General features: G+C 73.5%; 97 protein-coding genes, 3 pseudogenes and 1 riboswitch. Of the genes and pseudogenes, 52 read left to right on the top strand and 48 right to left on the bottom strand.

Annotated features, from left to right (window positions below; all coding sequences use genetic code 11):
* Nucleotides 1-44: 44 nt before the first annotated feature.
* Nucleotides 45-890: a helix-turn-helix domain-containing protein gene (locus D7318_RS25080; protein ID WP_120699465.1), complete on the bottom strand. Its 846-nt coding sequence runs from the start codon at nucleotides 888-890 to the stop codon at nucleotides 45-47.
* A 302-nt stretch (nucleotides 891-1192) separates the two neighbouring features.
* Between D7318_RS25080 and D7318_RS33005 the strand changes: the two genes are divergently transcribed.
* Both D7318_RS33005 and D7318_RS25075 read left to right on the top strand, forming a co-directional pair.
* A complete protein-coding gene (locus tag D7318_RS33005) occupies nucleotides 1193-1345 on the top strand; it encodes a hypothetical protein (RefSeq protein WP_183091596.1) in 153 nt (50 codons plus the stop codon).
* Nucleotides 1342-1611: a hypothetical protein gene (locus D7318_RS25075; protein ID WP_147437813.1), complete on the top strand. Its 270-nt coding sequence runs from the start codon at nucleotides 1342-1344 to the stop codon at nucleotides 1609-1611. The genes D7318_RS33005 and D7318_RS25075 overlap by 4 nt, the downstream gene beginning before the upstream one ends.
* A gap of 40 nt (nucleotides 1612-1651) precedes the next feature.
* Here the strand turns inward: D7318_RS25075 and D7318_RS25070 are convergent, their stop codons facing one another.
* Both D7318_RS25070 and D7318_RS25065 read right to left on the bottom strand, forming a co-directional pair.
* Entirely contained in the window at nucleotides 1652-2647 is a 996-nt protein-coding gene (locus D7318_RS25070; RefSeq protein ID WP_120699463.1) for an IPT/TIG domain-containing protein, read from the bottom strand.
* 139 nt (nucleotides 2648-2786) lie between these two features.
* Nucleotides 2787-3584 carry an IPT/TIG domain-containing protein gene (locus D7318_RS25065; protein WP_120699462.1) on the bottom strand — a complete coding sequence of 266 codons (798 nt, stop codon included), beginning with the start codon at nucleotides 3582-3584 and terminating at the stop codon, nucleotides 2787-2789.
* A 363-nt stretch (nucleotides 3585-3947) separates the two neighbouring features.
* On the opposite strand from D7318_RS25065, the gene D7318_RS25060 reads away from it, so the two are divergent.
* From D7318_RS25060 to D7318_RS25045, 3 genes are all read left to right on the top strand, one after another.
* A complete protein-coding gene (locus D7318_RS25060; RefSeq protein ID WP_120699478.1) occupies nucleotides 3948-4601 on the top strand; it encodes a maleylpyruvate isomerase N-terminal domain-containing protein in 654 nt (217 codons plus the stop codon).
* 307 nt (nucleotides 4602-4908) lie between these two features.
* Nucleotides 4909-5544, top strand: a complete 636-nt coding sequence (locus D7318_RS25050) for a DUF6879 family protein (protein WP_120699461.1) — start codon at nucleotides 4909-4911, stop codon at nucleotides 5542-5544.
* Nucleotides 5541-7964 (top strand): ATP-binding protein, encoded by a 2424-nt coding sequence (locus D7318_RS25045; protein WP_329604632.1) that lies wholly within the window; start codon nucleotides 5541-5543, stop codon nucleotides 7962-7964. The genes D7318_RS25050 and D7318_RS25045 overlap by 4 nt, the downstream gene beginning before the upstream one ends.
* 13 nt (nucleotides 7965-7977) lie before the next feature.
* On the opposite strand, the gene D7318_RS25040 is transcribed toward D7318_RS25045, so the two are convergent.
* Nucleotides 7978-8427, bottom strand: a complete 450-nt coding sequence (locus D7318_RS25040; protein ID WP_220729800.1) for an SgcJ/EcaC family oxidoreductase — start codon at nucleotides 8425-8427, stop codon at nucleotides 7978-7980.
* A gap of 124 nt (nucleotides 8428-8551) precedes the next feature.
* On the opposite strand from D7318_RS25040, the gene D7318_RS34180 reads away from it, so the two are divergent.
* From D7318_RS34180 to D7318_RS33000, 6 genes are read left to right on the top strand one after another with little or no spacing between them, the layout of a single operon-like run.
* On the top strand, nucleotides 8552-8884 hold the full coding sequence (locus D7318_RS34180) for a TetR/AcrR family transcriptional regulator (RefSeq protein WP_230424056.1): 333 nt from the start codon (nucleotides 8552-8554) through the stop codon (nucleotides 8882-8884).
* Nucleotides 8824-9177: a TetR/AcrR family transcriptional regulator C-terminal domain-containing protein gene (locus D7318_RS34175; RefSeq protein ID WP_230424055.1), complete on the top strand. Its 354-nt coding sequence runs from the start codon at nucleotides 8824-8826 to the stop codon at nucleotides 9175-9177. The genes D7318_RS34180 and D7318_RS34175 overlap by 61 nt, the downstream gene beginning before the upstream one ends.
* Entirely contained in the window at nucleotides 9174-10016 is an 843-nt protein-coding gene (locus D7318_RS25030) for an SDR family NAD(P)-dependent oxidoreductase (RefSeq protein WP_120699459.1), read from the top strand. The genes D7318_RS34175 and D7318_RS25030 overlap by 4 nt, the downstream gene beginning before the upstream one ends.
* Before the next feature lie 58 nt (nucleotides 10017-10074).
* Entirely contained in the window at nucleotides 10075-10308 is a 234-nt protein-coding gene (locus D7318_RS25025) for a hypothetical protein (RefSeq protein WP_120699458.1), read from the top strand.
* Nucleotides 10295-10831 carry an RNA polymerase sigma factor gene (locus D7318_RS25020; RefSeq protein ID WP_120699457.1) on the top strand — a complete coding sequence of 179 codons (537 nt, stop codon included), beginning with the start codon at nucleotides 10295-10297 and terminating at the stop codon, nucleotides 10829-10831. Before D7318_RS25025 ends, D7318_RS25020 begins: the two co-directional genes overlap by 14 nt.
* On the top strand, nucleotides 10828-11850 hold the full coding sequence (locus D7318_RS33000) for a hypothetical protein (protein ID WP_183091595.1): 1023 nt from the start codon (nucleotides 10828-10830) through the stop codon (nucleotides 11848-11850). Before D7318_RS25020 ends, D7318_RS33000 begins: the two co-directional genes overlap by 4 nt.
* Here D7318_RS33000 and D7318_RS25010 read toward each other — a convergent pair.
* Entirely contained in the window at nucleotides 11832-12767 is a 936-nt protein-coding gene (locus tag D7318_RS25010; RefSeq protein ID WP_120699456.1) for a TIGR03564 family F420-dependent LLM class oxidoreductase, read from the bottom strand. The two genes, D7318_RS33000 and D7318_RS25010, sit on opposite strands and share 19 nt — an antisense overlap.
* Nucleotides 12768-12863: 96 nt before the next feature.
* Here D7318_RS25010 and D7318_RS25005 point away from each other — a divergent pair, with 96 nt between their 5' ends.
* Nucleotides 12864-13445 (top strand): TetR/AcrR family transcriptional regulator, encoded by a 582-nt coding sequence (locus D7318_RS25005; protein ID WP_120699455.1) that lies wholly within the window; start codon nucleotides 12864-12866, stop codon nucleotides 13443-13445.
* Nucleotides 13442-14023, top strand: coding sequence for a dihydrofolate reductase family protein (locus D7318_RS25000; protein WP_120699454.1), 582 nt, complete (start codon nucleotides 13442-13444; stop codon nucleotides 14021-14023). Before D7318_RS25005 ends, D7318_RS25000 begins: the two co-directional genes overlap by 4 nt.
* A 6-nt stretch (nucleotides 14024-14029) precedes the next feature.
* On the opposite strand, the gene D7318_RS24995 is transcribed toward D7318_RS25000, so the two are convergent.
* Nucleotides 14030-14641 (bottom strand): Rossmann-fold NAD(P)-binding domain-containing protein, encoded by a 612-nt coding sequence (locus D7318_RS24995; protein ID WP_120699476.1) that lies wholly within the window; start codon nucleotides 14639-14641, stop codon nucleotides 14030-14032.
* Here D7318_RS24995 and D7318_RS34660 point away from each other — a divergent pair.
* The 3 genes from D7318_RS34660 (at nucleotide 14623) to D7318_RS24980 (ending at nucleotide 17652) form a co-directional block, all read left to right on the top strand.
* Nucleotides 14623-15576, top strand: a complete 954-nt coding sequence (locus tag D7318_RS34660) for an AraC family transcriptional regulator (protein WP_220729798.1) — start codon at nucleotides 14623-14625, stop codon at nucleotides 15574-15576. The genes D7318_RS24995 and D7318_RS34660 overlap by 19 nt on opposite strands.
* 4 nt (nucleotides 15577-15580) lie before the next feature.
* Nucleotides 15581-16924, top strand: coding sequence for an acyltransferase family protein (locus D7318_RS24985; protein WP_230424053.1), 1344 nt, complete (start codon nucleotides 15581-15583; stop codon nucleotides 16922-16924).
* 143 nt (nucleotides 16925-17067) lie between these two features.
* A complete protein-coding gene (locus D7318_RS24980) occupies nucleotides 17068-17652 on the top strand; it encodes a DinB family protein (protein ID WP_120699475.1) in 585 nt (194 codons plus the stop codon).
* A gap of 62 nt (nucleotides 17653-17714) precedes the next feature.
* On the opposite strand, the gene D7318_RS24975 is transcribed toward D7318_RS24980, so the two are convergent.
* Nucleotides 17715-18200, bottom strand: a complete 486-nt coding sequence (locus tag D7318_RS24975) for a hypothetical protein (RefSeq protein ID WP_120699452.1) — start codon at nucleotides 18198-18200, stop codon at nucleotides 17715-17717.
* A gap of 123 nt (nucleotides 18201-18323) precedes the next feature.
* On the opposite strand from D7318_RS24975, the gene D7318_RS24970 reads away from it, so the two are divergent.
* Nucleotides 18324-19265, top strand: a complete 942-nt coding sequence (locus tag D7318_RS24970) for a dihydrodipicolinate synthase family protein (RefSeq protein ID WP_120699451.1) — start codon at nucleotides 18324-18326, stop codon at nucleotides 19263-19265.
* Nucleotides 19266-19623: 358 nt separating this feature from the next.
* Here D7318_RS24970 and D7318_RS24965 read toward each other — a convergent pair.
* Nucleotides 19624-19893 (bottom strand): annotated as a pseudogene (locus D7318_RS24965) (uracil-DNA glycosylase family protein); the annotation flags it as partial.
* A 146-nt stretch (nucleotides 19894-20039) separates the two neighbouring features.
* Between D7318_RS24965 and D7318_RS24960 the strand changes: the two are divergent.
* Complete coding sequence (locus tag D7318_RS24960) at nucleotides 20040-21482, top strand: dihydrolipoyl dehydrogenase family protein (protein WP_120699449.1); 1443 nt, start codon at nucleotides 20040-20042, stop codon at nucleotides 21480-21482.
* Nucleotides 21483-22233: 751 nt separating this feature from the next.
* Here the strand turns inward: D7318_RS24960 and D7318_RS24955 are convergent.
* Nucleotides 22234-22617, bottom strand: a complete 384-nt coding sequence (locus D7318_RS24955) for a hypothetical protein (RefSeq protein WP_147437811.1) — start codon at nucleotides 22615-22617, stop codon at nucleotides 22234-22236.
* A 205-nt stretch (nucleotides 22618-22822) separates the two neighbouring features.
* Here D7318_RS24955 and D7318_RS24950 point away from each other — a divergent pair, with 205 nt between their 5' ends.
* Nucleotides 22823-23755: an NADP-dependent oxidoreductase gene (locus tag D7318_RS24950; RefSeq protein WP_120699447.1), complete on the top strand. Its 933-nt coding sequence runs from the start codon at nucleotides 22823-22825 to the stop codon at nucleotides 23753-23755.
* Nucleotides 23756-23822: 67 nt separating this feature from the next.
* On the opposite strand, the gene D7318_RS24945 is transcribed toward D7318_RS24950, so the two are convergent.
* Together D7318_RS24945 and D7318_RS24940 are read right to left on the bottom strand one after the other, a co-directional pair.
* Entirely contained in the window at nucleotides 23823-24740 is a 918-nt protein-coding gene (locus tag D7318_RS24945) for a prenyltransferase/squalene oxidase repeat-containing protein (protein WP_120699446.1), read from the bottom strand.
* Between the two features lie 33 nt (nucleotides 24741-24773).
* On the bottom strand, nucleotides 24774-25205 hold the full coding sequence (locus tag D7318_RS24940; protein WP_120699445.1) for a hypothetical protein: 432 nt from the start codon (nucleotides 25203-25205) through the stop codon (nucleotides 24774-24776).
* Nucleotides 25206-25294: 89 nt separating this feature from the next.
* A riboswitch (cobalamin riboswitch) is annotated at nucleotides 25295-25436 on the bottom strand.
* Nucleotides 25437-25439: 3 nt separating this feature from the next.
* Between D7318_RS24940 and D7318_RS24935 the strand changes: the two genes are divergently transcribed.
* Nucleotides 25440-25814 carry an RNA-binding S4 domain-containing protein gene (locus D7318_RS24935; protein WP_120699444.1) on the top strand — a complete coding sequence of 125 codons (375 nt, stop codon included), beginning with the start codon at nucleotides 25440-25442 and terminating at the stop codon, nucleotides 25812-25814.
* Between the two features lie 62 nt (nucleotides 25815-25876).
* On the opposite strand, the gene D7318_RS24930 is transcribed toward D7318_RS24935, so the two are convergent.
* The 4 genes from D7318_RS24930 to D7318_RS24915 form a co-directional block, all read right to left on the bottom strand.
* Nucleotides 25877-26524, bottom strand: a complete 648-nt coding sequence (locus tag D7318_RS24930) for a DUF305 domain-containing protein (protein ID WP_408055530.1) — start codon at nucleotides 26522-26524, stop codon at nucleotides 25877-25879.
* Entirely contained in the window at nucleotides 26521-27183 is a 663-nt protein-coding gene (locus D7318_RS24925) for a DUF3105 domain-containing protein (RefSeq protein WP_120699443.1), read from the bottom strand. Before D7318_RS24925 ends, D7318_RS24930 begins: the two co-directional genes overlap by 4 nt.
* Nucleotides 27184-27253: 70 nt before the next feature.
* Nucleotides 27254-27628 carry a hypothetical protein gene (locus tag D7318_RS24920; RefSeq protein ID WP_147437809.1) on the bottom strand — a complete coding sequence of 125 codons (375 nt, stop codon included), beginning with the start codon at nucleotides 27626-27628 and terminating at the stop codon, nucleotides 27254-27256.
* Entirely contained in the window at nucleotides 27625-28125 is a 501-nt protein-coding gene (locus D7318_RS24915) for a MarR family winged helix-turn-helix transcriptional regulator (RefSeq protein ID WP_120699441.1), read from the bottom strand. Before D7318_RS24915 ends, D7318_RS24920 begins: the two co-directional genes overlap by 4 nt.
* A gap of 86 nt (nucleotides 28126-28211) precedes the next feature.
* On the opposite strand from D7318_RS24915, the gene pip reads away from it, so the two are divergent.
* The 4 genes and pseudogenes from pip to D7318_RS32995 all read left to right on the top strand — a co-directional run bounded on the left by pip (nucleotide 28212) and on the right by D7318_RS32995 (nucleotide 31700).
* Nucleotides 28212-29198, top strand: coding sequence for a prolyl aminopeptidase (pip, locus tag D7318_RS24910; protein WP_120699440.1), 987 nt, complete (start codon nucleotides 28212-28214; stop codon nucleotides 29196-29198).
* A 113-nt stretch (nucleotides 29199-29311) separates the two neighbouring features.
* Nucleotides 29312-30082 (top strand): annotated as a pseudogene (locus D7318_RS24905) (sporulation protein); the annotation flags it as partial.
* A 248-nt stretch (nucleotides 30083-30330) separates the two neighbouring features.
* Nucleotides 30331-31263: a sulfotransferase family protein gene (locus D7318_RS24900; protein ID WP_183091594.1), complete on the top strand. Its 933-nt coding sequence runs from the start codon at nucleotides 30331-30333 to the stop codon at nucleotides 31261-31263.
* A complete protein-coding gene (locus D7318_RS32995) occupies nucleotides 31260-31700 on the top strand; it encodes a hypothetical protein (protein WP_183091593.1) in 441 nt (146 codons plus the stop codon). Before D7318_RS24900 ends, D7318_RS32995 begins: the two co-directional genes overlap by 4 nt.
* A gap of 13 nt (nucleotides 31701-31713) precedes the next feature.
* Here D7318_RS32995 and D7318_RS24895 read toward each other — a convergent pair whose 3' ends face one another.
* Nucleotides 31714-32922: an RNA-guided endonuclease InsQ/TnpB family protein gene (locus D7318_RS24895; RefSeq protein ID WP_120699438.1), complete on the bottom strand. Its 1209-nt coding sequence runs from the start codon at nucleotides 32920-32922 to the stop codon at nucleotides 31714-31716.
* A 152-nt stretch (nucleotides 32923-33074) separates the two neighbouring features.
* On the opposite strand from D7318_RS24895, the gene D7318_RS24890 reads away from it, so the two are divergent.
* The 4 genes from D7318_RS24890 to D7318_RS24875 all read left to right on the top strand — a co-directional run bounded on the left by D7318_RS24890 (nucleotide 33075) and on the right by D7318_RS24875 (nucleotide 38044).
* On the top strand, nucleotides 33075-34292 hold the full coding sequence (locus D7318_RS24890) for a glycosyltransferase family 4 protein (RefSeq protein ID WP_120699437.1): 1218 nt from the start codon (nucleotides 33075-33077) through the stop codon (nucleotides 34290-34292).
* Nucleotides 34293-34371: 79 nt separating this feature from the next.
* Nucleotides 34372-34926 carry a 2Fe-2S iron-sulfur cluster-binding protein gene (locus tag D7318_RS24885; protein WP_120699436.1) on the top strand — a complete coding sequence of 185 codons (555 nt, stop codon included), beginning with the start codon at nucleotides 34372-34374 and terminating at the stop codon, nucleotides 34924-34926.
* Entirely contained in the window at nucleotides 34923-35933 is a 1011-nt protein-coding gene (locus D7318_RS24880) for an FAD binding domain-containing protein (protein ID WP_120699435.1), read from the top strand. The genes D7318_RS24885 and D7318_RS24880 overlap by 4 nt, the downstream gene beginning before the upstream one ends.
* A complete protein-coding gene (locus D7318_RS24875) occupies nucleotides 35930-38044 on the top strand; it encodes a xanthine dehydrogenase family protein molybdopterin-binding subunit (RefSeq protein WP_120699434.1) in 2115 nt (704 codons plus the stop codon). Before D7318_RS24880 ends, D7318_RS24875 begins: the two co-directional genes overlap by 4 nt.
* Before the next feature lie 32 nt (nucleotides 38045-38076).
* On the opposite strand, the gene D7318_RS24870 is transcribed toward D7318_RS24875, so the two are convergent.
* The gene (locus tag D7318_RS24870; protein ID WP_120699433.1) at nucleotides 38077-38931 is read right to left on the bottom strand and encodes an ABC transporter permease; all 855 of its coding nucleotides are present in this window, start codon (nucleotides 38929-38931) and stop codon (nucleotides 38077-38079) included.
* Nucleotides 38931-41699, bottom strand: coding sequence for an alpha/beta fold hydrolase (locus D7318_RS24865; protein ID WP_120699432.1), 2769 nt, complete (start codon nucleotides 41697-41699; stop codon nucleotides 38931-38933). Before D7318_RS24865 ends, D7318_RS24870 begins: the two co-directional genes overlap by 1 nt.
* Before the next feature lie 264 nt (nucleotides 41700-41963).
* Here D7318_RS24865 and D7318_RS24860 point away from each other — a divergent pair, with 264 nt between their 5' ends.
* Nucleotides 41964-43484 carry an MDR family MFS transporter gene (locus D7318_RS24860; protein ID WP_120699431.1) on the top strand — a complete coding sequence of 507 codons (1521 nt, stop codon included), beginning with the start codon at nucleotides 41964-41966 and terminating at the stop codon, nucleotides 43482-43484.
* Between the two features lie 73 nt (nucleotides 43485-43557).
* Here the strand turns inward: D7318_RS24860 and D7318_RS24855 are convergent, their stop codons facing one another.
* A complete protein-coding gene (locus D7318_RS24855; protein WP_120699430.1) occupies nucleotides 43558-43827 on the bottom strand; it encodes a DUF397 domain-containing protein in 270 nt (89 codons plus the stop codon).
* Nucleotides 43828-43831: 4 nt separating this feature from the next.
* Entirely contained in the window at nucleotides 43832-44689 is an 858-nt protein-coding gene (locus D7318_RS24850; RefSeq protein WP_120699429.1) for a helix-turn-helix domain-containing protein, read from the bottom strand.
* 212 nt (nucleotides 44690-44901) lie between these two features.
* On the opposite strand from D7318_RS24850, the gene D7318_RS24845 reads away from it, so the two are divergent.
* From D7318_RS24845 to D7318_RS24835, 3 genes are all read left to right on the top strand, one after another.
* Complete coding sequence (locus tag D7318_RS24845) at nucleotides 44902-45348, top strand: ATP-binding protein (protein WP_183091592.1); 447 nt, start codon at nucleotides 44902-44904, stop codon at nucleotides 45346-45348.
* Between the two features lie 119 nt (nucleotides 45349-45467).
* The gene (locus D7318_RS24840; protein WP_120699427.1) at nucleotides 45468-47246 is read left to right on the top strand and encodes a VanW family protein; all 1779 of its coding nucleotides are present in this window, start codon (nucleotides 45468-45470) and stop codon (nucleotides 47244-47246) included.
* Nucleotides 47247-47694: 448 nt separating this feature from the next.
* Nucleotides 47695-49389, top strand: coding sequence for a BCCT family transporter (locus D7318_RS24835; protein WP_230424052.1), 1695 nt, complete (start codon nucleotides 47695-47697; stop codon nucleotides 49387-49389).
* Between the two features lie 3 nt (nucleotides 49390-49392).
* On the opposite strand, the gene D7318_RS24830 is transcribed toward D7318_RS24835, so the two are convergent.
* The 8 genes and pseudogenes from D7318_RS24830 to D7318_RS34155 all read right to left on the bottom strand — a co-directional run bounded on the left by D7318_RS24830 (nucleotide 49393) and on the right by D7318_RS34155 (nucleotide 57691).
* Nucleotides 49393-50202 (bottom strand): class I SAM-dependent methyltransferase, encoded by an 810-nt coding sequence (locus D7318_RS24830; RefSeq protein WP_120699426.1) that lies wholly within the window; start codon nucleotides 50200-50202, stop codon nucleotides 49393-49395.
* Between the two features lie 68 nt (nucleotides 50203-50270).
* Nucleotides 50271-51437: a DUF2330 domain-containing protein gene (locus D7318_RS24825; protein ID WP_183091591.1), complete on the bottom strand. Its 1167-nt coding sequence runs from the start codon at nucleotides 51435-51437 to the stop codon at nucleotides 50271-50273.
* 116 nt (nucleotides 51438-51553) lie between these two features.
* A complete protein-coding gene (locus tag D7318_RS24820) occupies nucleotides 51554-53206 on the bottom strand; it encodes an FAD-binding dehydrogenase (RefSeq protein ID WP_120699425.1) in 1653 nt (550 codons plus the stop codon).
* Between the two features lie 55 nt (nucleotides 53207-53261).
* Nucleotides 53262-54158, bottom strand: coding sequence for a 5-oxoprolinase subunit C family protein (locus D7318_RS24815; protein ID WP_120699424.1), 897 nt, complete (start codon nucleotides 54156-54158; stop codon nucleotides 53262-53264).
* A complete protein-coding gene (locus D7318_RS24810) occupies nucleotides 54155-54799 on the bottom strand; it encodes a 5-oxoprolinase subunit B family protein (RefSeq protein WP_120699423.1) in 645 nt (214 codons plus the stop codon). The genes D7318_RS24815 and D7318_RS24810 overlap by 4 nt, the downstream gene beginning before the upstream one ends.
* On the bottom strand, nucleotides 54796-55569 hold the full coding sequence (locus D7318_RS24805; protein WP_120699422.1) for a LamB/YcsF family protein: 774 nt from the start codon (nucleotides 55567-55569) through the stop codon (nucleotides 54796-54798). Before D7318_RS24805 ends, D7318_RS24810 begins: the two co-directional genes overlap by 4 nt.
* Nucleotides 55569-56387, bottom strand: a pseudogene (locus D7318_RS34160) (putative hydro-lyase); the annotation flags it as partial. The pseudogene D7318_RS34160 and the gene D7318_RS24805, both read right to left, overlap by 1 nt.
* The gene (locus tag D7318_RS34155) at nucleotides 56384-57691 is read right to left on the bottom strand and encodes an MFS transporter (protein ID WP_120699420.1); all 1308 of its coding nucleotides are present in this window, start codon (nucleotides 57689-57691) and stop codon (nucleotides 56384-56386) included. The pseudogene D7318_RS34160 and the gene D7318_RS34155, both read right to left, overlap by 4 nt.
* Before the next feature lie 242 nt (nucleotides 57692-57933).
* On the opposite strand from D7318_RS34155, the gene D7318_RS24790 reads away from it, so the two are divergent.
* From D7318_RS24790 to D7318_RS24760, 7 genes are all read left to right on the top strand, one after another.
* A complete protein-coding gene (locus D7318_RS24790; protein ID WP_120699419.1) occupies nucleotides 57934-58629 on the top strand; it encodes a GntR family transcriptional regulator in 696 nt (231 codons plus the stop codon).
* 38 nt (nucleotides 58630-58667) lie between these two features.
* A complete protein-coding gene (locus tag D7318_RS24785; protein ID WP_120699418.1) occupies nucleotides 58668-59066 on the top strand; it encodes a YidH family protein in 399 nt (132 codons plus the stop codon).
* Nucleotides 59063-59413, top strand: a complete 351-nt coding sequence (locus D7318_RS24780) for a DUF202 domain-containing protein (protein WP_120699471.1) — start codon at nucleotides 59063-59065, stop codon at nucleotides 59411-59413. The genes D7318_RS24785 and D7318_RS24780 overlap by 4 nt, the downstream gene beginning before the upstream one ends.
* 33 nt (nucleotides 59414-59446) lie before the next feature.
* Nucleotides 59447-59908: a MaoC family dehydratase gene (locus tag D7318_RS24775; protein ID WP_120699417.1), complete on the top strand. Its 462-nt coding sequence runs from the start codon at nucleotides 59447-59449 to the stop codon at nucleotides 59906-59908.
* A 247-nt stretch (nucleotides 59909-60155) separates the two neighbouring features.
* A complete protein-coding gene (locus D7318_RS24770; protein WP_120699416.1) occupies nucleotides 60156-61463 on the top strand; it encodes a hypothetical protein in 1308 nt (435 codons plus the stop codon).
* Between the two features lie 78 nt (nucleotides 61464-61541).
* The gene (gene hmgA, locus D7318_RS24765) at nucleotides 61542-62831 is read left to right on the top strand and encodes a homogentisate 1,2-dioxygenase (RefSeq protein WP_120699415.1); all 1290 of its coding nucleotides are present in this window, start codon (nucleotides 61542-61544) and stop codon (nucleotides 62829-62831) included.
* Between the two features lie 24 nt (nucleotides 62832-62855).
* Nucleotides 62856-63611: a GntR family transcriptional regulator gene (locus tag D7318_RS24760; protein WP_120699414.1), complete on the top strand. Its 756-nt coding sequence runs from the start codon at nucleotides 62856-62858 to the stop codon at nucleotides 63609-63611.
* A 65-nt stretch (nucleotides 63612-63676) separates the two neighbouring features.
* Here the strand turns inward: D7318_RS24760 and D7318_RS24755 are convergent, their stop codons facing one another.
* The gene (locus tag D7318_RS24755) at nucleotides 63677-63943 is read right to left on the bottom strand and encodes a hypothetical protein (RefSeq protein WP_120699413.1); all 267 of its coding nucleotides are present in this window, start codon (nucleotides 63941-63943) and stop codon (nucleotides 63677-63679) included.
* Nucleotides 63944-64129: 186 nt separating this feature from the next.
* Here D7318_RS24755 and D7318_RS24750 point away from each other — a divergent pair, with 186 nt between their 5' ends.
* The 4 genes from D7318_RS24750 (at nucleotide 64130) to D7318_RS24735 (ending at nucleotide 68117) form a co-directional block, all read left to right on the top strand.
* Complete coding sequence (locus D7318_RS24750) at nucleotides 64130-65239, top strand: DUF5925 domain-containing protein (protein WP_120699412.1); 1110 nt, start codon at nucleotides 64130-64132, stop codon at nucleotides 65237-65239.
* A 220-nt stretch (nucleotides 65240-65459) separates the two neighbouring features.
* On the top strand, nucleotides 65460-66473 hold the full coding sequence (locus D7318_RS24745; RefSeq protein WP_268987364.1) for an aldo/keto reductase: 1014 nt from the start codon (nucleotides 65460-65462) through the stop codon (nucleotides 66471-66473).
* A gap of 1 nt (nucleotide 66474) precedes the next feature.
* Nucleotides 66475-66726 (top strand): hypothetical protein, encoded by a 252-nt coding sequence (locus D7318_RS24740; protein ID WP_120699410.1) that lies wholly within the window; start codon nucleotides 66475-66477, stop codon nucleotides 66724-66726.
* A 110-nt stretch (nucleotides 66727-66836) separates the two neighbouring features.
* Nucleotides 66837-68117, top strand: a complete 1281-nt coding sequence (locus tag D7318_RS24735; RefSeq protein ID WP_230424048.1) for an MFS transporter — start codon at nucleotides 66837-66839, stop codon at nucleotides 68115-68117.
* Here D7318_RS24735 and D7318_RS24730 read toward each other — a convergent pair.
* The 4 genes from D7318_RS24730 to D7318_RS24715 all read right to left on the bottom strand — a co-directional run bounded on the left by D7318_RS24730 (nucleotide 68105) and on the right by D7318_RS24715 (nucleotide 72032).
* Entirely contained in the window at nucleotides 68105-68761 is a 657-nt protein-coding gene (locus tag D7318_RS24730) for a papain-like cysteine peptidase (RefSeq protein ID WP_120699409.1), read from the bottom strand. The two genes, D7318_RS24735 and D7318_RS24730, sit on opposite strands and share 13 nt — an antisense overlap.
* On the bottom strand, nucleotides 68754-69938 hold the full coding sequence (locus tag D7318_RS24725; RefSeq protein WP_230424046.1) for a hypothetical protein: 1185 nt from the start codon (nucleotides 69936-69938) through the stop codon (nucleotides 68754-68756). The genes D7318_RS24730 and D7318_RS24725 overlap by 8 nt, the downstream gene beginning before the upstream one ends.
* Before the next feature lie 168 nt (nucleotides 69939-70106).
* A complete protein-coding gene (locus tag D7318_RS24720; protein WP_120699407.1) occupies nucleotides 70107-71162 on the bottom strand; it encodes an IPT/TIG domain-containing protein in 1056 nt (351 codons plus the stop codon).
* Between the two features lie 126 nt (nucleotides 71163-71288).
* Nucleotides 71289-72032, bottom strand: a complete 744-nt coding sequence (locus tag D7318_RS24715) for an IPT/TIG domain-containing protein (RefSeq protein WP_120699469.1) — start codon at nucleotides 72030-72032, stop codon at nucleotides 71289-71291.
* 932 nt (nucleotides 72033-72964) lie between these two features.
* On the opposite strand from D7318_RS24715, the gene D7318_RS24710 reads away from it, so the two are divergent.
* Nucleotides 72965-73450 (top strand): Ig-like domain-containing protein, encoded by a 486-nt coding sequence (locus D7318_RS24710; protein ID WP_120699406.1) that lies wholly within the window; start codon nucleotides 72965-72967, stop codon nucleotides 73448-73450.
* A 95-nt stretch (nucleotides 73451-73545) separates the two neighbouring features.
* Here D7318_RS24710 and D7318_RS24705 read toward each other — a convergent pair whose 3' ends face one another.
* From D7318_RS24705 to D7318_RS24695, 3 genes are all read right to left on the bottom strand, one after another.
* Nucleotides 73546-73881, bottom strand: coding sequence for a DUF6256 family protein (locus D7318_RS24705; RefSeq protein ID WP_120699405.1), 336 nt, complete (start codon nucleotides 73879-73881; stop codon nucleotides 73546-73548).
* A 7-nt stretch (nucleotides 73882-73888) separates the two neighbouring features.
* Nucleotides 73889-74149, bottom strand: coding sequence for a DUF6186 family protein (locus D7318_RS32985; protein WP_183091590.1), 261 nt, complete (start codon nucleotides 74147-74149; stop codon nucleotides 73889-73891).
* 301 nt (nucleotides 74150-74450) lie between these two features.
* Nucleotides 74451-74888: an MmpS family transport accessory protein gene (locus tag D7318_RS24695; protein WP_183091589.1), complete on the bottom strand. Its 438-nt coding sequence runs from the start codon at nucleotides 74886-74888 to the stop codon at nucleotides 74451-74453.
* A gap of 176 nt (nucleotides 74889-75064) precedes the next feature.
* Between D7318_RS24695 and D7318_RS24690 the strand changes: the two genes are divergently transcribed.
* Nucleotides 75065-75607: a GNAT family N-acetyltransferase gene (locus tag D7318_RS24690; protein WP_120699403.1), complete on the top strand. Its 543-nt coding sequence runs from the start codon at nucleotides 75065-75067 to the stop codon at nucleotides 75605-75607.
* A gap of 25 nt (nucleotides 75608-75632) precedes the next feature.
* Here D7318_RS24690 and D7318_RS24685 read toward each other — a convergent pair whose 3' ends face one another.
* Together D7318_RS24685 and exaC are read right to left on the bottom strand one after the other, a co-directional pair.
* Entirely contained in the window at nucleotides 75633-76091 is a 459-nt protein-coding gene (locus D7318_RS24685; RefSeq protein ID WP_120699402.1) for a DUF779 domain-containing protein, read from the bottom strand.
* Entirely contained in the window at nucleotides 76091-77614 is a 1524-nt protein-coding gene (gene exaC / locus D7318_RS24680; RefSeq protein ID WP_120699401.1) for an acetaldehyde dehydrogenase ExaC, read from the bottom strand. Before exaC ends, D7318_RS24685 begins: the two co-directional genes overlap by 1 nt.
* A gap of 224 nt (nucleotides 77615-77838) precedes the next feature.
* On the opposite strand from exaC, the gene D7318_RS24675 reads away from it, so the two are divergent.
* Nucleotides 77839-79104: a GAF domain-containing protein gene (locus D7318_RS24675; protein ID WP_120699400.1), complete on the top strand. Its 1266-nt coding sequence runs from the start codon at nucleotides 77839-77841 to the stop codon at nucleotides 79102-79104.
* Nucleotides 79105-79758: 654 nt separating this feature from the next.
* A complete protein-coding gene (locus tag D7318_RS24670) occupies nucleotides 79759-80574 on the top strand; it encodes a phosphotransferase family protein (protein WP_120699399.1) in 816 nt (271 codons plus the stop codon).
* A gap of 5 nt (nucleotides 80575-80579) precedes the next feature.
* Here D7318_RS24670 and D7318_RS32980 read toward each other — a convergent pair whose 3' ends face one another.
* Entirely contained in the window at nucleotides 80580-80735 is a 156-nt protein-coding gene (locus D7318_RS32980; RefSeq protein WP_183091588.1) for a hypothetical protein, read from the bottom strand.
* Between D7318_RS32980 and D7318_RS24665 the strand changes: the two genes are divergently transcribed.
* Nucleotides 80734-81291 (top strand): hypothetical protein, encoded by a 558-nt coding sequence (locus D7318_RS24665; RefSeq protein ID WP_120699398.1) that lies wholly within the window; start codon nucleotides 80734-80736, stop codon nucleotides 81289-81291. The two genes, D7318_RS32980 and D7318_RS24665, sit on opposite strands and share 2 nt — an antisense overlap.
* A 620-nt stretch (nucleotides 81292-81911) precedes the next feature.
* Here the strand turns inward: D7318_RS24665 and D7318_RS24655 are convergent.
* Together D7318_RS24655 and D7318_RS24650 are read right to left on the bottom strand one after the other, a co-directional pair.
* Nucleotides 81912-82877: a pirin family protein gene (locus D7318_RS24655; RefSeq protein ID WP_120699396.1), complete on the bottom strand. Its 966-nt coding sequence runs from the start codon at nucleotides 82875-82877 to the stop codon at nucleotides 81912-81914.
* Between the two features lie 14 nt (nucleotides 82878-82891).
* On the bottom strand, nucleotides 82892-84319 hold the full coding sequence (locus D7318_RS24650; protein WP_183091587.1) for a transcriptional regulator: 1428 nt from the start codon (nucleotides 84317-84319) through the stop codon (nucleotides 82892-82894).
* 243 nt (nucleotides 84320-84562) lie between these two features.
* On the opposite strand from D7318_RS24650, the gene D7318_RS24645 reads away from it, so the two are divergent.
* The 3 genes from D7318_RS24645 to D7318_RS24635 all read left to right on the top strand — a co-directional run bounded on the left by D7318_RS24645 (nucleotide 84563) and on the right by D7318_RS24635 (nucleotide 88211).
* Nucleotides 84563-85156 carry a hypothetical protein gene (locus tag D7318_RS24645; RefSeq protein WP_230424042.1) on the top strand — a complete coding sequence of 198 codons (594 nt, stop codon included), beginning with the start codon at nucleotides 84563-84565 and terminating at the stop codon, nucleotides 85154-85156.
* 241 nt (nucleotides 85157-85397) lie between these two features.
* Nucleotides 85398-86480 (top strand): LacI family DNA-binding transcriptional regulator, encoded by a 1083-nt coding sequence (locus D7318_RS24640; protein ID WP_230424040.1) that lies wholly within the window; start codon nucleotides 85398-85400, stop codon nucleotides 86478-86480.
* Nucleotides 86481-86591: 111 nt separating this feature from the next.
* Nucleotides 86592-88211, top strand: coding sequence for a glycoside hydrolase family 13 protein (locus D7318_RS24635; RefSeq protein ID WP_230424039.1), 1620 nt, complete (start codon nucleotides 86592-86594; stop codon nucleotides 88209-88211).
* A gap of 36 nt (nucleotides 88212-88247) precedes the next feature.
* On the opposite strand, the gene D7318_RS24630 is transcribed toward D7318_RS24635, so the two are convergent.
* From D7318_RS24630 to D7318_RS24605, 6 genes are all read right to left on the bottom strand, one after another.
* Nucleotides 88248-88619: a GntR family transcriptional regulator gene (locus D7318_RS24630; RefSeq protein ID WP_120699393.1), complete on the bottom strand. Its 372-nt coding sequence runs from the start codon at nucleotides 88617-88619 to the stop codon at nucleotides 88248-88250.
* Complete coding sequence (locus D7318_RS24625; protein ID WP_120699392.1) at nucleotides 88616-89992, bottom strand: lysine N(6)-hydroxylase/L-ornithine N(5)-oxygenase family protein; 1377 nt, start codon at nucleotides 89990-89992, stop codon at nucleotides 88616-88618. The genes D7318_RS24630 and D7318_RS24625 overlap by 4 nt, the downstream gene beginning before the upstream one ends.
* Nucleotides 89989-91515, bottom strand: a complete 1527-nt coding sequence (locus D7318_RS24620; protein ID WP_220729792.1) for a pyridoxal phosphate-dependent decarboxylase family protein — start codon at nucleotides 91513-91515, stop codon at nucleotides 89989-89991. The genes D7318_RS24625 and D7318_RS24620 overlap by 4 nt, the downstream gene beginning before the upstream one ends.
* 102 nt (nucleotides 91516-91617) lie before the next feature.
* Nucleotides 91618-92703, bottom strand: coding sequence for a DNA polymerase Y family protein (locus D7318_RS24615; RefSeq protein WP_120699467.1), 1086 nt, complete (start codon nucleotides 92701-92703; stop codon nucleotides 91618-91620).
* Nucleotides 92700-96164, bottom strand: coding sequence for a DNA polymerase III subunit alpha (locus tag D7318_RS24610; protein WP_120699390.1), 3465 nt, complete (start codon nucleotides 96162-96164; stop codon nucleotides 92700-92702). Before D7318_RS24610 ends, D7318_RS24615 begins: the two co-directional genes overlap by 4 nt.
* A gap of 155 nt (nucleotides 96165-96319) precedes the next feature.
* Nucleotides 96320-96862: an AAA family ATPase gene (locus D7318_RS24605; protein WP_120699389.1), complete on the bottom strand. Its 543-nt coding sequence runs from the start codon at nucleotides 96860-96862 to the stop codon at nucleotides 96320-96322.
* Nucleotides 96863-96884: 22 nt separating this feature from the next.
* Between D7318_RS24605 and D7318_RS24600 the strand changes: the two genes are divergently transcribed.
* Nucleotides 96885-97571, top strand: coding sequence for an HAD family hydrolase (locus D7318_RS24600; protein ID WP_230424027.1), 687 nt, complete (start codon nucleotides 96885-96887; stop codon nucleotides 97569-97571).
* Nucleotides 97572-97649: 78 nt separating this feature from the next.
* Here D7318_RS24600 and D7318_RS24595 read toward each other — a convergent pair whose 3' ends face one another.
* Entirely contained in the window at nucleotides 97650-98255 is a 606-nt protein-coding gene (locus tag D7318_RS24595; protein WP_120699388.1) for a TetR/AcrR family transcriptional regulator, read from the bottom strand.
* Nucleotides 98256-98482 lie beyond the last annotated feature (227 nt).

Genomic DNA, 98482 nt, shown 5'->3' with positions numbered 1-98482 from the left:
GCACGACGAAGCTCCTGGTCGAGCGAGTGATCTTGGTCGTGAACTCATCTACCAGGAGCTTCACCTCTGTCCGGACCCCACCCCCACCCCAACGCCGGCCCGCACCAGCCAGGTTGGAAAACGCTCAGTGCCGTTTCCCAGATGTTCTGGAACGCGGCGTCGTACTGCTCGACCTCGCTCGGCTTGTCCAGATACAAGCCTCCCGTATGGCCGTCGATATAGATCGTGGGGGGTTCCGTCTCCCGGCCGTCGCCGGTGACCGGAAAACGAAGGATATTGAACGGTCCTGTCATCACTCCGTCGTGAACTCCCGCTGCCAGTGGGACGACACGCAGGCTGATGTTGCCCAGCTCAGCCATGTAGACGAGGTGCGCCAGTTGGTGGGCCATCACAGCGGGCCCGCCGATGCAGCGCAGCAGAATGGTCTCGCTCAGTACCGCGCGAAAGGTGATCGGTGCGGTCACTCGCGTCAAGATGGCCTGCCGTGCCATCCGGAGGCGTACTCGTGTGTCGAGCTCGTCCTCGCTGATGTTCTTGAGGTGCGCCCTGATGATGGCTCTGGCGTATCCCTCGGTCTGGAACAGTCCCAGCACGATCTCGTCGTGGTAGGCATCCATGTGTGAGGTTGCCTCTTCGAGGCCGACGTAGAGGTCGAACCCCTCGGGGATCGAGGCACCGTAGGCGTGCCACCAGCCCTTGGCCTTGGTTTCCTTCGCGAGGCCCATCAGGACCTCGGTCATTTCGGAAGAAGCCCCATAGATCTCGCACATGTTGCGCACATCGAGTGTACGCATCGAGACCTGTCCCGTTTCGATGCGCCAGATCTTCGGCGTCGACCACTCGAGGGCCGCAGCAGCGGCCTTGACCGACAGGCGGGCGCCTTCCCGCAAGTCCCTGAGATATCAGCCCAGTTGGCGCCTTGGCACGGTCGACCCCGTCGTGTGCTCCACCACCGGCCTCCCCTCCCTGCATCCGTTCTGTAACCCCATCAACGCTCGTTCTGTAATGGGGGTATCGGCTCATCCTGAAATGCACGTCAAACGTTCGAACCTCAAATTGCGTGCGAGCATTATCTTAGTCTTGCGCTCGCCTTTCTTGGGCCCCAATCTGAGGAAAAGAACGCCCCGTGTGCCGAGTTGAGCACCAACGGTACGCCGGGGTCGGAGCACTCAGAGCGGCAGGTGAGACCCCCATGACCACGCAGGATCAGGCGCCGTCCGCCGACGGCGGGGCAGACGAGGGCGAGAGTCGGGACGTTCCCATCCGACCGGATGAACTCGCCGCGCGGTGGGCCGAGTTGAACAAGCAGATCGACGCACATCTTGAGGAGCTGAGGCGTAAATGACACACGGATTACCCACCAGCGGGATGGTGGCCATCGAGATCACCGCCGCCACGGTCAGGCTCGGCGATCAACTCGTCGTCGGGGGACGGCCTTACACGGTGTGCGACATGAGCGCGCTCGCCAGCGGCGGCAAGTTGTTGCACTTCCACGGGGGCGAGTCGTTCCACATGGGCTGCTTCACGGTGCTGTGGGCCAGCCGCCACATCTCCCAACTCCCGGGGTTCATCGCGCCGCGCGCGAGACGTTTCGCGGAGACGCGGCGCTGAGCCCCGGGGACGGGGGGGCTCCGTCCCCGGGGCGGCTCGGTCACTCGTAGGTGAAGGCGAGGGAGTTGCTCGTGCCGCCGGGAGAGTGGACGGTGACGGGAACGCTCCCGGCCCCGGGCGGCGAGGTGGCGACGACGATGGTGTCGGAGATGGCGGCGAAGCTGGCGGGCGCGGCGCCGAAGAAGACCTCGTCGGTGTAGGTGAGGGCCGTGCCGTTGATGGTGACGTTGGTGCCGCCGGTGGCGGGGCCCGTGTCGGGGATGAGGCTGGCGAGGGCGGGCTGCGGCACATACGTGTAGTACGGGTTGCCCGTGCTGGTGTCGCTGGTGCCCCCTGGGGTGGTGACCGTGACCACCACGGTGTCGGTGCCGGGTGGCGCGGTCGCCGTGACCTGGCTGTCACCCCCGACCACGATGCCGGTGGCGGCCTGGGCACCGAAGTGGACGGCGGTGGTGCCCGTCAGACCGGTCCCGAAGATGGTGACCGTGTTGCCGCCGCCGGTGGGCCCGAAGTGGGGGTCGAGGTCCGTGAGGGTGGGCGCCGCCACCGTGGTGTACGTGTAGGTGACGCCGTTGCTGGTGCCGCCCGGTGTCGTCACCGTCACGGACACCGAACCCGAGCCGGGGGGCGCGGTGGCGGTGATCTGCGTTCCGCTGTTGACGGTGAAGACCGCTGGCGCGGCGCCGAAGTGCACCGCGCTCGCACCCGTGAACCCGGTGCCCATGAGCACCACCTGATTCCCGCCACTCGTCGGACCCTGGCCCGGCACAAGGGAGTTGAGCACGGGCGCCGTGGTGTACGTGTAGGTGAGGCCGTTGCTCGTCCCGCTCGGCGAGGTCACCCGCACGGTCACCTGCCCGGCGCCCGGCGGTGCGATGGCCCTGATCGAGGAGCCGCTGACCACGGTGTAGGCGGCGGAGCTCGCGCCGAAGTGGACGGCGGTGGCGCCGATGAGGCCGGTGCCGGAGATGATGACCTGGTTGCCGCCGACGGCGGGGCCCTGGGCGGGATTGAGTGTGCTGATCGCCGGTGGCATGGAACGGCCTCTCTGCTCGTCTCTCGTCTCTCGTGCGGGCGGGACGCGCGTGCCGTGCGGGACTCGTCCGCCCCCGGTCCGTTGAGGGGCGCGTGTGTGCCCCGGTCGTCCAGGGCACACACGCGCGGCTGGTGGGCGGTCAGGTGGTGAAGACGAGGGCGGGGGTGGTGGTGCCGCCGGGGTTGGTGACGGTCACGTCGAGCGCCGTTCCGGCCGGGGCGCCCGAGGGGACCGTCACGATCAGCTGCGTGTCGCTGAGCGCGGCGAAACCGGCGGCGAAGTCGGTCGGCCCCGCGGGGTCGGTGAACGTGACGGCGCTGACGTCGTAGAAGCCGGTGCCCGTGATGAGGACGCCGGTGTCGCCAGGCGCCCCGGTGTTGGGGCTGATGGTCGCGGCCGTCGGCTGGTCGTAGTAGGTGTACTGGTCGGAGGCGCCGGTGATGGCGCTGGTCCCGCCCGGGTTGGTCGCCGTGACGCTCACGGTGACCGGGGCGCCGGTGACGGCGAAGGTGGGCGGGGTGACGGAGCGCTGGGAGTCGCCGCTGACGGGGCCGAGGGTGCCCGCGCCCGCGACGCCGAAGGTGACCGCCGTGGCCGAGGCGAACCCGCTGCCGAAGAGGGTCGACGCGGGTGGGGCGGTGTCGGGGCCGACGTTGGCGCTCACGCCGCTGACCGTGGGCGCGGCGATGTAGAAGAACGGCCTGCCGTTGCTCGTGGAGGCGCCCACGGTCACGGTGACGTTGACCTGCCCGGCGCACCCGCCGGGGGCGGTCGCGGTGATCTGGGTGTTGGCGACGGTGACCGTGCCGGTCACGGACGTGTTGCCGAAACGGACGGTCGGCGTGCTGGCGAGGGCGCCGAACCCGGTACCGGTGATGGTCACGGCGGTGCCGGACGTGCCTTGGGTGGGGCTGATGGACGTGATGACAGGGGCCATCGGAACCTCCTCTGAGGTCGCGTGGTGAGTCGTGCCGCTCCACCAGGACCGGCGTGGCCCGCGAAAGCGGGCACGGAGCAGCGGACCGGATCGCAATGCTGGGGACGCCAGTGACCGAACGTGCCGAGCCGAGGCGTCATGGGAATCGCGGCACTGCCGCCGATGCCCCCAGCGGGGGGATGGGCGGCCCCCTGTCGGACATCAGCCAGTGAGCCACTCGGTCGGGAGAAGCGGCAAGAAGATGAACGACACATCACTCGAACGAGCTACATTTATATGCCTGCTGGGACATGTATGGACATCCGCAGTGAGCCGCGTGGGGGCGGGCGCCCCCGTGCGCTCCCCGCGCACTACTGTGCCGCGGTGGACCTCTTCTCACGCTCATGGAGCGCGCTGCGCGCCGCGGTCGCCGACACCGCGGACGAGGACTTCGACCGGCCGTCCGGCTGTGCGGGCTGGCTCGTTCGGGACCTGGTGACCCACCTGGTCATCGGCGCCCAGGACGTGCTGATCACGCTCGTCACGCCCGCCGATGGCGAACCGACCGTGGACGCGGTCACCTACTGGAGCCTCGTCGAGCCGCCGACCGGGGAGGACCCGCTCGACGCGTTGATCCCCCGGCTGGCCGCCGCGTACGGGGAGCCACGTTGGCTCAAATTCCACTTCGACGACGTGGGTTCGGCGGCGGGGCGCGCCGCCGAACTCGCCGACCCTGCCGCCCGCGTCGGCACCCGCGACCAGGTGCTGACCGTCGGCGACTTCCTCTCCGCGTATGTGCTCGAGTGGACCCTGCACCACCTCGACCTGATCGCGCACCTGCCGTCGGCCGCCGAGCCGCCCGCCCAAACCCTGGGCGCGGCACGGGCGTTGCTCGAGGGGATCGCCAACTCACCGTTCCCCGCCTCGTTCTCCGACGGGGACGCGCTGCTGGTCGGCACGGGACGGCGCGCGCCGACCGAGGAGGAGCGGGCGGCGTTGGGCGACCTGGCCGCGCGGCTCCCGCTCGCCGTCGGCTGAGCGCCCCGCGCGGCCACGCCGCTACCGGGCGCGCATCAACAGACGGCCCCGGCGGTGGCGTTCGCCCTGGCCGCGCTCGCGCGGCATCCGGCCGACCTCCAGGAACCCGGCCTCGCGCGCCAGCCCGGCGAGGTCGTCGACCGGCCAGCGGTGCCCGATGGGGTCGCCTCAGGGGCCACCTGCCCCTGGCATCGCATCCGCACCGCGTGTGGCGGGGCGCACACATCGTGTTGTCACGATGACGCCGGGCTCGCTAGCGTGATGCGTGGTCATGAGGCCGCAACGGACATGGAGGCGGACCTTCCCGATGCTTGATGTGCACACCCTGCGCCTCGATCCGGCGCAGGGCACCCATCTCCCGCTGGACGCCTACACCCAGGACTTCGCGGAGCGTGAGAGCGCCACGCGCGATCATGTCTCCTGGAAGTTCGAGCGCAACCAGCACTTCGAGGAGCAGGGCGACCCCAGCCGGGACGCGCTGAGCCAGGGGCGCTGGGACGAGGCCCTGAGGCTCCTGGAGGGTGAGCGGGAGCACTGGCTCGGCATCGCGCGGGAGGACGAGAAGCGAGGTACGCCCTTCCGCCGCGTGCGGGTGGTGGAGACGCCGCTGACGCCGTACATGCAGTGGGAGTTGCACGCCCTGCGTGTGCAGGCGGAGGCGGGTCTGGGAATCCGGGTCGTCGAGGCCGAGCGGATCCGCGCGTGGGAGGAGTCCGGGCTTCTGCCCGAAGTGGTCGTGCTCGGAGGGCAGGTGCTCTACGAAGTGCTGTACACCGACGCGGGCGTGCTGGCGGGGGGCAGGCGCTTCACCGAGCAAGGGCTCATCCGGCACTGGGAGCAGGCGATCGAGAGCCTCTACGCGTCCGGCGAGGACGTGGTCTCCTACGTCGACCGGTATGTGTCGCGGCTGCCCTCACCGTTCCCCGGGCAGGGCGTGGGGTGACCGAGGGAGGCGGCCGGGACGACGAGGTCCACGGTGGCACCCGGTCGGAGATGTCGGGCTCCTCCCGTGACGTGGTGCAGGCGGGGAGCGTGAGCGGCGGCGTGCACTTCCACGAGCACGGGGGCCGCGAACAGGGCAGGCCCGCCCCGCGCCAACTCCTCCGCGACACCCGGGGCTTCGTCGATCGCGCGGACGAGCTGGAGCAGCTGAACGCTGTGCTGCCCGGACGGGACGGCGAGCCCCTTGTCGTGTCCATCTGTGTGATCGCGGGCACCGCGGGGGCGGGAAAGACCACGCTGGCCCTGCACTGGGCCCACCGGATCAAGGAGCGTTTCCCCGACGGGCAGCTCTACATCAACCTGCGCGGCTACGACCCCCAGGAGCCGGTCACCGCTCAGGTGGCGTTGCGACGTTTTCTCTCCGCGCTCGGGATCCCCTCCGACGCCATGCCGAACGACGTCGAGGACGCGGCGGCCCTGTACCGGTCCGTGGTCGCCGATCGCCGGGTGCTCATCGTCCTGGACAACGCGTCCACGGTCGGCCAGGTGCGCCCGCTGCTGCCGGGCGGTGATCGGTGCCTGACGATCGTGACGAGCCGCAACCGCCTCTCGGGCCTCGCCATAAGGGATGGGGCGCAGCGCCTCACCCTGGGAACGCTGCCCGAGGCGGAGGCCGTTGCGCTGCTGCGGGTCGTGACGGCGGGGTTCAGGCCGGAGGAGAGTGAGGAGAAGCTGGTCGAGCTCTCGCGCCTGTGCGCGAGGTTGCCGCTGGCCCTGCGGATCGCGGCTGGGGGCACCTCCCAGCCGCCAGGCTGGGGGAAAGCGGCGAGTCATCCGCACATGCGGCTCGACGAGTTGATCGCCGATCTGCGGGACGAATCGGCGCTCTGGGACGCCCTCAGCTCAGGGGACGAGGAGGAGGCCGAGGCGGTGCGGACCGTTTTCGCGTGGTCCTATCGGGCGCTGCCCGCCGAGGCGTCCCGCGTCTTCCGTCTGCTCGGTCTCCACCCGGGGCCCGACTTCGGGGCCGAGGCGATCTCGGCGCTGGTCGGCACCCCGGTGCGCCGCACCCGGCACCTGCTCGATGTGCTCGTCGGCGCGCATCTCGTGGAGCAGACAGGGCCCGACCGCTACGAGTTCCACGATCTGCTGCGCGTGTACGCGGCGGATCTGGTCCGCGAGGAGGAGAGCGGCGCGACGCACCGCGAGGCCCTGCGCCGGTTGCTGGATTGGTGTCTGCACACGGCGGACGCCGCGCAGGCCTGGGTCGAGCCGGAGGAAGACCGGGTGCCGTTGGAGCAACACGCCGACGGCGTACGTCCGTTGTCCTTCGCCGACTACGACCGGGCGGTCGAGTGGGCGGAGCGCGAGCGGGCCACCGTCCTGTCCGCCGTGCGGGCCGCCGAGGCCGCGGGATGGGACGGGCACGCCTGGCGGCTGACCCTCGTGTGGCGATACGGGCAGCCGCCGTCCGCTCCGGCCGCCGAGTGGCTGCCCGTCGGGACGATCGGCCTGCGCGCCGTGCGGCGGACCGGCGACCGCGCGGGGGAGGCGAGGCTGCTCGACGGCCTCGGCATCGTCCACCGGCGGCTCGACCGACCGGCGGAGAGCCTCGACCACCATGGGCGGGCACGGGAGATCTGGCGGGAGCTCGGCGACCGCCGCGGCGAGGCGGTCTCGCTGAACGCCCTCGGCCTGCTCGAGTTGCGCGGAAGGCGACTCGCGGCGGCCGAGGGCCTGTTCGACCAGGCCATGGAGGCCTTCACGGAGCGGGCCGACGTCGCCTGGCAGGCCGTCGTGCTCGCCAATCGCGCCCGGGCCCGCCACGAAGCCGGGCTGCTCGACGAGGCGGCCGACGACGCCGGGGGCGCCCTGGCCATCCACCATGACCGAGGGGACAGCGCGAGCGTGGGTGACGCGTTGTCGATCCTCAGCGCGGTGCACGTCGACCGCGGCGAGCCGGAGGAGGGGCTCGGCTCGGCGCGGCAGGCGCTTGACATCGCGCTGGAGCTGCGCGATCACACGCTTGAGGGTTTCTGGCTCCTGGCGTTGGGCGACGCGCAGCGGGCGCTCGGTGACCTCGGGGCGGCGCAGGAGTCCTACCAGCGCTCGGCCGCCCTGCATCGCCGCCTCGGGGACCGGGGTCGTGAGGCGCGGGCGTGGCACGGGGCGGGAACGGTGTACGCGCGGCTCGGGCGGCACGAGGAGGCGGCGGCGTTCCACCGGCAAGCGGCCGTCGTTCACCGGGAGTTGGGGGACGCCTGGAGCGAAGCCGTCGCGTTGGACGGGCTGGCCGCCTCGCTCGACGCCGAACGCCCCGATGAGGCCCGGCGGTTGCGGCGCGATGTGCTGCGCCTGGTCGCGGCGTTCGACGACCCGAGAGCGGTGGCGCTGCGGTCGCGCGTCGCGAGCGAGCTGTGACGGGCCCGCGGTCTCACGTCGCCGAGCCGAAGACCGGGCGGTCCTGTGCCTCCGTCTCGTCGTCGGGCGCGGCCATGTTCTGGCAGGCGGTCAGGCGCCAGTGCCCGTCCTCCTTCGCCAGGATCCACAGGGGGGTGCCCACGTCCGTCCCCTCCGAAGTCCGGTAGAGCTGGCGCAGCTTGACCGCGGCGACATCGGGGCGGATGAACAGGACGTGTTCGAGCTCGAACGCGACCGACATGCCCCGCATCCCGCCGGGGAGCACCCGGTGCGTGAACGCCGCGATCGCGTCGCGGCCGAAGAGGCGCTGCCCGCCGCCCGTCGTCCAGATCGCGTCGGCGCGGAACAGTTCGAGGAACGCGTCGGGCAGCTCGTTGTTCTGGGCGTGCTCGACCGCGGCGACGACCCGCAGGATCGCCTCGATCTCGGCGTCGCGCGTCCGTGTGTCGATGTCTGTGGTCATGGGGCTCATGGGGACCAGCTTCGGACTTCAATCTGGCTTGAAGTCAAGCGGCTTGGGCGCTCGCCCCGGAATTGAACCCGTTGGTTCAGTTGAGCTATCCTGCTGGTTCAGGAGGAGGCGGGGCATGGTGCGGGACGACAAGCGGCGGGCCATTCTGGCGGGGGCGTTCGCCGTGTTCGCGCGGGACGGGTACGCGCAGGCGTGTGTGCGGGACATCGCGGCGGCGGCGGGCGTGGCCAAGCCGACGGTGTACAGCCACCTGACGGACAAGGCGACCCTCTTCCGGCACGCCGTGGCGGAGGCGGCCGATGCGGCGGCGCGGGAGCGGCTGGCGGCGCTCACGCCGCTGGCAGGTCCTGACGGGGCGCCGAGGACCAGGGCGCTGCCCTGGAGGGCGTGGGCCGTGAGCTGCTGCGCCTGCACACCGACGAACGCGCGTGGGCGCTGCGGCGGTTGATCCACGCGGAGATCGGCCGCTTCCCCGAGTTGGTGGAGATCGAGCGGGCGACCGGGGCGGCGCGCCTGACCGAGGCGCTGGCCGACCGGCTGGCCCGCCTGATGCTGGCGGGGCGCCTGCCGACGGGCGATCCGGCCAGGGCGGCGGAACGGTTCCTCGCGCTGCTCATCGGCCCGATCGAGGCACTCACCCTGGTGGGCACGCGCCCCCTGACGCCCGAGGCGGCGGAGCGGCTGGCGCGCTCCGCCGCCCAGGACCTGATCGTTTCCGACCGGAGGAGCGCGCTGTCATGACCGTGGGGAAAAGATATGTGATCACCGGCGGCACGGACGGGATCGGCGCCGCCCTCGCCCGCGCGCTGGCCCGGCGCGGCGACCACGCCGTGGCGATCGGCACCAGCCGGGAGAAGGGCGAACGGCTGGCGCGGGAGACGGCGGACCTGCCGGGCAGCGTGACGTTCCTGTGGGCCGACCTCGCCCTGATGTCGGAGACCCGCCGCGCGCTCGCCGCCCTCGAAGCCCACCCGCGCGTCGACGGACTCGTGCTGTGCGCGCGATACTTCCGCATCCGGCGGGTGGTCACCGAGGAGGGGCTCGAGCACAACTTCGCGCTGTTCTACCTGAGTCGGGCGCTCATCGGCGAGGGCCTCGTCGACGCCCTGGCGGCCGGTGGCGACGCGGTGGTCGTCAACGTCGCGGGCCCCGGCCACCCCACCCCCATCGCCTGGGACGACCTCCAGAGCGCCCGCGCCTACGACGGGGTGCGCGCGATGTTCCAGGCCGGGCGGCTCAACGACCTGCTCGGGGTCACGTTCGCCGAACGCCATGGCGCGCGCGGCATCCGCTATGTGCTGTTCCACCCGGACACCACGTCGACCGGCTTCACCGGCGAGTACGACGCGGCGACGGCCGCGCACATCGAGCGGCAGAAGGCGCTGGCCAAGCCCGCGTCCGCCGTCGTCCCGCCGCTGCTGCGGCTGCTCGACACGCCGCCGGACGCGGCGCTGAGCGCGTACCACCTCAGCACTCAACTCCCGTCCGACGACAAGCTGTTCCCGCGCGCCGCCGCGGGGCGCCTGGCCGGGCTCACGGCGGAGCTGCTGGAGAAATCGGGGACGGCGGGTTCACGCTGACGGCGTCCCAGGGCTCTACTCCCCGAAGGGCGTGCGGACTTCGAGGAGGGGGACGCCCATGGACCCGGCAACGGCCGCGCTCACCATCGGCGCGGTCATCGTCGCCAAGGGGTGCGCGCTGCTCGCGCTCCTGCTGCGGCTGCGCCACGAGAGGGCCCGCCGCCGTTACGTCGTCCGCCTCGCCCAAGGGCTCGGGGACGGGCAGGAGTTGGAGCTGGACGACGACGCGCTGCGGCTGCGGATCACCCGCGCCGTGGCGGAAGGGGCGGCGACGCGCGATGACCGACCATGAACGGCCCGTTGAGGACCCGGCGTTACGCGAGGCCCAACGGGAGGCACTCGTCGAGGAGTTCTCCGCGTTCTACCGGGCGACGGTCCCGGGCCTCGTGGGGTTCCTCGTGAACCAGGGGGCAACACTCTCCGTGGCGGCGGACGTTGCGCAGGAGACGCTGATCAAGGCGTACCAGCGCTGGTCCGACCTCGACAACCCGCGCGCCTGGGCACACCGGGTGGCGTCACGGGCGCTGATCCGTCGGATCGCCGAGGTCAGGGAGGAGCCGGTGGAGCGCGTTCCCGAGCCGACGTCGCTGCTCCCCCGCCCCGACGCGGCGGCCGAGTGGGAGACGCGCCACGACATCCTGCGGGCGCTGGTCCAACTCCCCTACCGGCAGCGGCAGGTGATGGCCTGGACGCTCGGCGGGTACACCCCGGCGGAGATCGCCGAGGAGCTGGGCATGACCCCGGAGGCGGTGCGGGCGAGCCTCCTGAAGGCCCGCCGCGCGGCGGTGGCACAGCTGAGGGAGGAGGACCGGTGAACGACGACCGCCCGACGGACGACCTGGCCACGGTCCTCGACGTGGAGGCGGGCCTGCGCGAGGCGCTGCTGCCGTCCCGGCACGAGGCGGCGGTGGACGGGCTCCACACGGTCCTGGACATCGAGGCGGGCCTCGCGGCGATCGTCCGTCCGAAGGAGCGCCGCGCGGCGAACCCGGCGCCCGGGGACGGGAGTTCGCCGGACGACACGGCGTTCTCCTCGCTCTCCCCGGCCCGTCGGATGCGGCTGCGCTCCCGCAGGGACATCTTCTCGGCCTACCGCGCCCTCGTGCGCGTCCAGACGTGTCTCCATGAGCTGTTCCTCGCCTCCGCTGGCCGGGAGAAGCGGCGCGCGATCGAGGCCGCCGCGGTGATCGTCGAGTTGCTCGCGGTCGATGGCAGGGCGGCCCTCGCCGACGCGGACCGCCGCCTGCGGCAACTGGGGCACCGGGCGATCGCGGACCACCTCCAGGTCATCACCCGCGGCAGGGACGCCCACGACATCCCTGCCGGGCTCCCGGATGGCCTCGAGCCCGCCGCGTGGCTGGTGCTCGGGATCGGCCGAGGGCTCGGCCGATATCGGGGATTCCACGAGGACGCGCAGGTGGAACGGGCCCTCGGCCGGGCACGTTCGTTCGGCGCCCTGGGCGAGGAGGTTGTCAACGCGATCGCCGGATACGCCCCCGTCGCGATGGCAGAGGTCTCCCAACGCGTCGAGACGCTGTATGTCGCGGATCTCAGGGAGGCCGTGACCGCCACCACCGGCGCACCGCTGCCCGGCCTCCGAAGCGGCGAACTGCTGGCACTCTTCGACGACTTCACCGACGCCGACCTCTCCGGGGCCGACCTCCGCCGCGTCAATCTGGCCCGCGTCCGCTGGTCGGAGGCCGGGACGCGGTGGCCACCGGCGTTCGATGTCTCGGCGCTGCGGGCGCGGTCGGCGGAGACCGCGCCCGGGAGCGGCGTCTGGGTGGTCGGGTCGGGGACCGCGACCGTGCCCGGCTATGCCGACGCGCTCTGACCGTTCAGGTCGCGGCGGACGGCGGACAGGAGGGCGAAGGTGCGGGCCGTCTCCTCGGCGTCGCTGCCGGTGCTGCTGACGAGCACGTCGGTCGCCCCGGCGTCCGCGTAGGCGCGCAGGCCCGCGGCCACCGTTTCCTCGTCGCCCACCAGGGCCGTGTCCGCCACGCCCGCGAGGCCCTGGCGGTCGAGGAGGGCCCGATAGCTGGGGAGGTCGGACGCGTGGCCCAGCCGTTCGGCGATCTCGCCCCGCGCGCGGTCCGGGTCGCCGGTGACCGAGGCGAGGACGCCCGCGATGACGCGAGGGGCGCCCCGGCCCGCCGCCCTCGCCGCCTCGGTGATGCGCGGGCTGATGTCGTCGGCGATCGTCGCGGGCGTGGCCCATGTGGTGACCGTGCCGTCGGCCAGCTCGCCCGCGATCCGCAGCATCGCGGGGCCGAGCGCCGCGAGCAGCACCGGGGGCGGCGCCACCTTCCCCGGCACCTCGATCGTCCCGACGGCCGAGAGCGCCTCGCCGCGGTACTCCACGGCCTCGCCGCGCAGCAACGGCCCGAGCGCGGACAGGTATGCGCGTGTGTGCCGGGCGGGCCGGTCGTACGAGAGGCCGAACGCGCCCTCGATGATCGCCCGGTGGCTCGGCCCCACGCCGAGGCTGAGGCGGCCCCCGGTCGCGGCCTGGGCGGTGAGCGCCTGCGCGGCCAGCGCGATGGGGTGGCGGGGGAACGTCGGCACCACGGCCGTTCCGATCTCGATGCCGGGCACCTCACGGCCCGCGAGGGCGGCCAGGGTCAGCGCGTCCCAGCCGAAGACCTGGCTGAGCCAGACGCTGTCCAGCCCGGCCTGGGCCGCCGCCCGCACCAGGTCCACCACCTCCTCCACGTTCTCCTCGCCACTCGCGGCATACACACCGACACGCATGGGCCCTCCCTCAAGGTGAATCGTATATTCACCTTAACTCGCCCCGGCTATCCTCGACACCCGAACAGGCGGGCGCGCGGAGGGAGGTCGGGGCGGATGCGGGCGGACGCGCGGCGGAACCGCGAGGTGATCGTCGCGGCGGCGCTCGCGGCGTTCTCGGAACGCGGCGCCGCCGCCGGGATGGAGGAGATCGCCCGGCGCGCGGGGCTGAGCGTGGGGACGCTCTACCGGCACTTCCCCGACCGGAGCGCGCTCGTGGAGCACATCGCGCTCACCGCGCTCGGCGACCTGGTGGCCTTCGCCCGCGCCCAGAGCGCCACCGAGGGCGCGGCCCCGACGCGCTTCGAGGCGCTGCGCCGGGTCGTGACGCGCTGCGCCGAGCTGCCGCTCGCGCTGACCGCCTCGCTCGCCGAGGCGGCGGCGCCGCTCCCTTCCGTCACCGCGCTCGTCGAGGAGAGCGACGCGCTGCTGCTCGCGCTCGTGGTGGCCGCGCAGCGGGAGGGGACGCTGCGGGGAGACATCGCGCCGGGCGACGTGCTGGGGATGCTGCGCACGGCGACGTGCCGACCGGGCGCGCGCCCCGGAGACCCGCTGACGACCGTGCTGTTCGACGGGCTCGCCCGATCGCCGGACGGGGGCGATGAGTTCGGGCGACGTGCCGGGTCTGCCCTTGTATGAGCAACGTGGCGATCGACATCAGCATGTCCCTGGACGGATTCGTGACCGCCTCGGGGGTGCGCCCCGACGAGCCGCTCGGGGACGGCGGGGAGCGGCTGCACACATGGGCGTTCGGGGCGGACTCGCGGGACCGCGACGTCCTGGAGCGCGGGAGCGCGGGGACGGGCGCGGTGGTGGCGGGGCGGCGCACGTTCGACCACTCGCTCCCCTGGTGGGGCGCGGACGGCCCCTCGGGCGCCGCGCGCGTGCCGGTGTTCGTCGTCTCGCACTCCGTGCCCGAGCGGCTTCCCGACGGCGGCGTGTACACGTTTGTGACGGACGGGATCGAGGCCGCGGTGGAGCGGGCGCGGGAGGTCGCGGGCGGCAAGGACGTCTCGGTGATGGGCGGCGCGGACGTCGTGCGCCAGGTGCTGGCCAAGGGGCTGGCCGACGAGGTGTCGATCCATGTGGTGCCGGTCGTGTTCGGCGGCGGGACGCGGCTGTTCGGGCCCCTGGACGGCGGGCATGTCCACCTGGAGCCGGTGGAGTCGGTGACCACGCCCGCCGCCACGCACGTGCGGTACCGGATCGTCGGCTGAGCGGCGTCAGGTGTCCCAGGCGCCCTCCGCGACGGCCTGCCTCGCGAACGCCGCGAAGTCGCGCGGCTCCCGCCCCAGGGCCTCGCGCACGCCGGGCGACAGATGGCTGTCGAGGCCGCGGCACAGGGGCGAGAAGGTCTCGGCCGCGTAGGCGGCGTCGGCCGCCGACCAGCCGCGGGCGACGCGTTCGGCCGTGTACTCCGCCACGGTCAGCGGAACGTACCGCAGCGGGCGGCCCGTCACCGCGGCGATCTCGCCAGCGACCTCGGCCAGGGTGAGCGCGCGGGGCCCGGAGAGCTCATGGACGCGCCCGGCGTGGCCGTCCTCGGTGAGCGCGGCGACCGCGACGGCGCGCGTCAGGAGCGGCCTGGTGAGCATCGTGCCGTCGAGCGGCACGACATGGACGGCGCGCGCGCCCGTCAGCACGGCGTCCCAGGTGGCGCGGTCGTGCCAGGCGAACGGGGGCGTGCCGGAGCGCGAGCCGACGCGGACGGCCACGCCACGCGCCCGCAGCCCGGCCACCACCCTGCGGCCCGTGGTGCCGGTGCCGCCGATGACGAGAAAGGGGCCCTCGTCGATTCCCTCGTCGATTCCCTGGTGTGCGGTTCGCTGAGTCATGGGCGAGCGGGGCGCAGCTCTCGCTGGTCACGATGGTGCGCGGGCGGGCGTGGCTCGTTCCGCCGGGGGACGGCGAGGAGCCCTTCCCCCTCGGACCGGGGGATCTGGCGATCGTGCGCGGGCCCGCGCCGTTCACCGTGGCCGACGACCCCGCCACTCCCCCGCGTCGCCTTGTCACCACGGCCGACCACTGCGAGGAGGCCGCGAACGGCATGGCCGCGCTCGGCCCGCGCACGTGCGGCACAGGACCGGACGGCGCCGCGGTGCTGCTGAGCGCCGGGTACGAGCGCCGCGGCGAGGTCAGCGAGCGGCTGCTCGCGGTGCTGCCGCGGACGCTGGTGCTCGGCGCGGGCGAGGGCGGGACGCGGGCGCTGCTCGACCTGGCCGCCGATGAGGTGGGCAGGGAACGCCCAGGGCAGCAGGTGGTGCTCGACCGGCTCCTCGACCTGCTGCTCATCGCGGCGCTGCGCGGCTGGCTCGACCGCCCCGGGGCGCACGCCCCGGCGTGGTACCGGGCGTTGGACGACCCGGTGGTGGGCGAGCCGCTGCGGCTGCTGCACCAACGGCCCGCGCACCGCTGGACGGTGGCCGGGCTCGCGGCGGTGGCGGGGGTGTCGCGGGCGGCGTTCGCGCGCCGGTTCACGGCGCTGGTCGGGGAGCCGCCGATGGCGTATCTCGCGGGCTGGCAAGCGGCGTTGGCGGCGGATCTGCTGCGCGAGACGGACGCGACCGTGGACGCGGTGGCCCGGCGCGTCGGGTACGCCAACGCGTTCTCGCTGAGCGTGGCGTTCAAACGGCACCACGGCGCCGCGCCGACGGACTACCGCAACGGGCGCGCGCGGTCCCCCGATGGCCTCCCTGTCTTCCATCCGGACCACCAGGACCCGGCGGGCGGCGCGCCCCGCCCCCGCGCCACGCGCCGCCCCCGACGCTGAACGGGTGGACAACGCCCCCGGACACCGCACGCCGCCCCACCCCCCGACACGGGGACCTGGCCGCAACCACTACGCGGACCTGCTGCGCGTGTGCGCGATCGCGGCGGTGGTGGTCGGGCACTGGCTGCTGACCGACATCACCTACCACCACGGGCACCTGGGCGGCAGGAACTCCGTGGAGTACGTGGGCTGGGGCCGCTGGGTGACGCTGGCGCTCCAGGTGCTGCCGGTGTTCTTCACGGTGGGCGGCTATGTCAACGCCGTCTCATGGACGTCCCACCACGCGCGCGGAACGCCGTGGCACGCGTGGGTCGGGGCCCGGGCGATGGCGCTGCTGTGGCCCGTCGTGGTCTATGTGGTGGTCGCGGCGCTCGGCGTCACGGTCGCGCTCGTCGCGGGCGCGCCCGCGCGCGAACTGGACCGTGCGGGCTGGTTCGTGGCGCTGCACCTGTGGTTCCTGCCGGTCTATCTGGCGCTGATCCTGCTGACGCCGCTGCTCCTGGCCGCGCACCGCAGATGGGGGCTCGCCGTGCCCGCGGTGATGGCGGCGCTCGCCGGGGCCGTCGACCTGGCGCGGGTCGGCGGCGACGTCCCGGTGGTCGGCGCGGCCAACTACCTGCTGGTGTGGGGCGCGATCCACCAGTGGGGCTTCTCGTGGCTCGACCGGCGGCTGACGCGGCCCCGCTGGCTGCCCGCCGCGCTGGCCGGGGTCAGCGCGGTGCTGCTGACGCTGCTGCTGTGGCCGGGGCCCTTCCCTGTGGACATGATCGGCGCGGGGCTGCGCGTCAACAACACCGCGCCGCCGTCCATCGCGCTGCTCGCGTTCGCGGCGACGCAGGTCGGGCTGCTGCTGACGGCCGAGCCCCGGATGGCGCCCCGGCTCGAACGGCCCGCGAGACTACGGCGGTTGGCCCGCCTCAACGGCGCGGTGCTGACCGTGTACCTGTGGCACATGGTCCCGGTGATCCTGATCGCCCTGACGCTCTATCCCACGGGCGTGGCGCCCCAGCCCGACATCGGCTCCGGCCCCTGGGTGGCCCTGCGCGTGGCGTGGGTCGCGGTGCTCGCCATCGTGCTCGCGCCGCTGGCGCTCGGCGTGATGTGGGCCGAACGCCCCCTGCGGAAGCTGCCGTTGGGCGCGGGCGTGGCCGGGCGGTGGGCCCCGGTCCCGCTGGTCGCCGGGATCGGCGCGACGGCCGCGGGCCTGGCCAAGATCGCCGTCGACGGCTTCGCGCCCGGGGGGCGGATCGCGGTCCTGGGGCTCGCGCTGGTGGCGGTGGGGGTGAGCTTGACGTTTCTCGCGGGGCCGCGGCGGGGGCCCGAGGGGGGCAGTGGCGGGGGCGGCTGACGGCTGGCCGTCCTCCCGTTCGCCGTCGGCCGGGTGTCCGGTGTGGAGGGGCGCGGGTCAGGGCTTCGCACCTACGGGAGGGGGCGGCGGCCATGGCCAGGGGATTTTGAGACCACGAGCAGCCCATGGCAGGCTCGTGCCGCGTGATCGATGAATACGCGAAAGACAACCTGTACGGCAGACTGCGGCGCGACCGCAAGGCGCTGCTCTGGAAACTCGACGGCTTGTCCGAATACGACGCCCGCCGACCTTTGACGGCGACCGGGACCAACCTCCTCGGCCTGGTCAAACACGTGGCCACCGTCGAGGCCAGGTACTTCGGCGAGGTCTTCGACCGCCCCTCCCCCGAACCACTGCCCCGGTGGCAGGACTCCGACGGCAGCGATCTGTGGGCGACCGAGGACGAGACCCGCGATCAGATCATCGCGTTCTACCGGCGCACGTGGGAACACTCGGACGCGACGATCAACGAGCTTCCCCTCGACGCCCCCGGCCACGTCCCGTGGTGGCAGGAGCCTTACGCCGACACGAACCTGTTCGCCATCATGGTCCATGTCCTCGGCGAGTCCATCCGGCATACCGGGCACGCCGACATCCTGCGCGAGGGCCTCGACGGCCGGACCGGGTTGCGCGCCGAACACGAGAAGCCGATCGACGAGGAAGCCCGCGCGGCCCACTGCGCGAGGATCGAGCGGGCCGCCAGGTCGGCCGCACCGATCAAGGCGTAAAAGTTGCCCTTGTGAAACGGCGCACCCTTTGTGGGGGCGTCCAGCCCGTAGCCGCCATCGCCCTACCCGTCCCCCGGCGACACCCCCAGGGCCCGCTCATCCTCCGACAGGAGGTCCCACGGCACCAGCGCCCGCACCGAGCTCGACGCCGGGATGAACGCCAGGTGCGCCACCGTGCGTCCGTCCCGGCCGTGGCCGAGGAGCCAGTGCGCCACGTCGGGGCCGCCGAGGCGCGCGCCCGACTCCCGTGCCAGATGGTCGAGATGGGGCAGATAGCCGCCCGGCAGATACTCCCTGATCGCCGCCGCGTCCGCCGTCCCGAACACGCTCACCAGCACGGACAGCGGCCCGAACCGCCGGAACGTGTGCCCCAGCTGCCCCGGGCGCGGCGGATGGGCGTCCGCGTTCAGCACGAAGCCAGCCACCGCGGGCCCCGCGAGCGCGCGCCACGCGGGCCGCGCCGCGAACTCGGGCCGGTCCGCCGCGATCCGCGCCAGATGCCGCGCCATCAACGCGCGCGCCCACTCGTGCCGAACGCCCTCCGCCACGGCCCCCTCCTTCGTCGCCCCACAACGGACGCTACAACGGTCCACGGCGACCCCTCCCGACCGACGATTCCCGACGTACGATGTCCGGCGTTGCGGCCGAGGAATCCCTCCCGGGAGACGACGATGCGGGCACTGACATCTCGCGGCCTGCGGGGGATCTGGTCCCCGCTGCTGCTGCCGGTCACCATGAGCGAGGCCATCGACTTCGACCGCCTCGACAGCACGTTGGAGACGCTGCTGAGCACCGGCGTGCACGGGGTGTACACCAACGGCACCGCGAGCGAGTTCCACACGCTCACCGAGGACGAGTACGACCGGCTGCACGAGCTGGTCGCGGCGCGGTGCTCGGCCGCGGGGATGCCGTTCCAGCTGGGCGCCAGCCACCCGAGCGGCCAGATCTCGCTCGGCCGCATCGCCCGCGCCGCCCGCCTGCGCCCCGGCGCCATCCAGGTCGTGCTGCCCGACTGGCTGCCGCTGCGCCCACCCGAGGCGCTGGCCGCGCTCGAACGGATGGCGGAGGCGGCCGACGGGGTGCCGCTCGTGCTGTACAACCCCCCGTACGCCAAGACCCGGGTGGGCCCCGAGCTGCTGGCCCGCGTCGCCGACGCGCTGCCCGCGGTGATCGGGCTCAAGGTGCCGGGGATCGCGGTGGCGAAGGGGCTGACCGAGCGGTTCGCGGTGTTCGTCGCCGGGCACACGCTCGCGGGCGCGCACCGCGAGGGCGCGGCGGGCTCCTACTCCAACGTCTCCTGCATGAGCCCGGCGGGCGCGGTCCGCTGGTACGAGCGGATGAGCACCGACCCGGAGGCCGCGGCCGAACTGGAGGCGCGGCTGGGGGCGTTCCTCGACGAGCACATCGCGCCGCTGGCCGCCGAGGGGTACTGCGACCCGGCGCTCGACAAGGCGCTGTGCGCGGTGGGCGACTGGTCGACGGTCGGCACGCGGGTGCGCTGGCCGCACCGGTCCGTGCCCGACGCGTCGATCCCCGCCCTGCGCGCGGCGGCCTGGCGCGCGGTGCCCGAGCTGCTCACGGCACCGGCGGGCGGGCGGCTGCCCGGCGCGTGACGTCACGGGGCGCCCGTGGCCGTGACCTCCACCCGCGCGCCGTCGCGCACCGCCGCGGTGAGATCGGCGGCGTCGGGGTGCGGAGCTGCCCGCGATGGTGCGGCCCGGGGTGTCGACGCCCAACGCGGTGGCGGCGCTCGCGGCGAACTCCCATGCGTTCTCGTTGAACAGCGCGAACTCCTCGAAGAATCCGATCCGTTCGGGGAGCACCACCTTGGGCCACCAGGAACACCCCCACGCCGCCGATCAGGGCGAGGGCGACGGCGAGGGCCAGGACGGCGCCCGGCTCAGCCCGTCAACGCCTCGGCCGCCACCCGCAGATCGGCGACCAGGCCCGCGTACACCGCGTCGCGGTCCTCGCCCGCGTCAGCAGCCGCCCCGCGGGCCCGACGAACGGCTCGCCGCGCCTGTCCTCCTGGTCGCCCGGCTCCTCGCCGACCAGCAGCACGCGGGCGGTCGCGTTCCCTGCCCCGAAGACGGTGCCCGTGGTGTCGCGGAACAGCGGGCACCCCTCGCACCCGGCCGCCGCCCCGCGCAGCGCGGCCAGGTCCGCGCCCTCGGGCACATAGGGCGCCGCGTCGTACCGCTCGGGCCCTGCGCCCTCGTTCGCCCGCGTGGAACCCGCCATCGCCGCCGAGTACCCGGGAACAGCGCGCCGACACCCGGCGGGGCCACGACGGGGAAGGTGTGGGGGCGGCCTACGGTGGGACCCGTTCCACCGTTCCCCTCCCCTCCCCCGGCACACCCTCCCGGCACACCTTGAGGAGCACCCGCATGAGCGAGCCAAGCGAGTCCAGGGCGTTCGACGTCATCGTCATCGGCGCAGGTCCCACGGGCGAGAACGTGGCCGACCGGACCGCCGCCGCGGGCCTTCGGACGGCGATCGTCGAGAGCGAACTCGTCGGCGGGGACTGCTCGTACTGGGCCTGCATCCCCAGCAAGGCGCTGCTGCGCCCGCCCGCCGCGCTCGAGGCCGCGCGGGCGGTGGCGGGGGCACGCCATGCGGCGGGCGGGCAGCTCGACGTGGCGGCGGTGCTCGCGCGGCGGGACGGGTTCGTCTCGGACTGGCAGGACGACGGGCAGGTGGCGTGGCTCGAGTCGGCGGGGATCGAGCTGATCAGGGGCCATGGGCGGCTGGCCGGGGAACGCCGGGTCACGGTCGCGGCCCCTGACGGCGGGACGGTGGACCTGACGGCGACCCACGCGGTGGCGGTGTGCACGGGCAGCGCGGCGGTCGTTCCCGGGCTGCCGGGCGTCGCGGAGGCGCGCCCGTGGACGCCGCGCGAGGCGACGGGGGCGCGCAAGGCGCCCGACCGCCTCGCGATCGTGGGCGGGGGCGTGGTCGGCGCGGAGATGGCGGCGGCGTGGAGCGCGCTCGGCTCCAAGGTGACGCTGCTGATGCGCGGGGAACGGCCGCTGCCGAGGATGGAGCCGTTCGCGGGCGACCTGGTGGCCGATGGCCTGGCGGCGCGCGGCGTGGACGTGCGCCCCGGCGCGTCGGTGGCGGAGCTGCGCCGGGCGCACGCGACGGGGCCCGTGACGCTCACGCTGGAGGGCGGGGAGACGCTGGAGGCGGACGAGGTGCTGTTCGCCACGGGCCGCAAGCCGCGCACGGAGGACATGGGCCTTGAGACGGTGGGCATCGAGCCCGGCGCATGGCTCGATGTGGACGAGACGCTGCGGGTGCGGGGCGTGGACGGCGGCTGGCTGTACTGCGCGGGCGACACCAACCGCCGCGCGCTGCTCACCCATCAGGGCAAGTACCAGGCGCGCGTGGCGGGGGCGGCGATCGTGGCGCGCGCGGCGGGCGGGCCCATCGACGACGGGCCGTGGGGCGAGCACGCCGCGACGGCGGACACGGTGGGGGCGCCCCAGGTGGTGTTCACCGAGCCGGAGGCGGCCTCGGTGGGCCTGACGGCGCAGGAGGCGGAACGCGCGGGCCGCCGCGTGCGCGCGGTGGACTACGACCTGGGCAACGTCGCGGGCGCCTCGCTGTTCTCCGACGACTACCGGGGCAGGGCGCGCATCGTGGTGGACCTGGACCGCGAGGTGCTGGTGGGCGCGACGTTCGTGGGCCCCCAGGCGGGCGACCTGCTGCACGCGGCGACGATCGCGGTGACGGCCGAGGTCCCGATCGCCCGCCTGTGGCACGCGGTCCCGTGCTTCCCGACGGTGAGCGAGATCTGGCTGCGCTTGCTCGAAACCCTCCGGGGGTAGCACGCGGCGGCGGCCGCCGACCGGGCGGCGGGTGCCACTGCCGCCTCGGCGCGGGGCACGCGGCGAACCCGGGCCTGACCGGCACCGGACCCCGGTGAACGACCCGGCGGCGGGCGCCCGTCAGGACACCACTCCCGGGGCCGGGCCCGGGAGCCGACCAGGTGCCGATGGCGCGGGACGCGCGGTGAACCCGGGCCCGACGGCACCGGAACCCCCGCGTTCACCCCGAAGGGGACACGCCGACGCGGAGCCAGCCCACCCCCGGCGAACAACCGAGCGGAGGCGGCACCCCTCCCGGGGGTAGCACGCGGCGGCCGCCGTATCCCTCCGGGGGCAGGACGCGGCGGCGGCCGCCGACCGGGCGGCGGGTGGCCGCTGCGGCCTGGGCGCGGGGCGCGGCAATCCCGGGCCTGACCGGCACCGGACCCCGCGAACGGCCGGGCGGCGGGCGCCCGTCAGGGCACCACTCCCGAGGCCGGGCCGGGGAACCGACCAGATGCCGATGGCGCGGGACGCGCAGCGAACCCGGGCCCAACGGCACCGGACCCCGGTGAACGACCGGGCGACAGCGTTCACCCGAAGGGGACACACCGCCCCGGCGCCAGCCCGCCCCCGGCGAACAACCGAGCGGAGGCGACCAGTTCCCTCGGCGCAAGCCGAAAAGCCTCGGCGCAACGCCGCGCAGCGATCCCGGATCCACCGGGGCCGGGCCCCGGTCAACGATCGGCGTGAGCGTCGAAACCGCGCGCGGCTATCGGGGGTCGCCGAAGGCGTCCTCGCACCAGTCGCGCAGATAGTCGTCCCACTGGTCGTCGCCGATCTCGCACGCCTCGGGCTCCCGGTCGAACGTGACATCGGGGGGTCCCGGGATCTCGAGGTCGGGGGTCTGGTCCTCGATCGGCTCTTCCGTGGGGGTCGGGGAGGGCTCCGGTGGCGCGAGGGGCTCGGTCAGGTCCTCGCTGGGTGACGGGTCGGTCAGGTCCACCTCGGGCTCGGGCGGCGGGGCCTCGGTCGAGCCGGTCCGCACGGGCCGTGGCGCGTCGCCGTCGGGCGGCGCGCCCCCGTCGGAGCCGCACGCGGGCACGGCGAGCACCGCGAGGGCGACAAGGCCCAACGCCCTTGTGCGAGCCGTCATTTGTTCCCTCCGCCGTTCGGTCGCGCGCTCGGTGCGCGCCACTCTGTCAGATCGGCGAGGGCGGTGGGGTGACGCCGTCGAAAAGGTTCCGTGAGCCACGGAGGGTGGTCGCGGTGTCCCCGGGGCCGACGGTGGCCAGGCGTGCCATCCTGCGGTGTATGCCCCGTTATGGGGGCGTTCTCCCCGGAACAGAAAGGGACCCGCGATGCCCCGGGCTGTCAGGTTTCACGAGTACGGCGATGTCGACGTCCTCCGCGTCGAGGAGGTGGACCGGCCCGAGCCGGGGCCCGGGCAGGTCCTGGTGCGGGTGAAGGCGGCCGGGATCAACCCCGGCGAGTCGGCCATCAGGAGCGGCGCGCTGCGCGAGCGGTGGCCCGCGACGTTCCCCTCGGGGCAGGGCAGCGACCTCGCGGGGGTCGTCGAGGGACACGGGCCCGAGGTGAGCTGGCTGCGGATCGGCGACGAGGTGCTCGGCTGGACCGACGGGCGGGCCAGCCAGGCGGACTACGTGGTCACCGAGGCGGACCGGCTGGTGCGGCGCCCCGTGGGCGTTCCCTGGCTGGCGGCGGGCGCGTTGTTCGTCGTCGGGACCACGGCCTACGCGTCGGTCAGGGCGGTGGGCGCGGAACGCGGGGACACGGTCGTCGTCTCGGGCGCGGCGGGCGGGGTCGGCTCGATCGCCGCGCAGATGGCGCGGAACACCGGCGCCACCGTGATCGGCCTCGCGAGCGAGCGGCACCATGACTGGCTGACGGCCCACGGGGTGATCCCGGTCCCCTACGGCGACGACATCGACGACACGGGGCAGCGGATCCTGGCCGCGACGGAGGGCGAGCGCCCCGCGGCGTTCATCGACACGTTCGGCGACGACTACCTGAACCTCGCCGACCACCTCGGCATCCCGCACGAGCGGATCAACACGATCATCAACTACCCCGACGCCGAGGCCCTCGGCACGCGGACGGCGGGCAACAGCGACGCGGCGGACGCCGAGGTGCTGGCCGAGCTGGCGGCGCTGGTGGACCGGGGAGCCCTGGAGATCCCGATCGCGGCGGCCTACCCGTTGGACGAGGTCCGCGACGCCTACCGGGAGCTGGAGCAACGGCACACGCTCGGCAAGATCGTGCTCGTCCCCTGACGGGTGCGCGCAGCGCGGCCGACGGGGCAACGCCCAGGTGGCCGCCGTCGCTCCGGGGCCCCGCGGCTCAGGACACCGGGTGCCGGTTCCCGCGGTGGCGGGCGAGCAGGTAGGTGGCCGCGCCCGTGAACAGCAGGCCGATCGCCGCCCACGCCAGCGGCTCGGTGGCCGACGAGCCGGTGCTCGCCAGGTGCCCTTCGGGGCCGAGGCCGCCGGTGGAGGGGGACGACGTGGAAGATGTCGACGACGCGGGGGATCCGGACGCCTCGCCGCCCGTCGTGGTGGCGTCGCCGCCCCCGCCGCCCGTGGTCGTCGTGCCGCCCTGCACCACCTGGCCCTCGCCGCCGCCGCCGACGACGCCGCCGCCTTCCACGCCGCCCTCGGTGGTGTCCCCCGTGGTGGCGCCGGGCGGGGGATCCGTCGAGCAGTCGATCGGCTCGACGTCGGGTGTGGCCTCCGCCCCGTCGATGTCGCCGAGGGCCACGCCCGCGAGCGCGGGCATCGCCTGGGCCGTGGAGCGCAGCGCCATGCCGTTGGCCACCGGCTCCAGATAGCCCACGGCCCCGCGGTCCACCGCGGCTCGGCCGCAGCCGACCTGCACCGAGTACAGCCACAGCCAGCCCTTGTCCGCCGCCTCGTCGCGCCCGCCCGCGCGCAGCGCCTGGACGGCCAGGGCGGTGGAGTTGCTGTTGGGGGCGCTCGCGGCGTTGTAGCCGAAGCCGCCGCCGTTCTCCCGCTGCTGGCCCTCCAGCCAGTCGAGCCCTGGCTCCGCGTCCGCGGCGCGGTCCGCGGCCAGCAGCGCCTGCACGGCCATGCCGGTGGTGTCCGTGTCGGATGTGCAACGGCTCGGGTCGCGGCGCGGGGAGAGCGGGAAGCCGCCGTCGGCGCAGCGCGTGGAGGCGAGGAAGTCGACAGCGGAGTCCGGGAGTTCGCCCGTGCGGTCGAGGGCGAGGACGGCGAGGGACTGCGTGAACTGGTTGGACATGTCGCCCGCCGCGCCCGCGTCCGTGAAGCGGCCTTAGTCGCCGAGGCGTTCGAGCAGCAGCGCGGTGAGGTCGAGGCCGCCGAAGTCCGAGGGGTCGCGGTGCTCGACCGACGCGACGAGCGCCAGCTTGGCGAGGCCACCGGCGAAGACCGTGCCGCTGCCCGGATCGCCGCGCGTGATGTAGTCATCGGCGGTGGCGGCGAGCCAGTCCGTGGCGCGCTCGGCCGCGTCGCCCGCCGTGCCGGTGGCGGCGAAGCCGAGCGCGAGGTCAGCGGTCAGTCCGTGGTCGCCCGAGGCGTGGGTGCCGTCCGTGAGCTGGGAGACGGCCCAGGTCGCCGCGGCCGCGGCCGGGTCGTCGAGCTCGGGCGGGGCGTCCGCGTGGGAGGCGTTGCCCGGCAGCAGCAGGGCGCCCGCGACCAGCGGCACGGGAAGCAGCGCCGCGGCACGGCGCAGAGAGGGGGACATCGGGTGCGAGCACGTCCTTTCCGCATGGCAGACGTGGCGACCCGACGAGCCGGGTGGCTGTGCTCCACGCTGCGAACCGTGACAGTGGGAAGCGGATCCGTTGTACGGTCGAGTGGCCCGGCTCACGGTCCACGCCGGATGCGTGGGCCGCTCACGGTTGCAGGTCAGCGCCGGATTCGCACCGGCTTCCCTCGGCCGTACACGTTGGTGACCGACCAAAGGATAATCGGACCCATGGCCGAAGACGAGGGCAGTGTGCGGGTGGACAGCTGGATCTGGTCCGTGCGGCTGGCCAAGACGAGGTCGAGCGCCGCGGCCGCCTGCCGGGCGGGCCATGTCCGGGTCAACGGGGAGCGGGTCAAGCCCGCGCACGCGGTGCGGGCCGGGGACGAGGTCAGGGTCAGGCAGCCGGGGTGGGAGCGGGTCGTGGTGGTGAGCCGGGTGATCAGGAAGCGGGTCGGCGCGGCCGTCGCCGTGGAGTGCTTTGTCGACAACAGCCCGCCGAGGCCGCCGCGCGAGCTGCTGCCCGCGCTTCCGCAGCGGGACCGGGGCGCGGGCCGCCCCACCAAGCGCGACCGCCGCGAGATGGACCGGCTGCGCGGCACATGAGCCCCCCTGAGAACGCCTCCGTCCACCCGGTGGGCCACCGGGTGGACGGGTAACGGGCCAGGTCAGGCGCCGCGGGCGGCCAGCATGTCGTTCATCAGGTCGATCTCCGACGCCTGCGCCTCCACCATGCCGCCCGCGAGGCGTTCGACCTCCTCGGTCGACGCCGCGTCGGCGGCGGCCCGGGCCATCTCCACGCCGCCCTGGTGGTGTTCGATCATCAGCTCGAGGAAGAGGACCTCGGCCGCGCGCCCCTCGGCGGCGGTCAGCTCCTCGATGTCCTCGTCGGTCGCCATGCCCGGCATCAGGGCGGCGGCGCCGTCCATGTCTTCCATGCCGTCCATGCCCTCGTGGTCGGGCATGGAGTGTCCCGGCATCCATTCCATGGGCGTCGACGTGCTCTTGGGCATGTCCCACACCTCGAGCCAGCCCAGCATCATGCCGCGCTGGTTGGCCTGGGTGTTGATGATGTCGAACGCCAGCAGCCGCACGTCCTCGTCGTCGGTGTTGTCGCGCACGAGGAACGACATCTCCACGGCCTGCTGGTGGTGCACGGACATGTCACGGGCGAACCCCACGTCCACCGAGTCCTCGTCCGGCGTCGACGACGAAGCGGACGAGCCCTCGGGCGACATCACCACCACGGCGACCAGGAACGCGGCGACCACGCCGAGCGCCGTGCTGGCCGCGAGCAGCCAGCGCCTTCCGGTCACTCGGAGATCCCGCCGGTGCAGGCGGCGCCCGGCTCGGGGGTCTGCTCGCCCTGGACGAACGTCGTGAAGAACTCGTCGACCCGCGGGTCGTCAGCGGTGTCGAGCGCGAGCTGGTTGCCCCACGCGGTCAGCACGATCGGGGAATCCTGGGCGGCCAGCGGGCTCATCAGCGAGTAGGGGGTACTGGAGACGCGCTCGGTCAGCGCCTCGACGTCGGCGTCCGACGCGCTGTCGTTGTAGGTGACCCAGACCGCGCCGTGCTCGAGCGAGTGGACGGCGTTCGCCGAGTTGACCTCGTCCTGGTAGACGTCGGCGTCGCAGTTGAGCCACGCGGCCGCGTGGTCGCCGCCCGCGGGCGGGGTCATCGGGTAATCGACGTCGCCCTCGACATGGTTCCGGCTGAGGTCCTCCCACGTGCGCGAGCCCTCGATGGCGCCGGGCTCGCCGGTCGCCGAGGCGGTCGTCGTGCCCTCGCCGTCGCCGCTCTCGGCCTCGGATATCAGGAAGGCCACGCCGATGACCAGGGCGGCCAGGGCCAGGGCGCTGCCGATGATGATGAACGTGCGGTTGCGCGCCTGCCGCGCGCGCTCCGCCTTGCGAGCCGCCTCTATCTTGGCGCGCCGACTCGCGGCCGCCTTCTTGGTCTGCTTGTTTGCCATGGTGGGGAGTCGTCCTCAGGTCCTCGACGGGGTGGTTGGGGGTGTCGCGGTTGCCGCGGTAGGACTCGCCCTAGGTGCGCTGGATCTGGAGGCGGTGGAGGTCGACGGCCGAGGCGCCGTCGTGGGTGGGGCCGCCGATGGCGAGCGGGCCGCATGGGCGGAAGGTGGGCGGGCCCGGGTCGGACGCCGGGATGTGGAGCGGCACGGGTGTCGGGGAGACGGGGGTGGCCGACGAGCCGTGGCCACCGTGGCAGGCGTCGCCCGGCTCCTTGAGGTCCATCGAGGGTCGCAGCTCGGTGAACGTCCGCTCCTCGGCGTGATCAACGGAGGCGGTCCCCTGGACCCCCATCCCGGCGACACACAGCAGGGCGGTGACGGCGAGCACACAGCTGACCAGGGCGGTTGCTCTGGGCCCGCCCGACCGGTAGCCGTATGGTCGTATCATCGCCCGTCATCGTACTCATCCCGTCTCGCCATGGCGTCGGCGATGCGGTCACGGAACGGACGCCGTTCGAGCGCGGCCTCGAGCGCGCTGAGCAGCTCGCTGAGCGAATAGGGCAACTCGGCCTCGAGATCCGCGCGCGCCGACTCCACCACCTCCCACTCCGAGGCGAGGACCGGCAGCAACTCCCGTGCGCGTGGCGTCAGATGGACGACGCGCCGCCGGGCGTCCGCGCTGCCCACCTCCAACGTGACCAGCCCGCGCGCGCTCATCTGGGCCACGGTCTGGCTGGCCGCCGAGTGCGTCACCCCCATCGCGAGGGCCAGCTCCCTGATCGAGCTGGGCCCGCCCGCCACCAGGGCGCGCACGACCGGGGTGAACCTCGGCCGGTAGTCGTCGAGGCCGAGGGCCGGATAGAGGGAGGCGATGTCCCCCTCGAGCTGGTCGAGCAGGTGGCGCAGGCGGGTGCCGAGACCGGAAGCCGCAGCTGGGGAAGCCATGGCGTTAATATAACAGCGCTGTTGCATCTCATGGGAACCGATGCCCCGCGGGGCGCGTGAGAGACATGGGGAAGGGGAGCGGGACGATGGACGCGCGGTATCCGGCGATCGAGCCGTACGAGCACGGGATGCTCGACGTGGGCGAGGGCCACCACGTGTACTGGGAGGCCTGCGGGAATCCCGAGGGAAAGCCCGCCGTCGTGGTGCACGGCGGCCCTGGCTCGGGGTGCTCCCCCGGCATGCGCCGGTGGTTCGACCCGGCGGCGTACCGGATCGTGCTGTTCGACCAGCGCGGCAGCGGGCGCAGCACCCCGCACGCCGCGGATCCCGAGCCCCTGCTCGCCGCCAACACCACCGAGCACCTGCTCGGCGACATGGAGCGGCTGCGCGTCCACCTCGGGATCGAACGGTGGCTGCTGTTCGGCGGCTCGTGGGGCGCGGTGCTCGGCCTGCTCCACGCGATCCGGCACCCCGAGCGCGTCACGGAGATCGTGCTGTCCGGGCTCGCCACCGGGCGGCGGGCCGAGACCGACCTGCTCACGCGCGGCCTCGGCGCCTACTTCCCCGAGGCGTGGGCGCGCTTCGCCGGGGGCGTCCCCGAGGGCGAGCGGGACGGCGACCTCGCCGCGGCCTACGCCCGGCTGCTCGCCGACCCCGACCCGGCCGTGCGGGAGCGCGCGGCGCGCGACTGGTGCGCGTGGGAGGAGACGATCGACGTCACGTCGGGCGAGGGAAGCCCCCGGTACGCGTCGGGGCGCTTCCGCCTGGGCTTCACCCGGCTCGTCACGCACTACTGGAGCCATGGCTCGTGGCTGGAGGAGGGCCAGGTGCTGCGGGACGCGGGGCGGCTCGCGGGGATCCCCGGCGTGCTCGTCCAGGGCGCGCTCGATCCCGGGAACCTGGTGGGCACCCCCTGGCTCCTCCAACGGGCCTGGCCCGGCAGCGAGTTGACCGTGCTGAACGACGCCGGGCACAGCTCGGGGGACCCCGGAACGGTCGAGGCGCTGGTGGCCGCGACCGACCGGTTCGCCGGGCCCGACCGTTCGGGCCCGGCCGCCGAAGGCGCGGGGTAGCGTGGGCAACGGCCGTGACCAGGCCGGTCGTTCGGCCACGACGGCGATTCCCACGAAGACGATTCCCACGAAGACGAAGACTTGTCGACACGGCAGAAAAGGAGAGCGCCGCGATGGTGTTCAAACGGTTGCTCAACTCACTCGGGGTGGGTGGCCCCTCGGTGGACACGGTGCTCAGCAGCGGGGCCGTCACCCCGGGGATGCCGCTGACCGGCCAGGTCCATGTGCGGGGCGGCTCGATGGACGCGGAGATCACGCATCTCACGCTCCACTTCGTGGCCCGCGTGGAGGCCGAGCACGAGGAGGGGGAGAGCCAGGGGCAGGTCGTCTTCCACCGCGAGACGATAGGGGGCGGCTTCCGCCTCCAGGAGGGGCAGCAGTTCAGCGTGCCGTTCTCCGTGGGCGTGCCATGGGAGACGCCGATCACCGAGCTGTACGGGCAGCCGCTCGGCATCGTGCTCGGGGTCAAGACCGAGCTGGCCGTCGCGGGCGCGGTGGACACCGGCGACCTCGACCCGCTGCTGGTGCGCCCGATGCCCGTGCAGGAGGCGGTGCTCGAGGCGTTCGGGCAGGCGGGCTTCGGCTTCAAGTCGGCCGACCTCGAGCTCGGCCGCATCGGGGGCACGGGCCAGCAGCTGCCGTTCTACCAGGAGATCGAGCTGATCCCCTCGCCGCGCTGGTCCGGCGCGATGCGCGAGGTGGAGCTGACGTTCCTCGCCTCGCCCGCGGGGGTCGAGGTGGTACTCGAGGCCGACAAGCGCGGGGGGTTCTTCACCGGGGGCGGCGACGCGCTGCTGCGCTTCACCCTCGGCCACCACCAGATCCCCGGCTACGACTGGAACGCCCAGGTCGAGTCCTGGATCGGCCAGCTCGCCGCCCGCCGCGGGCATTGAGGGACACGGCCCTGACCGCCCGCGGCCCTTCTCGACCGCCGCGGGCGGTCCTGTCAGCGGGGAAAGGAAAGGGCGTTCACCCCTCCGTGTGACACGCGCATTCCGTCGTCGAGGAATACCCCTGGTCGATCAACCCGCATGGCGGGCACGGAATTTCCGGCGGTTGATTTCTGGTGTATGAACGATCGTGAATCGACATCCTTTGTTCCCTTCCCGGTTGGTCTCCCCCCTTCAACGCCATGACTCTGCTTCGGAAAATCAACGCCGCGCTCGGCTCAGCGACCGGATTCCAGGTCCGCAGGGCCCACCCCCTCCCCACCGGGCGCCCGGCCGCGCGCCCGCCCGTGGCCACCCCGCCGCCGCACGCGCCGCCCCCGCGCACGCCGGGAGAGTGGGGCCCACCCGCCGACCCGGGGCTCGACCGGCTGCTGAAGCGGCCGGTGTTCGTCATCGCGCCCGTCCGCTCGGGATCCACCCTGCTGCGGCTCACGCTCGGCGGCCACAGCCGCCTGCACGCCCCGCACGAGGTGCACTTCAGGCGCCTCGAGGTCCGGTTCGCCACCGGCCTGTCCCGGATGTCCCTCGGGGCGCTCGGCCTCGACCGCGCCGACGCCGAGCACCTGCTGTGGGACCGGCTGCTCCATCGCGAACTGGCCCGCTCCGGCAAGGAGTTCCTGGTGGAGAAGACCCCGGGCAACGCGTTCTCCTTCCGCCGCATCGCCGCCTGCTGGCCCGACGCCCGCTTCGTCTTCCTGCTGCGCCACCCCGCGTCGATCGCCAGGTCGTGGCACGAGGCCGACCCCGTCAAGCGGAGCCCCGAGCAGGCCACCACCGACGCCCTGCGCTACATGAACGCCGTCGAACGCGCCCGCGCCGCCCTGCCTGGCCACACCGTGCGCTACGAGGAGCTGACCGAGGACCCGGCGGCCGCGCTCAAGGGCGTGTGCGCGTTCCTCGACGTGGACTTCGAGCCCGGCATGGTCGCGTACGGCGCCCGGCGGGACGGCGACCTGACCAAGGGGCTCGGCGACTGGCGGGACAAGATCCGCTCCGGCACCGTTCTGCCAGGGCGTGAGCTGCCGCACCCGGCCGACGTCCACCCCGCGCTGCACGGCGTGTGCGCCGCCTGGGGCTATCCCGCGGGCGGGCCCGCGAAGCGGCGGGCGTCATGAGGGGCCATGCCGAGCTGTCACGGGTGTGGCCGCGCGACGGGCGGCTCCGCCTGGTCGGCGCGCTCCACGACCACGACCCCGGGAGGAACGCCCGCGCCTATGGCCTCATGCTGGTGCACCGCGAGGCGCCCGAGCGGCGGCTGCACTACCCCGGCGGGCTCGAGGGCACGGCGTTCGACGTCTCGTGCCCCGTGGCCGACCTCGCCCCCGACGACCTGCCCCTGCCCGCCGTGTGGGACCTCTACCTCGCCCCCGACCCGGCCGCGGACCCGGCGGCCGCGCTGCGCGTCGGCAAGGTGCTCGACGACATCAGGGGCAAGAAGAAGATCATGGTCTACCCCGCGCAGCCCCTCACCAGGCCCGGCGGAACGGCCAAGGTGCGGCCGTATTTCACGATCAAGGACAACCTCTCGGTCGAGGTGAAGGCCACCCCTTGACTTCCTCCCCCGCCTAGAGGCGGGGGGTTCCAGCGGTCGCCCGCTGGGGTTCCTGTTTCATCGACGACCGCCGTGTCCGGGAGGACTCCCGTTGAGGTCTTACACCGTCTCCACAGGCTGCTGCCGCCAGCCCGGCGGCCAGGATGGTGCGTGCCGCGTTCACGTCACGGTCGTGCACCGCGCCGCAGTCGCACGTCCATGTCCGGACGTTCAGCGGCAGTTTCTCGCGGACCGTGCCGCAGGCCCCGCACAGCTTCGAGCTGGGGAACCATCGGTCGATCACCACGAGGTCGCGCCCGTACCAGGCGCACTTGTACTCCAGCATGGAGCGGAGTTCCGTCCAGGCCGCGTCGGAGATGGCGCGCGCGAGGCGGCCGTTCTTGAGCAGGTTGCGGACGGTGAGGTCCTCGATCACGACCGTTTGGTTCTCACGGACGAGCCGAGTGGTGAGTTTGTGGAGGTGGTCGCGGCGTCGGTCGGCGATCCGGGCGTGGACCCGGGCGACCTTCCGGCGGGCCTTCTCACGGTTGGCCGAGCCCTTCGCCTTACGGGACAACTCCCGCTGCGCGCGGGCCAGGCGCGCACGGTCACGCCGCTCGTGCCGGGGATTGGCGATCTTCTCCCCGGTGGACAGGGTCACCAGCGAGGTGATGCCCGCGTCGACACCGACCGCCGCGCCCGTGGCGGGGGCCTCGGTGACGGTGTCCTCGCACAGCAGGGACACGAACCAGCGGCCCGCCGCGTCGCGGGAGACGGTCACGGTGGACGGCTCCGCCCCCTGGGGCAGGGGACGCGACCAGCGGATGTCCAGGGGCTCCCTCATTTTCGCGAGTGTCAGTTGTCCATCGCGCCAGGTGAAGGCGCTGCGGGTGTACTCGGCCGACGCGCGCGACTTCTTCCGGGACTTGTAGCGGGGGTATGTGGCGCGCTTGGCGAAGAAGTTGGTGAAGGCGGTCTGGAGATGCCTGAGGGCCTGCTGGAGCGGGACGGAGGACACCTCCGTCAGGAACGCCAGTCCCTCGGTCTTCTTCCATCCGGTCAGCATCGCCGACGACTCCACGTAGGAGATCCGGCGCTGCTCGCCGTACCAGGCGCACGTGCGTTCTTCCAGCGCCTTGTTGTACACCAGGCGCACGCAGCCGAACGTGCGCGACAGCTCCGCCGCCTCCTCGTCCGTGGGGTAGAAGCGGTACCTGAATGCCCGCTTGACCTGCCGCGCCATACCTCACAACCTATCAGCTCCCGTGTGAGCGTCTGCCGGTGAGCGGCGGACGCCGCTCCGCCCTGACGGCGAACCGGCTTTCCCTGCCCCGCTCCGCAGGAGCTCCGTTTCCTCCCCGACCTGAAGGCCGGAGTATCCACGAAGGCGACCCCATGAAAATCCGTTATCTGCTGCTCCACGCCTACGGGATGGGCGGCACCATCCGCACCGTGATCACCCAGGCCAACGCCATGGCCGCGGCGGGCCACGACGTCGAGCTGGTCAGCGTGCTGCGGCGCAAGGACGAGCCCTACTTCACCGTCGACCCGCGCGTGCGGCTCAGCTCCCTCACCGACGCCAGGCCGTCCGCCGCGCCCCCGCCCCCGCGCGGCCTCATCGCGCGGCTGCGGGCCCGCCGCGCCACCCGCCTCGGCGACCGCCCGCCGCGCCACATCCCGGTCAGCGAGGCCGGGTACCAGGCCATGAACCGCAGGATCGAACGGGCCGTCACCGGCTGGATGGCGACGCTGACCGACGGCGTCCTGGTCACCACGCGCCCCGCGCTCAACCTCCTCGCCGCGGGGTTCGCCACCGAAGGCGTCGTCAGGGTGGGCCAGGAGCACGTCAACCTCAGCACCCACAAGCCCGACCTGCGCGCCGCGATCATCCGCTATTACCCGCGCCTCGACGCGGTCGCCGTGCTCACCAGCAGGGACCGCGACGAGTACGCGCGCAAGGCGCCCGGCACCAAGGTCGTCCGCGTCCCCAACGCCGTCCACTCGCTGCGGCAGAAGCCCGCCACCTGCACCTCGAAGATCGCCATCGCGGCCGGGCGGCTGCGCCACCAGAAGGCGTTCGACCTCATGATCGCGGCCTATCGGCGGACGGTCGACGACTTCCCCGACTGGCAGCTGCGCATCTACGGCGAGGGCGACAAGCGCCCCCAGCTCAGAAGGCTGATCGACAAGCACCACCTCTACAATCACGTCCTCCTCATGGGCAGCACCGACCGGCTTGACGACGAGATGGCCAAGGCGTCGATGTTCGTGATGAGTTCGCGGTACGAGGGGCTGCCCATGGTGCTGATCGAGGCGCTCTCGCACGGCCTGCCCGTGGTGAGCTTCGACTGCCCCACCGGGCCCGCCGACGTCATCACCGACGGCAAGGAGGGGCTGCTCGTGCCCCCCGAGGACGTCAAGGGGCTGGCCGCCGCCATGCGCAGGCTGATGGGCGACGAGGCGCTGCGCGCCGAGATGGGCGACGCGGGCCTCGCCACCGTGCAGCGCTACTCCCCCGAGGCGATCCGCGAGCAGTGGACCGCGCTGTTCGGCGGCCTGCTCGCGGAGCGGCGCCCACCGGAGCGCGCCCAGGCGGGCCGAACGGCCGGGTGACGGGCGGCGCACGCGTGTTGCCCCGGGCGATTCGCGTGTTGCCCTGGGCGATTCGCCCGCGAATGCCAGGATTTGCCCCATGGCAACGACCCCAGCACCGACCAGCGACCTCACCCTCCGCGTCAACGGCGGCGACCACCGCCTCACCCTCGACAACCGCACCACGCTGCTCGACGCCCTGCGCGAGCACCTCGGCCTCACCGGCACCAAGAAGGGCTGCGACCACGGGCAGTGCGGCGCCTGCACCGTGCTGATGGACGGGCGGCGCGTGAACAGCTGCCTGCTGCTCGCCGCCTCCGTCCGGGGCGGCGACATCGTCACCATCGAGGGCGTCGCCGCGCTCGACGGCGGCGCCGCCGACGGGTTGGCCGCCATCCAGCGGGCGTTCATCGACCACGACGGCTTCCAGTGCGGGTACTGCACCCCGGGCCAGATCTGCTCGGCGATCGGCGCGCTCGCCGAGGCGGACCGCGGCTGGCCCAGCCATGTCACCCCCGACGTCGCGAACGGGCCGCGCTCCGCCCGCGACCTGGACGCGGCCGAGGTCGGCGAGCGCATGAGCGGCAACCTGTGCCGCTGCGCCGCCTACCCCCGCATCGTGGACGCCGTCCTGGCCGCGGCGGGTGCGCGATGAGGCCCTTCGTCTACGAGCGCGCCACAGGGCCCGAGCACGCGGCGGCCCTGCTGACGAGCGACCCCGGGGCGACGCTCCTCGCGGGCGGCACCAACCTCGTCGACCTGATGAAGCTCGGCGTGGCCAGGCCGTCCCTCGTGGTCGACATCAACGGCCTGCCCTACGACCGCGTCGACCACCGCGACGACGGCTCGCTCGTCGTCGGCGCGACCGTCCGCAACAGCGACCTCGCGGGCGACCCCGGCGTCCGCCGCCGTTTCCCGCTGCTGTCCGAGGCGCTGCTCGCCGGCGCCTCGGGCCAGCTCAGGGCCCGCGCCACCACGGCGGGGAACCTGCTGCAACGCACCCGCTGCGTCTACTTCCAGGACATCGGCAAGCCCTGCAACAAGCGGGCGCCAGGCACCGGTTGCGCCGCCGTCGAGGGCAGCCACCGCGACCTGGCCGTGCTCGGCACGTCCGACGCGTGCGTCGCGAGCCACCCCTCCGACCTGGCCGTCGCCCTCGCCGCCCTCGACGCCACCGTCCTGGTGCGGCCCATCGGGGACGGCCAGGGGCCGAGCCGGATCCCGCTGACCGACCTCTACCGGCTGCCTGGCGACACCCCCGACCGCGAGACGGTGCTGCGCCGCGGTGACCTCGTCACCGGCGTCGAGGTGCCGCCGCCGCCCGTGGGCGCCGCGATGCGCTACCGCAAGGTCCGCGACCGCTGGTCGTTCGCGTTCGCCGTGGTCTCGGTCGCGGTCCTGGTCACCCTCGACGAGGACGGCGCGCTGCGCGACGTGCGGCTCGCGCTCGGCGGCGTCGCCCCGCTGCCCTGGCGGGCCAGGGAGGCGGAACGGCTGCTCACGGGCCGACGGCCGACGCGGGACCTGGTGCGCTCCGCGGCCGACGCGGAGTTCGCCGCCGCGCGCCCGCTGCCGCACAACGCGTTCAAGGTGGGCCTCGCGGCCGACGTGCTCACCGAGACGGTCCTGGCCCTCGCGGCCCCGGCGGGGAGCGAGCGATGAGGGCGGGAAGCGGGACGGCCGTGGGCGCGGGGGTCGCCCGCCTCGAAGGTGTCGCCAAGGTGACAGGGGCGGCGCTGTACAGCCACGAGTACCAGGTGGCGGGCGCGGTCCACGCCTGGGCTGTCACCTCGGACATCCCGCGCGGCAGGGTGACGCGGATCGACGCCGCGGACGCGCTGGCGCAGCCGGGCGTGATCACCGTGCTGACGAGCGACAACGCGCCCCGACTCGCCGAGCGGGAAGGGGACTTGGCCCTTCTCCAGTCCCCGAGGGTCGCCTTCCACGGGCAGCTCGTCGCGGCCGTCGTCGCGGAGACCTCCGAGGCCGCGCGCGAGGCCGCCGCCCTGGTGCGCGTCTCCTACGAGAAGGAGGAGCACGACGCGGTGCTGCGCGAGGACGCGCCGGGGATCTACGAGCCGGAGTCGGTCAACGGCGGCTTCCCCGGGCGCCGGGAGAAGGGCGACGTGGCGGCGGGCCTCGCCGAGGCGCCCGTCCGCCTCGACGTCACCTACACCACGCCGCCCGAGCACGCCGCGCCGATGGAGCCGCACGCCGCCGTCGCCTCATGGGACGGCGACACGCTCACGCTCCACGACAGCAACCAGGGCCCGTTCCGCACGGCGCAGCGGGTCGCCGGGCTCTTCGAGGTGCCGGTGGAGAACATCAGGGTGATCTCCGAGCACATCGGCGGGGGCTTCGGCTCCAAGGCCCTGGTCAGGCCGCCGACGGTGCTCGCGGCGCTCGCCGCCCGCGCGGTCGGGCGGCCCGTGAAGGTGGCCATGACCCGGCAGCAGATGTTCACGCTGGTGACCTACCGGACGCCGACCGTGCAGCGGGTGCGGATCGGGGCCGAGCGGGACGGCCGCCTGCGGGCGCTGTGGCACGACGCGTTGCAGCAGTCGTCGCGGCTGACCGAGTACTGCGAGCAGACCACGACGCCCACCCGCGCCATGTACGCGACGCCCGCGCTGCGCACCACCCACCGGCTGGCGCGCCTCGACGTGCCGACGCCCGGCTGGGTGCGGGCGCCGGGCGAGGCGCCGGGCATGTACGGGCTGGAGTCGGCGATGGACGAGCTCGCGTACGCGCTCGACCTCGACCCCATCGAGCTGCGGGTGCGCAACGAGCCCGAGGTGGAGCCCGACTCGGGGCGCGCGTTCAGCAGCAGGAGCCTGGTGGCGTGCCTGCGGGACGGCGCCCGCCGCTTCGGCTGGGACGGGACGCGGGACCGCACCCCTGGCGTGCGGCGGGAGGGGCCCTGGCTGGTCGGGACCGGCGTCGCGGCCGCCAGGTACCCGGTGCACATCATGCCGTCCACGGCGAGCGCGCGGGCCGAGCCCGACGGGCGGTTCACGGTGCGGATCGCCGCGGTCGACATCGGCACCGGGGCGCGAACGGCCCTGACGCAGCTCGCGGCCGAGGCGCTGGGCGCGCCCCTCGACCGGGTGACGCTCGAACTGGGCCGCAGCGCCTACGGGTTCGCCGAGTTCGCGGGCGGCTCCGCGGGCATCAACTCGTGGGGCTGGGCGGTGGACAAGGCGTGCCGCGCGCTGATCGCCGAGCTGGGCGGGCGGGGCGGCGCGGTGGGCCCCGAGGGCGTCGAGGTGGCCGCGGACACCACCGACGACGTGGCGGCCCTGCCCGACCTGGCGCGGCACGCGTTCGGCGCGCAGTTCGCCGAGGTGCGCGTGGACGCGGTCACGGGGCAGGTGCGGGTGGAGCGGCTGCTCGGCGTCTTCGCGGCGGGCCGGGTCGTCAACGCCCGCACGGCGCGTTCGCAGCTCGTCGGCGCGATGATCATGGGCCTGTCCATGGCGTTGCACGAGGTGCTCGAACCCGACCCGCGCTTCGGGGACTTCGCCAACCACGACCTGGCGACGTACCACATCGCGGCGCACGCCGACATCCGGGGGATCGAGGCGCACTGGCTCCCCGAGGAGGACGAGCGCGTCAACCCCCTGGGCACCAAGGGCATCGGCGAGCTCGGCATCGTCGGCGCCGCGGCGGCCATCGGCAACGCCGTGCACCACGCGACGGGCGTGCGGGTGCGGGAGCTGCCGATCCTGATGGAACGCGTCAGGGCGGGCCTCGCCGCGCGCGGGGGGCGGTAGGGCCGTTCAACACGGCGTTCAGGGCGCGGCGTTCAGGACACGATGTCCTTGGTGCGGAAGCCGCGGAACGCCAGGGCGAACAGCACCAGCGCGTAGGACACCGAGACCGAGGCGCCGCGGATCATGCCGCCCCACTCGGCCTCGGGCTGGAGCGCGTCGGCCCACGCGTACAGCCAGTGCGCGGGCAGGAAGTCGCGCCAGTCGCCGAGCGCGGTGATGGCGTCGAGGATGCTGCCGACGATGGTCAGCCCGAGCGCCCCGCCGACCGCGCCGAGCGGGGCGTCGGTGACCGTGGAGAGCCAGAACGCCAGGCCTGCGACGACCAGTTGGCTGACCATGACGAACGCCGTCGCGACGGCGAGCCTGCCCGCCGCCTCCGCGGCGGGCAGGGTGCCGCCCGTGGGCAGCTCGAGCGGGCCCCAGCCGTAGGCGGCGGCGCCCACGCCGAGCGCGACCAGCGGCAGCACGGCGATCGCGGCGGCGCTGAACGCCAGCGCGACGGCCAGCTTGGCGACGAGCAGCCTGGCGCGCGGCACGGGGGCGGCGAGCAGGTAGCGCAGCGAGGACCAGCCCGCCTCGGAGGCGACGGTGTCGCCGAAGAACAGCGCGACCGGCACCACGAGCAGGAAGCCGGTCCCGAGGAAGAGGCAGGTGGCGGCGAAGTTGGCGCCCGACGCGGTGGCGGTGTCGAGCAGCGTCCCCGCCTCGTCGCCGCCGCCGGGCTCGCCGCCCACGGCGAAGGCGGCGGCCACCACGAACGGCAGCACGATCAGCAGGCCGAAAACCACCTGGGTGCGGCGCCTGCGGAGCTGGCGCACGGCCTCCACGCGCAGCGGCAGCGTGCGGCGCGGGCTGTAGCCGGGGGCGGCGTCGAGTGCCGTGGTCATCAGGCACCTCCGATCAGGGTCAGGAAGGCGTCCTCGAGGCGGCGTTGGGGCCCCATGCTGTGGACCGGGACGCCGAGCGCGATCAGCTCGGTGAGCAGCCGCGCGGCGTCGCCGGTGTCGTCCCCCGTGTCCTCGCCGGGGTTCCGGCCCTCGCCGCCCGCGTCGAGGCGGATCAGCAGCCCGCCGTCGGCGCGGGCCGCGGCGGCGACGCCGGGCAGCGCGGCCACCCGGTCGAGCAGCGCGTCGTCGATCGGCGCGGGGGTGCCGACGAGCAGGGTCTCGCCGCGCCCCACGATGTCGGCGACCTGCCCCGCGCTGACCAGCCGCCCGTTGGCCATGACGACGAGATGGGTGCAGGTCTGCTCCACCTCGGCCAGCAGGTGGCTCGAGACGATCACGGTGCGGCCCTCGGCGGCGTAGCGGATCATGACGTCCCGCATCGCGCGGATCTGCGGCGGGTCGAGGCCGTTGGTCGGCTCGTCGAGGATCAGCAGCTCGGGCAGCCCGAGCATGGCCTGGGCGATGGCCAGGCGTTGGCGCATGCCCTGGGAGTAGGTGCGCACGGCGCGGTGGACGGCGTCGCCGAGCCCGGCGATCTCCAGCGCCTCCTCCAGGTGCGCGTCATCGGCGGGGCGCCCGGTGGCGCGCCAGTACAGCTCCAGGTTGGTGCGCCCCGTGAGGTGCGGCAGGAAGCCCGCGCCCTCGACGAACGCGCCCACCCGGGAGAGCACGGGCGCCCCCGGGCGGATCGGGTGGCCGAAGACGCGGATCTCCCCGGCGTCGGGGGCGATCAGGCCCATCAGCATCCGCAGGGTGGTGGTCTTGCCCGCGCCGTTCGGCCCGAGGAGGCCGAGGACCTGGCCGCGGGCGACCTGGAAGGAGAGGTCCTGGACGGCGTAGCGGTCGACGGCGCCCTTGTAGCGCTTGGTGAGCCCGCTGATCCGCAGGGGAACGTCGGCGAGCCGGGGGTCGGGCGCCGCGTCGGTGGCGCGGGGGCGGCCGGTGAGCAGGAGGGCGGCGGCGAGCGCGGCGGCGGCGAGCGGCAGGCCCCCTGTCCACCAGGGCAGCGGCGTCGCGCCGGTCGAGACGCCCGGCGCGGTCGGGACGGTGAGCCCCTCCCCGGCGAGGGCGACGGTGTGGGTGGCGGGCTCGTCGGGCGACGCGAAGCCGAGGTCGGTCGTGGAGACCACGAGCCGCATGCGGTGGCCCGCCTCGAACGGGTAGTCGACGACGGGCAGTCGGACGTCGACCGTGCGGCCCTCGTCGGTGCCGTCGATCCGCACGGGCGCGACGAGCTGGGCGGGGAGCGACTGCTGGGAGCCGTCGGGCGAGACGTCGTAGACCTTGGCGAAGAGCACGGCCTCGGGCGCGTCGGACTCCACGGTCAGCCGGACGGTGGGCGAGCCGGTGACGCGGACGGTCTCGTCGAGGGGCGCCGACTCGAAGCGGGCGTACTGGCCGGGGAAGTCGAGGGAGAGGCCGAGGCCGAGGGCGTTGAGCTGGCCGAGCGAGCCGAGCCCGGGAACGGTGGAGACGGCGGGCGGGGAGCCGCCCGCGGGGTTGACGAACGTCTGCGGGTCGCCGGTGAGCTCGACCTCGCGGGCCTCGCCCTCCAGGCCGGGGTAGGCGCTGCCCTCGGCGCCGCGCAGCAGGGTGGCGCCGTCGGTGGAGTCGAAGCCGGTGATGCGGGTGGCGCGGAAGGCGGGGCCTGTGTCGGCGCCCGCGTCGCCCCTGAGGTGGCGGTCGAACCACGCGGTGACGCGGCGTTCGACGCGGTCGTCCTCGGAGATGCCGCCGTCGTGGCCCGCCCAGATCCAGTCGAGCGCGACGGGCGCGCCGTTGGCCGTGATCGCGCGGGCCATCGCGTCGGCGTGGTCGAGCGGGAAGAGGGAGTCGTGCTGGCCCTGGACGATCAGGGTGGGCACGTCGATGCTCTCGGCGACGGCGGAGGGGCTGCGTTCGGCCAGCAGGCGCTCGGCCTCGGGGTCGGGCTCGCCCGAGACGGCGACGCGCTCGTAGAGGTCGCACAGCTCGGCGGTGAAACGGCCGCAGCCCGGGTCGGTCAACGGGTCGGTGGACTGCTCGACATATCCGGCCCTGGTGGACCCCGTGGTGAACAGGATCCCGGCCCACAGCCGCTTGAACACGCCCTCGGGGAACAGTGCCTCGCCGAGGTCCCAGTAGGTGATGAGGGGCGCGATCGCGTCCACGCGCGGGTCGTGGCCCGCGGCGAGGAGGGCGATGGCGCCGCCGTAGGAGGCGCCGGTGACGCCCACGCGGGGGTCGCCCTCGGCGTCGAGGGTGACCTCGGGGCGCTCGGCGATCCAGTCGACGAGGCGGCGCACGTCGGCGACCTCGGCGTCGGGGTCGTTGAGCCCGATCCGCCCGGTGGAGGTGCCGAAGCCGCGGGCCGACCACGTCAGCACGGCGTAGCCGGAGCGGGCGAGGTCCTCGGCCTGGGCGCGGACGTCGTCCTTGCTGCCGCCGAAGCCGTGGCCGAGGAGGACGGCGGGGCGGCGTTCGCCCTCGGGGCCCGAGGTGAACCACGACGTGTCGATGGCCACGGTGTCGTCGCTCCCCGGGGCCTCGGGCATGTCGAACACCCGGTCCTCGCGGTGCACTTCGGCCTCGTCCCCGCCGGCCACGGCCCACGTGCCCGCCGCGGCGAGGGCCGCGAGGGCGGCCGCGGCCGCGATCAGGCGGCTGCGGCGGGGAACGCCGCGCGCGGTGCCGCGGGGGCGAAAACGGCGCGGCCAGGGGAAGTTCATCGGTACGAGGGTCCCTTCGGGCGGCCGACGATCTCCCCACGCTACCCAATCGCGCCCCCGGCGCGGCCACCGCGCCCGCGCTCCGGCGCACTCCCACCCGCCTTAAAACTTTCGCCAATTCCTTTACATGTACTAAGCATCTTGTCGTATGGTCGCTAGCGGATACCACCCCAGGGAGCCCGCTTGACCACGCACAGTGCGGAACCGACGACGCCCACCCCCACACCCCCCACCACGGCTCCCCCGGACCAGGGCGCCGTCGCGATGACGCACCCGGAGATCATGCGCGCCCTCTCGGGGCTGCTGCTCGGCATGTTCGCCGCGATCCTGTCGTCCACCATCGTCACCAACGCCCTCCCCCAGATCATCGGCGACCTCGGCGGCGGCCAGACCGCGTTCACCTGGGTCGTCACCGGAACGCTGCTGTCGATGACGGTCTCGATGCCCCTGTGGGGGAAGCTGGCCGACCTCTTCAGCAAGAAGCTGCTCATCCAGGTCTCGCTGCTGATCTTCGTCGGCGGCTCGCTCGTCGCGGGCCTGTCGCAGAGCCCTGAGATGCTGATCGCCGTCCGCGTCGTCCAGGGCCTGGGCGTGGGCGGCCTGATGGGCCTTTCCCAGATCATCCTGGCCGCGATGATCCCTCCGCGGGAACGCGGCCGGTACAGCGGCTACCTCGGCGCGACGTTCGCGGTGGCCACCGTGGGAGGGCCGTTGATCGGCGGCGTCATCACCGACACCCCGGGGCTCGGCTGGCGCTGGTGCTTCTACATCGGCGTGCCCGTCGCCCTGGCGGCCCTCGTCGTGCTCGGGCGGACGCTGCGGCTACCGCTGGCGCGGCGCGAGGTGCGCATCGACTGGGCGGGCGCGCTCTTGATGAGCGCGTCGGTCTCGCTCCTGCTGATATGGGTGACCCTCGCGGGCGACAGCTACGCCTGGCTCTCGTGGCAGAGCGCGCTGATGGTCGGCTGCTCGGTGGCGCTGGGCGCACTGTTCGTGCTCGTCGAGTCGAAGGCGAGCGACCCGATCATCCCGCTGCGCCTCTTCCGCGACAAGACGATCACGCTCACGTCGGTGGCGTCGCTGTTCGTGGGCATCGCGATGTTCAGCGGATCGGTCTTCTTCAGCCAGTACTTCCAGCTGGCGCGCGGCGAGAGCGCGACGATGTCGGGCGTCATGACCATCCCGTTGATCATGGGCCTGTTCGTCTCCTCCACCCTCTCCGGGCAGCTCATCACGCGCACGGGCCGGTGGAAGCACTGGCTGGTGACCGGCGGCGTGCTGACCACGGCGGGCCTCGGCCTGCTCGGCACGATGCGGTACGACACGCCCTACGCGCGGGTCGCGGCGTTCATGGCGCTCCTGGGCCTCGGCCTGGGGATGCTGTTGCAGAACCTCGTGCTCGCCACCCAGAACCAGGTGCGGCAGGAGGACCTGGGCGTGGCCAGCTCGGTGGTGACGTTCTTCCGGTCCTTCGGCGGCGCGATCGGCGTCTCGGTGCTCGGCGCGGTGCTCGCCACCCGCGTCACCGGCTACACCGAGGACGGCCTGCACCGCCTCGGCGCGGGGGCCGAGGGCTCGGCCGCGATCGGCGACGGGGGCGGCATCCCCGATGTGGACGCGCTGCCAGGGCCGTTGCGCACGGTCATCGAGGGCGCGTACGGGCACGGGGTCGCCGACATCTTCCTCTACGCGGCGCCGTGCGCGCTGCTGGCGCTGGTGTTCACGCTGTTCATCAAGGAGACGGCCCTCAAGACCGGCACGGGCGGCGGCCGGAAGCGGGCATGAGAACGGGCATGAGAAAGGCCGCTGAGCGGCGCTGGTGCGCTGCTCCGCGGCCGGTCATGCCCTCCGGGCGGGCCTAGGCGAGGAGGAAGTCCGCCTCGCCGCGCTTCGCGCCCCGGATGAAGGTCTCGATCTCGTGGGGGGTGTAAATGAGCGCGGGCCCGTCCGGGTCGGTGGACTGCCGCAGCGCCACGCGTCCGTCGGCCAGCTTCAGCGCCTCGACACAGTTCCCGCCATTGGTGCCGCTCCACGGCTTGCTCCATCCCTCGCTGCCCAGTTCGCGGGCGGGCATGCCGTTGTATATGGGTCCTATGGTGTGAGTCGTACGACGCGGGTGGTCACTCATGCGGTCAGAGCTCCTTGCGAATCGCACCGAGGATCGCCTCGGTGTCGTGAACCGGTGCGGCCTGCGCACCCATGCGGTCCAGCACTTCGAGGTAGGCGACCGTGTCCGGCCGCTCGTCGTGGTAGACCGCGCCGGTCAAGCTCTCGGCGTAGATGATGTCGGGCAGCTCCGGGATCTCGAACCGGAAGAGCTGGAACGGCCCGAACATGCCGGGATGCGGACCGGCACTGAACGGCATGATCTGCAACGTGACATTGGGCATCGACGTCGCCTCGATCAGCCGGTCGATCTGCGCGCGCATGACGGAGGGCGGTCCGACACGGCGGCGCAGCACCTGCTCCTCGATCACGGCCCACAGCAGCGGGGCCCGTGACCGGGACAGGAGCTCCTGGCGTTCCATGCGCAGGGCGACCCGGCGTTCGATCTCCTTCTGGGAGGCGCCGGGGAAGCCGGTCATGAACAGGACGCGCGCGTAGTCCTCGGTCTGGAGCAGACCGGGAACGCAGTGGGGCTCGTAGGCCCTGATGAGTCTGGCCTCGCCCTCGAGACTCACATACAGGGAGAACCAGTCGGGCAGCACATCGCGGAAACGGTGCCACCAGCCCGGCCTGTTGGCCTCGTCGACCAGGCGAAGGAACGATTCAGCCTCCACCGGCGGCACACCGTAGCGCTCCAACAGGGCCTTGACGTACAGAGGTTTGAGGCCGACCTCGGCCTTCTCCATGCGGCGTACCGTGGTGGTGTTGACGCTCAGCGCCTTGGCGGCGTCGGCGAAGGAGCAGCCGACGCGCTCGCGCAGATCCCTCAGCCGGAGCCCGAGAACGATCTGCCCGACGGTCGGCCCCGACCGCGCCTCTGCCACGTCGCCTCCCGCACCGCTGACTTCACTTCTGCTGACTTCGCCGCTACCGACGCCAGGGAGAAGTTTGCCACACCCGGTAGTGGCATCGACAGACGTCGCTTCGCTTTCTGCGAATCGCAGAACTCCCCTTGCGCAATGCGCCCATGGATGCGCATAGTTAACACGTGACTCAGCTCACGACTGTCTCGGCACCACGGAAGGCGACCAGGACCGTGTCCTCACTTCACGGCACGACGCCGCTCCCGTTCCCCGCCCCGGTCGGGCCACGTTCGGAGAAGCGGGGCGAGAGATTCGAGCTCCCGGCGCTCGCCGCCTCGGTCGCCGTCGCGCGCGGCCGGATCGGGAGCCGCGCCGACGAGTGGGGGCTGCCGGACACGGTCCGTGACACTGCGCAGCTGATCGTCTCCGAGCTGTTCACCAACGCCCTTCTGCACACCCACAGTCACCGGGTGATCTGCCGCCTGGAGTCCGCCGGGGCGCTGCTGCGCATCGAGGTGGCCGACGAGGGGGCGGGGCCCGCCCGCCCCGAGCCGCGCAGCCCCGACCCAGGGGCCGAGCACGGCAGGGGGTTGATGCTGCTCGACGCGCTCGCCAGCCAATGGGGCGTCATCTCCTTCGAGCACGGCGGCTGTACGGTATGGGCGGAGATCACCTCCTGACACGGCGCGTTCACCTCCCGCCCTTGTGATCATCCGGCAACCCTGCGTTTCCTTGCCCCGGCTGGCCTTTGCTACGCTTCCGGCGTCCGCCGCCTTGTGCGCCGCCCCGAGGGAGTTCCGTGGCCTTCATACCGCCGCCCCCGGCCGAGCCGCCCCGGATTCCCGGGCCTGGCCGCGTCTCCCGGCTCTCCGACTCCCTGCGCCGCGTCCCGGTTCCCGCCGTGGTCGGCGGCGGGGTCGCCGTGGGGATCGCCGGGCTCTACCTGGTCGGATCGCTCGCGCTCGGCGGGGAGATCGCGCCCGGCACGACCGTGCGCGGGGTGGACATCGGCGGGCTCTCGCCCGAGCAGGCCCGTGAGCGGCTGGCCGCCGAGCTGCCGCTCGACCGGGACATCCCGGTGCTGCTCGGGGACGAGGAGGAGCCGCACGCCGTGCGGCCCGCCGACGCGGGGCTCTCGGTCGACGTGGCGGCGACCGTCGACAGGGCCGATCAACCCGGCCTCCTCGGGCGGCTGTTCGGCCTGGGGGGCGACGAGATCGACCCCGTGGTCGTGCAGGACGAGGACGCGAGCAGCGCCGCGCTCACGGCGCTCGCCGATGAGTCGGACACGGCGGTCCAGGAGGGCGCCATCGCGTTCGAGAGCGGCACGGTGGTCGTCACCGAGCCGCGCGCTGGCACGGCGTTGGACGTCCCGGCGTCCGTCGAGCTGCTGCGCGAGGGCTTTCTGCGACGCGAGGACGGCGGGGCAGGGGCGGGCGGTGACATCGCTCCGGTCGAGCTGCCCATGACGCAGGCCGAGCCCGTCGTCGACGAGGACGAGATCGAGCGCGCCGTCGAGGAGTTCGCCGATCCCGCGATGTCGGCGCCTGTGCTGCTGACGGCGGGCGACGCGGTGATCTCGGTCCCGCCAGGCGTCGTCGGCGACCATCTGACGCTCGACGCCGACGACCGGGGCCGCCTCTCGCCCACGCTCGACGGGGCGGCGCTCGCGGAGGACGAGCGGCTGGCCGAGCCGATCGCCGCCGCCGAGGTGGAGCCCGTGGACGCCACGCTCTCGCTGTCCGGCGGCCAGGTCGTGGCCTCGGGCGGCTCCTCCGGCACGCGCGTGGTCACCGACTCCCTGGGCGAGATCGTGATGCCCCTGCTCACCGGCGTGGGCGACGCGGCGCGCACGGCCCCGGTGGACACCGAGGAGGTGGAGCCGACGCTGAGCGCGGACACCTACCGGGACCTGGGGCTCGTGGAGGAGATGTCGTCGTTCACCGTGAACTTCGACCCCGCCCCCTACCGCACCACCAACATCGGCAGGGCCGCCGAGCTGATCAACGGCTCGCTCGTGCTGCCCGACGAGAGCTGGAGCTTCAACGAGACCGTCGGCGAGCGCACCGAGGAGAACGGGTTCGTCGAGGGCGTCATCATCCTGGACGACCAGTACCAGCAGGCGCAGGGCGGCGGCGTCTCGGCCGTGGCCACCACGATGTTCAACGCCATCTTCTTCGCGGGCGTCGACCCCGTGGAGTACGGCGCGCACTCGTTCTACATCGAGCGGTACCCGGCGGGGCGCGAGGCCACGGTGGCCTGGGGCAGCCTCGACCTGAGCTTCCTCAACGACTCGGGGAACGCGATCTACGTCCTGGCCAGCGCGACGGACACGTCGGTGACCGTGACGTTCCTCGGCACCAAGCGGTACGACGAGGTCAGGGCCGAGGAGGGCCCCAGGGAGAACGTGACGGAGCCGGAGCGCCGCGAGGGCGAGGGCGAGGACTGCGTGCCGCAGCCGCCGCTCGAGGGCTTCGACATCGAGGTGGACCGGGTGTTCGTCGACGGCGGCGCCGAGGCGGGCCGCGAGACGTTCGCCACGAGCTATGTCCCCCGCGACGAGGTGATCTGCCGCTAGCGCTGCGCGCGGCGGACGACGCGGCACGCGTCCCGCCGCTACCGCGGCTGAGGACCGCGGAGGGCGCGCCGCGGCGGGATCAGCGCGGGGCACGGGGCCGCGTCAACGGCGATCGTGCGGCGCGATCTCAAGGATCAGTCGGCAACCGGAGCCGCACCGGCGACGTGGGAGAGAAGCCTCGTTGCGTGTTCGAGACCTGAACGCGGGCGGGTTCTTTGCCCGTCTCTCGGGCGATTTGCCGAGCACCCGCGACCACGGTGTGGAGCTCCGCGCTCACCAGGGGTGACATGTCCGCCCTTGATCGAGATCGGCACGCATGGTCAGCGAGATCCGGGGTAGCCGCCCGCCCACGTGAAAGGCGGCCCGGCGGGTGACCGACCCCGTCCAGGGCTTGAACGAAAGGCAGGCAAGCGTGCCAGGCGAGAAACGGGGCTCTGAAGGGGCGAGCGTGGGCAGCAGAGGGCCGTCACTGATCAGATCTCGAACGGATCCGATCGTCTTCGGAGTCGCCGCGGTGGTGACGTTGGCGTTCGTGCTCTGGGGCGCGGTGTCCTCGGGGTCACTCGCGGACGCCACAGGCGACATGCTGAACGCCGTGATCGAGAACGGCGGCTGGGGCTTCGTGCTGATCGCCTCGGGATTCGTGGTGTTCGCGCTGTGGCTCGCGATCAGCCGCTACGGGCGGATCACGCTGGGCAGGGAGGGCGAGGAGCCGGAGTTCAGGACGATCTCGTGGATCGCGATGATGTTCAGCGCGGGCATGGGCATCGGGCTGATGTTCTTCGGGGTCAACGAGCCGTTGACGCACTTCGTCTCCCCGCCGCCCGGCGCCGAACCCGCGGACGCGGGCGAGTCGATGTCGATCGCGATGGCGACCACGCTCTTCCACTGGACCGTGCACCCCTGGGCCATCTACGCGGTGGCGGGCATGGCGATCGCCTACAGCACGTTCAGGCGGCGGCGCAGGCAGACGATCAGCGCGGTGTTCACACCGTTGATCGGCGAGAAGCGGGCCAACGGCACGCCGGGGCGGATCATAGACATCCTGGCCATCATCGCCACCCTCTTCGGCTCGGCCGCCTCGCTCGGCCTCGGCGCGCTCCAGATCGGCAGCGGCTTCATGGAGCTCGACTGGCTGGACGAGACGAGCGACACGCTGCTCGTGCTGATCATCGCGGCCCTGACCCTGGCATTCGTGCTGTCGGCGGTGTCCGGGATCGCCAAGGGCATCCAGTGGCTGTCCAACACCAACATGGTGCTCGCGGGGGCGCTCGCGCTCTTCCTGTTCGTCGTCGGGCCCACCGTGCTGATCCTCGACCTGCTGCCGACGTCGGTCGGCTCCTTCGTCGGCGAGCTGCCGGGGATGGCCGCGCGCACCGAGGCGAGCGGCGGCGAGGACATCGCGGGCTGGCTCTCGGGCTGGACGGTCTTCTACTGGGCGTGGTGGATCTCGTGGACGCCGTTCGTCGGCATGTTCATCGCCCGCATCAGCCGGGGGCGCACGATCCGGCAGTTCGTGGGCGGCGTGATCCTGGTGCCGAGCACGGTCAGCCTGATCTGGTTCGCGATCTTCGGCGGGACCGGGATGCGCCTCGAACAGGAGGGCGCGCGGATCACCGACGAGGCCACGCCCGAGGGGCAGTTGTTCGCGGTGCTGCGCGACTACCCGCTGGCCACCCTGACGTCGATCCTCGTGATGGTCCTGGTGGGCATCTTCTTCGTCTCGGGCGCCGACGCGGCGTCGATCGTCATGGGCACGCTGTCGCAGCGCGGCACGCTCGAACCCAGCCGGATCCTGGTCATCTTCTGGGGCGTTCTGACCGGAGCGGTCGCGGCGATCATGCTGCTGATGAGCGACGAGGGATCGAACGCGTTGGACGGCTTGCAGAATTTGACCATTCTGGCGGCCGTGCCGTTCACGCTCGTGATGATCGGGCTGTGTGCGGCGTTGATGCGCGACCTGCGCCAGGATCCGCTCATCCTGCGCGGTGAACGGGGCGAGGAGGCCGTCGAGATGGCGGTCATCGCCGGTCACGAGCGGTACAACGGCGACTTCGAGCTGCGCATCGGCCCGGGCAACGGCGACACCGATGTCGGCGTGGACGTCGTCGTCACCGAGAAGCCCAAACCCGCGGAGCGCTGAGGCTCACGCCGGGCGGCGCGCGCGGATCGAGAACATCAGCGGGACGCGCGGCCGCCCGGCCGGGTGGCGATAACCCGGCCGCCCCGGCGTCTGCTCCAGGTGCGGGAAGCGCGCCCAGAGCGTGTAGTCGTGCTCGTTCAACAGCTCGATCACCAGACCGGCCCGCGCCAGGGCCGTGACGATCTCGCCCAGCGTGTGGTGCCACTGCACCTGCGCCGTGTGGGCCAGCTCGCCGTCGCCCGTGTAGGAGTGCGGGTGGTCGAACCTCTCGCCCTCGGTGAAGAAGTAGTCCCGCACGACCGCGGTGCCCTCGTCGCCGAGCACCTCGGTGAACGGGTGGAACTCCGCGAGGTAGAGCATCCCGCCCTCGGCCACCGACGACGCGGCGACCCGCGCCCAGCGCTCCACGTCGGGCAGCCACACCAGGGCGCCGATGCCGGTGTAGACGATGTCGAACCGCTCGCCGCCCAGCGCCTCCGCGGCGTCGTGGACGTCCGCGACCACGAAACGCGCGCGGTCGGCGAGCCCGATGTCCGCCGCCAGGCCCCGCGCGGTCTCCACGGCGGGCGCGGAGAAGTCGAGACCCGTGACGCGCGCGCCGCGGCGCGCCCAGGAGAGGGTGTCCTGGCCCATGTGGCACTGGAGATGGAGCAGGCTCCGGCCCGTCACATCACCCAGCTCGTCGATCTCGAAGGGCCGCAGCGTGTCGGCTCCCGCGCGGAATCCCGCGAGGTCGTAGAAGTCGCTCGCGGCGTGCACGGGCACGCGATCGTCCCAGTTCTCGCGGTTGCGCCGCAGCCAGTCGTCGTTCACGCGTGTGACCGTAGGCGTGATCTTCCCGGCGCCGCAAACGATTTGACGGGCGTGGCGGGCGTCGGCGGTCAGGGCCTGTGGACCCCGAGCAGCCGCGCCGTGCGCCGGTGGCGCCTGACGCGGTGGACGCCGAGCCCGCCGCCCGCGCCCAGCAGGAGCGCGGCGCCGAGCACGGTGACGAGCCACGCGGGGACGCCCGCCCAGGTGAGCAGCTCATCCTCGTACTCGACCGGTCGGACCTCGGTGTCCTGAGCGGAACGGCTCAGCGTGTGATCGCCGTTGATCGCCGAGGGTTCGGGAAACGACTGTTCGACGACCGTGAGGAAGGTGTCGCCCGCCGCGAGGTCGCGCAGCGGGCCCTCGGGCTGCTCGTCGACCGGGAGCCGTGCGGCGAAGGTCACCTCGGGCGGCGAGCCGCCGATGGCGTCCTCGGGCTCCATGCGGCCGGGGCCCAGGACATAGAGCGTGAGCGACTGCTCGGTGTCGGCGTTGGCCGAGAGCCGCATCGGGTAGACGGGCTCGTCGGCGGCGAAGGTGAGCGAGATGGGGTCCAACGTGCCGCCCAGCACGGCCGGTTCGGCGCCGTCCCCGTCGCCGCCCTCGCCGCCCTCGCCGCCCTCGCCTTCATCGGCCGAGGGGGCAAGGCGGATCGCGACATACTCCCAGCCCTGCTCGACATAGGGCGCGAGACCGGCCGCCAGGTCGTCGGGGAGGGTGAAGCCGTTCTCGCCGAGCCAGGCGTCGAGCGCGCCCGGGTCGGTGGCCGCGAGCCGCGCCACGTCGAACGGGCCGAGCCGGTCGCGGCTGATGACGTCCACCGGCGGGGCGCCGTCCATCGGCGGCGCGCCCGCCGTGTCGCCCTCGTCGTCGCCGTCGCCCCGCGGCCAGTCGCCCTCGCGCGGCCAGAAGTAGTGCCGGGTGCGCTGCTCGGGCGCGGTCGCGGCGCGCAGGTCGTCGAACAGCTCCCGCTCGCCGAGCGCCACCTCGGCGCGGTGGGGCACCGGCATGATCCAGGCCGCCTCGGTGGCGTCCCCGCCCACCGTGAGGCTCATGACGATCCGCTCGGTGGTGCCGTCCCAGGTCACCACCGAGGTCTCCCGCTCGACGGCGATCGTGTCATCGGGGTCGGTCACCATGCCGCCGCAGCCGCACGCGTAGGCGGGCCAGGCCACCGCCGCGAACTGGGCGAGCAGTAGCAGGAGAACGGTCGTCACCGCGTTTCGTCGGATGTTCATCACCCGTGGGGACGGCGGGGAAGGCGCTCCGGTTCCGCGCGACCGCGACGCGGCCGTCCGGTCGACGCGGATGTCCGGCCATGGCCTCGGCGGGGAAACCGGCGTGTGACGGGACCTCAGAGCGCCCGGGCCGCGGCGCGTCCCGCCGTTCGGCCCGAGAAGAGGCACCCGCCGAGGAAGGTGCCCTCGAGCGAGCGGTAGCCGTGCATCCCGCCGCCGCCGAAGCCCGCCGCCTCGCCCGCCGCGTAGAGCCCAGGCACCGGCTCGCCGCCCTCGGCGAGCACGCGCCCCGAGAGGTCCGTCTCCAGGCCGCCCAGCGTCTTGCGGGTCAGGATGTGCAGCCGCACGGCGATCAGCGGCCCCGCGTCCGGGTCGAGGAAGCGGTGCGGCGCCGCGACGCGGACCAGCCGGTCCCCGAGGTAGGCGCGCGCCCCGCGCACGGCCGTGAGCTGGAGGTCCTTGGTGAAACGGTGGCCCACCTCGCGGTCGCGCGCCTCGATGTCGCGGCGCAGGGCGCGCTCGTCGATCAGCCGCTCGCCGGTCAGCTCGTTCATCCCCTTCACGAGCGCGCCGAGGTCGTGCTCCACCACGAAGTCGGGGCCGTGCTCCATGAACGCCCGCACGGGACCCGGCGCCCCCGAGCGGGCGCGGCCGAGCACGCCGCGCACGCTGCGCCCCGTGAGGTCGGGGTTCTGCTCGGATCCCGAGAGCGCGAACTCCTTCTCGATGATCTTCCAGGTGAGCACGAACCACGTGTGCCCGTGCCCGCCGCGCGCGATGTGCTCGAGCGTGCCGAGCGTGTCGAAGCCGGGGAAGAGCGGCACGGGGAGCCGCCGCCCCGTGGCGTCGAGCCACAGCGACGAGGGCCCCGGCAGGATCCGGATGCCGTGCCGGGACCAGATGGGGTCCCAGTTGGTGATGCCCTCGGTGTAGTGCCACATCCGGTCGCGGTTGATCAGCCGCGCGCCGGCGCGTTCGGCGATCCCGAGCAACCGCCCGTCCACGTGCGCGGGAACGCCGCTCAGCAGGTGGGCGGGGGGCGTGCCGAGGCGTTCCGGCCAGTGCTCGCGGACCAGGTCGTGGTTGCCGCCGATGCCGCCCGAGGTGACGATCACGGCCTGGGCGCGCAGCTCGAACAGGCCGATCACCTCGCGGCTGCTCGCCGTGCCGCGCCGCGCGGCGCTCGGCGCGAGCACCTCGCCCGTGACGGTGTCGAGCGCGCCCGCGCTGCGCCCGAGCCCGGTCACGCGGTGGCGGAACCGCAGGTCGACCAGGCCGCGTTCGGCCGCGGCGCGCACGCGGCGTTCGAACGGCTCGACGACGCCGGGGCCCGTTCCCCAGGTGATGTGGAAGCGGGGCACGGAGTTCCCGTGGCCGCCCGCCGCGTGGCCGCCGCGCTCGGCCCAGCCGACGACGGGGAAGAACCGGATGCCGTGGCCGCGCAGCCACGCCCGCTTCTCCCCCGCGGCGAAGTCGACGTATGCCTCGGCCCAGCGGCGCGGCCAGTGGTCCTCGGGCCTGTCGAACCCGGCGGTGCCCAGCCAGTCCTGCCACGCCAGGTCCCGGCTGTCGCGTACCCGCAGCCGCCGCTGCTCGGGCGAGCCGACCAGGAAGAGGCCGCCGAACGACCAGTGCGCCTGCCCGCCGATGGACGCCTCGGGCTCCTGGTCGAGCAGGATCACCTTGCGCCCGGCGTCGGCCAGCTCGGCGGTGGCGGTCAGGCCGGCGAGCCCGGCCCCGATCACGATGACGTCGGCGTCATAGGCCATCCCCGCATCCTGGGCCACGGGCGGTACGGCGTCAACGGCGGTGCGGACACCGGCGTCAACGCCCTGGCGCCGTGCGGTGGATCGCCCCGCCGCGCACCAGGAACCGCACCGGGGTGCCCGGCCTGGCCTGGGCCGCCGCGGCGAGGTCGGGCTCGGCCACCACGCCGATCACGGGGTAGCCGCCGGTGGGCGGGTGGTCGGCCAGGAACACCACGGGCAGGCCGTCGGGCGGCACCTGGACGGCGCCGAGCACCATGCCCTCGCTCGGCAGCTCGCCGTCCCTGGCCCGGTCGAGCGGCGGGCCCTCGGTGCGCAGGCCGATGCGGTTGGCGGCGGGCGAGACCCGGTAGCGGGCACCGGCCAGGGTGGCGAGCGCCCCCGGCGCGAACCAGTCGTCGCGCGGCCCGGGGCGCACGCGCAGCACCAGGGTGGCGGGGGGCGCCGGGTGCGGGATGGCGTCGGCGGGCGCGGGGCGCGGCCCCGGGGCGCCCAGGGGGAGCTCCGCGCCCTCGGCCAGCGGCGGGGGGCCGAGGCCCGAGAGCAGGTCGGTAGCGCGGCTGCCGAGCACCGGGTCGACGGCGACGCCCCCGGCGAACGCCACATGGCAGCGCACCCCGCTCCCCGCGGGCCCGATGGCGAGCACGGCCCCCGCGGGCACGCGCACCGGCGCGCCCCAGGGCGCGGGCGCCCCGTCGACGGTGACGGCGCAGAACGCCCCGGTCACCGCGGCGGTGACGGCGCGGCTCGGGCGGACCGCGCAGCCGCCGAGCGTGGTCTCCAGGGTGGCGGCGGTGGGCGCGTTGCCCACGAGGCGGTTGGCCAGCAGGTGCGCGGGCCGGTCGAGCGCTCCCGAACGCGGCACGCCGAGGTGCGCGAGCCCGGGCCGCCCGAGGTCCTGAACGGTGGTCAGCGGCCCGGGGGCCACGACCGTGAGGGTGGGGCGCGCGCTCATGCGGCGGACTCGGGGGCGGGCTCGGGGGCGGGCTCGGGGACGAAGCGGACGCGCGTGCCGGGCGTGAGGAGCGCGGCGGGGGCGCGTTCCGGATCCCACAGCACGGCGTCCGTGGTGCCGATGAGCTGCCAACCGCCGGGCGAGGCCTGCGGATAGACGCCCGTGTAGGGCCCGGCGAGGGCGACGGAGCCGACCGGGACGCGGGTCCTCGGGGTGGCCCTGCGCGGCACGGCGTAGCGTTCCGGCAGGCCCGTGAGGTAGCCGAACCCCGGCGCGAAGCCGCAGAACGCCACGCGGAACGCCGTTCCCGCGTGGATCCCCGCCACCTCCCCGGGCGTCACACCCCAGTGGTGCGCAACCTCGGCGAGGTCGGGCCCGGTGTAGCGGACCGGCAGGGTGACGGTGTCGCCCGCCTCGGGCGTGGTGGGCGGGACGTCCCACGTGGGGAGCGCCGCGGCGAGGCGCGCCGGGTCGGCGACGCCGTCGATGAGCACGGTGCGGGCGGCGGGCACGATGTCGGTCACGGGCCCGAGCGCCCCCGCGTCGCGGCGCCGCAGCAGCTCGGCGTGCAGGGCCAACGCGGCGTCGCCGTCCGGGAGTTCCACGAGCAGCGCCTGGTCGCCCACGGGGATGGCCCTCATGCGAAGGGCTCCACGGCGACCCCCGCGGCCGCGAGGCCCTCGCGGACCCTGCGGGCGAGCGCGGCGGCGCCCTCGGTGTCGCCGTGCACGCACAGCGAACGGGCCCTGACGGCGAGGGTGCCGCCCCTGTGGGTGGTCACCCGGCCCTCCGTGGCGATCCCGACCGAGCGCCGCACGACCGCGTCGGGGTCGGCGATCACGGCGCCGGGCTCGCGCCTCGGCACCAGCGCGCCGTCCTCGGTGTAGGCGCGGTCGGCGAACGCCTCGCCCACCACCGGAAGGCCCGCCGCCGCGGCGGCCCGGTGCAGCGCCGAGCCCGGCAGGCCCAGCACGGGCAGCCGGGCCCCGGCGAGCGCGACGCCCTCGGCCACGGCCTCGGCCTGCGCCTCGTCGGTGACGACGCGGTTGTAGAGGGCGCCGTGCGGCTTGACGTAGGAGACGCGGGACCCGGCCGCGCGGGCGAAGACCTCGAGGGCGCCGATCTGGTAGGCCACGTCGGCCGCGAGATCGCCCGGCTCGATGTCCATCGCCCGGCGGCCGAAACCCGCCAGGTCCCGGTAGGAGACCTGCGCCCCGATGGCCACCCCGCGCTCGGCGGCCATGGCGCAGACCCCGCGCATGGTGGAGGCGTCGCCCGCGTGGTATCCGCACGCCACGTTGGCGCTGGTCACGACGGACAGCAGCGCGTCGTCGTCGGTCAGCCGCCACCGTCCGAACCCCTCGCCGAGATCGGCGTTGAGATCGATCGACGCTCTCCCTGTGCTCCACATGCGACCTGAAACTCCTTGTCCCGCGCGTCGGTGATGAACATATAGCCCGGCGCGTGGGTGATCGCGAACGGTGGGCGCGATGCCATCAGCGCGGCCTGCGCCGTGACGCCGCAGGCCCAGAAGACCGGGACGTCGTCCGGCTCGCGGGTGACGGCCTCGCCGAAGTCGGGCCGGTCGAGGGACCTGATGCCCAGGGCCATCGGGTCGCCCGTGTGGACCGGGCCGCCGTGCGTCCCCGGCATCCTGGCGCTGATCAGGCGCGCCCTGCGCACCAGGGGCGCGGGCACGGGCCGCATCGAGACGACCAGGGGGCCGCTGAGCCGCCCTGCGGGGCGGCAGGCGCGGTTGGTGACATACATGGGGACGTTGCGGCCCTGTTCGGTGTGGCGCAGCGGAACGCCCGCCAGGGCCAGGGCCGTTTCGAAGGTGAAGCCGCACCCGATGAGGAACGTCACCAGGTCGTCCCGCCAGTGCGCGGCCGCGTCCCCTGGCTCGTCGACGAGGACGCCGTTCTCCCACACGCGGTAGCGCGGCAGGTCGGTGCGGAGGTCGGCGCCGGGGGCGAGCCCCGTCGTCCAGGATCCGGCCGGGGTGGTGTCGAGGACCGGGCAGGGCTGGGGGTTGCGCGCGCAGAACTCCTCGACGTCCCGCGCCCAGTCGGCGGGCACGGCGATGAGGTTCGCCTGGGTGCGGCCCGGGGCCAGACCGGAGGTGGGGGCGGCGTGCCCGGCGCGGAAGAGGGCGCGGAGCTCGGCGGGTCCCCGGGGTCCCCGGGGTCCCGCGGCTGCGGCGGGGGCGGCGGGTCCTTGCGGGGTCACAGGGCACGTCCTTTCGTCTCGGGCAGGCCGAGCAGGGCCAGCAGGGCGAGGGCGTAGGCGGCCGCGCCGAAGACCAGCGCGCCGCCGACGCCGAGCCGGTCGGCCATGAAGCCGACGGTGGTGGGGAAGACGGCGCCGATGGCCCGTCCCGTGTTGTAGGTGAAGCCCTGTCCTGTGCCGCGCAGGGCCGTGGGGTAGAGCTCGGCCAGCAGGGAGCCGAACGAGCTGAAGATGGCCGACGAGCAGAAGCCGAGCGGCAGGCCGAGCACCATGACCAGGGTGTTGGCGCCCTCGGGGACGGCGCTGTAGGCGCCGATGGAGACGGCGGAGAGCACGGCGAACAGCGCGATGTTGTGCCGCCTGCCGAGCCGGTCGGTGAGGTAGCCGCCGGTGAGGTAGCCGGCGAAGGCGCCGGAGATGAGGAACGTGAGATAGCCGCCGGTGTTCACGACCGAGAGGCCGCGCTCGTCGCGCAGGTAGGAGGGCACCCACGTGGCGAGCGTGTAGTAGCCGCCCTGGACGCCGGTGGAGAGCAGGACCGCGAACAGGGTGGGGCGCAGCAGCGGGCCGCGGAAGATGGCCCGCAGCGAGCCGCGTTCGGCGCTGCGCAGGCGGCGCTCGGTGGCCGCGGGGGCGTCGGTGACGCTGCGGCGGACGTAGAGGACGAGCAGGGCGGGGAGCGCGCCGGTGAAGAACATCACGCGCCAGGCCGTCTCCTCGGGGAAGACCGAGAAGATCACGGTGTTGACGAGCACGGCGAGGCCCCAGCCGACCGCCCATGAGCTCTGGATCCAGGCGAGGGTGCGGCCGCGGTGCCGGTCGCTCGCGTACTCGGCGACCAGGACGGCGCCGACCGCCCACTCGCCGCCGAAGCCGAGGCCCTGGAGCGCGCGGAAGACCAGCAGCAGCTCGTAGGTGGGGGCGAGTCCGCACAGCAGGGTGAAGAACGCGTAGGTGACGACGGTGATCATCAGCGCCTTGACCCGGCCGATGCGGTCGGCGAGCACTCCTGCGGCGGCGCCGCCGAGCGCGGAGAACAGGAGCGTGACCGTGGTCAGCAGGCCGGTCTGGCCCGAGTTCAGGAGGAAGTACGCCTCGATGGCGACCATGCTCAGCGGGAGCGTGAAGAAGTCGTAGGAGTCGAGGCCGTAGCCGCCGAACGCGCCGGCGAAGGCGCGGCGGCCGCGGGGGCCGAGGGAGCGGAACCAGGCGAACGAGCCGGTCTCCCCCGCCTCTTCGGGGCCGGATCCGGGGTGGGATGGGCCATGTCCTGGCGGGGCGGTGGGCGTTGCGTGCGAGCTCATGTGCACCTCACGGAAGCGAGAACCGCGATCGGGTTCGGATGAGTCGGGTGCTGTGCCGTGCCTTGCAGTGCCGCGGGTGTGCCGTGCCGGGCGGCGGGGCCGCCTTCCCTCAAGCTAGGGATTGTTCAACAAGAGAGCAAGGGATCAGGGGAACGATCCTCACGTTGTCTCATTCTCGTTTCCGCGATTGACTGCGGGGGGACGATGGCGCCCGGGGGGAGGGCCGCGCGGAAAGAGGAGACGTGACAGACACCCAGGACTCGTTGGACGGACTCGCGGACGATCGCGCGCTGCTCGACCGGACGGGCACGGCCGAGCGGGTCGCGGAGATCCTTCGCAGTCGCGTGGCCGAGGGGTACTTCCCACCCGGCACCCAGCTGTCGGAGAAGGCGATCAGCGAGCGGCTCGGCGTCTCGCGCAACACGCTGCGCGAGGCGTTCCGCCTGCTCACCCACGAGCGGCTGCTCGAGCACGCGCTCAACCGAGGCGTGTTCGTGCGGCGGCTGAGCGTCGACGACCTGCACGACATCTACCGGGTGCGGCGCCTGGTGGAGTGCGCCACGCTCAGGGGCCTCGGCGCACCGCCCTACGATCTCGCCGACCTCAAGGACGCCGTGGCGCTGGGCGAGCGGGCGGCGAAGGAGGAGCGGTGGCGGGAGCTCGGCACCGCCAACATCCGGTTCCACGAGCGCCTCGTGGCGCTGGGCGGCAGCCCGCGCACGGACGAGCTGATGCGGCGGATCCTCGCCGAACTCCGGCTCGCCTTCCATGTGATGGCCGACCCGCGCCGCTTCCACGAGCCGTATCTGCCGAGGAACGGCGAGATCCTCCAGGCGCTCGTCGCGGGCGACGCGCCCCACGCGGAGCGGCTGCTCGGCCGCTATCTGGACGACTCGCGCAGCCAGGTGGCCGACGCCTACGAGCGCCAGATCGCCTGAGCGGGCGCCCGCTCCACCGCTGGTCCTACGCTCGTCCTATGGTGCGACGAACGGTGCGGGCGGTGCGGCTGTGGTTCTCGCCCGAGCGGCTGAGGGCGGAGGGCACGACGCCGGACTACCGGTTCTCGCTGGCGAACGAGCGCACGTTCCTCGCCTGGCTGCGCACGGCGCTCGCGCTGCTCGCGGGCGGGATCGCCGTGGACCAGTTCCTCACCGACATGCGCTGGGCGGTGCGCACCGCGATCGCGGTGGCCCTGCTCGCGGGCGGCGCCCTGTGCGCGATCCGGGCGGTCAACCACTGGGTGCGCTCCGAGCGGGCCATGCGCCGCGGCGACGACCTGCCCGCGAGCCGCTTTCCCACCCTGCTCGCGCTCGGCACGGCGGCGACCGCGACGCTGGTGCTCGTGGCGGTGGTGGTCGGGTGGGCCGGGACATGAGCGGCGCCCGGCACCCCGCGGGCACGCACCGCGCCCGCGACCCCGGCGCGCAGCCGGAGCGCACGCGGCTCGCCTGGCGGCGCACCACCCTGTCGTTCGCGCTGGTGATCGTGCTGGCCGGGCGCGGCCTTGTGGTGGGTGAGGCGCGGGGGCGCGCGGTGGGCGGGGTCGCGGTCGCGCTGATGGCGCTGCTGTGGGTGGGGGTGCTGGCGCTCGCGCACCGGCGGCTGAGGGCGCTCACCTCCCCCCGCCCCGCCGCGCCCGACGCGGCGACGGTGCTCGGAGCGGCTGGCGCCGTGGTGGTCACGGCGCTGCTCGCGGTCGTGCTCGTGGCCGTCAGGGGGTGACCCGCGGGCGGTGCTCGAACGTATGCTGACCGGATGAGTGAGCCGGTGATCTTCGCGTCGGTCGACGCCCTTCTCGCGGCGCGGGGCCAGCAGTTGGGGGTCAGCGACTGGCTCGACGTGGACCAGCGGACGATCGACCTGTTCGCTGAGGCGACCGGCGACCACCAGTGGATCCACACCGATCCCGAGCGGGCGGCGGCGGGCCCGTTCGGCACGACGATCGCCCATGGCTATCTGACCCTGGCGCTGCTCCCGGTGCTCGTGCCCCGGCTGATGCGCGTCGAGGGGGTGCGGATGGCCGTCAACTACGGCGTGAACCGGGTGCGTTTCCCCGCCCCCCTGCCGTCGGGCTCGCGGGTGCGGGCGACGGGCAGGATCGACGACGTCACCGAGGTCACGGGCGGGGTCCAGCTGGTGCTGACGGCCACCGTGGAGCGCGAGGGCGGCACCAAGCCCGTGTGCGTCGCGGAGACGGTCGTCCGCTACCACCCGTGAACGCGGCGGGGCGGTCAGGGGGCGGCGCGGGGCGGTCCCCGGGCGCGGGGGGCGCCACGACCGCGGAGTAGACATTCGGGTCATTCATGGCATCACTGCTACAACCCGGCGCACACTTCCGGCCATGGGGCGCTCGCCGAACGCGCGGGAAACCCCACCCGATGGTGTGATCGTGAGGCAGGCCCGGGGCGTTCCGTGCCACCGTGCGCCCTGCCCGCGTGCGCGACGGCGTGAGAAACACGGGACCATGAAGAACCGGCGGGTGCCGAACTACGAGTTGCGGGCGCTGCTCACCGAGGCCGGCTGGACCCAGGAGGCGCTGGCCCGCGCCGTCAACGCCCTGGGCGCCGAGATCGGCGCCGCGCTGCGCTACGACCGCACGGCCGTGGCGCACTGGCTCGCGGGGACGCGGCCGAGACACCCCGTTCCCCAGTTGGTCGCCGAGGCGCTGACCCGGCGCCTGGCCCGCCAGGTGAGCCCCGAGGCCGCCGGGTTCACCACCGCGGCGCGCCGGGCCGCGCCGGTCGACCCGGTCGCGGGCTTCGCCGCGCTCGCCCGCGCCGACGCCGACGCGGGCCGCCGCCCTCCGCTGCACCAGCGCCCCTACCGGGTGGCCGACACGGTGCTGCCGAGCCCGCCCGAGGCGCGGGGCCACGGGCGTCCGCTCGGCGGGCGGACCGAGGAGACCATGGCGCTGCACGACGCCGTGGCGTTCTTCGCGGGCTCGATCGACGCGCACGGCGGGCGGCACGCGCGCAGCGCGCTCGCGGCCTATCTCGCCGACGACGTCGTGCCGTTGCTGCACTCCGGGCTTGCGCGCCGGGCGCGCGACGAGGTGCTCGTGGGGGCCTCGCGCCTGGCGTTCCTGCTGGCGCGCATGTACGAGGACGGGCTGCTGCACGGCGTCGCGCAGCGGTACTACACGAGTGCCCACCGGCTGGCGGCCGAGGCGGGCGACCGGGCCTCGTGGAGCGTCGTGGTGCGGGCGATGAGCGCCCAGGCGCAGCGGCTCGGGCACCTGCCGTCCGCGCTCCAGCTCGCCGAGGCGGCGCACCATGGCGCGCGCTCCGCGGCACCGGCCCAGCAGGCGTATGTGCAGGCGCAGTTGGCCGTGGCGCTGGCGCGGACGGGCGACCGGCGCGGGGCGCTCGCGGCGCTGGCGCGGGCGGAACGGGCCGCCGAGCGGGCGACGAGCCAGGGCGCGCCGTTCGACAGCTACCCCAGGGCGGCGCTGCACTTCCAGACCTCGGTGACGCTCGAGTCGCTCGGCGACCTCCAGGGCGCGCTTGCCTCGCTGCGCCGGGCGGCGGGCGAGCGCTCGGCCACGGATGTGCGCGGGCGCGCCCTGACCCAGGCGCGCTTCGGTCAACTCCTGCTGCACACCGGCCACCTGGACGAGGCGTGCGCGGCGTGGGACGGCTTCCTGACCGCGCGGGAGCGGCTGCGCTCGGGCGACGCCGAGCGCGCGATGCGCGACATGCGCCGGGCGCTCACGCCCCACAGGAACCGCAAGCCCGCGGCCGAGCTTCTCGCACGGACCGTGCGCGGTCGTTGACTTGCCGCCCCCACATTCCTATGGTCGAACAAAGGAATGATGGGAGGCCGGGGACGGCCGCGCTCCTGGGAGTGTGCGATGGAAACGGGCGGACCGACGCTCCACTCGGGCGGTTTCGGCAACGAGCACAGCGGCGAGGCGATCCCCGGGGCGCTCCCCCTCGGCCGGAACTCCCCGCAGCGCGCCCCCCTCGGCCTCTACGCCGAGCAGCTCAGCGGCACCGCGTTCACCGAGCCGAGGGCCACCAACCGCAGGTCCTGGCTCTACCGCATCAGGCCGTCCGCGGCGCACCCGCCGTTCACCCGCGTGGCCAACGGGACGCTGCGCGCCGCGCCGTTCGGCCAGGGCCCGGGCGAGCCCGCCCCCGACCCCAACCGCATGCGGTGGAGCCCCCTGCCCGAGCCGCCGCGGGGCACCGACTTCGTCGCGGGCCTGTGGACCCTGGGCGGCAACGGCGACGCCCGCCGCCGCACCGGGATGGCCGTGCACCTCTACCGCGCCAACTCCCCCATGACCGACCGGGTGTTCGGCGACGCGGACGGCGAGCTGCTGATCGTTCCCGAGTCGGGCGCGCTGCTGCTGCGCACGGAGTTCGGCCCGCTGCGCGCCGAGCCCGGGTCCATGGCGCTGATCCCGCGCGGGGTGCGCTTCCGCGTGGAGCTGCCCGACGGGACGGCGCGCGGCTATGTGTGCGAGAACTACGACGTGCCCTTCGCGCTGCCCGAGCTCGGCCCGATCGGCGCCAACGGCCTCGCCGCGGCCCGGGACTTCATGGTCCCCTCGGCCGCCTACGAGGACGACGAGCGGCCCGTCGAGGTCATCAACAAGTTCTGCGGGAACCTCTGGGCGGCCACCTATGACCACTCGCCGCTCGACGTGGTCGCCTGGCATGGCACGCATGTGCCCTACCTGTATGACCTGCGCCGGTTCAACGTCCTCGGCTCGATCAGCTTCGATCACCCGGACCCCTCGATCTTCACCGTGCTGACCTCCCCCGCCGCCGACTTCGTGGTCTTCGCGCCCCGCTGGCTCGTCGGCGAGGACACCTTCAGGCCGCCGTACTTCCACCGCAACGTGATGAGCGAGTACATGGGCCTGATCGAGGGCGCTTACGACGCCAAGGCCGAGGGGTTCGTGCCGGGCGGCGGCTCGTTGCACAACATGATGTCCGCGCACGGCCCCGACAGGGAGACCTTCGAGCGCGCGAGCGAGGCCGAGCTCCGGCCCCAGAAGGTCGACGATGGGCTTGCGTTCATGTTCGAAACGCCCTGGCCGGTGACCGTTACCGATCAGGCGCTGAACGCTGAGCACCGGCAACGCGGGTATGACGAGGTATGGGAAGGTCTGGATCGGACCTTCCCTTCATAACATCGTCGACCCGGAGCGCGCCCCGTGACCGTCTTCGCCCCCGACTCGCTCGAGCTGAACCGGAAGCTGCCGCTGTGGTACCAGGTCTCGCAGTCGCTGCGGGCCTCGATCCTCGGGCGCTCACCCGAGGCCCCCCTGCGGCTGCCCACCGAGGAGCAGCTCGCGGGCCACTACGGGGTGAGCGTGCTGACGATGCGGCAGGCGCTCAAGGAGCTCGAGCTCGAGGGGCTGATCACGCGGCACCGCCGCAGGGGTACGTTCATCACCCCGACCGCGCGGCACGGCGCCCCGGTCCGGCTGCTCGGCTCGGTGGACACGATCGTCGCCCAGCAGTCGGGAGAAACGATCACGCTGCTCGACCACGGCCCGGTGCCCGTGCCGGGCGAGCTGGCCGAGCACTTCCCCGGGCTCGCCGAGGTGGTGCGCTTCCGCCGGGTGCGCCACGACCCGGTCAGCGGGGAGCCCGCCAACTACGCGGAAAACCTGGTGCATCCGGAGATCGCCGACCGGATCGACCCGGCCGCGCTCGAACGCTGGCCCATGACCAAGGTGTTGCGCGACGTCGCCGGGGTGGCGGTGAGCCGGATCGCCAACACCGTGCAGGCGCGCCTGGCCGATCCACCCGTGGCGCGGCTGCTCGGCGTGCCGTTGCTGAGCCCCATCCTGCACATCACGGGCGTGGAGTACGACGAACGCGAACGCGCCGTGGATGTGGCGCGAATCCACTACCGCGGTGACCGATTCTCGTTCGCCGTCACGATGGATGCCACCGGCGAGTGAGGGGCGCGTGCGCCGCCTCACCCGCCCGGACCGCGGTGGCCGCCGGGCCCTGCCCGGCGGCCCTCTCAGCCGCGACCGCCGAACAGCGTGCGCCGCAGCCGACGCAGGGGCGCGAACAGCGACACGCGGGCGCCCCGGCTCGTGTGCGCCTTCGAGGCATCCCTGCGGGTCAGCTCGCGCATCAGCGTGGTGGCCTCCTCGGCCTCACGCTGCGGCACCGCGGGGCCGGAGAGAACGCTCAGGTGACGGTCGAGGCGCGCGCTGTTCGCGCTGCTCCCGCCGTTGATGGCAGGCACCCGCGGCGGTCTGCTGCGAACTGTTATCTGCTTCATGACTCTCCCACCCGTACAACGGCACCCGGTCCGGGCAGGGTAACCCTAACGCCCCACAAGGACGCATGGGTATCCCGGTCCCACGATTCACCTTTCCCGGCAACGGGGTTGACGAACACGGCGAGACACGCGTTCGTCGCGAAAACCCCCGTGCGCCGGCCCGCGCGGTGCCGGATCATGACGGGCATGAGGCCGACGACACCATCCACTCCCAAGGAGGAATCCCCGATCCGGTTCTCCCTCGGCGACGCCGACGCGCCCGAGGACGCCATCGACGTGCTGCTCCTGAGGGACTTCGCGTCCGGCGCGCTGCCCTTCGCGCGGGGCCACCGCGTGGAGAACGTCAAGCGGCACCACCCGCTGATGCCCGAGGGCTGCGAGGTCAGGCTCATGACCCACGACAGCAACGTCGACAGCGTGCTCGCGGCGGGCGAGGGCTGGCTGCTGCGCGCGCACCGCTGGACGCGCGCCGCGCACGTGCTGGTGATCGCCGAGACCGACGAGCTCGCGCAGCGGGTCCTCAAGGAGGCGCTCGACGGCGCCGAGGAGGAGCCGGACAACGAGCCGTCGAGCGTCACGATGGGCTTCTGGCACCTCTCCCCGGGGAACCGCCGCCCGGCCCGCATGACGCGCCGGATCGAGGCGGACAGCTGGGAGGCGATCGCGCCCGGGTACTCCGGGCCCGTGGCCGAGGCGTTGGGTCGGCTGATGACGCTCACGCCCGACGACGTCGCGGGGCGGCTGCTCCTGCTGCACGGCCCGCCGGGCACCGGCAAGACCTCGGCGCTGCGCGCCCTGGCGCGCGCCTGGCGCGCGTGGTGCCAGGTGGACTGCGTGCTCGACCCCGAGCGCCTGTTCAACGACGTGGGCTACCTCATGGACGTGGCGATGGGGCGGGACGAGGACCAGGAGAAGGACCGGTGGCGGCTGCTGCTCCTGGAGGACTGCGACGAGCTGATCCGCGGCGGCGCCAAGAGCACGGCGGGGCAGGCGCTCTCCCGGCTGCTCAACCTGACGGACGGCCTGCTCGGGCAGGGCCGCAAGGTGCTGGTGGGCGTGACCACCAACGAGGACCTGGAGCGGCTGCACCCCGCGGTCGTGCGCCCCGGGCGCTGCCTGGCCAGGATCGAGGTGGGCCCGCTGACGCGCCGGGAGGCGGTGCGCTGGCTCGGCACCGACGAGGGCGTGGGCCGCGAAGGGGCGACGCTGGCCGAGCTGTACGCGCTGCGCAGGGGCTCGGGCCCGGCGTCGGTCCAGGCCGGGACCAGCGGGGCGGACGCGGGGCTGTACCTGTGAGCGAAGGGGGACGCCCGCGGGGCCCTCGCGTTCGCGCCGATGGAGGCGCGCGCCCGGCCGGCGCCACCCCTTCGCGCGTGACCGGATGCCGTCGGTCGCGCGCCGTTGGAGACTTCCCCTACGCCTACCTGCCCGGGGACGACACGGGCCGACGAAGGGGAGTTGACCAGTGGAGTACCGCCAGTTGGGGCGATCGGGTCTTCGGGTGTCGGCCCTGACCATGGGCACCATGACGTTCGGTGGCAAGGAGGTGTTCGGCGCGCTCGGCGCCACGGATGTGAAGGGCGCGCGCCGCCAGGTCGGCATGGCGCTCGACGCCGGGGTGAACTGCGTGGACACCGCCGACATGTACTCCCACGGGGGCGCCGAGGAGATCCTGGGCGAGGCGCTCAAGGGCCACAGGGACGAGGTGCTGATCTCGACCAAGGTGCGCATGGTGCTCGGCGAAGGGCCGAACGACGGCGGCGCGTCCCGGCACCACATCCTGCGCCAGTTGGAGGGCAGCCTGCGTCGGCTGCGCACCGACCACGTGGACATCTACCACATCCACGAGTGGGACGGGCAGACGCCGCTCGAGGAGACCCTCGGGACGCTCGACACGGCGGTGCGCGACGGCAAGATCCGCTACCTGGGGGTCTCCAACTACGCGGGGTGGCAGCTGATGAAGGCCCTGGCCGTCTCGGACGCCCACGGCTGGGAGCGCTTCGTGAGCAACCAGATCTACTACTCGCTCGAGTCCCGCGACGCAGAGTACGAGCTGGTGCCGCTCTCGCTCGACCAGGGCCTCGGGATCATGGTGTGGAGCCCGCTGGCCGGGGGCCTGCTCTCGGGGAAGTACCGCCGCGGCCGGGGCGCGCCCGAGGGCACCCGCCAGGTCGACGAGCGGTGGAACGAGCCGCCGGTGCGCGACCGGGAGAAGCTGTACGACACGGTCGAGGTGCTGGTCCGCGTCGCGGAGGGCCACGACGTCACGCCCGCCCGGGTGGCCCTCGCGTATCTGCTGCGCAGGCCGGGCGTGACCTCGGTGGTGATCGGCGCCCGCCGCGACGACCAGCTCGCCGACAACCTCGCGGCGGCGGACCTCGTCCTGAGCGACACGGAGATGGCCGACCTCGACGAGATCAGCGCCCCCGAGCTGATCTATCCCCACTGGCACCAGCTGAGCCTGGCGAGCGAGCGGCTGAGCGAGCCGGACCTGGCCCTGCTCGAGTCCCATCTGACCCCGGTGCCCTGACATGCGGGTGTCGGTGTGCGAGATCGCGGCGTTCATGGTGGAGGAGTTCGGCATCAGCCACCGCGAGGCGGCCGCGCGGGTGAACGAGGCGTTCGAGGACGCGGAGTCGGGGTCATGCCCCGACCTGCTGGGCCATGAGCTGCCCGAGCACTGGGCCTACGGCCTGTACTACGGGGACGTTCCGTACTGGGACGAGTCCGCCGACCGCTCGTCCTGGCGGGTCAGGCCCGCGCCGCCGTTCGCCTCCCCCTGAGCGGGCTGGCGCGTCGCCCGTCCCGCGGGCGCGGCGCACGCCCAGCGGCGGGGGCTTCGGGGGCGTCGTCTACTGTGCGGACGACGTGTCCGAGGGAGAGGGGGGCGGCGGTGACGGGCGACGTGCGGAGCCGGTCGGGCGACGCGGGGGACGAACGGGCCACGTGGCGGCGCTGGATGATGGACACCACGCCGCTGCGGCACCGGCCGTTCCGGCGGCTGTGGTCCTCGACCATCGTGACGGCCGTGGGCAGCCAGTTGACCGCGGTGGCCGTGCCCACGCAGATCTACGACATCACGGGCTCGTCGGCGTGGGTCGGCTACGCGAGCTTCGCGGGGCTCGCGCCGCTGATCCTGTTCGCGCTGTGGGGCGGCGCGGTCGCCGACAGCGTGGACCGGCGCACGCTCATGCTGGTGACCAACGCGGGCATCGCCGTCACGTCGCTGCTGTTCTGGGTGCAGTCCTTCGCGGGGCTCGAATCCACGGGGCTGCTGATGGTGCTGCTCGCGGTGCAGCAGGCGTTCTTCGGGATGAACGCCCCGGCGCGCACCGCGTCCATAGCCCGGCTCGTGCCGGGCGACGAGCTGCCCGCGGCCAACGCCCTCCAGTCCACCGTCACCCAGACCGGGCTGATCGTCGGGCCGCTGCTCGCCGGGGCGTTGATCCCGGTGCTCGGGCTGCCGGTGCTGTACCTGCTCGACGCGATCGTGCTGCTGGCCGCGGTGTGGGCGGTGTGGCTGCTGCCCGCGCTGCCGCCGCTCGACGCGGCCGCGCGGCGCAGGGCCGGGTGGGGGGAGGTCGTGGCGGGGTTCCGCTACATCGCCACGCGGCACATCCTGCTGCTGAGCTTTCTCGCCGATGTGATCGCGATGGTCTTCGGGATGCCGCGCGCGCTGTTCCCCCAGCTGGCCTCGACGACCTACGCGCCATGGGGCGAGGGGTTCGCGCTCGGGCTGCTGTTCGCGGCGATCCCGCTGGGGGCGGTGCTCGGCGGGCTGATGTCGGGAACGTTCTCCCGCGCGCGCCGCCACGGTCTCCTGGTCATCGCCGCGGTGGTGGCGTGGGGTCTCGCCATCGCGGGGTTCGGGCTGAGCGGCAGCCTGTGGTGGGCGGTGGTGTTCCTGGCCGCGGCGGGCTTCGCGGACATGGTGTCGATGGTGTTCCGCTCGGCGATCCTCCAGTCGGCGGTGACGGACGACATGCGGGGCCGGATGCAGGGGGTGTTCACGGTCGTGGTGGCGGGCGGCCCGCGGCTCGCCGACCTGCTGCACGGGATGGCGGGCTCGGCCCTGGGCACGCGGGTCGCGGTCACGGCGGGCGGGCTGCTGGTGGTGGTCCTCATGCTGCTGATCGCGGCGACGAGCCGGGACTTCCGCCGCTACGCGGTCTGAGGGCGCGCGGGCCACAGGGCGCGCGCGTCAAGCGCGGCGAACGCCCGGTCCCACGCGGCGTCGTCGCCCTGCCAGCGCCCCTCCCTCAGGCCGACGCGCGCGCCGACGACGCCAGGGGGCGGCGGCCCCTCGGGGTCGCGGGCGCGCCGCAGCCACAGCACCGCGAACCGGTGCCCCGGGTGGCGGGTCGCGATGGCCTCGCGCAGCCTGGCCAGGTCGGCGGGGGTGGCCTCGTCGTAGATGTCCTGGTGCACGTACAGGACGCGGCGCCGGGAGGCGGCCAGCTCGCGCCACCGGTCGGCGAGGAAGGCGAACTTGCCGCGAACGCCTGGGAGTTGGCGTTGGACGTCGGCCGCGTCCAGCGTTCCTGAAGGGCCGGGGTGGAAGTCGTGGTAGAAGCGGATGCGGGCGCGGCGGTCGACGACGTGCGAGCCGTCGGGCGCGACGGCGGGGCCGCCTTCGCCCAGGACGGTGCGGAAGTCGTGGGCGATGGCGTCGATCACGGCGTCCAGGTCGAGGTCGAGCCAGTCGAAGACGTGCGCGCGCTCCTCGCCCGTGATGCGGCGGATCTGGTACGTCGACTCGCAGTGGTAACCGAGGCCGACGCACGCGTCGAACGGCGCTCCCGCCGCCCGTTCAGCCATGGCTCCGCTCCAGGAGCACGCCGCGGCTGCCGCGCTTGACCAGGTGGGCACGGGCGCCGCAGACGCTCTCCAGGCGCGGCGCGACCAGCTCGGCCCGGTCGCGCACGCGCCAGCCGGGGTCGGCGTCGAGCCAGGGCCGCAGCCGCTCGTCGAACCAGTCGGGCGCGAGCGCCACGAACAGCCGGTCGGTGGGCAGGCGTCGCAGGGCGTCGAGGTCCTGGCCGTAGTAGAGCATCTCGATCAGCAGGTAGGCGGCCGCGGGCAGCGCGGCCGCGCGCGCCAGGTCATCGAGCCCGTGCGGGTGAACGGTGACGCCGGGGCCATGGGCCGCCCTCTCAAGGCGGCGGCGGAAGGCGGCGTTGGGCTCGGTGGCCTCGACGGCGTAGCCCTTGTCGGCCAGGCGGCGGGTGAGGGCGCCCTCGCAGGCCCCGGCCTCCACCAGGCGCCCCTCGCCCGGTGGGCACCAGCGGGTGACCCAGGCGGCGGTCGCGTCGAGGCGCTCCCGCTCGTAGGGGGAGGTCTCGAACTCCCAGGGGTCGGCGACGGTCGCGGCGCCGTCGTCCAGGCTGGACATCAGGGCGTAGAGGCGGCCGCGCTCCTCGGGGTCGGAGCGGAAGAAGCGTTCCACCGCGGGGACGCGCGCCGTGGTGACGGCCTCTTCGGGGTCGTCGAGGCCGAGGAGGTGGGGGCGGTGGGCGTTGACGAAGTCGAGCTTGGCCCTGATCAGGGCGGGGGTCAGGGGCCGTTCGTCGTCGGCGCGGAACTGGAGGTAGGGCGAGTCGCCGACGGCGTGCCAGACGGTGCCGCCCGAGTTGCCCGAGCCGTGCGCGGCGCCCGCGGCGATCGCGGTGTCGTGGCCGAGCAGGCGGCGCGTGCGGCGGTCGTCGGCGGGCGAGTGGGTCCAGACCTCCAACGGGCCGGTGCCGCCGACGGAGGCGAGCCAGGCCCGCAGCGCGTCGGCGGTGACCGGCGCGTCTCTCGTGTCCGCCGCGGCCGCCGCCCGGGCGGAGGCGAGGGCGGCGACGCGCTCGTCGGGCGTCGTCCGGGCCCTGAGCGTCACCCGCTCCCCGGTCGAGGCCACGAGAACGCGCAGCTCCTCGTCCTTGGTGGCGTCCAGGACGGAGAGGAAGTCGAGGACGACGTCCTCCGCGCGGAAGGCGACCACCGTCTTCGCCACTGAGCTGCCCGTCCTTCGCCTCGCCGATCCCATTGGTATCGACCATTCCCCCGCGCCGCCCCGCGGAACCGGCGTCGCACCCATCGAACGCGCCGCCGGGGCACGGTCGTCGGGGCGCGGCGGACCGCCGGGGCCCGCCCGGGTCGGCGGGGCGCCCGGCGGAGCGTCTCAGATCTGTGGGGCCGGCACCCGCGTGTAGGTGAGGGCGTTGCTCGTGCCGCCCGCCGTCGTGACGGTGACCGGGGTCGAACCGGCCAGGCCCGCCGGGGCGACCGCGGTGACGGTGGTGTCCGACAGGACGTCGAACGCGGCGGGCGTGCCGCCGAACAGGACGGCGACCGTCGTCGTCAGGGAGCCGCCGGTGAGGGTGACGACGGCTCCCGCGCCCGTGGGCCCCTGGGTCGGGGCCAGGGCGATGAGGACGGGGGCGGGCACATAGGTGTAGATGACGGAGTTGCTCGTGCCCCCTGGGGTGGTGACCGTGACCGCCACGGAGCCCGTGCCCGCGGGGGCGACCGCGGTGATGCTCGTCGCCGAGTTGACGACAAAGCTCGTCGCGGGCGTGCCACCGAAGGTGACCGCGGTGGCGCCGGAGAGCCCGGTGCCCGTCAGGGTCACGGACGTACCGCCTGCGGTCGGCCCCTGGCTCGGGGACGCGCTGATGAGGGCGGGGGCGTTGACGTAGTAGAAGAAGACGGGCCCCGATGTGCCGCCTGGGGTGGTGACCGTGACGGCCACGGCGCCGGTGCCCGCGGGGGCGACCGCGGTGATGCTCGTCGCCGAGTTGACGACGAAGCTCGTCGCGGGCGTGCCACCGAAGCTGACGGCCGACGCGCCGGAGAGCCCGGTGCCCGTCAGGGTCACGGACGTGCCGCCCGAGGTGGGGCCCTGGTTGGGCGAGATGCCCGTGAGGGTCGGGGTCGCCGCATAGGTGTAGGGAACGGAGTTGCTGGTGCCCGACGGGTTCCTGACGGTGACGTTGACCGTGCCCGTTCCCGGCGGGACCGTCGCGGTGATCAGGACCGTCGAGTTGACGGTGTAGACGAGGGCGGGGGCCGCGCCGAAGCTGACGCCGGTCACCCCCGTGAAGCCGCTGCCGTTGAGGCTGACGACGTTGCTGCCGGCCGAGGGCCCCACGTTGGGCACGACCGAGCTGAGGACGGGCGCGACGGCGATGACGGCGGTCGGCCGGGCCGTGCCCGCCACGGGGTCGCTGTTTCCCACGGTGTCTCCCAATGTGTTCGAACGCCCTGCGCTGAGGGCGGGGAGGGCGTACGCGGCCACAAGGGCGAGTGACCGCGTACGCCCGGGGCGGGGGTGGCGCCCCGAAGGGCCGCGCCCCGAGGGGGGTCAGATACCCGGACCCGCGACGTAGGTGAAGCCGTCCACCAGGGTGTCGCTCCCGGCGTCGTTGGACACGACGACGTCGACGTCACCGGCGGCGCCCGCGGGCGTGACGGCCGCCACCGAGGTGTCGGAGATCACGGTGAACGGCGCCGGGGTGCCTCCGAAGGTGACCGAGGTGGTGCTGGTGAGGGCGGTGCCGGTGATGGTGACCGCGGTGCCGCCCACGGTCGGGCCCTCGTCGGGGATGATGGTCGTCACGGTCGGCGGCGCGACATAGGTGTACGAGAGGCCGTTGCTGCTGCCACCGGCCGTGGTGACGGTGACGCCCACCGCGCCCGCGGCGCCCGCGGGCGTGACGACCGTGATCTGGCTGTCCGTCACCACCGTGGGCACGGCGGTGTTGGCGCCGAAGGCGACGCTGGTGGCGGTGGAGAGGCCGGTGCCGGTGATGGTCACCGTCTGGCCGCCCGCCGTCGAGCCGGAGGCGGGGCTGAGCGTCTGCTTGAACGGCGGCCCCACGTAGAAGAACGGCACCGGGTTGCTGGTGCCGCCGGGCGTGGTGACGGTGACGCCCACGACCCCGTTCCCCGAGGGGGAGACGGCGGTGACCTGCGTGGGCGAGACATTGGTGACGGAGGTGGCGGACCGGGTGCCGAAGTGCACGGCGGTGGTGCCGCTGAGGTTCGTCCCCGTGATGGTGACGAGCGTTCCCCCGCCACTTGATCCCTGGTTCGGACTGATGGGCATGAGCGATCCCTCCCCGCCCGGGATGTGACGCATCGCCGGGCGTGTTCCAGGTGTTTCCCGTGCGCAGGGATCCCGGCCCTTGGCGACCGGCTCTCGTGCCCACTGGCCAGGTGGCGGCTCGATGGCCCGCGGCGACGGCGAAGGGTGGCTCCCGTTGCCCGCAGCCCGCGTGAATTCGATCGAGAACACACATGCCGGACGGTGTTTTCCCGCCCGTCCATCGAGTCGGTTTCGCCGCTGTCCGAGGATTCTGCGCCCGCCGAAGCGGTTACCCAAGTGACTCATCCGAATAGGCCCGCGGCAAGGTATCTGACGGGAAGTCAGTTAATTGACGGATCACAGAAAGGCCGCATCGGGGCGCGGACGTAGAGGCGCTGAGTCTTTTGGTGGGGTGGGGGGAGCGGCGGATACCGGTGACGTCGCGGAAGTCGAATCCTTGTTCTGGGATGGGGTGGGGGTCTCTATGCGACAGGAAATCGCTCCGATGGTCGCGGAGCGGGGCGCATCACGTCAACTCACCATCCGCCCGCGTGAGTTGTGGAGCGCGGCGACGGGAGCGCCCACTCCGTTGTCCCTTCGCGAACGAGCCGTGCGCCGTCCGTGCGCCCCACCCCAGGCGCACACCTTCCGACCTGCCGCTCCCGGTGTGCGCGGCATGCGCCGGCGTGCGCCCCTCCCCTCGGTCGAGGCTCCGAGTGGCGGGTGGCCGACGAGCTGCTCGCGCGCCCCCATGTGAGCCGCGCGCGAACCCTCCAAGGGTCGGGAAACACGCCAGGAAAAGCAGGCCGTTTGTCCCGGCCGGACGATTCCCTCTGATCCATGCGGGGTGATCGCCGGAGAATCTGCCGGGATTTCCATGGAACGCCGACTAGGGTCACGATCTTGTCCGGCGGGGTGCATCACTCCGCAATGGCTTGACAGGAGTCGTATCAGTGAGGCGTTGGAAAGAATTCACGTCGTGGAAGACGGCCGTCTTCGCGGCACTGGCCGCGGTGCTCGCCTTCGGGACCCCGGCATCAGCCCAGGTGCTTTCCACCACCACGGTCGAGGCGGTGCCCTCGTCGGTGGAGGTCGGGGAGCCGGTGGAGCTGACCGCGACGGTCACCTGCACCGAGGACCCCAGCGGTGGCCTTGGCGTCACCTTCTTCGACGGCGGTGACATCCTCGACACCGTGCCGGTCGGCACCGACGGGGTGGCGACGTACACGGCGACCTTCACCACCGAGGGCACGCACACCATCACGGCCGCCTACAACGGCAACACCGAGTGCGGCGCGTCGAACGACGAGACCACGGTCGTGGTGACCGACCCCCCGGCGCCGCCCGCGCCCCCCAAGCCCGAGTTCTGCCTCCTCATCTGCGGCAGCCTGATCCACTTCTCGGTCGGCGACATCTACAACAACGTCATCGTGCGCTGAGATCGGCTCCGCACGAGCCTCACCCCCGGAACCCCGCGCGGGATCCGGGGGTGAGGTGTCTTCCGGGGCCTCTTCCGGGGCCTCTTCCGAGCCGTTCACCCGCGGCGGTGGGTGAGCCACATGAGGGCGAGGAGAAGGGGGAGGGCCACGCCCGTCAGCGAGGCGGTGCCGGTGACGGCGCCGAGGACGAACTCCATGTCGTGGTGGGCCACCGCCACGTAGTACGCGGCGACCACGACGAGCAGGAGCACATGGCCGCCGACGGCGGTGACGGCGACCTGGCGCAGCAGCTCGGGCCAGCCGCGGCGGTCGGAACGGCGGCGCGGGCCGCCGTTCGGATCGCGGAGCAGGGTGCGGACGCCGATCGCGAGATAGCCCATGACCAGCAGATACGCGGTCAGCATGACCACCAGGTCGAGCACGGGCGACATGCGGCGGCTACTCCCCCGCCGGGTCCCGCAGCAGGAAGTGCCAGCCGCGGATGAACGCGTGCCAGCCGAACCACAGCCACAGCGCGAACAGCACCCAGCGCCCCACCTGGTACCGGGACACGGCGTCGATGGCCTGGCTCAGCGTGGGCACCGAGTCGGTCGGGTGGAGCAGCCCGACGCCCTCCCAGGCGAAGATCGCGGCGAACAGCACCGCCCAGACCAGATAGCCGACGAGCGCGTGGTGCGGCGCTTGTTCCATGGCAGCCATGAGGGCATCGTCCACCACGGGGCCGCCGACACGGCACAGGACAGGGCCGGGCGCCTTCGGTCGGTCAGGCCGGGGTGCGGGTCAGGCCGCTCGGGCCCGGCGCGCCGCCACCGCCAGTCCTCGCGGCTGGTGATCCGCGTGCCGTCGATCCGCGTGAACGGGTCCGGCAGCCGGGGCGTGGACGTCGACGGCGGCTCGGGCACCGGGCAGTCGGCGCCCTCGTCCTCGTCCTCGTCCTCGAGAACGACCTGGGTGGGGGTGGCGGCCCCCTGGGCGGCGGACAACCCTCCGGATCGGCCGCTCAGTCGCCGGGCGCCATGCGGGTACCGGGCGCCGAGCACATGGCCTGGAGGGCGTTGGTCTGCTCGCTGACGACGTCGCCGTGCACGGTCACCCGGCACGTCAGCTCCTCCTGGTCCGCCCCCGCCGAGCCCGTGTCGGCGTCCAGCACGCTCACCTGCGGGGTGGAGCCGGTCTGTTCGGCGAGGCCCGCGGCGAACTCGAGCCGCCAGGGCAGCTCCACGCCCTCCTCGATCCTGATGGTGCCGTCGGCCTCCGTGTAGGAGATGTCGCCCACGCCCGAGGGGGCGTCCACCTCGTAGACGATCGTCACGCCGCCCGCCCCGCCGCCGCCGAACGGGCTCGCGCCGTCGGAGGAGTCGTCGCCCGAGCAACCGGTCGCCGCCGCGGTCACGGCCGCGGCCAGCATCGCGACGGTCACGCACGTTCTCCGGGACATCGGGTCCCCTCCCCGTCTCCACCGGCCCGGCGCCGGAACGGCGCTCATCCTAGAGGCAGTTGGAGCCCGTCCTGCCCCGTGCGGGCATCGGGCGGCGAACGTCCCCGGAGCTCAGCCGGGTGCGGCGACGGCACATCGGTTTGCCGTCGGCCGGTCGGGCCGGATAGGAAGCTCCCATGCTGAGCGGTGGCAAGGTCGGGCTCAGGGCCCGGCACGACGACGACATCCCGATCCTGCGGGCCGAGCTCTACGACGACGTGGTCAACTCCTCGCGGGCCGAAGGGGGGCCATGGCGGCCGATCACGCCGGGGTCGAAGGATCCGCGGCTCGTGGTGGACGACAGGGAGCAGGGGCGCGTCCAGTTCTCCGTGGTGGAGCTGGAGGGCGGCACGCTGGTCGGCACCGCGACGCTGTGGGGCATCGACACCCACAACCGGTGCGCGCACATCGGCCTCGGACTGCTGCCGTCCTCCCGTGGCAAGGGCTATGGCACCGACGTGGTCGCGGTGCTGTGCCACTACGGCTTCGTGGTGCGCGGGCTGCGACGGCTCCAGATCGAGACGCTGGCGGACAACGCCGCGATGCTGCGCTCCGCCGAGCGCAACGGCTTCGTCCGCGAGGGCGTGCTGCGCTCATCGGCCTGGGTGATGGGCGAGTTCCTCGACGAGGTGCTGCTCGGGCTCCTGGCCGAGGAGTGGAAGCCGGACGCGAGGGCATAGGCCCCGTCGGGGCGGAACGACCTCATCAAGGGGCTGGCCGGTGCTGATCGGCACGACGCCCTGGGTCCGCGCCGTCGAGCCGCCGCAGCTCGTCGTCGTCGAGCAGCCGGGAGCGGATGAGGAACCGCACACCCTCGGGCGCCTCGAGCGAGAAGCCGCTGCCCCGGCCCGGCACGACGTCCACCGTGAGATGGGTGTGCCGCCACCGTTCGAACTGGGCGGCCGCCATCCAGAACTCCACGGGGCGCGGAACGCCGGGGATCTCCAGCGTCCCGACCAGCACGTCGGACGCGCCGGTCCTGAACTCCCCGACCGGGAAGCACATCGGCGCGCTGCCGTCGCAGCAGCCTCCCGACTGGTGGAACATCAACGCGCCGTGCGCCAGGCCGAGTCGGCGCAGCAGCTCGGCGGCGGCGGGCGTCACGGCCACCCGCGCGGGGGGCGGCCCGCCGTGCCCGCCCCCCGGCTCGTCCTTCGCGTCCATCAGAACAGGCCCAGGGCCTTCGGCGCGTAGCTGACCAGCAGGTTCTTGGTCTGCTGATAGTGGTCGAGCATCATCTTGTGGTTCTCCCTGCCGATGCCCGACTGCTTGTAGCCGCCGAATGCCGCGTGGGCGGGGTAGGCGTGGTAGCAGTTGGTCCACACGCGCCCGGCCTGGATGGCGCGCCCCGCGCGGTAGGCGGTGGCGCCGTCGCGGGTCCACACGCCCGCGCCGAGGCCGTAGAGGGTGTCGTTGGCGATCTTGACGGCGTCGTCGAAGCCGTCGAAGGACGTGACGGCGACGACAGGGCCGAAGATCTCCTCCTGGAAGACGCGCATCGCGTTGTGGCCCTCGAGAATGGTCGGAAGCACGTAGTACCCGTCGGCCAACTCGCCGTCGAGCCGGGCGCGTTCGCCGCCGATGAGGACCTTGGCGCCCTCCTGCCTGCCGATGTCGAGGTAGGAGAGGATCTTCTCGAGCTGGTCGTTGGACGCCTGGGCGCCGATCATCGTGTCGGTGTCGAGCGGGTGCCCCTGCGCGATCCGCCCGGTGCGCTCCACGGCCGCGTCGAGGAACTCCCGGTAGTGGCCGCTGCCGATGAGCGCGCGCGAGGGGCACGTGCAGACCTCGCCCTGGTTGAGGGCGAAGAGCGTGAAGCCCTCGAGCGCCTTGTCGTAGAAGTCGTCGTGCGCGGCGGAGATGTCGTCGAAGAACAGGTTGGGGCTCTTGCCGCCGAGTTCGAGGGTGACGGGGATGAGGTTCTCGCTCGCGTACTGCATGATCAGGCGGCCCGTGGTGGTCTCCCCCGTGAACGCGACCTTCGCCACCCTGGGGCTGCTGGCCAGCGGCTTGCCCGCCTCGACGCCGAAGCCGTTGACGATGTTGAGCACGCCGGGCGGGATGAGGTCGGCGACCAGGCTCAGCCAGTGGTGGATCGACGCGGGCGTCTGCTCGGCGGGCTTGAGGACGACGGCGTTGCCCGCGGCCAGGGCGGGGGCCAGCTTCCAGGTGGCCATCAGGATCGGGAAGTTCCAGGGGATGATCTGCCCGACGACGCCGAGCGGCTCGTGGAAGTGGTAGGCGACGGTGTCGTCGTCCAGCTCGGCCAGGCTGCCCTCCTGGGCGCGGATGGCCCCGGCGAAGTAGCGGAAGTGGTCGATCGCCAGCGGGATGTCGGCGGCCAGGGTCTCGCGGACCGGCTTGCCGTTGTCCCAGGTCTCCGCGACGGCCAGCTCGGTGAGGTGCTCCTCCATGCGGTCGGCGATCCGGTGGAGCAGCAGGGCGCGTTCGGCCGGTGGGGTGCGCCCCCAGGCGGGCGCCGCCGCGTGCGCCGCGTCGAGCGCCGCCTCGACGTCCTCGGCGGTGCCCCTGGCGACCTCCGTGAACGGCTTGCCCGTCACCGGGCTCGGATTCTCGAAGTACCGGCCGCGCGCCGGTGGTACGTAGGCGCCACCGATCCAGTGGTCATAACGCGCCCGGTACCCCATGAGGGCGCCCTCGGTTCCCGGGTTGGCGTAGCGGGTCATGGCCGTGCCCCTCTCGCTCGTTCCCGCGCTCGCCGCTGAGCGGGGATGGGCGCACCCTAGGGAGCCGAACGTTGCGGCGACGTTGCGGCGGAGGATCCCCCGTCGCCTCCCTCGCGCGACCCGCCGAGGGCCCCTACATTGGGAGCGGGGCGCGCGGCCTGCGGCGCCCCGCACCGGCTCGAACGGCTCGTACGGCTCGTACGGCTCGAACGCGGGGGTCAGCGATGACTGCCGACCACGTGGCGCTGCCGCCGGGAGCGGACCCGGCGGGGCTGCGGCGTGCGGTGGCGAGGGCGCACGAGGAGTTCCTGGTGACCGGCTGCTGGCCCTCGGGTCCGCCGCGCGGCGTGGTGCGCGACTCGTGGCAGCGTTCGCGGAGCCTGGGCGTCGACCCGGACGCGGCCACGCCGCCCGATCCCCTGCCCGAGGCCGAGCTGCGCGGCTACCGGCGCGAGCACCCGCTGGCCGCGGTGCTGCCCGTGATCCGCAGGCTGCTGGTGGAGACGGCGCGCGACGACGACCAGGTCGCGGCCGTGGGCGACGGCGCGGGTCGGCTGCTGTGGGTCGAGGGCTCCCCCTCGCTGCTGACGCGCGCGGAGCGGATCGGCTTCGCCGAGGGCGCCAACTGGGCGGAGCACGCCGCGGGCACCAACGCCCCAGGCACCGCGCTCGCGCTCGGCCAGCCGGTCCAGATCTACGCGAGCGAGCACTTCAGCCGACCCGTTCAGCCGTGGAGCTGCGCGGCCGCGCCGGTGCGCGACCCGGGCAGCGGCGCGGTGCTCGGCGTGCTCGACCTGACCGGCGGCGACCACATCGCCGCGCCCCACGCGCTCTCGCTGGTGCGGGCCACGGTCGCCGCGGTGGAGGCGGAGCTGCGGCTGCTGAGGGTGGGCGGCGGGTCGGCCCGTGCCGCGGTGGACGGGCCCGCGCGGCTCGAGGTCCTCGGGCGCGACCGGGCCGCGTTCGCCTGGGCCGGGGAGCGGGTCGAGCTGAGTCCCCGGCACTCGGAGATCGTGTACCTGCTCTCCCGGCGCCCGCGCGGGCTGACGGCCGAGGCGCTCGAGGCGCTGCTGCGGACGGGCGAGGCGGCGCCGGTGACCGTGCGCGCGGAGATGTCGCGGCTGCGGCGGCTGTTGGGGCCCTTGCTCGCGTCCCGGCCCTACCGGCTGACCGCGCCGGTCGCGGTGGACGCGGACGAGGTGCGGGAGTTGGTCGCCGGGGGCGCGCTACGCCACGCCATGAGCCGCTACCGCGGCCCGCTGCTGCCGCGCTCCGAGGCGCCGGGGGTGGTCGAGGCCCGGGTGGACCTCGAGTGCGCGCTGCGCGCGGTGCTCCGCGAACGGGGCGGCGCCGACCTGCTGGTGGAGTGGACGGCCAGGCCGGAGTACGCCGACGACGTGGAGATGCTTCAGGCCGCGCGCGACGCGCTGCCGCCGGGGTCGCCGCGTGCGCTGATGCTTGACGCGCGGCTGCGGCGGGCGTTGTGGTAGGGCGAGCGCGGCTACGGGCTGGACGTCCTCCCGTTCGCCGTCCGCCGGGTGCTGCTTTCATGGTGGGTGCGGGTCAGTGATGGCACCTACGGGGGAGGGGGCGTCGGGTGTGCGGCCGTCCCTGTCACCGGTCGATTTCGTTGTGGGCCGGGACCGTTCGCCAGCCGGGCGCGGCGGATACCGCTTTGCGGGTGGCCGACTTCTGGGCGGGTGGCCGGGGTGGCGCGCACCCTTCGGGCCTGCCCTGGCCGCCGCTCTCGTCGTTCACCGCGCGCACGTTGAGCTCGGGTAGCGCGCCGGTCCGGGGCGGGGGCGGGCTTCGTTCAGCGGACCCATGGGACTTTATGCCCCGCTTACGCGAGACCGGGTGCTCTTTTGAAACGGCGCACGTTCTGTTCAACACCAAGTGTGCCCCGCGTGAAAAGAGCACCCGCCCCGGCATAAGCCGCGGATAAGCACCGGCCCGCTACTTGCCTCATCGGGACGACGCTCGCTCAGGCGCCTTCTCCTGGCGGAAGATCTACGGGTCTGATCGGGAATGAATGTTCTCCTCGGGGAATGAGGCCGTCAGAAGCTGCGCGACGTCTCCTGACCGGTGACGGAAGATGAAGGGGGCGGGACTCAAAGCCGGTGTAACTGGCATGATCACTGCTCATGGATTCTGGTGGGTGGGGCACTCATGCGGTTGAGTTGGCTGCTGACCATGTGGTCAAGCGGTTCTCCAGTGGGGGTGGCGGGCGTGCTGGGCGTGAATGGCGTGCTCTGATGTTGTTGGCCGCGTATGCGCCCGGGCTGGCTCCTGTCCCTGGCACTGCGGATCTTTCGGCCGAGGAGCCGACAGTTGTGATGTCCCGTCTTGTCGGCGTTCCTCTGCGAGGATCTCCCCTGGCAGCGGAGCAGGTCAGAGCACTGGCTGACGCGGTGAACGAGCTGCATACCGCAGTGCCCGCCGACGTGCTTCGCCAAGTTCCTGTCCGGCCCGGGCAGCAGGGCGATCTCATCGTCCAGCTCAAGGAGTGGGCCGTGACGGTTCGTCCTCGGGTTCACGGCCCGGTGGGGCGGGCCATGGAAGATGGACTGCGGTGGCTGGCCCAGTCGGGGCTGAGTAGCGATGATGGTTCGCGGGTTCTGCCGGTCTTCGGCCCGGGAGATGGTAACCTCGCCAACTATCTCTGGGACGGCTCGCGGGTCCGAGTGGTTGACTTCGAGGACTCGGGCCGTAGTGACCGCGCTTTCGAACTCGCGGAGATCACGGAGCACGTGGGCAGCTGGGTGGAGCACCCGCTCGATGTCCCCGCGTTTCTGGCCTGCTTCGACTTGACCGCGGCCGAGGAAGCACGGCTGCGGGAGTGCCGGCGGCTTCTCGCCCTGGTCTGGCTGTTTCTCCTCGCCTTCGATCAAGAGAACGTCAGAAATCCACCGGGCACCGCGGAGCGGCAGGCTGATCGTCTGTGGCAATTGCTCGCCTGAGCTGCTCAGCGGCGCTCCCGGACCTTGTCATAGAACTCGTTCCTCAGATCCACGTGGCGCTGTGTGAGCGCGTTGCGCGGGAGCTGGGCCTCCTGGGCCAGGGCGACGATCGTCAGGGCTCCGTTGGAATGTTCGGGGGCCCCGGCCAGGATGCGCTCCATGGCGGCGCGGATGCGGCCTGTCGGCGTTGAGGCGAAGGCGGTCGCCAAGGGGATCGGGCAGGCGGCCGGCCCGCTTGTCCAGGGCGTCGGCGTGCTGACGGAGTTGTTCGGCGTGGTGGTCGGTCCGGGCGATGTTCGCGCAGGAGCTGACGCAGCGGTCCAGGCTGGGGCCGGAGATGCCAAGGCCGTCGTCCAGGTCCTCCCGCAGGTCGGTGATGGTGTCGATGGTGGCGCGGGCGGTCTCGACGTCGAGGAGCTTGTGGATGCCGTCACGGCCGCAGGCGGCATTTCCGCGCGAGACGGCGGTGCGGAGATGGCCGTACTGAATGGCCAGGGCCACCAGCCCTCCGGCCGACGGGCGATGTGCCAGGCCAGGGTCCGACGGAAGCGCTCGGTGCCGATAGCGCCGTGCGGGTCGGGCGGAATGACCTCGTGGGCCCGGCCCAGCGCAGTGGCCTCCTTGTGCGCCCACGCCACGAAGTCCTCCATGCGGTCCACCAGGGTGGCCACGCGCAGCGAACCGTTGCCCTTCTGCCTCTTGCCCTTGCCCCAGTAGTGGGCGCGGTGGTCCGGCAGCCCGGCGGCGCCAGGCCCGGGGCGTCAGCCACCGCACATCGCTCCGCTTGGCGTCCTTCGCCTTCCCCGCCGACACTCGGATCACCGTGCCGTCACGGCCGACGATCTCCTTCATCGCCACCGGGTTCTGCGGGCTGAGGTCCCGGCCCTCCGCCCAGGTGTAGAGCCGTGCCAGGGCGGTCAGTTCGCGGTCCCACTGCGCCCCGCTGACCGGGCTCACATTGTCCGGGGCGAAGCGTCGCCAGTCCTCGTAGTCATCCACGTCGTCAGCGACGGCTTGCGTCCACACGAGCCCACAGGAAGTTCAGGCACAGCAGCTCGTCCACCCGATAGTCAGGGGCGAGAAGGATCGGGTCCCCGGACGTGATGCCCACACGCCTCTCGGCCCCGGCCACGTCGTCCCAATCCTCCATGAGCAAGGGACGAACTCCGCCCAAACCTGGTCCCTCCGGTACCCAAACACACGCCAGCCACCCACCACCCTCCCTCCCGTAGGTGCCAGCCCTGACCCGCGCCCACCACGAAAGCAGCAGTCGGCGGACGGCGAGCGGGAGGACGTCCAGCCCGTAACCGCCCCGCAAAGCCAGCGCAGCGCCAACCTCAGCGAACCCGCCCACGCGCCTTCAACGTTGTCGCCGGGAGGGGCGGCGCGGCGAGGGGGGTGCCGTCGTAGCCGGTGACCGTGCCGAAGCGGGTGCCGCTCGCCCAGTCCTCGCGGGCGGCGGCGATCTCGTCGTGGGTGCGCCCGATGAAGTTCCACCACATCACCAGGCGTTCGTCGAACGGGACGCCGCCGAGCAGCATGAACGACGCGTCCGCCGTCGCGCGCACCGGCAACTCCCGGCGACCCGTGCCCAGATAGAGCAGCGAGCCGCGGGGCAGCGGCACGCCGTCCACCTCGGCCTCGCCGTCCATGGCGAGCGCGGCGTACTCGAACTCCTCCTCGACCGGCAGGCGCGCGTCCGTGCCCTCGACCACCGCGATGTCCGCGCCCATCAGCGGCGTGTACACCGTGCCGGGCGAGGTGGCGCCGTCGAGCGAGCCGAGGATCACCGTGGCGCGCAGCCCGCCGCCGCCCGCGATCCCGGGCAGCTCGGCGTGGAACTCGAACGACGGCGCGGTGTGCCGTTGTTCGTCGGGCAGCGCCACCCACAGCTGCGCGCCGTGCAGCAGCGGGGCGTGGGCGTGCGGGCGCGGGGACTCCTCGGAGTGGGAGATGGCGCGGCCCGAGGTCATCAGGCCGAGCTGGCGTGGCCTGATCGTGCGCAGCGAGCCGAGGCTGTCGCGGTGCAGCACCTCGCCCTCGTGCAGCCAGCTCACGGTCTGGAGGCCGATGTGCGGGTGCGGGGGCACCTGCATGCCCGGCTCGTCCGCGATGTCGTCGGGGCCGTAGTGGTCGACGAAGCACCAGGCGCCGACCATGCGGCGCCCCAGCGTCGGCAGCAGCCGCCGCACGACGGTGCTCTCGCCCAGCGGAACCTCACGGCCACGCTGGAGCTCACGGACCGGTCCCGAGGGGGCCGCGGCGCACTCGGCGGCGGCGGGCCTGAGGTCGAGGTTGCTCATACCCCGATCCTGCCTCACTCCGCGGTCCACTCCTCCGACTCGTGGGGGAAGCTGTACACCGCGCCGTCGCCGCCCCCGCTGGTGCGGAACGCGCGGCCGTCGTCGTCGACGCGCAGGGTGCCGCGTTCGTCGCCGCTGCTCCACACCAGCTCGACGTACCACGAGCAGTCGCACGTCGAGGCGGACGCGGAGACGCGCAGGGCCAGCGGCTCGTCGTCGGTGACGGAGTAGGGCAGCCCGGGGTTGCGCAGGGTCTGCCCGCTGTCCCCGTCGAAGCCGTCGACGGGGCGGGCGATGGGGCGGTCCTCGTCCAGGTCCACCGCGAACGCGGCCGGGGTGAGGGCGCCGCCGCAGCCGAGCGACATGTCGAACGCGGGCCAGTCGAGCGGGGCGCTCCGCTCGGTGACGCGGACATGGAGGGACTCGACCACGACGGGGGCGTCGCCCGAGGGGCGGACGGTGGCCTCGACGATCGTGGAGCCGCCGTGCACCGCGCCGAGGCGCTCGGCCCAGGGCTCGGCGTCCTGCTGGATCGGCGGCGGCGGCACCTCGGCCGCGGGCCTGTCGACCAGGTAGCGGTGGCCGCAACCGCCCTCCCACACATGGGACCTGGCCGTCCAGGTGAGCGGGGCCTCGGGGGAACGCGGTGGCTCGTCGGGCGGCGGCGCCTCGGTGTCGCCGCCCGCCGTGCCCTCGGTCGGGGAGTCGTCAGGCGCGTCCTCGGGGCCCTCGTCGCCCTCCTCCGTGGGGGCGGCGTCCCCCTCGGGGCTCGCCTCGGGCGTGGGCCCCTCCTCCCGCGCGCCGTCGTCGGCGGGGGCGCCGCCCGAGGTGCCGCCGTCTGCGGCGGTGGCGCTGCCGTCACGGTGGGTGCCGTCGGACGTGGTGGCGTTCACCAGGGTGGCCACGAGCAGGGCGAGCACGGCGACCCCGGCGACCAGGAGCCACCAGGGGCCGCGGGCGGAACGCCACGAGGAGCGCTCGGGGGCGGTGACCGGGCCGCCGATGTCGAGGGCGGGGGCGTCGCCCGAGCCACCGCCGGACGGGGGCAACGCGTCGGGCTCGGCCGTCCGTTCGGGCTCGGGCAACGCGTCGGGCTCGGCCGACCGTTCGGGCTCGGGCTCGGCGGCGGCCACCGCCACAGGAGCAGCGGGCTCAACGGGCTCCGCCGCCCTGCCTCCCTGCCGGGCCGCCGGGCGCAGCGCCTCGGCGCGCACCCACAGCCGGTGCAGCTCCACCAGCTCGTCCGCCGTCGCCCCGCACAGCCGGGCCAGCCGCTCCACCGGGGCGTAGTCGGCCGGGACCACGGTGCCCGAGCAGTAGCGGTGCAGCGTCGAGGTGCTGGTGTGCAGCCGCCTGGCCAGCGTGCCGAAGCTGTGGCCCGAGCGGTCCTTGAGCTCGCGCAGCCGGGCGGCGAACTCCTCCGCGGCCTGCTTCCCCGTCATGTCTCTTCCATCCCCGTCCCCCCTTCCCTGGCCCTTCCCATGCCCTGCGCGTCCCGCGCGGCCGTTCCAGGAGGGGTTCATCGTCGCACGTCAGCGTAGCCGTGCGCGTTCCCGCGTCCCCGATCGGCACCCAAACGTTGCCCGGGGGACGGGCCCGCCCGCAGGCTGCCTGAGCAGACGCATCCGCACGAACGATCCTTGGGGGGATCAGTGAACCTCGCCGCATCCGGCCGCCGTTACGTGGTGGCCGGTTCCCTGACGGCCGTGTGCCTGCTGGCCGTCGCCTCAGCCCCGACCGCGCGGGCGGCCGCCGAGCCGGTCGGGGACGAGGCGTTCCTCGACGGGGGTGAGATGCCGCCCCACCCCGACGGCTGGTACGCGTACGGGCCTGTCGAGGGGCTGCCCGAGTACCCGGTGTTCTGCTTCGAGGACGAGCTGCCCGCCGAGGGGGCGAGCCACACGTCGTTCTGGACGGAGTTGGACACCAACGGCCTCCAGGTGATCGTGGAGACCGACGACGAGGACGAGGCGGCCGAGTTGGCCACCGCGCTCGAAGCGGCCGCGGCGGACTGCGCGGCCGACTGGCTGCGGGAGAACCCCGGTTCGACCGCGGCGTGGGACGACTACGGGTCGATCGTGGCCGCGGACGGCGGCCACATCTACGGCGTGCACACCGCGCCGCCCCAAGGGGGGCACGGCGTACGGCTGTTCGGCGTCGGGCGGGACGGGACGCGCGTGACGCTCGTCGACTGGGGCCAGATGGGCGACCTGGAGGACGCTCCGATAGGCGATTTCTCGACAACCCTGGCCGCGGCGCTCGGGAAGCTGGGAGCCTGAGCCCGTCACCATCGTTCCGGCGCCTGCCTGTACGGGGGCGGGCAGGCGCCGGATCGGTCACTCGGAAGGCCTCCGGATGTACACGTTTACATCATCCGTTTCAGGGGTTTCACCTGCGATTATCGTCAACCTGACGGCGCTGCAAGGAAATTCGGCGGCAAGCCAAGATCTTTTCATGTAAACGATTGCATTACCTCAGGGATCGGCAGTACGTTCGGCACACTGCCGTGATCGGAGGGTTATGGCCGCCAGCATCATCGACGTCGCACGGCGCGCGGAGGTGTCCACCGCGACCGTCTCCCGCGCACTGCGTGGACTGCCGAACGTCTCGGAGGCCACCCGCGAGCGCGTGCTGCGCGCCGCGGAGGAGCTGAGCTACGCGATCTCCCCGCACGCCTCATCCCTGGCCTCCGGCAGGACCGGCACGGTGGGCGTCGTCCTGCCGTTCGTCAACCGGTGGTTCTACAGCCAGGTCGTCGCGGGCATCGACTCCGTGCTGCGCGCCAACGACCTGGATCTGCTGCTCTACAACCTCGGCGACGAGCGGGTCCACGAGCGTTTCTTCGCCAGGATGCCGTTACGCCGCCGCGTCGACGCGCTGATCGTGCTCAACCTCCCGCTGTCCGCGGCCGAGTGCGAGGCGCTGGTGTCGATGGAGGTGCCGATCGCCGTGCTGGGCACCCGCATTCCCGGCTGCTGGCACGTCTCCATCGACAACGCGGAGGGCACGAGCACGGCCATCCGCCACCTCATCAACCTGGGCCACCGCCGGATCGGTATGATCACCGGCGCACTTGGGGATCCCAGGGGCTTCACCACGCCCATAGTCCGCCAGCACGCCTACCGCACGGTGCTGGCGCAGGCGGGTATCCCGTACGACCCGGATCTCGAGGCCCCGGGGCACTTCGGCATCGAGGAGGGCGCGTCCGCGATGGCGCGGCTCCTGAGCCTGCCGGACCCGCCCACCGCGGTCTTCGCCGAGTCGGACCAGATGGCGTTCGGCGCGCTCCGGACGCTCAACCGCATGGGACTGCGGGCCCCCGACGACGTGTCCGTCGTCGGGTTCGACGACCACGAGACCGCGGAGCTGCTTGATCTCACCACTATTGCCCAACCAGTAGCTCACCAGGGGGAGTTGCTTGCCCGCCAGATTCTGGACGCGCTGTCCGGGGCGAGCGAGGAGCCGACCCGGGTGGTGGTGCCCACACGTCTGATCGTCCGCGGCACCACGGGCGCGGCACGGGCAGCGCGCCCCCGTAAAGATCACTCCTCACCCCGGCCGGGACCTGAACCGGACCAGCACAGCCGCACCAGTGCGCGGTGAGCCGCTCGATCCGCGCATTTTCCAGGGTCAACTCGCAAGAGGAATGGAAGATACGTGCCCCGCACTCGTATTGATGACAACACGGCCGCACCCTGGTGGCGCACTGCCGTCGTGTATCAGGTCTACATCCGCAGCTTCGCCGACGGCAACGGCGACGGCATCGGAGACATCGCCGGACTGCGCGCCAGGATGCCCTATCTGAGGGAGCTCGGCGTCGACGCGGTCTGGATCAATCCGTGGTATCCGTCGCCCATGGCGGACGGTGGCTACGACGTCTCCGACTACCGCGGCATCGACCCGTCGTTCGGCACCCTGGCCGAGGCCGAGGAGATGATCGCCGAGGCGCACGCCCTCGGGATCCGCGTCGTGCTCGACATCGTGCCGAACCACACATCGGACCAGCACCGTTGGTTCGCCGAAGCCCTCGCCTCGGCCCCCGGCTCGCCCGAGCGAGAGCGGTACGTCTTCAGGGACGGCAAGGGCCCCGACGGCTCGTCGCCGCCCAACGACTGGCGCAGCCGCTTCGGTGGGCGCGCCTGGACCCGGATCACCGAGCCGGACGGCACGCCGGGCCAGTGGTACCTGCACCTCTTCGCCGCCGAACAGCCCGACCTCAACTGGAACAGCCGTGAGGTGCGGGCGGAGTTCGAGTCGATCCTGCGGTTCTGGTTCGACCGCGGCGTCGACGGCTTCCGCGTCGACGTGGCGCACGGCCTCGTGAAGAAGCCGGGCCTGCCGGACATCGGCCTGCCCGACGACGCGCTGTTCGACGAGGAGCGGCGGCGGCCCGACCACCCGCACTGGGACGTCGAGAGCGTCCACGAGATCTACCAGACGTGGCGGAAGATCGCGGACTCGTACGCGGACGAGCGGGTGTTCGTCGCCGAGGCGCATGTGCACGAGGATCGGCTGCCGCTGTACGTGCGCCAGGACGAGCTGCACACCGCGTTCAACTTTCCCTTCCTCAAGGCCCCTTGGGAGGCGAAGGAGCTACGCGCGGTGATCGATCAGAGCATCTGCGCGCTCACACCCGTGGGAGCCCCTCCGACCTGGGTGCTCTCCAACCACGACGTGCCCCGGCACGTCACCAGGTACGGCCGCGACTGCACCCGCACGTTGGAGCACGACGTGCGGCCTGGGCCGAGCGACCGGGCGCTGGGCACGCGGCGGGCGCGGGCGGCGGCGCTGCTGACGATGGCGCTGCCGGGCAGCGCCTATGTCTACCAGGGCGAGGAGCTGGGCCTGTGGGAGGTCGAGGACCTGCCAGACGAGTCGTTGCAGGACCCCACCTGGCGGCGTTCGGGCCACACGGTGCGCGGCCGCGACGGCTGCCGGGTGCCGCTGCCGTGGTCGGGCATGGACGCGCCGTTCGGCTTCGGGCCCAAGGGCAGCGAGCCCTGGCTGCCGCAGCCCGCCGAGTGGGCGGGCGCGTCGGCGCAGGCGCAGTCGGGGACGCCGGGGTCGATGCTCGAGCTCTACCGGACGGCGCTGCGGCTGCGGCAGGAGCAGCCGGGGTTCCGGGGTGAGTCGCTGACGTGGCTCGACACCCCGGACGGCGTGCTGGGCTTCGAGCGTTCGCCGGTGCTGCGCTGCCTGGTGAACTTCTCGGCCGACCCGCTGCCGCTCCCGAGGAACTGGGGCGTGCTGCTGGCAAGCGACCGGATCCCGAACGGGACGCTGCCCGTCGACACCACGGTGTGGCTGTGGGGCGGTGGCGCCTCGCGGCGCTGAGGTCCCGCCCCGTCCCCCCGGGTCCCCCGGGTCCCGCTACGGAGCGGCGTAGGCGGCGCGGATCGCGTCCTCGACCGCGGCCTGCGCCGCGGCCCGGTCGAGGCCGAGCCGCCGCGCCCGCTCCGCGTACGCCAGGGCCGCCGCCGCTGCCTCCCGCGCGGCGGCGTCCCCCGCCGCGGCGACGAACGTGCCGTTGCGGCCCCGGGTCTCGACGACGCCGTCGGCCTCGAGGGCGCGATACGCCTTGGCCACGGTGTTCGCGGCCAGGCCGAGGTCGTCCGCGAGGCCGCGGACGGTGGGCAGTCGGTAGCCCACGGGCAGGCGCCCGGATCGCGCCTGGTCGGCGATCTGGGCGCGCAGTTGCTCGTAGGGGGCGGCGGTCGCCGCCGGATCGATGGTGACCTTCACTCCAGCGATTGTGCCGCAGGGGCTCCGAACGTCTGGAACGCGGTACGCCGCGGGACGCGGAAGACCTCGCGGCCCGCCACCCCGTTGAGGATCACGGCGCCTCGGTAGGCGCCGATGCCCAGGTCGGGGGCGGCGGCGCCATGGGTGTGCAGCTCGGCGTTCTGCACCCAGAGCCCGGCGCCGACCTCGGGGGCCGTGGCGATCCTGTGGTCCGCGTCCACGGAGTAACGCCCCTGGTCGTCCCAGGCGATGAGCTTCTCGACCGGGGCCACGCAGTCGGGACGGCGCGCGGCGTAGCCGGTGGCCGCGACGATCGCGCCCGTGGTCAGCGTGGCCGCGTCCCCGGTGTCGGCGTGCGCGGTGGTCAGCCTGATCCCGTCGCCGCCGGGCGCGGGCTCGGCGTCGACCACGGCGGTGGCGGGGAGCAGGGTGACCGGGGGCCGGTCGCCGTCGAGCATGTGGTCGTACAGCTCGCCGTGGATGAGGTCGATGGTCTCGCTGTCGATGCCCTTGTAGAGCTGCCACTGCGAGGCGACGAGCCGGTCGCGGACGTCGGGGGCGAGCCCGTTGAAGTACCGCATGTAGGCGGGGGTGGTGTACTCGAGGACCAGCTTGGAGTAGTCGAGCGGGGCGAAGCCCCACGAGCGGGTCAGCCAGGTGAGGGCCCAGCCCGCGGAGCGCTGGCGGCGCAGCAGGTCGAGGAAGACCTCGGCGCCCGACTGGCCCCCGCCGACCACGGTGATGTCCCGCACCCCGGCCGCGGCCAGGGCGTCGATCCGGTGCAGGAACGTTCCTGAGTGCAGGACGCGGTCGTCGAGCGCGCGCGACGCGGCGGCCAGCGGGGCGGGGAGCACGGGCTCGGTGCCGACGCCGAGGACGACGTTGCGCGCGCGTCGGACGCGGGTCGCGCCGCTGGCGGTGTCGCGCAGGGTCAGCTCCCACAGGTCGCCCGCGGCGTTCCAGTGGAGGGCGTCGACCGAGGTGCCGAAGTGGAGCCCGGGCAGCCGGGCGGCGGCCCACGCGCAGTAGTCGGCGTACTCGCGACGCGGGACGTGGAAGCGCTCGGCGACGTAGAAGGGGTACATCCGGTCGTGCTCGGCCAGGTAGTTGAGGAACGACCAGCGGCTCGTGGGTCTGACCAGGGTGACCAGGTCGGCGAGGAAGCCGACCTGGAGCTTGGCCCAGTCGAACATCAGCCCGGGGTGCCAGTCGTAGGCGGGGCGGCGGTCGTAGGCGGCGTAGGAGAGCCCCTCCACCTCGTCGGCGAGGGCGGAGAGGGAGAGGTTGAACGGGCCGATACCGATGGCGGCCAGGTCGAGGACGGCGTCGGCGCTCTCGTCGGCGCCCTCGTGTGCGTCATGGTCGGCGGTCATGAGGTCTCCTCGCTCATGCCCGCCCGCACGACCGCGGTGAGCAGCTCGTCGATGTCGGTCGTGGTGGCCTGGGGGTTGAGCAGGGTCAGCTTGAGCCGGACCGAGTCCGCGACGTCGGTGCGGCCGACGAGCGCGGTGCCCTCACGCAGCAGGCGGCGGCGCAGCGCGCCGTTGATCTCGTCGATCCCCGCGGGGTCCGCGGCGGCGTCGGCGGCCCGGTGCGGGAGGTAGCGGAACACGACGGTGGTGAGCACGGGATCGGTGGTCAGCTCGAGCCGTGGGTGGGCCTCGACGGTGCGGGCGGCGTGTCCGGCCAGGTCGTGGCACGCGTCGAGCATCGCGCCGATGCCCTCGCGCCCGAGCGCGAGGAAGGTGGCCGCCACCTTGAACGCGTCCGCCCTGCGCGTCGTCTGCAACGAGTGCCCGAGCAGCCCGTCGTAGCCCTCGGCGCCGTCGTCGTCGGGGTTGAGGTAGGCCACCCGCAGCCCGGTGGAGGCGACGAGGTCGCGGCGCTCGCGGACCAGCAGGGCGCTGGCGGCGGCGGGCTGCCAGGCGGTCTTGTGCAGGTCGATCGTGACCGAGTCGGCCGCGTCGAGGCCCGCGAGCAGCGGGCGCAGCCGGTCGGAGAACAGCGCGCCGCCCCCGTAGGCCGCGTCCACGTGCAGCCGCACCCCGTGCCGGGCGGCGACGACGGCGATCTCGGGCAGCGGGTCGATGGAGCCGTAGTCGGTGGTGCCCGCGGTGGCGACCACCGCGATGGGCAGCTCGCCCGCGGCCCTGTTGGCCAGGGAACGGGCCAACTCCGCCGGGATCATGCGGTGTTCGGCGTCGGCGGGCACGGTGCGGACGGCGTCCTCGCCCAGGCCGAGAACGGCGCAGGCGCGGGCGACGGAGAAGTGGGCCAGCTCGGAGCAGTACACCACCGGGGTGACGGTGAGCCCGGTCAGCCCGGCGCCCCTGACGTCGGCCCGGCCGCCGAGCGCGGTGTCGCGGGCGATCAGCAGGGCCTGGAGGTTGGACGCGGTGCCGCCAGGGGTCAGGACGCCGTCGGCCTCGGGCCCGTATCCGGCGAGGTCGGCGAGGGAGCGGATCACGCGGCGTTCTATCTCGACCGCGTAGGGGCCGCTGTCCCAGGTGTCGAGGGAGGGGTTGAAGACCGAGGCGAGGACATCGGCCGCGGCGGCCACGCTCAGCGCGGGGGGCTGGAGGTGGGCGGCGGCCCTGGGGTCGGCGAGGTCGACGGTGTGGGCGGCGAAGGAACGGGCGAGGGCGAGAACGGCGGAACGGCCGCCACCGGTACGGGGCAGCGGACCCTCGGGGAGCTGGGCGTCCACCAGGCGGGACAGCTCGGCGGGGGTGAGGGCGGGCAGCGGGCCGCTGCGGCGGCGCAGGGCGCTCGCGGCCTCCCTGGTCAGCTCGGTGACGAGGCGTCCGACATCGGCGAGACCCGCGGGGTCGGCGGCGAGCAGGTCGGGCTCCAGGAGGGTGGGGGGCGCGGGTACGGGTGGTGCATGACCGGGCATGCTCATGGGTTCTCTGGGTGTCCCTTGTCTCGGTCTCGACTTCGGCTGGTCGGGCGCGGCTGATGGACGGGTGACAATTTAGGTTAGGCATACCTAAGTTTGTCAACCGGGCCCATGCGCCCCGCCGTTCCCCTCGAGGCGCGCCGCGTAACCGACGGCCCCCGCGCCGAAGCGGCGGCGGGCGCGGTCGGCGGCGGCCTCGGCGCGGCGGCGGCGTTCGTCGGCCGGGTCGAGGGAGAGCTGGCGCGTGGCGTGCTCCGCCTCGGTCAGCTGCTCGGCACGCAGCGTCACCGATCTGACCCGGGCCCGCTGGAGGCCGAGCGCGTCGTGCAGCGCGTAGGCGGTCCCGGCCAACGCCGGGGTGTGCGCGGTCGGTTCGGGCAGGGTCCTGCTGCGGGTGGTGGCGGAGCGGTCGGCGTAGCGGACGGTGAGGGTCAGGGCGCGGGCGGTCAGGGCCTCGCCCCGCAGCCGGTACCCGAGGTCGTCGGCGAGGGTGAGCAGGGCGCGGCGCCGGGTGGCCGCGTCCAGCTCGTCATGGCCGAATCTCAGCTCCGCGGACGCCGAACGGGCCGGTGCGCCCGGGATGACCGGCGTGGGGTCGATGCCGTGCGCCAGGGCGTGCACGCGGCGCGCGGGGGCGGCGCCCAGGATGCGCTGGAGGGTGGCGGGCGGCGCGGCGGCGATCAGGGCGACGGTGGTCAGGCCGTAGGAGGACAGCGCGCGGGCCGTGGCCGCGCCGACGCCGTGCAGCGCGTTCGCGGGCCGGTCGCCGAGGAACGCGGCGACCGCGCCCTCCTCGTCCGGCACCTCGAACACCCCGCCCGCGGTGGGGCGTTCGGCCTCCGCGGCCTCAGCGGCCTCCGCGGCCATCCGCGCGAGCAGGGGGTTGGCGGCGACCCCGATGACGCAGTCCGCGCGGTGCAGGGCCAGCGCCCGCACCCGCACCAGCCGGGCGAGCCTGACGGCGTCGCGGCCGAAGTACCGCAGGGCGCCCCCGACATCGGCGAGCGCGGCGTCGGGCGGCAGGGCCTGGACGACGGGGGTGATGCCGTGCAGCAGCCGCAGCAGCTCGGGGTAGGCCTCGATGGCGCGGCGGTCGATGGCGTGGCGGTCGGTGACGTGGCGGTCGAGGAACCGCACGAAGAGCACCCGGCGGCCCGGCGCGTTCCCCCCGGGTGGCCCGTTCATCCCGCGCTCCCCGGGCTCGCGTGCCACAGCTTGCGGGGGGCCTTGGGCGAGTCGCCCGGTGGCCTGAGGTCGGCCCAGGGGTGCAGGGAGTAGCCGGTGGACAGCTCGATCCTGCGGTCCACCGGCTCCCCGCGGCGCTCGTCGCCCCCTTCGTCGCCGCCCCCTTCGCCACCGGCCTCTCCCGCCTCGTCGGCCTCCCCGCCCGCGAGGCGTTCCGCCACGGCGTCGAGGCCGCCGGCGCGGCGGAGCTCGGCCAGCTCGGCGAGGTCCCAGGCGGCGTGGCCGACCACGCTCAGGGTGCGGGGGCCGCGCCGCTGCACCGTGCCGCGCACCAGCAGCAGCCACGCGTGGAAGACGGTGTGGGCGCACGCGGCGTGACTGTCCTCGAAGAACGCCAGGTCGACCAGGCCCGTCGTGTCGTCCAGGGTGACGAAGATCACCCGCTTCCCCGAACGGATCGGCGGCGTCTGGGTCGCCACCTTGGCCCCGGCGACCAGCACGGTCTCGCCGTGCCCGGCCTCGCGCAGGCGACGGGCGGAGAGCGCGCCCAACTCCTCGAGGAACGCGTGGTGATCGGCCAGCAGATGGCGCGAGGTCTCCATGCCGAGCACCCCGAGCTCCGCGCCGAGCCGCTCGTCCGCGTCGAGGTCGGGCAGCCCCGCGGGGGGCGCGGCCTCCTCGCCGTCGAGGGGCAGGGGCGAGCCGCCGAGCGCCCCGGCGCCGCGCCGCTGCCGGTGCAGCTCGGCGATGCGCAGCAGCAGGTCGCGGCGGTTGGCCCCGAACGCGTCCAACGCGCCGACCCGCGCGAGCCGTTCGGCCACCGGGCGGGAGGGGGCGGCCCTGGTCATCAGGTCGTCGAGCGAGGCATAGGGCCGCCCCGCCGCGATCCGCGCCGCCTCGTCCTCGCCGATGCCCCGCACCTCGCCGAGGGCGAGCCGCAGCCCCAACCCGCCGGATTCAGACTCCAGTTCGATTCGATAGGTGGCGTCCGACCGGTTCACGTCGAGCGGCAGCACCGGCACCCCACGCCTCCTGGCGTCGGCGAGCAGCAGCCGCTTGGGGTACATGCCGGGATCGTGCGCGAGCAGCCCCGCGTAGAACGCGGCCGGGTGGTGCGCCTTGAGCCAGGCGGACTGGTAGGTCGGGACGGCGAAGGCGACGGCGTGCGCCTTGCAGAAGCCGAAGCTGCCGAACGCCTCCAGGATCTCCCAGGCGCGGGCGACCGCCTCGGGCGCGTAGCCGCGCGCGGCGCACTCCCTGGTGAACCACTCGCGCACCCGCGGCTGCCGTTCACCGTCCGAGAGCGCGCGCCGCGCCTCGTCGGCCAGCGCGCGGTCGCAGCCGGTCAGCCGGGACAGCACGCCGATGACCTGCTCGTGGAAGATCACCACGCCATGGGTCTCGCTCAGCACCTCCTCCAGGTCGGGATGGGGGTAGCGCGGCGCCCGTCTCCCCCGCCTGGCCTCGATGAAGGGGCGCACCATGTCGGCGCCGACGGGCCCCGGCCTGAACAGCGATATGTCGACGACGAGATCGTGGAAGGTCTCGGGCTGGAGCCTCCCGATGAGGTCGCGCTGGCCCGGCGACTCGATCTGGAAGCAGCCGAGCGTCTCGGCCGAGCGGATCAGGGCGAACGTCGCGGGGTCGTCGGGCGGCACCTGGGCGGGATCCTCCAGGTCGACGCGTTCCCCCGTGACCCGTTCGACCTCGTCGAGCGCGTGCGCCATGGCCGACTGCATCCGCACCCCCAGCACATCGAGCTTGAGCAGCCCGAGGTCCTCGACGTCCTCCTTGTCGAACTGCGCCATGGCGAACCCCTCGCCGCTCGTGGGCACCACGGGCGTGCGCGCGCGCAGCGTCGCGTCGGAGAGCAGGACGCCGCACGGGTGCATGGCGACCCCGCGCGGCAGCCCGTCCAACGCCTCGACCAGGTCCCACATCCGCGGCGGGTGGGCGTCGGGGTCGATGCCGCGCAGCTCGGGCAGCTCGGCGAGCGCGGCGCGCGCGTCCCTGGCCCTGATGTGCGGGAACGCCTTGGCCAGCCGCCCGACCTCGGCCGGGTCGAGGCCGAGCGCCAGGCCGACGTCGCGGACGGCGTGCCGCACCCGGTAGGTCTCGGGCATGGCGACGGTGGCCACGCGCTCCTCCCCGAACCGCTCGAAGATCGCCCGGTACGCCTCGATGCGGCGGGCGGACTCCACGTCGATGTCGATGTCGGGCAGCGCGCCGCGGCGCGGCGAGAGGAACCGCTCCATCAGCAGCCCGTGTTCCACGGGGTCGGCCTGGGCGATGCCGAGCAGGTGGTTCACCAGGGCGCCCGCGCCCGAGCCGCGCGCCGCCACCCGGATCCCCAGGCCGCGGATGTCCTCGACGACCTGGGCGACGGTGAGGAAGTACGAGGCGAAGCCGAGCCGCCGGACGATGTCGAGCTCCTCGTCCAGGCGGGCCCAGCGCTTCGCGTCCCTGTCATGGCCGCGCAGCACCATGCCCGCGGCGCAGCGGGAGCGCAGCACGCGGTCGGCGGTGCGGCCCGCCGCGCCGACCAGCCCGGGCTCGGGGAAGTACACGCCGCCGATGCCCAGGTCGCGGGCGGGGTCGACGCGGCAGGCCGCGGCGGTGCGCTCGGTGAGGTCGAGCAGGCGGTGGGCCGCGGACCGGCGATATCCGGCCGCCTCGGCGATGCGGTGGGCGGCCCGCGCCATGTCGTCGGGGCCCTTGAGCCAGCGCTCGCCGTTGTCCAGGCCGCGGCGCGGATCGAGGGGAACGAGGCGGCGCGCGGCGTCCAGCACGTCGGCGACCCGGCCCTGGCCCGGGTCGGCGTAGCGCACGGCGTTGGCGAGCACCGGGGTCACGCCCTGCTCGACGGCCAGGCCGAGGGCGCGGGCGGCGGTGCGCAGCGGGCCCGCGGCGTCGACCTCGACGCGCAGCGCGTCGCCGAAACGCTCCCGCCAGGGCGCGAGCAGCGCAGCGGCGAGGTCGGGGCGCCCGGCGGCCAGCGCGCGCCCCGGCTCGGACGCGGCGCCGAGCAGCACGACCAGGCCATCGCCCATGGCCTCGGACCAGGGCAGCACGGGGCGTTCGCCGCGCTCCCCCGCGGCGTGGGCCGCGGTGACCAGGTGGCACAGCCGCGCCCAGCCCGCCGCGCCGTCCGCGGCGAGGAAGACGGCGCGCGGCGCGGACTCGTCGGCGTGGGCGCCCCCGCGCACGGGCGTTCGCGGGCGGCGCGCGGGCTCGGGGGCGCGCTGGGGCGCCACGGCGAGATCGACCCCGTACACCGGGCGCACGCCCGCGCGCACGCACGCCTTGCTGAACCGCACCGCCCCGGCGAGGGTGTCGCGGTCGGTCAGCGCCATGGCCTCCATCCCCCGCTCACCGGCCCGCTCGGCCAGCCGCTCGGGGTGCGAGGCGCCGTATCGCATGGAGAACCCGGACGCCACATGCAGGTGTGCGAAGCCCGGCATCCGCACCTCCTGTCACACCCGGCCCCCCTGCCTCGTCGCTGTCCGCCTCCACCATAAACCAGCCATCGAACGTGTGTGCGAATCTGACGAACGAGCAGGTCACACCCGAGAGGCGGCCCCCGCGACCGGCCGAAAAGGAACGGTGGTTCCGGCGTTCACAGCCGCAGGCCGCCCCCCGCCACGGCGCCCCGCACGACGTCCGCCGACTCCCCCGGCGCCTGGCCCGTGGTGTCGATGGCGTGCCGCTCGTAGCGGCCCAGATCGGCGAACTGCGCGTGCATCAGCCGGATCGGCCCCGGATCGGTGAGGGGGTGCCCCGCCCTTGCGGTGCCCCGCGCGATGACCGTCTCCTCGTCGGGCCGCAGCACCGCGTAGTGCAGCCCCACCCCGGCCTCCCGCCCCGCCGCGCGGAAGGGGTCCACGAACCACGGGCCGACGACGCCGTCCACGATCACCCGGTAGCCACCGGCCGCGTATCCCGCCGCCGCCCGCGCGAGCACCCCGATCACGGTCTCGTTCTGCCGCCTGGCCTCCGGCAGGTACGGCGGAACGGCCCCGCGCCGGATGAACGCCCAGAAGTCATCGGTGTGCAGATGGACCCCGGGCCCCGGCCCGTCCTCCGCGAGCAGCCGCGCCACCGTGCTCTTGCCCGCGCCTGGCGGGCCTGTCACCACGATGACCTCTCCCGATGTCGCCATCGGGACAGGTTAGGCTGCCCGGGTGGCACCTCCCAGCGCATCCCGTGACAGCCGGGGCCCCCTCGGCCCCTTCGACCTGATCATCTTCGACTGCGACGGCGTGCTGGTGGACAGCGAGCCCCTCGCCCTGCGCGTCTGCGTGGACCTCGGCGCCGAGCTGGGCTGGCCGCTGACCGAGGAGGAGATCATCCACCGCTTCCTCGGCCGCTCCGAGCGCGCGGTCCGCGGGCAGATCGCCGAACGGCTCGGCGAAGAGGCCGCGAGCCGGTGGGGCGTGTCGTACCGCGAGCGCCTCGACGCCGCGATCGACACGGAGTTGACGGCGGTCGACGGCATCGTCGAGGCGCTGGACGCGATCACCGTCCCGCACTGCATCGCGTCGAGCGGCCTGCACGCCAAGATGCGGCGGACCCTGGGCCGCACGGGGCTCTACGAGCGGTTCGCGGGGCGCGTCTTCAGCGCGAGCGAGGTGGAGCGCGGCAAGCCCGAGCCCGACCTCTTCCTGCACGCCGCGTCCCGGATGGGCGCGGAGCCCGCGCGCTGCGCCGTGGTCGAGGACAGCCAGTACGGCGTCCGCGCGGCCCGCGCGGCCGGAATGCGCTCGTTCGGCTACGCGGGCGGCCTGACCCCTGCCGCGTGGCTCGAGGGCGAGAACACCGTGGTGTTCGACGACATGCGCAAGCTTCCTGGTCTGCTCAACGGCGGCTGAGGACGCCCCCTTCCGCCCGCCGTCGGCCGACCTGGCCCAGGCCGACGCCCGGCCCTCGACGACGATGTCGCGTGGCGCCTATGGCCGCCAGCTGTGCAGTGTCATGTCGACGATGTCCTGGAGCTCGTCGTGCCCGAGGCCGCCTGCGGCCTGGACGGCGATGCCGAACGCCACCGCCATGATGTACCGGGCGAGCCGGACCGGGTCGGCGTCGCGCGGGAGGTCGCCCTCGTCGACGGCGCGCCGGAAGCGCTCCTCGAGGCGCAGGCCCGCGTCGTTCCGCCAGGCGACGAGCACGTCGTGCGCGGGTCGGCCTCCGTCGCTCGCCGCCAGCGCGCCCTGCACCGTCATGCATCCGGAAGGGCGGCCGGAAAGGGTCGTGGTCCGAACCGCTCCGCGAAGGAGCGCCTCGATCACCCCTCGCGCGGTCGGCTCCGCCAGGGCGCGCGTCGCATAGGACGCCGGCCCTTCCTTGTAGCGCTCCAGGGCCTTGCGGAACAGCTGCTCCTTGTTGCCGAAGGCCGCGTACATGCTCGGCTTGGTGATCCCCATGGCACCGGTCAGGTCGGTGAGGCTCGCCCCCTCGTACCCCCGCTCCCAGAACACCCGCATGGCGCGCTCGAGCGCCTCGTCGATGTCGAATTCCCTGGGGCGGCCGATGACAGTGTTCCGGGAATCACCCATGCCGGGATTTTACTCCTCGGTACAGAATCCATACGAAGAACGCGCCCCCGTCGCCCCCTGACCGCCGCCCCGCGCCTCCTCGGAAACCGCCAGGGCAGGCCCTAGTACTACAGGGCTAGATCTTGATCATGGGGTGATGGGAGGCTGGGGCTGTGGCCACGACCCAACGCTGTGATCCAGATCGTTCGTCGGACGCCGTCGGCCCGGCCGATTTAGCTGTCTGGGAC

This window comes from Streptomyces radicis, from assembly GCF_003626575.1.
GTDB lineage: Bacteria > Actinomycetota > Actinomycetes > Streptomycetales > Streptomycetaceae > Streptomyces > Streptomyces radicis.
Note: the sequence above shows the minus strand (reverse complement) of the source record. Positions and strands in the feature narration are given on the sequence as shown.

Excerpts from the sequence above, each read along its gene's own strand:
- D7318_RS33005 (WP_183091596.1), top strand. The coding sequence starts at position 1,193 with ATGACCACGCAGGATCAGGCGCCGTCCGCCGACGGCGGGGCAGACGAG.
- D7318_RS25075 (WP_147437813.1), top strand. The coding sequence starts at position 1,342 with ATGACACACGGATTACCCACCAGCGGGATGGTGGCCATCGAGATCACC.
- D7318_RS25070 (WP_120699463.1), bottom strand. The coding sequence starts at position 2,647 with ATGCCACCGGCGATCAGCACACTCAATCCCGCCCAGGGCCCCGCCGTC.
- D7318_RS25065 (WP_120699462.1), bottom strand. The coding sequence starts at position 3,584 with ATGGCCCCTGTCATCACGTCCATCAGCCCCACCCAAGGCACGTCCGGC.
- D7318_RS25050 (WP_120699461.1), top strand. The coding sequence starts at position 4,909 with ATGCTTGATGTGCACACCCTGCGCCTCGATCCGGCGCAGGGCACCCAT.
- D7318_RS25040 (WP_220729800.1), bottom strand. The coding sequence starts at position 8,427 with ATGACCACAGACATCGACACACGGACGCGCGACGCCGAGATCGAGGCG.
- D7318_RS34180 (WP_230424056.1), top strand. The coding sequence starts at position 8,552 with ATGGTGCGGGACGACAAGCGGCGGGCCATTCTGGCGGGGGCGTTCGCC.
- D7318_RS25030 (WP_120699459.1), top strand. The coding sequence starts at position 9,174 with ATGACCGTGGGGAAAAGATATGTGATCACCGGCGGCACGGACGGGATC.
- D7318_RS25025 (WP_120699458.1), top strand. The coding sequence starts at position 10,075 with ATGGACCCGGCAACGGCCGCGCTCACCATCGGCGCGGTCATCGTCGCC.
- D7318_RS25020 (WP_120699457.1), top strand. The coding sequence starts at position 10,295 with ATGACCGACCATGAACGGCCCGTTGAGGACCCGGCGTTACGCGAGGCC.
- D7318_RS25010 (WP_120699456.1), bottom strand. The coding sequence starts at position 12,767 with ATGCGTGTCGGTGTGTATGCCGCGAGTGGCGAGGAGAACGTGGAGGAG.
- D7318_RS25005 (WP_120699455.1), top strand. The coding sequence starts at position 12,864 with ATGCGGGCGGACGCGCGGCGGAACCGCGAGGTGATCGTCGCGGCGGCG.
- D7318_RS25000 (WP_120699454.1), top strand. The coding sequence starts at position 13,442 with ATGAGCAACGTGGCGATCGACATCAGCATGTCCCTGGACGGATTCGTG.
- D7318_RS24995 (WP_120699476.1), bottom strand. The coding sequence starts at position 14,641 with ATGACTCAGCGAACCGCACACCAGGGAATCGACGAGGGAATCGACGAG.
- D7318_RS24970 (WP_120699451.1), top strand. The coding sequence starts at position 18,324 with ATGCGGGCACTGACATCTCGCGGCCTGCGGGGGATCTGGTCCCCGCTG.
- D7318_RS24960 (WP_120699449.1), top strand. The coding sequence starts at position 20,040 with ATGAGCGAGCCAAGCGAGTCCAGGGCGTTCGACGTCATCGTCATCGGC.
- D7318_RS24955 (WP_147437811.1), bottom strand. The coding sequence starts at position 22,617 with ATGACGGCTCGCACAAGGGCGTTGGGCCTTGTCGCCCTCGCGGTGCTC.
- D7318_RS24950 (WP_120699447.1), top strand. The coding sequence starts at position 22,823 with ATGCCCCGGGCTGTCAGGTTTCACGAGTACGGCGATGTCGACGTCCTC.
- D7318_RS24945 (WP_120699446.1), bottom strand. The coding sequence starts at position 24,740 with ATGTCCAACCAGTTCACGCAGTCCCTCGCCGTCCTCGCCCTCGACCGC.
- D7318_RS24940 (WP_120699445.1), bottom strand. The coding sequence starts at position 25,205 with ATGTCCCCCTCTCTGCGCCGTGCCGCGGCGCTGCTTCCCGTGCCGCTG.
- D7318_RS24935 (WP_120699444.1), top strand. The coding sequence starts at position 25,440 with ATGGCCGAAGACGAGGGCAGTGTGCGGGTGGACAGCTGGATCTGGTCC.
- D7318_RS24925 (WP_120699443.1), bottom strand. The coding sequence starts at position 27,183 with ATGGCAAACAAGCAGACCAAGAAGGCGGCCGCGAGTCGGCGCGCCAAG.
- D7318_RS24920 (WP_147437809.1), bottom strand. The coding sequence starts at position 27,628 with ATGATACGACCATACGGCTACCGGTCGGGCGGGCCCAGAGCAACCGCC.
- D7318_RS24915 (WP_120699441.1), bottom strand. The coding sequence starts at position 28,125 with ATGGCTTCCCCAGCTGCGGCTTCCGGTCTCGGCACCCGCCTGCGCCAC.
- pip (WP_120699440.1), top strand. The coding sequence starts at position 28,212 with ATGGACGCGCGGTATCCGGCGATCGAGCCGTACGAGCACGGGATGCTC.
- D7318_RS24900 (WP_183091594.1), top strand. The coding sequence starts at position 30,331 with ATGACTCTGCTTCGGAAAATCAACGCCGCGCTCGGCTCAGCGACCGGA.
- D7318_RS32995 (WP_183091593.1), top strand. The coding sequence starts at position 31,260 with ATGAGGGGCCATGCCGAGCTGTCACGGGTGTGGCCGCGCGACGGGCGG.
- D7318_RS24895 (WP_120699438.1), bottom strand. The coding sequence starts at position 32,922 with ATGGCGCGGCAGGTCAAGCGGGCATTCAGGTACCGCTTCTACCCCACG.
- D7318_RS24890 (WP_120699437.1), top strand. The coding sequence starts at position 33,075 with ATGAAAATCCGTTATCTGCTGCTCCACGCCTACGGGATGGGCGGCACC.
- D7318_RS24885 (WP_120699436.1), top strand. The coding sequence starts at position 34,372 with ATGGCAACGACCCCAGCACCGACCAGCGACCTCACCCTCCGCGTCAAC.
- D7318_RS24880 (WP_120699435.1), top strand. The coding sequence starts at position 34,923 with ATGAGGCCCTTCGTCTACGAGCGCGCCACAGGGCCCGAGCACGCGGCG.
- D7318_RS24875 (WP_120699434.1), top strand. The coding sequence starts at position 35,930 with ATGAGGGCGGGAAGCGGGACGGCCGTGGGCGCGGGGGTCGCCCGCCTC.
- D7318_RS24870 (WP_120699433.1), bottom strand. The coding sequence starts at position 38,931 with ATGACCACGGCACTCGACGCCGCCCCCGGCTACAGCCCGCGCCGCACG.
- D7318_RS24865 (WP_120699432.1), bottom strand. The coding sequence starts at position 41,699 with ATGAACTTCCCCTGGCCGCGCCGTTTTCGCCCCCGCGGCACCGCGCGC.
- D7318_RS24860 (WP_120699431.1), top strand. The coding sequence starts at position 41,964 with ATGACGCACCCGGAGATCATGCGCGCCCTCTCGGGGCTGCTGCTCGGC.
- D7318_RS24855 (WP_120699430.1), bottom strand. The coding sequence starts at position 43,827 with ATGAGTGACCACCCGCGTCGTACGACTCACACCATAGGACCCATATAC.
- D7318_RS24825 (WP_183091591.1), bottom strand. The coding sequence starts at position 51,437 with ATGAACATCCGACGAAACGCGGTGACGACCGTTCTCCTGCTACTGCTC.
- D7318_RS24820 (WP_120699425.1), bottom strand. The coding sequence starts at position 53,206 with ATGGCCTATGACGCCGACGTCATCGTGATCGGGGCCGGGCTCGCCGGC.
- D7318_RS24815 (WP_120699424.1), bottom strand. The coding sequence starts at position 54,158 with ATGAGCGCGCGCCCCACCCTCACGGTCGTGGCCCCCGGGCCGCTGACC.
- D7318_RS24810 (WP_120699423.1), bottom strand. The coding sequence starts at position 54,799 with ATGAGGGCCATCCCCGTGGGCGACCAGGCGCTGCTCGTGGAACTCCCG.
- D7318_RS24805 (WP_120699422.1), bottom strand. The coding sequence starts at position 55,569 with ATGTGGAGCACAGGGAGAGCGTCGATCGATCTCAACGCCGATCTCGGC.
- D7318_RS34155 (WP_120699420.1), bottom strand. The coding sequence starts at position 57,691 with ATGAGCTCGCACGCAACGCCCACCGCCCCGCCAGGACATGGCCCATCC.
- D7318_RS24785 (WP_120699418.1), top strand. The coding sequence starts at position 58,668 with ATGGTGCGACGAACGGTGCGGGCGGTGCGGCTGTGGTTCTCGCCCGAG.
- D7318_RS24780 (WP_120699471.1), top strand. The coding sequence starts at position 59,063 with ATGAGCGGCGCCCGGCACCCCGCGGGCACGCACCGCGCCCGCGACCCC.
- D7318_RS24775 (WP_120699417.1), top strand. The coding sequence starts at position 59,447 with ATGAGTGAGCCGGTGATCTTCGCGTCGGTCGACGCCCTTCTCGCGGCG.
- D7318_RS24770 (WP_120699416.1), top strand. The coding sequence starts at position 60,156 with ATGAAGAACCGGCGGGTGCCGAACTACGAGTTGCGGGCGCTGCTCACC.
- hmgA (WP_120699415.1), top strand. The coding sequence starts at position 61,542 with ATGGAAACGGGCGGACCGACGCTCCACTCGGGCGGTTTCGGCAACGAG.
- D7318_RS24755 (WP_120699413.1), bottom strand. The coding sequence starts at position 63,943 with ATGAAGCAGATAACAGTTCGCAGCAGACCGCCGCGGGTGCCTGCCATC.
- D7318_RS24750 (WP_120699412.1), top strand. The coding sequence starts at position 64,130 with ATGAGGCCGACGACACCATCCACTCCCAAGGAGGAATCCCCGATCCGG.
- D7318_RS24745 (WP_268987364.1), top strand. The coding sequence starts at position 65,460 with ATGGGCACCATGACGTTCGGTGGCAAGGAGGTGTTCGGCGCGCTCGGC.
- D7318_RS24740 (WP_120699410.1), top strand. The coding sequence starts at position 66,475 with ATGCGGGTGTCGGTGTGCGAGATCGCGGCGTTCATGGTGGAGGAGTTC.
- D7318_RS24730 (WP_120699409.1), bottom strand. The coding sequence starts at position 68,761 with ATGGCTGAACGGGCGGCGGGAGCGCCGTTCGACGCGTGCGTCGGCCTC.
- D7318_RS24715 (WP_120699469.1), bottom strand. The coding sequence starts at position 72,032 with ATGCCCATCAGTCCGAACCAGGGATCAAGTGGCGGGGGAACGCTCGTC.
- D7318_RS24705 (WP_120699405.1), bottom strand. The coding sequence starts at position 73,881 with ATGTCGCCCGTGCTCGACCTGGTGGTCATGCTGACCGCGTATCTGCTG.
- D7318_RS32985 (WP_183091590.1), bottom strand. The coding sequence starts at position 74,149 with ATGGCTGCCATGGAACAAGCGCCGCACCACGCGCTCGTCGGCTATCTG.
- D7318_RS24695 (WP_183091589.1), bottom strand. The coding sequence starts at position 74,888 with ATGTCCCGGAGAACGTGCGTGACCGTCGCGATGCTGGCCGCGGCCGTG.
- D7318_RS24690 (WP_120699403.1), top strand. The coding sequence starts at position 75,065 with ATGCTGAGCGGTGGCAAGGTCGGGCTCAGGGCCCGGCACGACGACGAC.
- D7318_RS24685 (WP_120699402.1), bottom strand. The coding sequence starts at position 76,091 with ATGGACGCGAAGGACGAGCCGGGGGGCGGGCACGGCGGGCCGCCCCCC.
- exaC (WP_120699401.1), bottom strand. The coding sequence starts at position 77,614 with ATGACCCGCTACGCCAACCCGGGAACCGAGGGCGCCCTCATGGGGTAC.
- D7318_RS24675 (WP_120699400.1), top strand. The coding sequence starts at position 77,839 with ATGACTGCCGACCACGTGGCGCTGCCGCCGGGAGCGGACCCGGCGGGG.
- D7318_RS24670 (WP_120699399.1), top strand. The coding sequence starts at position 79,759 with ATGGATTCTGGTGGGTGGGGCACTCATGCGGTTGAGTTGGCTGCTGAC.
- D7318_RS24665 (WP_120699398.1), top strand. The coding sequence starts at position 80,734 with ATGGCGGCGCGGATGCGGCCTGTCGGCGTTGAGGCGAAGGCGGTCGCC.
- D7318_RS32980 (WP_183091588.1), bottom strand. The coding sequence starts at position 80,735 with ATGGAGCGCATCCTGGCCGGGGCCCCCGAACATTCCAACGGAGCCCTG.
- D7318_RS24655 (WP_120699396.1), bottom strand. The coding sequence starts at position 82,877 with ATGAGCAACCTCGACCTCAGGCCCGCCGCCGCCGAGTGCGCCGCGGCC.
- D7318_RS24650 (WP_183091587.1), bottom strand. The coding sequence starts at position 84,319 with ATGACGGGGAAGCAGGCCGCGGAGGAGTTCGCCGCCCGGCTGCGCGAG.
- D7318_RS24640 (WP_230424040.1), top strand. The coding sequence starts at position 85,398 with ATGGCCGCCAGCATCATCGACGTCGCACGGCGCGCGGAGGTGTCCACC.
- D7318_RS24625 (WP_120699392.1), bottom strand. The coding sequence starts at position 89,992 with ATGACCGCCGACCATGACGCACACGAGGGCGCCGACGAGAGCGCCGAC.
- D7318_RS24620 (WP_220729792.1), bottom strand. The coding sequence starts at position 91,515 with ATGCCCGGTCATGCACCACCCGTACCCGCGCCCCCCACCCTCCTGGAG.
- D7318_RS24615 (WP_120699467.1), bottom strand. The coding sequence starts at position 92,703 with ATGAACGGGCCACCCGGGGGGAACGCGCCGGGCCGCCGGGTGCTCTTC.
- D7318_RS24610 (WP_120699390.1), bottom strand. The coding sequence starts at position 96,164 with ATGCCGGGCTTCGCACACCTGCATGTGGCGTCCGGGTTCTCCATGCGA.
- D7318_RS24605 (WP_120699389.1), bottom strand. The coding sequence starts at position 96,862 with ATGGCGACATCGGGAGAGGTCATCGTGGTGACAGGCCCGCCAGGCGCG.
- D7318_RS24595 (WP_120699388.1), bottom strand. The coding sequence starts at position 98,255 with ATGGGTGATTCCCGGAACACTGTCATCGGCCGCCCCAGGGAATTCGAC.